A 115,343-nucleotide genomic window follows, 5' to 3' on the forward strand; every position below is an offset into this window, starting at 1 on the left:
ATGCGCTCACTGATGTCGCGCAGTGTTGCGGGTGTAGAGCGACCGACAAGCATGTAACTGATATTGCCGGAGCGCCAGGTCACCACGCTCAGGTTCTCGTCCATTCTTTGTTGCATGGCCTTGTCTGGCCGAATGTCAGGCGCGGCGCAAAGCGCAACCGGATCACCACTCGCGGGCATATACACCATCTGCACCACCGGCTTGTCGCCGTAGCGCAGACGCTGCACGCGTTTGAATTCCAGATTCGCGCTCTGCAAATCAGGAATGACAATCGGCATGCGGTCCTGGGTTTGGATATCTGCAAGCGTGCGTGCCGACAGCGCCGCGTTGTCATGGACTTGCACCAGCGTGTCGCGCACGTACATTTCCTGATATTGCGTCACCGCCGTAATCCAGGGCGACTCGGCCTCTTCGGTGCTTTCCCAGAAGCGCATGCCGCCCAAAGTGCACCCCACGCCAGCGACGAACGCCATGGCAATCCATACACCCTGCCAACGCGAAGGCTGGCGACCGCCGAGCGGTGGCATGGGTGTGGCGCGGTCACGGCTGGCTTCAGTCAGCACGGCAATGCTGGCCGCCAGCCGGGCGGGGATTTCCGGTTGATGCTGGTGTTCGAATGCCTCGCGGTAGGGCAATTGCGAAACAGCCATCGCCGCGGCCTGGGCCTGGGCTTCGGGCGAAAGCGCGACCAGATCAGCCACTTCGGCGGCCTCGTGTGATGAAAGCTCGCCATCGACCCACGCCATGAGCAGTGTTTCGTTCAAGATCATGGCCGTATCTCCCCCTTGGACTGGCGTTGTGGCCGGCTAATGGTAAACAACTCGCCCAGAGTGAGTCGGGCGCGGGCTAACCGGCTCATCACGGTACCGATGGGGATATCCAGAGCTTGTGCTGCCTCGCGGTAACTCAGGCCTTCTACGGCAACCAGCAGCATGACCACGCGCTGCGCGTCTGGCAGCGCGCTGACGGCGGCGATGATTTGCCGATGCAGCAATTCGCTTTCCGGATCGCTGGCTTTGGGGTCGGGCAGGTTATCGAAGAACTCGTCTTGGTAGTCGGCGGCATTGGCGGTGCGGACCTTGCGGGCGCGCACTTCGCTGATCCACACCGAATACATGATGGAAAACAACCAGCTCAACGGTGAGGTGCCGTCCTGCAACTGATGTGGTCGCTCCAGTGCCCGCACGCAGGCACGCTGGACCAGGTCCTCCGCATCATGGCGATTAGCGGTCAGCCGCAACGCAAACCGCCACAAACGTGGCAGCAGCGCGGGTATCAGCTTTGATAAATCCTCGTCGAGCATCGGCAGTGGCCCCAAGGCGATATTTAACAAGGTATACCCATTAAAACGCGTGAACGCCGCGCTTATTCCCGCCGCAATGAAAAATTTCAGGGAATAAACCGGCAACCCAAAACGTTTAACCAGACAACAGCTGCGGTTGGTCCGAACGGAACGACTGCGCGGTCAGTTTTGGTCGCCGGTAAATCGTTGAAGCTGCTGCAGTTTGCTTTGGAAAAGGAGAGCCAGCATGAAATTGAAAGCAAAATACGCAGTCGGGATCGCGGGATTATTGTGCTCACTATTGGTCATGGCATCTGGCGGGGGTGGCGGCAGTGGTGGAATGGGCGGTGGTAGCAGTAGCGGTCAGCATGGGAGAGTGGACTGGGATGCAGCCATGACAGCCAAAGTCAAAGTACAGCTGGATGCGCACGCCTGGGATGCGGCCCTTGAGTTGCTGGCCACAGCCAGAGCCAAAGAGCCCGATAACGCGGACTGGTGGAACTACACCGGCTATGCCCAGCGCAAGAGCGGGCATTTACCTGAAGCATTTACTGCCTATAAAGAGGCGCTGCGGCTGAATCCCAAGCACCTTGGTGCGCATGAATATCTGGGCGAAGCTTATCTGCAAAACAACCAGCCCGATCAGGCCCGTGAGCAACTGGCGCAATTGCAGGGCTTGTGTGGCAATTGCGAGCAATATCAGGACCTGAACGAGGCGGTACAAGACTACACGGCCAAACATCCGGGTTAAGTACTCATGCGCAGCTCCAGGCTCAAGCAGGGCGCCCGTAGGTGCCCTGTTCGGGCAGGCTCGTTTCAGGGCATCGCCAATTGCGGGCGGCCCGGATCGGGGCGCCGCCGTTGGCGCCACGCAAACGCAGCCATGCCAATGCCCAGCAATGCCCAGACCCCGGGCTCAGGCACAGGCTCAACTTGCAGATGATCCAGGAAAACCGGCGTTGTGCTGGCAAAAACATAAATATTGGCACCGTCTTCCGGGTACGGCAGCGACAAAAACACCCAAGGTGATCGTCCAGGCCTGACCGCTGGCACTACAACATTGGCATACCAGAACGAGGTGAGGCCGACGTTATCACCGGCGGTATCAAATGCATTGATATTGAGGATTGTGCCTCCCGGCGCGTCGGGCGCATAAACCCGCACATTGGCGAGCGCGAAGGGGGCACTGCCGTTACCGGCAATCGCGTTCGACAGCGGAGAGATCTCGTCCATTTGGTAATTGGGGTCGATATAAAGTGCCGTGGTACCGGACCAGGCAGGCGCCACCGGCGTGCCGTTGAATGATCCGAACGCCAGATCGGTATATTCATCGCTCTCCAGGTTGTAGCCGTCGATCAATAGATCAGTTGTGTCGTAATCGGTATGGGAAGGTGAACTGATCATGGCAGGCGTAATCGGGACTTGATCAAAGTCCAGCACGGTAGCCGTACATGGGGTGGACAACCCCACCAGAACCAAAGCCAGCGCCGCAGAAGGCAACAGTGTCATCACGTACTCCTTGATTTGCAAGGGAGAACCGGTTGTTGCGGGTGGTATTTGATGGTGCACTGCGATTGTTGAACTAGTTTACTGAGTAGCGTCAATCCACGGAAACATGACAGACGCATGGTCGGCACCGCTGTCCCCACTCGACGGGCCCGGACAACGCAAAGCGCGGCAGTGCAGGCTGGTGCGAACGCATCCGTCTTGGCTTGGCCTGGGATACGTGGCCCAAGTCGGGCGCCCACAAAAACAAAGAGCCCGGCTAAGCCGGGCTCTTTGTTTTGGCCAGCCTCATACAGAGGCCAATCAAGTTTCAGGCGATTAGAAATCCATACCGCCCATGCCACCCATGCCGCCGCCTGGCATTGCAGGAGCGTCATCCTTCGGCAGTTCGGCAACCATTGCATCGGTAGTCAACAGCAGACCAGCGATCGATGCAGCGTGTTGCAGAGCCGAACGAGTTACCTTGGCTGGGTCCAGCACGCCGATGGCAACCAGATCACCGTATTCGCCGGTAGCAGCGTTGTAACCGAAGTTACCAGTGCCTTCCACCACGCGATTCACAACTACAGATGGCTCGTCGCCAGCGTTGGCAACGATCTGACGCAGCGGCGCTTCGATGGCTTTCAGAACGATCTTGATACCAGCGTCTTGATCAGCGTTGGAGCCTTTCAGTTCGCCCAGGTTGGCACGAGCACGCAGCAGCGCAACGCCGCCGCCTGGCACAATGCCTTCTTCCACTGCAGCGCGGGTAGCGTGCAGGGCATCTTCAACGCGGGCTTTCTTTTCTTTCATTTCGACTTCGGTCGCAGCGCCAACCTTGATCACTGCTACGCCGCCAGCCAGCTTGGCCACGCGCTCTTGCAGTTTTTCACGGTCGTAATCGCTGGTCGCTTCTTCGATCTGGCTGCGGATCTGGCCAACACGTGCCTTGATGGATTCTTCCTGACCTGCGCCGTCGATGATGGTGGTGTTTTCTTTACCCACTTCGATGCGCTTGGCTTGGCCCAGTTCTGCCAGAGTGGCTTTTTCCAGGGTCAGGCCAACTTCTTCAGCGATAACAGTACCGCCAGTCAGGATCGCGATGTCTTCCAGCATGGCTTTACGACGATCGCCAAAGCCAGGAGCCTTCACGGCCACAGTCTTCAGAATGCCGCGGATGTTGTTCACAACCAGGGTAGCCAGCGCTTCGCCATCGACATCTTCAGCGATGATCAGCAGCGGACGGCCCGACTTGGCGACTTGTTCCAGTACCGGCAGCAGATCACGGATGTTGCTGATCTTCTTGTCGAACAGCAGAACATACGGGTTATCCAGCAGCGCGATTTGCTTTTCCGGATTGTTGATGAAGTACGGGGACAGATAGCCGCGGTCGAACTGCATGCCTTCAACTACGTCCAGTTCGTCTTCCAGGCCAGTACCATCTTCAATGGTGATCACGCCTTCTTTACCAACCTTGTCCATCGCTTCAGCGATCTTGGCGCCAACGATTTCATCGCTGTTAGCCGAAATCGAACCGACTTGGGCGATTTCTTTGGAGGTGGTGGTTGGCTTGGCAATCTTCTTCAGCTCGGCAACCAGGGCGATCACAGCCTTGTCGATACCGCGCTTCAGATCAGTCGGGTTGAAACCGGCTGCAACATACTTCAGGCCTTCGTTCACGATGCCTTGAGCCAGCACGGTGGCGGTAGTGGTACCGTCACCAGCGATATCGGAAGTCTTGGAAGCTACTTCTTTAACCAGTTGCGCGCCCATGTTTTCGAACTTGTCTTTGAGTTCGATTTCTTTGGCAACCGACACACCGTCTTTGGTGATGGTTGGCGCGCCAAAGCTGCGTTCCAGCACAACGTTGCGACCCTTAGGGCCCAGAGTCACCTTGACCGCATCGGCCAGGATGTTAACGCCAGCGACCATGCGCGAACGGGCGGAATCACCGAATTTGACTTCTTTTGCTGCCATTGTTCTTTACTCCTGAAATCTTGAATGAGTGTGACTGCACAAATTGCCGGGGCAATTACGCTTCGAGCACACCGAAGATGTCTTCTTCGCGGACAACCAGCAGTTCTTCGCCGTTTACTTTGACGGACTGGCCGCTGTACTTGCCCAGGATAACCTTATCGCCAACCTTGACCGACAGGGCGCGCACTTCGCCGTTGTCCAGCACTTTGCCAGTGCCGATTGCAACCACTTCACCCAGATCCGGCTTTTCAGCAGCGGCGCCTGGCAATACGATACCGGATGCGGTTTTTTCTTCGGCTTCAACACGCTTGATGACTACGCGGTCATGCAAGGGACGGATCTTCATCATTCTTTCTCCTGAGAAAACATGCCTGAATGTTCTGGGGCCATCGGACTGGCCGAGCCCGTTAGCACTCTGGGCTAACGAGTGCCAATAATAGGGACGCAAAGGCTGTTTTTCAAGGGGAACCGCGTTAATTTTGTGTGTCGTTGTTGTCGTCGTTCATTCGTTTTTGTATTTCGGTCAAAAAGCTGTATTTCCGTCAAACGAAGCTCAGCAAGGGCTTCCAGCTCCCCCTGTCTTCGAGACTGGCGATGAAGGGCCAAAAAACCGCTCGTTTTTCCTGAGTATTTCCCTCCGGTTATGTGGACAGGCGGAAAACCTGCTGTCTGCTTGGTCAGTGGCCCGAACTTTGGACGTAATTTTGCTGGGCAGCCCCTCTCGACGTCATCCCCTAAGGGCAACCAACCCGATGTGACAAGCTGGTTGCTGAACCATCCTCCTCCGTCGCTGTGCATCCCGCCTAATAATTCAAACCCAATTATTTTTTAATATTAAGGTCAGTTTTTTTCGTCTATTATTTTCCGACTTTTTATGTCGGCTTTTTATCTTTATAAGATTACATTAATTAAATTTAATAGTTTTTATTTGCTGATTATATTGTCTTGTTTTTCGCGTTTAACCTTGCCTTCAAGGAAAAATTTTTTATTTCAATGATTCATAAGAGGAAATTGGACGAACGGTTTGATTTGAGCGTGCGTAACCAATGACAAGGGGTTGTGCTTAGCTTTGCCAAGGTTTAGTCTTTTCAGATGAATTTCGATGTTGAATGGTGATTTCCCATGAAAAACAATGGGTTGATCATGATCCGCGTGTTGTGTTGACTCTGGTTTGTTGCGTATGTCACGATAACTCGTCAATTGCAGAAATAAGGTCAAACATCGACATATTTGAAATATTTTGTACAGTTTTTTGGAGCTAGTGACACAACTAAAAGACTGCAAAAGAGTACGAGGAAAAGAAAAAGAGGGGTTTGGAGTGCAGGGAAGTGGCCTTTTTGAGGTGGCCCCTACACAGACTTGTAGATTTAATTAAGAGATTTTAAAGGGACTAAATATGTAAAAACAAAACAGGACAACCCCCGTTTTTTGAGAATTGCCCTGCCCGGTGAGGAAGCCTCACGATACGACCGTTCGAAAAGTCAGTATCGTTCAATGCCGCCATCTGTGAGCGGAAGTGCCACCGCTGAACGTGACCCCAACGCATAAATTTTCTCTTGCCACGGCCCAAGGTCCAGTTCTGCCGCAATATCCTGGACAAGCTGGGTTTGTCCTGTGCGCAAGGCCTTGCCGGTAGGGCCGCCTCCCTGATGATCATCGGACCAGCTGATTGGCACCCCGTCAAGCCAGCTGATGTTGGCGCCATAGCGGGCCGCTATATGCACGGATTTCGCGTCGTCTTGCACGCGGAAAGTGATCCAGGCCATCAGGTAATTTCCGGCCTCGACGATCGTGCGGCAGGTTTCATCCAGCAGCGCTTCTTCGCTCTGCGCAAGAACGATATTCTTGCTGCAGCCGCTCAGCACGCGCAGCGCGCGGTTCAGCCGGAGGATTTCGGCTTTCGATGCCATGGAGGCAGCCATGCGGTCCACCATGGCTGCCAACTCCCCCACCTCGCTACCATCTGCAACCATGCCTGTTCTGGCAAGGTAATCACCTGAACTCAGCTTGCGTGCCGTTTCCGTGATCACAGAAACCGGCCGGATAAACAGTCGATCCCCGACGAACCAGACCACCAGGAACGATACCAGGGCAAGACCCAGCCAGAGCGCGACACCACTCAGTAGCTGATGGTCCGCTGCAGCGGTCACTGTATTCTTGTCGATACCCGCCCAAAGATAGATGGGTCCACCGGAAGCGTAAGTAAATGGCGTGAATGCGTACAGCTTCAACTGACCATCCAGGCCCGGTTGCTCGCCGGTGCCTTGACCGCCGTTGGCCAGGATGTTCTGAAAAAATGCCGTTTCTGAAATTTTTGTTCCGACCATGCGCGCTGGGTCGGGATAATGCGCCAGTACATTTCCCTGGCTATCCACGAGACCCATGCGGGTTCCGCCCTGCAGACTGGCTTCGCCAAGGCGACGACCAAACCAGCCCAGATCAAGCGAGGCCATCAAAAGCAGGGATGGTGCTTGCGCTCCAGTGCGGATTGCGATGCCGATCGGCAGAATGCGCTTCCCATCCGTGGTCGAGATGGTGACGGTTCCAGCCAGCACATCCGGTTCGTTCAATACAGCGCCGGCAAATGCGCGATTTTTTGCCGCGTCGAACGCGGCTGCCCGGCCGCTGCACAGTACTGATCCATCGGCCTGTATCAGGCGAATATTGTCCAGCGCCTGGTTGCGTTTGAGAAAACGCGCCAATGCCTGGCTGCAAAGATCTGTCCGGGCAAAGGGCGTGGGGTCCCGACCAATAAACAGAAAAGTCGCCAGATCTCGCGTTTCCTGAACGATACCCGACTGTTGATCTGCAACAAGGGCAGCCTGCGTGCGCAAGGCCTCCAGCGCTTTGGCAATATCAGCGTCCCGCCGCTCTATGGTGCGATAGCAAATGGCCACAACCACGTAGAGCAGTATTACTCCAAGAAGCAAAGAGATCCGCAGACGCAGACTGCTGAAGTGAATACCCAATTAAAATCCTTTATATCCAGTCCATGACACCGCATGTTTGGCTTGCCTGGGCTGTACGCGTATGCTTGCCGCCATCAAGTTTTGCCAAAAGCCTGCATGGCGATTGTCATGCACGTCAAGCCGTTGTGCTTACTGCGTTGCCTGGAAGATGAATGACCAATCGGACACTCAAACGATTTACGCTCCTTTTGTGGGGCTGCTTCAGCGTATTTGCTGGTTGCATGCTGGCGTTCATTTTTTATGCCCGGGCAGAGAATCAAGTTCGTGTGGCATACGGGATTCAGGTGGAGTCGCTGAAGCTTGCAACCGAATTGCGCCAGACTTCGGAAGACCTGACCCGCATGGTTCGGACCTACGTGGTCACTGGCGACCCCCGCTATAGCGCCCATTACCAGCAAATTCTGGATATACGTGATGGACGCAGCCCACGGCCGGCTGACTACTCCAGTGTGCACTGGGATCTTCTTCCTGGCGCATCCCCGCCCACTGACACTGTTGCTCCTGCCGCGCTGTTGATGCGCATTCAGTCGGTGGGATTTACCATCCCTGAAATGAACAAATTGTCTGAGGCCAAGCTCAAGTCGGATGCTTTGGTCAGTCTGGAACGGTCTGCCATGCAGATTGCGGACGAGACCCCAAACGAAGCCACAACAGGTAATGCCACCGCGAAACGTCTGGCCGCAATACGCATGCTGCATGACGCAACATACCTACGAGCCAAGGCGGCCATCATGGGGCCAATTAGCGAGTTCAGCCACATGGTAGCCATGCGAACGGCTGCCCAAGTCGATCTTGCACAGCGGCACGCGCGTTTCATGATGTGGATCTTCATTATTGCATGTGGTGCTCTCGTAACCCTGCTGTGGCAATTGCGTGCCAGTTTCCAGGCAGTCCTTGGTGGTTCAGTGGCAGATCTACAGGCGGTCATGAGCAAAGACCCCGACCCGCATACCCTCAAATACACCGAGACTGAGTCGCTTCTGGGGAGGCTGGCAGAAGTACAACTTACACGCGAGAACTCAGATGGTCAGCGTCGGGAATCCGAGCGAGCGCTGGCAGAGGCGGAGCGTCGTTTCCTCGAAATTGCGGAAGCAGCTAATGAGAGCATCTGTGTGGTGCAGGACGCATTGATCCGTTTTGCAAACCAGGCGCTGTTGTCGCGAATTGGAAGTGAGCAAAACGAATTGATTGGGGTCCCGTTTATCGAACTGGTTTACCCCGAAGACCGGAACGAACTAATGGACCGCTACCGCCACCGGGAGGCCGGAGAGCAGAACGAAAGCTCGAGCACCTTTCGTGTTATTGGAAAGGACGGGGAGGTTTTCGGCGTCTCCAGCCAAGCGAAGCGCTTTCAATGGGCTGGACGCCCCGCAGTCATGTATTTTCTTCGTTAGGATTACGTCCGGAATTTATTTTTTTAACGATACCGGTTGGCTGGCAATTTTGGGTACGAAAGTACCCGTTCAATTCAAGAGAAACTGGACGTTGACGGTTACGGAGCGCCCATCGTCGGGTCCCCGGCTGTAACCAGCCGTGTCGTTTCACAATTGCGAACGGCAGCTTTGGCCGACGAGCTGCCCACAGTTGGTTGGGGCTGACGGCAAATCGGCCAAAGCGGAAGTTGGCAGCCACTATCGTCACTGGCCGCTACCGACCAATTGCGGACTGTTTTATGGCTCAAGGCAACGACCTTAACTGCAGGCCCCCTGAGGCAGGGACAGGCCACTACATGGGCATCGCTGCTATGTGCGACGTCGTACAGACGCTCGTGCCAATGTGGAGAATCATACTGTCAATGCATGCAAATCCGGCCTGGATGAGCATTTGGAGTAGCACGCGTAATTAGCACAATCTGCAAGCATGGTCGCACAAGCTAGTGCGGCCGCGAAGGTCAGATTGACTAGTCCGGTAGGTTGCATTGAGTGCCCAGGCGTCGGGTGGGCAGGGAGTAACGATCATGAATCTCATCACCGTATTTCTGGTAGTTCTGCTTTTCTGCATCGGGCTTGCCGTCGGTCAATGGGCAAACCTCTACCTTGCGCTGCCGTTTTTTGCCGTTGCGCTTATCGTCGCGGCCTCTCTGAAAGTGGCCAACGTCTGGCAAAAATTTGTCATTCTGCGGCTGGGTAAACTGCAGAGTGTGAAGGGCCCGGGTCTGTTTGCGATCATCCCGATCTTGGACAACGTCGTCGCGGTTGTCGACGTGCGCATCCAAACCACGGCCTTCAATGCGGAACAGGCGCTGACCCGGGATACTGTTCCCGTTAATGTCGACGCGATCATCTTCTGGCATGTGCACGATGCAGAAAAAGCGGCCTTGGCCATTACCAATTACCGCGAGGCCATTGACCGCGTTGCACAAACCTCCCTGCGCGAAATGATTGGGTCTTCGATGCTGGCCTCGCTGTTATCTGACCGCAAGGACGCGGACATGCAGTTGAAGGATGAGATTGGCAAAAAAACGGCACCGTGGGGTATCTCAGTCAGTTCGGTAGAAATTCGAGATGTCGCCATTCCGGTGGCATTGCAGGACGCCATGTCACGGCAGGCACAGGCTGAACGCGAGAAACAGGCCAGAGTGATCCTGGGGTCTGCCGAAGCGGCCATCGCCGGAAAATTTGTCGAGGCCGCAGATATATACGCCGGACACCCCGCTGCGCTGCAGCTACGGGCCATGAATATCATTTACGAAACAACGAAAGAGCGCGGCGCTACCATCCTGATTCCAAGCGCCATGGTTGATAGTCTGAATCCTTCAACGACGTTAGCCCTGGCCTTCGGCAGCAAAGCCGTTGCGGACCCTTCCGTGGAGCGGCCGCAGAGAACCGAGGCGGGCGCTCAGTTGGACTGAACGGCCCTGGGTCCGTTTGCAGAACGATGGGCAGCGACACGCCCGGATTCAATATCCAATTAATATTCCGATCCGATGGCCGAGCCTAGCCTTCGAGGTGGCGGGTGCCGGAAAGCCACCGCGCACCTGCCACCCGGCCGGCTCGCGCAAATCAATTCAAGCGCCCCTCCCAAAAGGCCCGAGCCGGTGTTCTTGCCCCTTGAGTCCTTCAGCGTTGTGGCGCGCCTTATGTTTGTTTGCGTACAGAAGGCATCCCACCGCTCATTCACCATTGTGGCAACCGGTGTACCGAATCCTGGATTTTCAAGATCCGGCCTAGCCAACACGGCGGGATTTGACCCGCAGGTATGCCGGTCGCCGCGCAGATACACGACAATCGATTTGGGCGCATAGCTGGCAAACCGTTGCCCGCACCGGTGCTGGTGGGCCGTTTGCCGAGGTCGACTTTTTCGTTTTCCCGCACCCTGAAATCATTTGAATCGATTTTCATGCCAGCCTTTTGGCGGTGGTCGCCGCACAGCGCGTTCAGCTCAGCTCAGCTGCTGATGTCCGCACACTGGAGTTTTGAATCTGTCCCAGGCAAATACCGGCAACGCAACCGACACATGTACGCGGCGTGCATTGACTTGGGTGCCAGCCAAACAAAATGAGGACAGACAAACATCACCCCGCCTCGATAATGACCTTCAGCGCGCCGGTATTGGCGGCGTGTCCGAACGCCTCGTAGGCGTCCATGATCTGGTCGAGCTTGAAGTGATGGGTCACCAGCAGTTTGGGGTCGATTTTGTGAGACTGCAGCGTTTTGAGCAGCATGGGCGTACTGGCCGTATCGACAAGACGCGTGGTGATGGTGATATTGCGGCTCCATAGCAGTTCCAGGTGTAAATCCACCTTGACACCATGAACGCCAATATTGGCGATGGTGCCGCCTGCCGCGATGATTTGTTCGCACAGCTCGAAAGTAGCCGGAATCCCCACCGCTTCAATGGCGGTATCCACACCGCAATGGCCGGTCTGCTGCATGATTTTTTCAACAGCTTTGCCATCTGCACTATTGATCACCGATGTCGCGCCAAACCGTTTTGCCACTTCCAGTCGCTTGTCGTCCAGATCGACCATGATGATTTCAGCCGGGGAATAAAACTGCGCAGTCAGTAAGGTGGCGAGCCCGATGGGGCCCGCGCCCACAATGGCCACGGTACTCCCCGGCTGAACCTTGCCATTGAGCACCCCACACTCGAACCCGGTCGGCAGAATGTCGCTCAGCATCACCAGCGCCTCTTCATCCGCGCCGTCCGGAATCGGGTACAAGCTGTTGTCGGCATGCGGAATCCGCACAAACTCGGCCTGAGTGCCATCAATGGTATTGCCCAGAATCCAGCCCCCGGTGGTGCAGTGGGAAAACATCTGTTTGCGGCAATAGTCGCACTTGCCGCAAGCACTGATACACGAGATCAATACCCGATCACCCGGTTTGAACGAACTCACCCCGGCCCCAACGGATTCAACAACGCCAACGCCTTCATGCCCCAGAATGCGGCCCGGCTCGCAAGTCGGGACATCGCCTTTAAGGATGTGTAGATCGGTGCCGCAAATGGTGGTTTTGCTGATCTTGACGATGGCATCTGTGTGAGCGACCACTTCTGGCTTGGGCCTGTCCTCCAAACCCTTGGATAAGGGGCCTTTATAGACGAATGCTTTCATTAGTCATGTCCTTTCTTCAGGTTCAAACTGCGAAGGCTTGGCGCATTGCCAGGTGGCCTACACCAGCGCTATCTTTTGCGCCCTTGCTGCTTTGGTCTGTTCGCCAAAGCACATAACGGGTACTGCACGCCAGCGGACAAGGACAGGCTGGAACCGGCTGGTTTGAAGGTGCAACAGAGCGACCAGGCAGGACATCGCCTGGCCCGTTGATCTTATCCATTGCCCTCCATCGCGATGTCATAGTCGCCACGTAATGCCGCCCAGTTACAGCGGGCGCGGTGTAACAATGCTTGCTGCGCCTTTGCTTTATTGGTGTCATCACCGTTCCAGATGGCCAGCGCGGGCCGCTGGATTGCGCGGGCGAAGGAAAACGTCAGCACCCATGGCAATGGCGATCCATAAGCGTTGAAACGCACGGCCATGGCGTTCAGGCGCGCTGAGGCTTGCTCACCCGTTTGCCCTCCTGACAGAAAAGCAACCCCGGCGACGGCAGCCGGTACCACGCGTAACAAACAATGGACGGTTGTATCCGCCACCTGATCTGCGGTTTCCTGCTTGGGGCAAGCCAGCCCGGGCAGTACCATCCCCGGTTTCAGGATCATGGCCTCTAGCAATACTCGCTGCTCATATAACTGGTTAAAGACCGCATGCAAGACCTGTTCAGTGACCTTGCCGCACTCCTCGATCCCATGTTCTCCGGTCATTAATATTTCTGGCTCAACGATCGGCACTAAACCCACCTCCTGGCAGAGCGCGGCATAGCGCGCCAAGGCGTGGGCATTGGCCTCAATACAGCCCTGACTGGGCAAGCCATTGCCGATGGTTATCACCGCTCGCCACTTGGCGAACCGGGCTCCCATCTGGAAATACGCCTGCAACCGTCCGCGCAAGCCGTCCAGACCCTCCGTTACTTTCTCGCCGGGATGACCCGCCTGTGTTTTGGCGCCCAGATCAACCTTGATCCCCGGGGTTATGCCCGTATCGGCGAGCACATTGAGAAAAGACGGGCCTTCCCGGCTTTCTTGCCGAATGGTTTCGTCATACAGGATGACCCCGCTGATGTATTCAGCCAGTCTCGGTGTCGTGATGATCAATTCACGCCAGGCGCGTCGGACATCCATCGTCTGTGCAATACCCAGTTCAGCAAATTCTTCGTTACAGGTTGAATTGCTTTCGTCCATGGCGAGCAGACCTTTGCCGGACGCAACGAGCCCCCGGGCCGTATCAATCAATTCCAGCTCCTGGGCGTTCATTCCAGCGGCTCCCATTTCCAGTTGCAAATTTCAGGAAGATCCTCGCCGTGTTGATTGATATACCAGCTGTGCTCAATCAGTTTGTCTTGCACAAACTGTTTGAGATAAGCCCCAGTACTGCCGCCGCCATGCGGTAACCGGTCAACCACGTCTTGTACCAAGTGGAACCGGTCCAGTTTGTTCTGCACCCGCATATCAAAGCTGGTCGTGATCGTGCCTTCTTCGATGTAGCCACGCACATGCAGGTTGCGGTTGAGTCGGCGGTAGGTGAGCCGATGCACCAGCCACGGATAGCCATGGAAAGCAAAAACAATGGGTTTGTCAGAGGTAAAAAGCGAGTCGTAATCGGTGTCGCTCAAGCCGTGCGGATGTTCCGTGCAAGGCTGCAGCTTCATGAGATCCACCACGTTGATCACCCGCATTTTCAGGTCCGGAAGGTGCTGGTGAAGCATGGATACGGCAGCCAGAATCTCCAGCGTGGGCGTGTCACCGCAACACGCCATCACCACATCCGGCTCGACGCCCTGGTCATTGCTGGCCCATTGCCAGATACCGATACCCTGCGTGCAATGTGTTACCGCGGCGTCCATATCCAGCCATTGCGGTAAGGCATGTTTGCCAGCCACCACGACATTGACGTAGTGCCGACTGCGCAGGCAATGGTCGAACACCGAGAGCAAGCAATTGGCATCGGGCGGTAGGTACACCCGCACAATGTCGGCTTTTTTGTTGATCACATGATCAAGAAAGCCCGGGTCTTGATGGGTAAAGCCATTGTGGTCCTGCTGCCAGACGTGAGAGGTCAACAGGTAGTTAAGCGAAGCAATTTTGGGTCGCCACGGCAAGGTGGCGGTGACCTTCAGCCACTTGGCATGCTGACTGAACATGGAGTCAACGATGCGGATAAACGCTTCATAACTGTTGAATAATCCGTGTCGGCCGGTTAACAGATAGCCTTCCAGCCACCCTTGGCATTGGTGCTCGCTGAGCATGGCATCCAATACACGTCCGGTGGGTTCCAATGCTTCATCGTTACCCAGCTTGCGGGCATCCCACTGCCTGTTGGTGACTTCAAAAACTGACCCCAACAGATTGGATAGCGTTTCGTCAGGCCCGAAAATACGAAAGTTTCCCTGCGCCAGATTGGCGCTGACCACATCCCGCAAAAAACCGCCCAACACTTGGGTATCCTGGGCATCAACCGCACCGGGGGCCGCGACGTGTACCGCATGCAGCCGGAAGTCAGGCATGCGCAGATCGTGTAGCAGTAATCCGCCATTGGCATGAGGATTGGCGCCCATGCGCAGCTTACCCTGCGGCGCCAGTTCAGCTAATTCCGGAATGAGGCGACCCATAGCGTCGAACAGTTGTTCCGGTTTATAGCTTTTCATCCAGGCCTCAAGCTGCTGCAAGTGTTCAGGGTGTTTCTCATCCACCACCAACGGCACCTGGTGTGAGCGGAATGTACCCTCAACCTGCAGCCCGTCCACTTCTTTCGGGCCAGTCCAGCCCTTGGGTGACTTGAGAACGATCATCGGCCAGCGCGGGCGCCCAACGCCGTGCCCACTGCGGGCGTCACGCTGGATCTGCCGGATATCCTGAATCGCCTGCTCCAGCACCACGGCCATGCGCTGATGCATGGAGGCGGGATCGCTTCCCTCCACAAAATGCGGTGTCCAGCCACAGCCCTGGAAAAACTGCGCTAGTTCTTCGTGCTCTATGCGGGCCAGCAGCGTCGGGTTGCTGATTTTGTAGCCATTCAAATGCAGGATCGGCAGCACTGCACCGTCAGTCACTGGGTCCAGAAACTTGTTGGAATGCCATGCTGTGGCCAACGGCCCGGTTTCTGCCTCACCATCTCCCACTACGCACGCCACAATCAGATCTGGATTGTCGAACGCCGCGCCAAATGCGTGGCTTAGCGAATAGCCCAGCTCACCGCCTTCATGGATTGATCCTGGCGTGGTGGGGGCGACATGACTGGAAATACCTCCCGGAAACGAAAACTGCATGAACAGTTTTTTCATGCCGGCTTCATCCTGACCAATGTCGGGATAAATCTCGCTATATGACCCTTCCAGGTAGGTATTGCCCACCAGCGCAGGACCGCCATGCCCGGGGCCGGCGATATAAAACATGTTCAGATCATATTTGTTGATCACGCGATTCAGGTGCACATAAATAAAATTCTGACCGGGAGTGGTACCCCAATGGCCGACCACTAGCGGTTTTACGTGGGCCAGTGTCAGTGGCACGCGCAACAATGCGTTGTCATAAAGGTAGATCTGCCCGACGGACAAATAATTGGCGGCGCGCCAGTAAGCGTCCATTTTGCGAAGCAGGTCAGGCACGAGGGGTTCGGTTTTCATGATTCAGGTTTCCTGATGCTTTGGTTCAGCCCCCGGCGGTCTGACGGGCGCTATCGGTGGTTAGCTTTCCTCATCAATCGAGCACGCTGCGGGTATCGATCAGGTTGAGGCTGGGGCCGCTCTGAAAATGGTTTCAAATTCAGCGGCATTCAGGCTTGCCCCGCCCACCAGCGCGCCCCCCACCTCCGGGACGGCCAGAATCTTGTGGGCGTCTGCAGCGGTGACTGAACCGCCATAAAGAATGGGTACGGTTTTCCCTGCCGGGCCCAGGCGAGCTATCAGACAAAGGCGAATATGCGCGTGAACTTGCGCGATTTCCTGCAACGTGGGAATGCGCCCGGTTCCGATGGCCCAGCGGGGTTCATAAGCAACGACATTGGCAGAGGCGGCCATGCCAGTCGGGACGCTTCCATCAATTTGTGCGGCACATACGGCCAGTGTCTGGCCTTCTAAGCGCTGCTCTGACGTTTCACCAACGCAGATGATGGTGACCAATCCCGCTTGCCACGCCGCTTCAGCTTTGGCTGCGACCATGACATCGGTTTCGTCATAAAGCTGGCGGCGTTCCGAGTGCCCGACAATCACCGCCGTTGCGCCGGCGTCTCTCAGCATTTGCGCACTGATGTCTCCGGTAAAGGGGCCAGAAACCTCGCTGGCGCAATTCTGGCCACCAATGCGAAACTGCCCGGCCGCCGCGCGCACCCCACGTGAGATCAACGTTGCTGGCAGGCAAAGTAAGACCTCGGCGGCGGGTGGCGCAGTGCGAACGGCTGCAGCAATTGTTTCTATGCAGTCAAGCTGCGCTGTCAGCCCATTCATCTTCCAGTTTCCAGCAATCAACGGCTGCATGTTTTCCTCATGGAAGGATCCGGGGCCTCACATCGCGGACTGAGTCCTGAATGAGGTCGGTGCACGCCTTGCATACAAGTGGGTCATCACACCATTTGTAATCGCCGGGGCACTCAGTGTCCGTGCGGCAACGCGCATAGCTGCACTAGCGGGGTTGCCGCACAATAGTTTCAAGCCCGACCGCGCTGAGGTGACATGAAGTGTTCGATAGCGAACGGAATGGGCCTGAGATGTATTGATATCCTGAGCATCACTCAAGCATTCAGGAGCAACCACATGACCAGCATTGAGCAACTGGAACTGGACGCACAGCGGCAACAATTGCTGATGGACGTCAGGCGACTGGTAGAGAAATACCAGTCCATTTTTGGGTGGGACATACCCGATATCGATCAGGCGTTCTCGGACAAGCTGATCATTGCGGCAATGCGCAAGGCGCTGGATACCATTGAGCGCGAGTGGCTAGAATGAGCCCGCGCCAGCGTCATCGGGTTACCCTGGAAAACCCATGAGCATGCTCGCGCAACTTTACCTGGTCCGGCATGCACAAACCGCATGGTCATTAACCGGGCAGCATACTGGCAGCACCGAACTGCCGTTGACGCCTCAGGGAGAAGATGAGGCCCGTGCGCTGATGCCGGTTCTGCGTAACATCGCGTTTGACTACGTACTCACCAGCCCCCGGCAACGTGCTCAAAGCACATGCCAATTAGCCGGGCTCGGTGCAACTGCACAAATTGAACCGGATTTGGCGGAATGGGATTACGGGGACTACGAAGGGCTGCGCAGTGCAGATATTGGTGCCAGACATCCGGACTGGAACATCTGGCGTGATGGCTGTCTGCAGGGAGAAACACCACACCAGGTTGCCAATCGTGCGGACAGGCTCATTGCCCGAATCTATGCGCTGCGAGGCAACGTTGCGTTGTTCTCCCATGGCCAGTTTGGCGCGGCGCTGGTTGTGCGCTGGATCGGGTTGCCGATCATTGCAGGGCAACACTTCGAGCTTCACCCCGCATCTCTCGCTATCCTCGGGCACTCAAAGAACCACCCCAACTTGCGGGTCATCAATTTGTTAAATGGCGGGAGCGGTGCGCCGTGACGGGCTAGTACTTAGTGAACATCAAATCGGCGCAACTGCAGGGTCAAGACGTCAATCTGATCGAGCAAATCCAGGATCAGCGCGGTATCTACCACCCGCAACTCAAGGTCGTTGATAAGCCGCAGGGCAATCCGTGCGCGTTTCAGGGTAGTGCCACCAAAGCGCCAGGCGGTGGGCGCATCTCCCTGCGGAATCAGTACGCCTTCATCTACCAGCGCAACTAATTGCGAAACATCAGCCTGGCACGCCTGGCTTAGTTCGGCCAAGGTAAACAGGACATTTTCTTCGACCAATACGCCGTATATCACCGTCGGATTCGTTTCACTCATGGGTGGCTCGTCCCAGTGACTGTCGCGGATTGAAACTCTCGAAATGGTTACTCATCTCGCGCCATGCCATCTGCGCAGCAGCCGTTTCCGAAGGCGGGAGCACAATCGACAGGACCGCATACAAATCACCGGCGGGCGCACCTGGAATGCCCTTGCCTTTGAGCCGCAAAGTGCGGCCTGGCTGAGAATGAGCCGGGATCGTTAGCTGGACACTGCCGTCGGGGGTCGGCATGGCCACGTTGGCACCCAATGCGGCCTCCCACGGTGCCACTGGCATAACAAGATAAACATCGCGGCCATCCACTCTGAAATGCGGATGGGGTGCCAGTTCAACCTCCAGGTAAAGATCACCTGCGGGCGATTGGTTGCGCCCCGGATTGCCTTGCCCGGCGAATCGCAGATGTTGACCATCTCTGATGCCCTTCGGAATGGTCACATCCAGTTGTCGCTCTTGCATCTGCATATGCCCATTGGCATCCGCGTGTTCCACCTGCAGCACAATGCGCCTGCGTGCACCCAGATAGGCATCGCGTAGCGCAATCTGTATCCGCGCGTACTGGTCTGTGCCTGCCTGCAACGAATCAGCGGAATAACCTCCCTGCCCATGGCTTGCAAACAAGTCCTCAAAGAATGCCGCCCGGGTGAACGCGCCCGCATCCTCAGTCCTGCCTCCGTTGTAGTCGCTACGAGGCCCCCATTCGGGCGGGTGACTGAATGACTGGTTTCCATTCTTTTCATGCTTGATGGCCGCATCGTAGGCGGAGCGTTTTTCAACGTCGTTGAGCGCTTTATAAGCCTCGGCAACCTCTTTGAATTGGGCTTCGGCATCGGTGGCCTTGTTCAGATCAGGGTGATACTTGCGGGCCAGCTTGCGATAGGTTCGCTTGATTTCGTCCTGAGTGGCGGAGGGGGCCAAACCGAGCACGTGGTAATAGTCTTTCAATGCCATGAACAGCCCTCGTAATCAGCGACGCAACGGATAACCGACCATGGCGCCGATCACTTGAGAGGTGCCTGCCGCAGAGATGGCAATTGCCGCTCAGACTCGCTGATCGCCGTTTTTAGCTAAACCGCAGATGCGCCGGAAACAATTTCCATCAACTCAGTCGTGATCGCATTCTGGCGCGTCTTGTTGTACAGCAGTTGCAGATTGCCGATCACCTTGTCGGCGTTATCGGTTGCAGCCTTCATGGCCACCATGCGCGCAGCCATCTCGGATGAAATGTTTTCCGCCACGGCTTGATAAATCAACGCTTCCACGTAGCGATTCATCAGTTCGTCAATGACGGTCTTTGCATCCGGCTCGTACAGGTATTCCCAGTTGTAGCCGTGTGCCGGTTGCCCAAAGGCATCACCGGAAAGGGGCAACAGCTGTTCTACCGTCGGCTCTTGCTTCATGGTGTTGACGAATTTGGTATACACCAGCTGGACTTCGTCTACTTCGCCCGCGATAAACGCATCTACCATCACCTTGACCGGTCCGATCAAGGATTCCAGGTGAGGCGTATCGCCCAGAGCTACTGCAGAAGAAATCACCTTGGCGCCGTTGCGGGTCATAAAGCTGAAGCCCTTGTTACCAATTGCGGTAACAGCAACTTCGACGCCTTGCTGGTGCAGTTCTTTCATCTTGGTGACGGACTGGCGCAGTACGTTGGTATTCAAACCACCGCACAGGCCTTTGTCCGCCGTAACCACGATCAGGCCAACCCGTTTAACGCTTTCGCGCTTCTGGAGGTATGGATGCGGGTAGTCCACAAATGCTTGCGAAAGGTGAGCCGCTACGTTGCGGATTTTTTCGCCGTAAGGACGGGCCGAACGCATGCGTTCTTGCGCCTTGCGCATTTTGGATGTCGCGACCATTTCCATAGCGCGGGTGATCTTCTGCGTGTTTTTTACGCTTTTGATCTTCGTACGCAGTTCCTTGATTCCGGACATTCCTGTTTCCCCGTGCGACGCTTTTCATGATTAGCTCGGCGAGGTTGGTCCCCAATCCGATATGAACCAGTCGCAAACAGTTGCGTCCGAATCAGAGCCGACTCCTTGCGCATTCAGTGATGAGTACATACCGGATATACGCGGCTCACACGCGAGTTGGCGGCGGTTTTCAGAATGTTTGATGAACCGCTCTGGATGGTGGGTAGCGCCCGTTAAAAACAGTGCGACGTTCTACGTCGATTCTGCTTCTCGGGTCAATTTCAAGATGCTCTGCCTGAGCCGCCTCTCTGGTCAGGAATCCTTCGGAAAGGACGTATTGACTGGTATTGATGTCCCAGAAACGGATTCTGTAGACCGTGATTTTGGTTGCCATAATTACTCTCAAAGTTTCCTCCCTCAATGCAACGGGAGTGGAGTTTTACTCCAGTCTGGTCATACCGTTTTGATGTGAGGCATTTGGGCCGGAATCGGCGGGATGAAACCAACAGCATTGGCTGACTCCAAACCCAGCGAACAGCCGGGCGCGAAAAAACGTGCGCTGGGCAGGCGAAATGCGCCTATTGAGTGCGGTCGTCGAAAAAGTGGAGAAACCTATCGCCATCGGGAAAATAGTCATCATTTGGTCCTGATCCTTTTCAGGCGATTCGGGATAAAAACAGAATTTCATTGCATGGAAATGCACCTGATTCGTGTTATGCGGCTGACTGGCCTACTCATCCTGCTCATCGGACAAAAAGCCGGATTGATCACCCTTCAGGTGCACATGCTTTTCTGCGTTCTTTTTATGCCTTGATGCTTCACGCGCCTTCGGTGCCCTTTCATCGTCATCAACCGCGTAATGTGGGCCTCGCCAGCTGTGACTGATTCTTTCTAGCTGGTAGCGGTATTGCGACTGATCCATCAAGTCGTCGTAATCCTCGTTCGCTGGCGGCAAACCCTTCTCCAGGTTCCCGGCTAAATCCAGGGCAGCGGATTCCTCCTGGACATCGTCAAGTGTGGGCGCCGCATCTGCGACACCCGTGTTCAGGCGTACGAGGTCGTGTATTACTCCGTCACAATCCGGGCGGCCAAAACCGGCGATTTGCAACCGTTGCTTTAATGCATTGCCACCGACTGGCTTGCTGAGCTTCTTCATGCTGACCTCTCGGTGTATCTCGCACGGGCAAAAGTGCATGCACCATCGCGGACGTCACATTTGCAACAATGGGCGCTGCATAAAAAACGTGTCTGTGCGTTAACGCACAAATCTGCCGGGGTGTTTTGGGGGGAGGCCTTGCTGTGTGCGGTGACGCACCGAGCCCGGCGCGCGCCTGGCCTACTGTGTTCATTTACCTGCATCGGATCGCTCGCATCCAAGCCCGTGCCCATGATCAAAGCACGCAATGAGTTGAGAATCCGGCATTCAGTCATTGCAAAGGAGAGCGGCCATGTTACGCAGCATGAAGAATCTGGAGGGCTACACGATTGGCGCGACCAATGGCGACATTGGCAAAGCGGTGGATCTATATTTTGACGACCAGACGTGGGTCGTCCGTTACCTGGTTGTCGACACAGGGCATTGGTTGTCTCGTAATAAAAAACTGATTTCCCCAATCGCGATTGGTATTCCTGATAGTAGGCAACGCACCCTGCCGGCCTCCATCACCCGCGAGCAAGTTGAAGGAAGCCCGGATATCGATACTGACAAACCCGTTTCAAGGCAGCACGAGGAAACTTATCTGACCTATTACGGCTATCCGTTCTATTGGGGAGGTGTCGGGTTGTGGGGCGGCGGCCTGTATCCGAACATGATGCTGCCCGGCTACGAGGGTCTGGAGCCGGAATCGGCCACAGTGGCAAAAGCCCAGGATACTCACGCAAAGATCGAAGAGGCCAAGCATCAGAATGATGACCCTCACTTGCGAAGCTGCAAGTCTCTGATTGGCTATCACATCAAGGCATCAAATGGCGAAGTCGGCCATATCCAGGACTTTCTGGTTGATGAGAAAAGCTGGGCTATCCGTTATCTGGTGGTGAATACCAGTAACTGGTGGTTGGGGCATGCCGTACTTATCGCACCGCAATGGATTGAGAACATGAGCTGGTCTGACAAGTTGGCTTCGGTCGACCTGAGCCAGCAGGCCATAAAAGATGCACCGCCCTACAACGAGACGAGGCAACTGGATCGGGCCCAGGAAATTGCCATTTACGCCCACTACGGGCGGCTGGAGAACTGACCAGCGGGGGCATACTGGTTGTAAGGCAAGATCAGGGGTTGTCTTGCCCTAGGCCAGGAATGCCAACCTCACCGCGCGGGCGGCTTAGGCAAGCTGATGCCAGTGAAGTCCGCTCGTACACCATCATTATGGGGTCGCCAGACTGGGGCATGTCCGAGGCGACCCAATCAATTGGTGAGGGCCTGGAAAGGGCTAGGTGGCGTGGATTGCCGGGAGCAATCTGTCATATTCTTTCTTGACCACTGCATAACATTCACAAGTGCGTTTTTCGAGACCAGTCCGATCCAGCACGGTGATATGACCCCGCGCGTAGCGAATCAATCCTGCTTCTTGCAGTTTAAGTGCGCTCTGGGTCACACCCTCCCGGCGTACCCCCAGCATGTTGGCAATCAGCTCTTGGGTCATGACGAGTTCATCGCCCTGCAGGCGATCAAGACTCAACAACAGCCAGCGGCACAGTTGCTGATCCAGAGAATGATGCCGGTTGCACACTGCGGTTTGTGCCATTTGTGTGATTAGAGCCTGGGTGTAGCGCAGCATCAGATGAAGTACGGGCATGCGATTGAATTCCTCTTTCATGACCGCCGCCTTCAGCCTGTAACCTTGACCTCCACTTTGCACCACCGCACGACTGGGCGTGGACTCACCACCCATGAACAGAGAAATTCCTACAATGCCTTCGTTACCCACGATGGCAATTTCGGCCGAAGCTCCGTTTTCCATCACGTACAACAAAGACACAATCGCAGTGGTGGGAAAGTACACGTGACTCATTCTGGAGCCGGACTCATACAATACCTGCCCCAATGACAAATCCACGCTTTCCAGGTGGGGTAACCAGCGTTGCCATTCTTCCGGGGCCAGTGCCGCAAGCAAATGATTCTTTCGCGGGTCCTTAAATGCTGTCATTGCATACTCCTGGTAGCGGTACGACTAGCCCAATAGTCCCTGCAGTCCGCTCAAGCATACGCCTCGGCCCACTGTCTTTATGTTCGGTAGCAAACATACCGACAGGACACCTTCCCGTCGGCAGCCCTGTCAGTCGTATGTGGATGCTTGGCGTATTTAGGACCATGCCCAAAGAGAGCCTTGGTTGATCGCAATAACCGGGCAGACACTGGTTTCGATCTTGTTATGCCATGAAAGCTGCATTAGTACGCCGCCGCACAGACCCCCTGCAGCAGGACGTTTATCTTTGAGAAAGCATGAAGCGTATGAGCCTGAGATTGCGCAAGATGGGGAAGAAGGAATTGCATACCACAACCCGTCCGTTGGTCCCGCAAAACTACGCATTGCTCCGCTCCGGCGATGTGCGGCAACCGGCTAGGATTAATAATTAATCAGCCCGCAATCAAGTTGGCGCGCTATATCCGGCTGGAACTGGCGAGCAAAGGAAAATCCGTGGGCACTTATCTCATCTGGTACAACGTCCCCGGACACAGCAAGTCATTCTCTTTCGATATTGGGGATGAGCTGTCCCAGGAAATGATTGATGCTCTGGTGTTTCAGGCCGTGGTGCATAACGAAACTTCCGGCGAGCTGTCTTTCCTTAATCACCAGCACTTGCCCGAGTCCAGGTTTCCGGGTTCTGAAATCATTGATTCGATTATGGCCAGCCTTTCCGTTCGACGCGTCGCCTACGAAATCGATGGCATCACCCATCGGATAGACACGAAACATTTGGCCTACGGCTAAAACCCCACCAGACGGACAGAGGCAAGGACGTTAGACGTATTGACCAGGATCATCGTGCGTGAGGCTTCGGAAATGCGCATCATTTCGGGGCTGACCATGAGCAGTGTCTTCATATTTTTTTGCCAACTACCGAACGGTCCCCTTGCTCGTTCGCCGGGGCCGCCAGCGGGTCAGGCGGACTACGACAGGTCCAGCCTTCTGTAACGCCTGAAAACCCCATTTATTTGCCCGGAGCAAAGGCCAAGCGAGCGCCAGCGCCCGGCCCAGATTCAGTACATACGCCTCCGCGAGGATTTGAAACCACGGTCGGTGCATGCGTAAAAAGAAGCGCACGGGGCCGTAAACCAGTGATGGAAAGATGGTCTGTCGCCGACTTAGCGGACATCGCAGTTAAGGACGCTGCTGATAGCCATACAGCAGGCCCGCTTTGGGGCGACAAACAGACGTTGTCGACCGTTGGGGAGACTGACCGCTTCGGCCGACGACCAGTCGGTGTCACTTCGTGGCTGGCGGCACTTCGGCCAAAACGGACATTCCCGCAATAGGCTTGAACGGCTGCTTCCGTTCAGCAACTGCCACTCGGTGACCTCGGTACGAGGTCAAATGGATTGGGGGGCTAAGTCGCGCCGCAACTCACATTTGGGAAGACGTCGGGTCAGAAGCAGTTACCGCTCTTGTTCATTTTTTGCTATTTTTCATGAAAAATGAACACAAGGAAAAACTGAACATGGGCCTTGATTCTGACCTCGACTTCGAAGAACGGAATAAAGCCGTACTTAACGCCGCGCTGGATGCGGTACAGGACACGCCCAAGTTGCGAGTCAGCCATCGGAGAAACTTCCTAGAGTTGGTGCAACAAGACTCAAGATTCGACAATGAGATTGTATTTGAAGTTCGAGGCGAGGAAGTCACCTACTTGATCGAAGTAATCCCGACATTACACAAAGCCAAATTGAACTTGCTTCTGGACCGGTTTAGGTTCGTCCCCTTGAATTTCGGAAGGCGCCCGATGATCGTCACGGGCCGCATGTCCAACGAACATGCTGAATGGTGCCGCGAGAACGAGATTGCCTTCATCGATGCCGCGGGCAACATGTTCATTTCCACTGATCATTTCGAAACCTTCATCTGTGGGCTAAAGCTGGCCGCAGGGTTACAAAACCTTATTTCGCCATCAGCGAGTGGGGGAACTACCGCCTTTCTGAAGGCTACGTTCCCTTTGCTTTGTGATCGCGAACTGATCAATGCACCATACCGTGAAATCGCTCGTTTAACCGGCATCTCGGTTGGCACTGTCAAAAACGTATTTGACGTACTCAAAAGCAGAAACATGATTGGGGAGCGGTACAACGGGAGAGTTTGGATCGAGCCAGCGCGTCTATTTGAAGAGTGGGTAGTCGGTTACGCAGCGAAGCTTCGTCCGAAGATGAAGCCGAAGCGTTACACGACCGATTCTGATGCCCTCTGGAGGGTTGAGCCAAATTTGCCTGAGGGAATGATGTGGGGTGGCGAGGCCGCGGCAGAACGAATAGCACCTGTGTTGCTTGCCGGGATTGGTGCCCTCTGTTTCGATCCCGACTACGCCAAAGACTCGATGCGCAGGTTTATGCACGAGCACAGATTTCGATCTGATCCTGACGGTAATGTCGAAGTACTCGAGAGCTTTTGGCCGCACCAGGAACATTTCACTTCATCGTTCAGCCGCCAGCAAGGAACCACGCCTCACGTGGTGACGTATGCAGAGTTGATGGCAAGCTCATCCTCACGCAACCGTGAAGCCGCCCAGTACATCTTGGAGAACTACATTGACCGCACTTTCCATTCGCGCTGATCGACCACTCACAGGCGAGAGCATTCGAGTTTTGAGAGTGCTTCAGCACGAGCTGCAAAACATCCATGTCGACTGCTTCCTGATTGGAGCAATGGCTCGAGAAATCTTGTTGCACCACGTTTACCGTCACGCTCAGGTTCCCCGCTTGATACGCAGGCACAAAGACGATGTCTGATGCGGCTTCTTTTTTGTACAGGACGCAGTGAGCGGCCGTCATGATGCCATTTTTGCTGACAACAAAAGCCGATCCGCAGCGGTCGACTCCACCCATTACGAAGAACAGCTTGCGGCGCAACATCGTCCCAGTCTGTTACAACTTGAGTCGGCACCCAGTTACGGGTATTGGCTATTGCGGTATAACTAGGCCGCTTTTTATGTGATGACAGGCGTTGTTGACCGGCATCGCGACTGACCGGTTCGGCCGATTTGGAGATGCTCAGATAGTTAAGGCGGCTTCTCCCAATTTCGCTTTAGCAGCGCCCTATGAATAAGGAGCGGGAGAAAAACATATGCAAAACAGTGGATTGGATAAATACAGTTTTAAATGACCGAAGTACGGAAAACTTCAGGAGTGAGTGACGCATAACATGCAAAGCCAGAAACTGAAGTTTGGCAACTCATTGATTTTAAAGGGGGGATAATTCAGAATTGAATGACCGACGACAGTTGTAATCGTGACTGACGAAACTCAGGAGGTTGAACGTGCTGTCCGGACTAATGCGTGTTGAGACGCCAAAAGCAGCCGGAACGCCTACTGTCCGGCAACAGGTTGGCCAAGTAATTGCGGGCCTTTGCCCCTTTATAGGATTTATTGCCCGGCAGGAACGGCAGCAGTTATGTTGTAGTCGTTGGGCGCATCAGCGTGGTGTGCAGCTACGCCAAATACAGCCGGGCAAGCCGAACCAGAACGCGTACGTCGAATCATTCAATGGCCGGTTTCGTGATGAAGGTCTGAATGAACATTGGTTTACCAGTCTGGCGCATGCCCGGGTGCTGATTGAAACCTGGCGGCGGGAATACAACGAGGAAAGACCCAAGAAATCGCCGGGCGACCTGACGCCGTCCGCGCATGCCAGGCAACTGGCGGCAAAGTCGGTTAAATTAACCCCGGACTCTGAAGCTGTGTACTGCTGAAACCGGGCTGACGTCGGGCAAACCCCTCCCAATCAATCCAGTCAGGAAGAGGTTTGCGCCTGAAGTTTAAACCGAGCGTTCCGGTTAAGGCCTGGAACCAGATCAGAACTGGTAGCCTGCGCCCACAGAGGCACCCGAGTTACCACGTGAGGAAGTATTACCAGTCGCCTTGATCACCCACTTGCCGTTGTCGGTAATGGTCGACAAGCCCACGGACAGCGCGCTCTCACCCTTCCAGGTGGCCCCGCCCAAGGCCATCATACTGGCGCCCGGGCGATATGCCTGCGGCAGACCCGCAGTGGCCATGGCTGCAGCAACACCGGCACTCATCTTGTGATCCAGGTTCACGATATCGCCCTGGATGCTCTTGATGTCGTTGCTCAGGGTAGTGACGTTGTTGTTCGTTGCGTTCAGTTGCGAACCATTCACCGCGTCAGTCGACGTTGCGCTGACTTCACCTGGGGCCACGTTGATGATCGTGCGCTCGTTACCGGCAGTACCCACAGACACCACATTGCTGCGGCCACCGTCGTTGGAGCCGCTACCCAGCGCCACAGAGTTATCCCCTGAACTCACTGCGTTGTTGCCAATTGCAGTGCTCTTATTGCCAGTTGCCTTGGCTTTGTTGCCCATGGCCGCGCTGTCAGAGCCCGTAGCTTGCGCGTTGTTACCCACGGCATTGGCGTTGTCACCTGACGCAATCGCGTTGTTACCCACGGCATTGGCGTTGTCACCTGACGCAATCGCGTTGGAACCACCTGCTACCGACTGCGCACCGGTCGCTTGCGCAGCCAATGTGTTGTAGTCATTGCTGACCTGGAACATGTTGTTGCCACCCACATCCGAACTTGGATTGGTGCCGTAGGAGATGTTCTGCAATGCCGCGTTCAATTGGGCTACGTTTACCGCGTCCGTCCCCGAGCTACCTGCGGCCACGTTAGTAATCTGGCGTTCCGCCCCCGCCGAGCCGACCGACACCTCGCCCACCGCATTCTGATTGGCAAGATTGCCAGTGCCATCGGTGTAACCTGTCGTTGCCCCACGGCTAGCGCTCGAGCCCGCCCCCAGCGCAACGCTGTTGTCGGCAGAGGTCACAGCCCCCACACCGATGGCTACGGCATCCTGACCAATCGCCACGCTATCGGCACCCGTCGAATTGGCATGAAAATACCTGGAACTAACGCCGTTGGTGATGTTATTGACCGTATTGGCCAGGTTGGTCACGTTATTGTTGGTTTCGGTCAGTTGCGAGAAGTTGACTGCATCGCTGGGGGCCGAACCGTTTGCTACATTGGTGATCCTGGTGCCGCCGGTCTTGGTTACCGAGTTGTAGGTATCGCCACTCAAAGTGATGCTGTTGAAGTTAACAGTGCCATCTTCATTGGTGTCGTACTTCACCGAGCCCTGACCAAGGTTATCGATATTGGAGTTGATGCTTTCAACCGCCTGGTTGGTAGCAAACAACTGCGAACCGTTCACGGCATCGGTACTGTCCGGGTTCAGACGGCCAGCCGCCACGTTGGTAATGGTGCGTTCGTTGCCAACGGTTCCCACGCTGACGGTGCTGGTGGGCGACGTACCGGCAAATGAGTAGTTATGCCCGCGCAGAGTCACGCCGGTCGTCGCGACCGTTGTATCCGTCACGGAGCCGGCACCCAGCGCCACATCATTGGGATTGTACGCCAGGCTAAATGAACCCAGAGCGGCTGCGTTGTCTGCGAAGAAGGCTACAGTCGCCCCGGCACCGACACTTACGGCGCTATCAGCGTAAGCGCCACTGTCTCGACCGATGCTGGTCGCGCCAGCGAATGCGTTAGCGCGAGCCCCCACGGCGGTGGCGTTTGCGTCGTTCGCACGCGCCCAAACCCCAACCGCAGTCGATTCATCACCCGTCGCGTAGGTATTCGAACCAATAGCAACACTGGACATACCAGACCATGTTTCTTGCCCAATACTAATGCCACCTCCCGCAGAATGTGCGTATTGACCAATCGCGATAGCGTCACTGTCTGAGGCAATGGAATTGCGACCTAACGCAATGCTATTTGCGCCGGATGCAGTCGCGTTTGTTCCCATTGCAATACTGTCGGAAGCCCCGGCCTGGGCACCCATACCTGCCGCCAAGGCGTTTTCTGCGCTGGCGTTCGCCTGAGCCCCAATCGCAGTTGAACCCACAGCAGTGGCTTGTGCGAGATCGCCGAGCGCTGTGGACATGCCATCTTCGTCCGTCGTGGTTTGCGCACCTGTGCCTATTGCAGTATTGGATTCAATGCCATTATCAGTCGCAGCAGTCTGCAGATAAGCAGTCCCGCCATTGCGCACGATGCCTGGATCGACAATCCAGGCTTCTGCCTCACCTGCCGAGATTGCGCCCATACCGGCCATCAAAAGCAAGGCCAGCATTTTTCTTGGGTTTGTACTCTTCCCACGATCACGGGCAATTTCTGCGGCAGCAGTCCAGGTTTGTGTCATTTCGTTCCAGACTAACCGGTAAATTTTATTCATGATGCGTGTCCATGTTAATTAATAAAAAAGAGAAATTTTTATTGGGAATTACGATCAAGTTTTAAATTAATTGAGCATTTAATGTAATAGCGCTTTGCAATTTGAGGTTTATTGTATTTGTCAAAACGAGGGGTGAGTATCGCTCTGGAATTAATGCGGAATGAGGCATTACTCACTTGTTCGTAAGTAAATACTTAAGGATTGATATGGGTAGTCAAGGTGGGGGACGAAAACACCCCTAACTGAAATTTCAGGCAAAGTACTAAAGAAGAAGGCACGCCGTTGCCAGTTGATAGGCCCGATATTTGCCGGGGACATGGCATCAAATAGTCGAACGACGGCCTGGGTGATTTTTATTGCTGCAAGTTGAGCGCAAGTCCGTCCGCTCGTACGTCGGGCCAATCATCGACCCGCTACACAACATGCTGGGCGGCCTCCCGGCCAAACCGGAAAATGTCCGCTATCGAAGTTGCCCAGTCCCTGTCCGTCACGTTTGCGCCTGAGACGATCAAGCCAAAGCGAACCTGGTCAGAATCAGCAAACGCACGCCGCTTCTTGTTTTACTCAGACTTGCTCAGATTCGTCTTTGAAATCATGAATACAATCCGGGAAAAGTAAAAGAATGACTCCGTAATTACATCGCAAGGCCCCATTCTTGCTCAGAAAAGTAGGGGTCGACTGCAGGAAAATCAGTCGTCCGCACAAAAAAACGTACGTCACCCCACTGACTCAGGAAACTCGCGTGCGTTGGCACGGGGAGAGGAAATCTCATGTTTAACCGGCAACTCAAAGCGCAGTTGAAAGAGCAAAGTCAGCACATTATTCAGCAAGACGCCATTGTGGCGACGCTGGATCGCTCCATGGCAGTGATTGAATTCAATGTCGATGGAACCGTCATCAGCGCCAATGACAATTTTCTGAAAACCACCGGCTATTCGCTCGCGCAACTGCAGGGCCAACCCCACCGCATTTTGTGTGAAGACGCCTATGCGCGTTCATCCGAATACGTCAATTTTTGGCGGCGGCTTGGCCAGGGTGAATTTTCATCCGGCCGCTTCCCGCGTGTGGCTCGCGATGGCCATATTATCTGGCTGGAAGCCACCTACAACCCGGTGTTCAATGAACACCGCCAGGTCACCAAAATAATCAAGTTCGCCCAGGACATTAGCGCGCAGATCAACCTGGAACAAATGCAGCGCAATATGCTGACTGCACTTGATCGCTCGATGGCCACCATTGAGTTCGGCCTGGATGGCGTGATCCTGGCCGCCAATGAGAACTTCCTTAAAGCCACAGGGTACCGGCTCGACGAAATCAAGGGCCAGCACCATCGGATATTCTGTGAGCCGGAATATCGCGGTAGCGTGGAGTACGCCGAATTCTGGCGCACCCTCAATCAAGGGCAATTCAAGTCCGGCCAATTCAAACGCGTAGCACGCGATGGCTCGGCAATCTGGATGGAAGCCACCTACAACCCGATCTTTGATGCCAATAACAAACCCTGCAAAGTCATCAAATTTGCCAATAACATTACCGAACGCATGCTGCACCAGGAAGCTGACGCACAAAACGCCCGCAAGGCATACGCAATCTCGGAAGAAACCGATGCCGTTGCCGAGCAGGGCAAGCAGGTGATCCAGAACGCGGCGCAGGAAATGCACAGTATCGCCGGCAACGTGCAAAATGCCTCGCGCATGATTGAAGATCTTGGCGAAAAATCTTTGCTGATCAGCAAAATTGTCAACACAATCAAGGAAATTGCTGATCAGACCAACCTGCTGGCACTGAACGCCGCCATTGAGGCTGCACGAGCGGGAGAGCAAGGACGCGGGTTTGCTGTGGTGGCCGACGAGGTACGCAAGCTGGCCGAGCGCACTGGACTATCGACCACCGAGATTTCAGGTATGACCAGCAAGATCCAGGAAGGCACGCGCATTGCAATCGAAAGCATGGAAGTGTGTGTCGACCAGGCCCGGGATGGCGTGACACTAGCCAATCAGGCTGGCGATGTGATCATCAAAATCAGCGAAAGCTCCAAACAGGTAGTCCATGTCATCGGGGCATTTTCTGCGGTCAAGTCAGCCGCGCTTTAGCCCAGGCCCGCGCAGACGCATTGTTAGCCGCGGGCAGATATGGCTCAGCGGAACTTCTTGGTCGCAACCGTGTTTGTGCAGCTGCCTTGTGTTTTAAGATTCAGATCTGTTCAATTTTTTCCAAAGCTGCGGCGATTCCCGAAAACCTCGTCATGCAATAACAAAAAAGATTGCGCCCTTTCTTGCCGCCTGCAGACATACCCGGTGGTCAAGCGGCATTCGCCGGCAGCCTTCGTCTATTCGCCTGTCACTGACCGGTGCGCTCATTGCCCGGTCCATATTCTCAAGATGGTTTTATGCGCTTTTTCCCTGCACGTTTTCGGCCTTTCATGAATTGGGCATTCTCCAGCAACGCCGCCAGACGCGGGTTTCTGGTCATGATTTTGCTTATTGAGGGTGCTTGTGCGGCTGGCTACCTGATTCTGGAGCGCAGCTGGATTGAAGCGGGGGTGGCACGGAACCTCCAAAACGTGTCAGCGATGCATCGGCGCAGCTTTGAACAGCTTGAATCGACGCTGGAATATCAGCTGGCAGCGGTCGGCGAGGCGGTGAGAGGTATGGGTGACAGCACACGGGACCACCTGGAAAAGCATGTCCGGCTGCAAAAAGAGCTGACACATCGATGGCTCGATACGATTGCCATCCTGGACCCGGATGGCAAGATCGTTGCCGTTGACTCCAATGTGCCACTGGCATCGGTCCTGCCTCCCGAAGTGCTGGCAGCCTATTCCTTCAAGGATTTGCCCCGGTTTCGGGCTCTCCAGGATAGCGGAATAGAGACGGCCAGCTTTTTTATTCCCATTCCCCAAGTACCTGAACTGGGTGGCGGCGTCATGGTGACGTACCGGCGGATCACCGCCCTGGATGGATATCCAATGGGCAGTGTGATCGGCTATACCAGCCTGCAAAGCCTTTCGGCCTTGCTCAATACCGATGCAACGCACGGATTTGATCTGGGTAAAGATGGTCTCCTGTCCCTTCTTGATCTACATACGCGCCAGCTTTTGTTCCGCTATGTATATGCAGGTAATCCGGCCGGGGGCCATTTAATGGGCACGGTGCCCCTGCGCACCACGTCTGTTCGGGATACCAGCTATGGTCCGGATGTGAAATATATTCGCTCCCCTATCGACGGTGTGGAACGGCTTGCCGTGCTGACCCCCCTGCACAATGGCCAGTGGGAGCAACTGGTGGGTGCCAGCAAGGATGTGTACCTGTTCAACTGGCGCATCCAGGTGGCCTTCTCCGTGCTGGCGTTTGCGTGCCTGGCGGTCCTGCAGTGGTTGCTGCTGGGGTTTTTCCAGCGCAGCCGTGAACAGCGCGCACTGCTGGATCTGGTGCTCGACAGCGTGGACGCAGTTGCATATATCAAGACCAGTGACCGGCGCTTTGTGTATGTCAACGCCAATACCGCTGCCCTGATTGGCTTGCCGGCTGATCAGATTGTCGGTCGTCTGGACAGCGAGGTCGTGCCGCAGGCTGCAGCCGATGAATATTATGCCAAGGACCTCGAGGTGTTTGACTCAGGCCGCAAGCACAGCGGCATGGACGTCTTCACCCCAGCTGGGGATAAAACCAGGTACTACATGGCGGTCCGGGTGCCAGTGCACCTGCCGGGTCAGCCACCGGCACTGATCGGTTTTTCCACCGACGTGACCGAATTGCATGAACAAACCCTCGCGCGCGAAGCCGCCGAGAAAGAACTGGCGGCGCACAACCACGCCCTGTGGCTGAACAATCAGGTCCTGGAGAAACTGGGTCAGAACGGCTCGCTGTCCGAAGTGCTGGACACCATGCTGCGCATCACCGATAGCTATCGTCCCGGGATGTTGGGGGCCGTGTATCTGGTCGCTGACGATGGCCAGGCGCTCACTGTCTGTGCCGCCCCCAATTTATCTGAGGCGTGGAAGCAGGTCGCAGTGCGGATCCCTATCGATGAATTGAACGGGGCTTCAACGTTGGCGGTTCGCAGTGGCGAAACGGTCATTGTGGAGGATGTAGCCACCCATCCGTGTTGGGCCGCAGCGCGAGAAAAAGCGCTTAATGCCGGTCTGCGTGCCGCCTGGGCCCAGCCCATCAAAAACGGCGAGGGCCGGATTCTCGGTGTCTTTACCATTTACAAGCAGGAACCGGCCACACCGGACGCCCACGATCTCGCCCTGCTGGCGGACTACGCGCGGCTCGCGCAGATGGTCATCGAACGCTCGCGGCTGGCCGAAGCCTTGCAGGAAAGCCAGGACCGGTATCGCCTGATCGCAGAGAACAGCAAGGACATGATCTGGGTGATGGACTACCCCTTTTTGACCTGCAGCTATGTCAGCCCCTCTGCTGAACGGCTACGCGGCTGGACGGCAGAAGAAATGCTTGAACAGCGGCTCGAAGCGTTTGTGTCAGCGGGGTCGGTAAGCCGGGTGAGAGAGGCCTTGCAGGAAAGCCTGCAGCGTATTGCTCAGGGAGATTCGACGGGGCGGTTCATTGCGATGGAACTGGAGTATTTGCATAAGGACGGTCGTAGCATACCGTGCGAGATCGTGGCCAATATCATGCTGGACAGCACCGGCACACCGACCCACATCGTGGGCAGTACCCGCGACATCACCCGGCGCAAGGCTGCCGAGGCACTGGAACACCGCAATCAGGAACTGCAGGCACAGGCCGTCGTGCAGGAACTACAGCAGCAGGAACTGCGTGCCACACAGGCCTGGTTCAGCAACATTGTGGAATCTGCGCCGGATGGCATGCTGGTGGTGGATAGCCAAGGGCTGATTACGCTGGCTAACGGTCGGCTGGAAACCAAGTTCGGTTACAAGCGCGGTGAGCTGGTCGGGATGCCGGTAGACATGCTGGTGCCTTCGGGCTTTCGTCATTCGCATGGCGCTCACCGTGAAGAGTTCAGACTCGAACGTGACACGACGCGCAGCATGGGCACGGGCACGGGCCGCAGAATTTTCGGCCAGCGCAAGGACGGCAGCGAATTTCCGCTCGAAATCCGTCTGTCACGCATGCCTGGGCGCAATGGTGGAGAAGCTCTGGTTTGCGCATCCGTGCGGGACATCACCCAGCGCTTGCAGGAAGAAGCCACCCATCGGGCACTGGAAGAACGCCACAGCCTGATTCTTGCCACCGTCAGCAGCGGTGTTCTCGGGATTGATCAACAAGGCAACATCACCTTCGCCAACCCGGCAGCGGCCACTTTACTGGGCCATGACGAACTGGAACTGGTGGGGATGTCTTTACCGCGACTGGCCCGCTATGCGGCGGAAGATGGCAGTGAACTGCTGGCGCGTGAATCCTGGCATCTGCTGCCAGCAGATATGACCAAGCCCTCGCGCGGTACCGACGCATATTTGTGGCACAAAAACGGGACTGGTTTCATCACGGAATATGCCATTACCCCCACGCTGCAACCGGCAGATCAGACCTGCATGGTCATCACGTTCCGGGACGTGACGGCGCGGGTCGAGGCCGAATGGTTCCGTGCCTCCGAGCAGGAGCGCCTGCAACGCATCATGGAAAGCAGTCCGGTCTGCATTGCCTTTTCCTCAAGGGAGCAACTGCATTTTGCCAATCCGGAGTTTGTGGACACGTTCGGTATCGGTGCAGGCGACCAGTCTGTGGCGCTTTATGTCCGCCCGGAAGAACGCCTTGAGCTGTTTACGGCTATTGATAAGCACGAAAATACCCGCAATCGCGAGATTCAGTATTACGACCGCGACCACCGTGTACGGGACATGCTGGTCACTGCTGTGCCAACAAAACTGAATGGCGTGCAGGGCGTACTGGGCTGGCTGGTTGACGTCACCGAGGTCAAGACGAGCGAGCGGGCCAGACAGGCTGAACTGCAGTATCAGGGGCAACTGGAATCGCTGGTCGAGGAACGCACGGCCGAACTCATGGCGGCCAAGGAAGTGGCCGAGGACGCCACCCGCGCCAAAAGCGATTTCCTTGCCAACATGAGCCATGAAATCCGCACCCCGATGAATGCGATCATCGGCATGTCGCACCTGGCGCTGAAAACCGAACTCAATCCACGACAGCAGGATTACCTGGGCAAGATTCAGCAATCCGGCCGTCTGTTGCTGGGCATCCTCAATGATGTGCTTGATTTTTCAAAAATCGAGGCAGGAAAGCTGGATATCGAAAAGGTAGGCTTCCGGCTCTCCGACGTACTGGAGCAGGTTGTGGCCCTGGAAGGGGGTAAGGCAAGCAGCAAGTTCCTGCCAATGACGGTTGAGGTGGCCAGCAACGTGCCGGACAAGCTGGCGGGCGACCCCACTCGCCTGAGTCAGATTTTGCTTAATTATGTCAGCAATGCACTGAAATTTACCGAGCAGGGACGTATCCGCATCGAGGTCAGCCTGGATGATCGCCACGCCGACGAGGTGTTGTTGCGCTTCGCTGTCAGCGACACCGGGATCGGCTTGACTCCGGCGCAGTGTGATCAACTGTTCCAGGCCTTTCAGCAGGCGGATACGTCGACCACGCGGCAGTATGGCGGTACCGGTTTGGGCCTGGCCATCGTCAAGATGCTGGCAGAACTGATGCGCGGTGAAGTCGGTGTCGAAAGCGAGTACGGCCGTGGCAGCACGTTCTGGTTCACCGCGTGGATGGGTCTGAGCTCTATTGCTGACAAAAGCCAGACCCATGCCTCGGCATACCTTCTGGCAGGGCCTCCCCAACTGGACGGCAAGCGCATCCTGCTGGTCGAGGACAACGAACTGAACCAGCTGGTCGCGGTGGAACTGTTAAAAGAGAGCGGCGTGGCGGTCGATATCGCGGACAACGGCGCGATCGCGGTAGAGCTGGCTGCAAAAAACGGCTATGACCTGATCCTGATGGACATGCAGATGCCGGTCCTGGATGGTCTCCAGGCTACGCGACAGATGCGCGAAGGTGGCCGGTGCATGCATGTGCCGATTGTGGCGATGACCGCCAACACCCAGGAGCAGGATCGCAACCGTTGTCGGGAAATCGGGATGAACGATTACCTGGCCAAACCATTCGAGCCCGAAGCGCTGCAGGAGATTTTGCTCAAGTGGGCGTCTGGTGCGGCGAGTCACGACTGACTGATTCCTGTTTGCTTCGGAGGTTGGCGATCGGCAAGGGAGCGGGGTTAACCGATGGCCACCGGCTCACGACGGAGAGCCCCCGCCACTACCATCTGGGGGTACGCCACCCCGAGGTTCGATCAGGCTGCGGCGCAAAACTGGCAGCTCTCTACAGAATCAGAGGCAGACGAAATCAGTGGACGGATTGCCTGGATTACTCAGCTCCGCCTTTTAGCGCAGATTTGTTTTCTCAAAAAAGTGTAAAACGTCCAAACGTGTTGCCTGAGTTCATCGATGCCACTTTTGCGGTGCAGAAAAAGCATCCCATATTCTGCGCACTGCCCCACATGACTCCATTCTTCTCAATCAGTTAACGCCGGGACAGCATTGAACCTACAAAAATGCTTCAGCTGCTGGTGCTATTCAATAGCCCGTTACTGCTGGCCGATGCACTTCATTCTGTTCTTAACAATAAATAAATTTGAGTGTTTTTAATTGTGCACCCGACGGCACCCACTGACTCGGTCTGGGGCAGCCTGACGACGTACTCATCCCCGCGCTGATCGCAATTTCTGGCCCATGTCATTGATATGGCTAGCCAAAATTCACATTCTTCATCCGTTTTGCTGTTTTGCTCAGACCTGCTCAGTTTCGTTGCGCGAAAAGTGTTTAAAAGACATTTGTATGCCATGCGGGGAGTTGGGCGTTCTATTGCGTTTCCCTACCAATGCACGGCCACGTGTTTTGCAACGCATAAGCCCAAATACAGAGGTCAGGGATGTGATGGAAATCAGGTGGAAATCAAATTTGGCGGGGTCTGCGGGCGGGGCCAAATCAAGTCAGCGCTTTGCGCTTTCAGAAATGGCGTTTGCGCTCATGGCTGTTTTTTCGCCTGCGTACGCCGTAGCTGCAAACCCGCTATCTGCTGCCGGTATCACTGTTATTTGGGGCCAGACCGATGGTGCCATTCAAAATACCGCGGCCTCAGGCTCGGCGATAAGCGCAACGGCTGGCGGCCTGATAACGGTCTCGAATACCCAAGTCTCCGAGACCAATTCAGGGGCCCTGACGCGGGGTCTGCTTGCGACGGGTAAAAACGCGAACGGCAGTGGGTCCTCCATCCAGGCAACCAATACGAATATATCCGTCGCTGGCGCGGGAAGCGGAACGAACGGTGCATCTGCTGCGGTTGGCGTGCAGAGCGCCTCGGGCGGTGAAATATTTTTGAGTGGCGGTACGGTCAAAATGACCGGTGCCAATCTCGCCATCGCAATACGGTCCCTGGACGGTGGTTCGACCAACACTACCGGAATCGCCATTTCTACTGTCGGTGTCAGCTCTCACGGCGTTCAGGCATTTGAGACCAATAGCGCATTGACCGCACTGGTCACCGTCAATGGCGGCAGCGTAACCACGGCGGGGCCCAACTCCTACGGATTGTTTGCCCAGAACACCGGCGCGACCGTAAACGACAATGGCGCCTGGATCACGACCATGGGCGATGTCGGGCGTGGCATCTACGCGAATGCCGGCGGCGTGGTAAACGTGGCGGGCGGCAGCATCACCACAAACGGCAGCTATGCGGTGGGCATGTTGGCATCGGGTGTCGACCCGAACAATAGCAATAGCGTGGGAACAATTGTCGCCTCAGACGTGACCGTTGTTGCGAACGGTTCATTGACTGCGGGCATTGCCGCAGGCTCTTCTGATGGCAACCCTGCTGACAACGAGATTGGCGGCAGCATCAACTTCACGGGCGGCAGCATCACCACCACGGGAAGCCAGGACGTGGGTGTGCTCGCTCAATTGGGCGGCTCCATTGGCCTGCGCAATACATCAGTCACGAATACGAATACCGCTGACACGGAGGCAATGGGACTGTATGCGACCGGCGCCGGGTCGTCGATCACTGCAGCCAACACGCAAATCTCCGTGGCAGGCATCGGAAATGTCAGCGGCCCCGGCATACCCATCGGTGTAGAGTCCGGGGCGGCAGGCGTCATATCCTTAACGGATAGTACGGTCGCAATGATCGGCAATGGCCCGTACGAGGAGGGTTTGTATGCAACCGGTACCGGTTCGTCAATCATCGCAACCAACACGAATATTGCTGTGGCGGGGACTGGAACGGCTAGCGCCAACGCCCCTGTTGGCGTGGATGTAGATGAGAAGGGCAACATATCCTTGACGGGAGGTTCGGTGGCGATGACCGGCACCAACCACAGCAACGCGCTACGGTCCTCTACCGGCGGTACCATCACGACGAACAGCACTGCCATTTCCACCAGCGGCACCAATTCTCACGCGGTCCTGGTGGTCGGCAGCGCACCTTCCTCGCAAGTCACCATCAATAGCGGCAGTGTGGCGACGTCCGGCACGAATTCCTACGGCCTGTTTGCAGATAACACTGGCGCGATCGTTAACGACAACGCGGCCCGGATTACCACCACCGGCAGCGTTGGGTTTGGCATCTACGCGTACGGGGGCGGCATTGCAAACGTGACTGGCGGCAGCATCGTAACCAGCGGCAGCAATGCTGATGGGATGCTTGCGTCAGGTACCGATGCAAATAATAACGCCGGGAGAATTATCGCTGCAGGCGTGACTGTCGTTACGCATGGCACGCAGTCCGTGGGCATTGCCGCTGGTAATCCTGGTGACTCCGAGATTGCGGGCAACATCGACTTCACCGGTGGCAGCATCACCACCACCGGTAGCCAGTCTGCGGGCGTGTCGGCGCAACTGGGTGCTTCTGCCTCTCTTCACAACACAACGGTTTCTGCCAGCGGACCGGGCTCCGCGGCGGTGTCAGTTGGCAGCGGAGCGAGGCTGAACGTTGGGGGTAGCACGCTCACCTCGGCCCAATCAGCAGGGATAGCAATTACTGACGATGCCACCGTGAACTTGACCGGGACGACCGTTAAGGCCGGGCCATCCAGTGCGTCCATTGTCTCGACGCTGGATACAGCAGGTCAGACGCAGTCCATCACAGTAGGGACCGGCTCTACGCTGACGCAAAACAATGGCACACTTTTGCAGGTGAACCGCACTGGTGGTGGCATCGATGGCATCGTAAATCTGACACTGCAGGCCGGGTCGGTTGCCACAGGCAACATCGTGGATACGGTAACGAGTGGTGGTACTGGAAAGACGAACTTTGATGTTCAGGCGGGTGCCCTCTGGTCCGGTAATACGCAGGGTGTAAATAACACGAGCGTGGGTGAAGGTGGAAGTCTGACCTATGGTGCGGTTGGCGCTAATGCTGGTCATGCAACGGCTATCGCAGGCGATGTCAGCGCAACCAACTACACCGCCGTGACATTCAATACAGCGGCGACGGTGGGCGGAAGTGTGGCCTCCGGCAACAATTCAACTGTGGCCTTCAACCAGACAGCAACAATCGGTGGGGGGGTGACTTCGGGTCAAAGCTCTGCCGTCGCGTTTAACGACGCTGTAACGGTGAATGGAACAGTCCAGTCCGGCGACAATTCGACCGTCGCGTTCAAAGGTGCGGCAACGGTAGGCGGAAACGTTACCTCTGGCGGCAATTCGAAAGTCGCTTTCGAACAGATTGCGACCATTGGCGGCAATGTAACCTCCGGCCCGAACGCCACCGTTGCGTTCAATAACACCGCAGCAGTTGCTGGCAATGTGCAGGGTACGGGGACGACCATCGTTTTTGCACAGGGCGTGAGCATCGGCCAGAACCTGGCGACGACCGGCGGCAGCGTAACATTCGACGGTGCTGCGACGATTGGCAAAGACATTTCGGCCAATAATTCCACCATCGTATTCAGCAAGTCCAATCCAGTAACGGTAAATGGGAACCTTGTTCTCGATAATGGTGCAGTCACAAGTGGTGGCGCGACAGGCGGCAACAGCCAGTTAGTGGTGGCCGGTGATGTTTCTGTCAATGGCGGATCAAAGCTCGGCGGTAACCTTAGCGTTATTGGTAAAGTGAGCGGCAACGGCATCATTGTGCCGAGTATGGCAAGCGCTCCTGCTCCCGTTCACCCCTCTGTTAACACTACCGCTGTTATCGCGCCGCTGGCTGCCGGCAAAGGGGCGCCGTTTGCATCCGCCAGGGCAGTGCTAAGGGATGCCGTCCCCCCCGCATCTGTGTCGCCGGGCAATTCGGTTGCTACGCAGACCTATGGCAGCCTGTCCGGATTCACCGGCACTTATATGGCCGGCGTGAATGCCGCAGCTCAGTCGGATCTGGTTGTTGTCCGCAGCAACGTCGATCTGTCGCAGATCAAGCTCGTAGTGGGCCAGGAAAACGGTACCGATGGCTACCGTATCAACACGCCATACGCTGTTCTTCAAACAACGAACGGCGGCACAGTGCAAAACAAGTTCGCAAGTGCCGACCTTGACGCATCGTTCGACAACACGCTCCTCACGCTCAGTCCGGTCAAGTACGATGCGACGGCGGCAATAGTCAGTCTTATGGTTGATCCGGCCAAGGTGGCTGTGGTCCGTCAGTCCATGACGCAGAATGAGAATGCGGCGCTCACTGGCGCGATGTCGGCAGCGGGCCCGAGCTTGATGGTAGACGCGCTGTTTACCACTGCGATCAAAGGATCGAACTTCGATCAGGTATCGGGTGAAAGTTATGCATCTATCAAGACCGCTCTGATTCAGGACAGTCACTACCTGCGCGATATGGAGATCAATCGCCTGCGTTCAGTGTTCGCACCTGCGGTGGTAGACAATGCGGATGGCAGGTATGTAGCGGGCTCAGCCGGCAATGGCTCCGATCTCTGGGCGACCGGGTTCGGCGCACGGAACCATGGGAAAGCTACTGACGGAGCCGCAGAGCTGTCTGCTTCGACCAGTGGCACCGTGGTGGGTGTGGATAAACTCCTCGACAAGAACTGGCGTATTGGCGGCCTCGTGGGGTACAGCCAATCAAACTACCATGTCGATGGCCTTTCATCTTTGGCCAGTACCGATAACTACCATGTGGGGATGTACGGCGGTACGCAAGCGAGCGGCTTTGGGGTGAGACTTGGCGCTGCTTATACCTGGAACAGCATCAAGGCACAGCGCGCTATCAACTTCGCGGATTTTGTTGATCATACGAGCAGCCATTACGATAGTGGCGTCGCCCAGGCATTTGGCGAGATTGGCTACCCGTTGCAATTGCGTCATGTTGCGTTCGAGCCGTTCGCCAATATGGCGGCGGTTCGCCTGCGCACTACGTCATTCAGCGAAACAGGTGGTGGGGCTGCGCTGGGCAGCCAGGGCGATGAAGAGAGCATTGCATTTTCCGCGCTGGGTCTGCATGCCTCGTCGAACTTTGACGTTGGCACATCACAACTTGCGGTGCAGGGCAAACTGGGTTGGCAGCACGCCTTTGGTGCCGTCAACCCAATGGCTGCGCTCTCTTTTGCGGGCGGTCAGCCATTCAATGTCGCTGGCATCCCCCTTATGCGAGACGCCGCGCTGGTAGAGGTTGGGCTAAACGCGCGTTTGACCAAGTCCTCTCGGGTGGGCTTTTCCTATTCGGGACAATTGAATGGGCGGGCAAAAGAACATGGCTTTACTGCGAACCTTGACTACCAGTTCTAACTTTTTGTGGCGCCGAGAGACCGGCTCGTCCCGATGAAAAGTCAACTGCCCTGACGTTCGGGGTCCTGAAAGCAGCTGCTGTTACACATGCAATAACGGACATTTCAACCATGAGTCTGAAATGTCTGGTATGGCCGAGAATGAGTTAATGGTGGTAAGGCATCAAAATTGGGTTGGTGTAGGCCTGCAAGCAGATCTCGCATTCTGCCTTTTTCGGGCTTGGGATTTGCGTAAACCGAATTCTATCGACAGGGGGCGGCCCCTAACGTGGCCAACTTGTTTGCCGTTCACGTCATTGCGCGCGAAAACGCCCCCGCAGCCAGCCAATCGGGGCGCCTATCAAGGGCAGTTTTTGCCAAAGTTCTTCGGCCACATCCCAGTAATCACGATGGTCGATCACCTTGCCGGTGTCATCGAACAAAAAGCGGGTGGCGCCATGCACCTGGTAGCGGGTGCCTTTCAGGCCAAAGTCGAAATCCCACGTGACAAAGCCGCGATCAGCATCGGCCAGCACTTCGCGAATCACAAAGTGCGGCGTCTGTGTGGTTTCAAACATATGCGCAAATACCCGGCTGATCGCGGCCAAGCCCGCTACATCGTTGAATGGGTCTTTAAAGCGGGCGTCTGCGCGGTAATACAAACCAATCTGCGCCAGGCTCTGCGGCGTCAGTGTGCAATACCAGTCGAGTAGTCCATCAAACGGCTTCATCACAATCCCAGTGCACGGTTAAGCAAGGCAAAACGCCAGCGATAAGGTAGCAAGCTGGCCAGTTGTACCAGCAGGGTAAAGCGGCGCGGAAAATCAATCTGGAATTGACCGCGGGCCAACCCGGCCAGGATACGGTCAGCGGCTTGTTCCGGGGTCAGCAAGGCGGGCATGGTAAAGGTGTTTCTGGCGGTGAGCGGGGTTTTGACAAAGCCCGGGTTGATCAGAAAAACTCCCAGCCCCTTGGGATGCAGATCGGCATATAACAGCTCGGCCAGGTTGATCAGCGCCGCCTTGGTGGGGCCGTAAACCGTGGCGTTGGGCAAGCCCATGTAACCGGCCACGCTGGCGATAATGGCAATATTGCCCGCGTGGCGCGCCAACATGGTGGGCAAGATGGTTTCCAGACCGAAGTAAACGCCCGTCAGGTTGACCTCAATGGTGCGGCGGGCCCGGGCGGCCTCAATCTCCCATGCGCGCAGGGGTTGGTAGTCCGCAGCGCAGAACACCACCAGATCAACACCGCCCCACAGTGCGCGCAATGCGGCGTGGCCCGCCTCCCAGGCTTCGGGCTCGGTGACATCCATGGGCAGAACCAGCGCGTTAGGGCGATTGGCAGCGACCAGTTCCAGTTTTTCAAAATGCCGCGCCGATAACGCAACCTTGGCGCCTTGCCCGATCAGCTTTTGCGCCACTGCGGCGCCGATTCCGCTGGAGGCACCCACCACCCAGACACGCGTGCCAGACCAGTTTTTCAAGCGAGGATTAAGCGGAGATGGCCACATTCGCGTTTACTCCTGCTTGCGGAAAAACAGCGTGACCTGGCCCACTTCGATGCCGAACTTGCTGACGCTGGCGCGATTGATCATGGCGTGGGAGTCCATCAGGTACATCCAGTCATCAAACTGGACGTCATAGGTGGTGTCATCTACCGGCAGCCGCAAGGTGTAGCGCCAGTTGAGCGCATTGCCAGCAACCCGACCTACCGCTTCGCCAATCACGTCGCTGGCGGTGCCGTGCCAGCTGCCGTCAGCGGCGTGAGTGAGTGTCCAGACGCGCTGTTGGGTTTTGCCATCGCTGTACACAAAGTGTTCATCCAGGATGAGTTTGCCGTCATTGATGCGGCCATCAATCTGCACGTGAAAGCGTTTGACCACTTCGCCATTGCGCTTCTGGAACATGCCCCAGGCCTCATTGTGGCCGGTGAAATACTGGGCCAGATCCAGTTGGGGGCGCTCGTTGGCGTAGTGGCTGACATCCGGCCCGGCACACGCAGCCAATACCATGGTAAACAGGGCGATCAGGGTGCGCTTCATGCCGGTTGCTCCTCTTTGGCAATGACCTGGAAATACAGAATTGCGAATGCCAGCAACTTGAGTACGCCTGGCAAGGCGCCATAGACCAGTCCCAACGCCGAGCCGCCCGATCCGGCCACGCCGGGCCGGTAACCCAGCCACGCCAGCAAAGGCAACGCCAGGCCGGATATCGCGGTGGCCAGCTTGGCCAGCAAACTCCAGACACCGTAGTGAGCGGCAGGGTCTGCGTCGGGCGGGATCGCGCGGGCCAGCAATACCGGCGGCAAGGCCAGATCAGCGCCCAGTGCCAGCCCGGCCAGCAGACAGACCGCGCCGTAGGCCAAGACATCACCCGCACCCAGAAAGATCGTCCAGACGTAAGTGGAAGTGGCCAGGACCATGCTGCAACCCCAAGCCCGCGCCGGACCAATGCGTTGCGCGAGGCGCGTCCACACGGGCAAACCTGCTGCGCCAGACAAGAAATAAACCGCCAGAAACAGGCCCGCCCACTGCGGCTTGATAATGCGGTCGGCAATGAAGAACAGTGCCAGGGTGGCGGGAATGGCGATCGACAATGCGTTCACCAGATACGGTAACCACAGGCGGCGAACCGCCGGGCTGGCCCGTACCCGCGCCGGTGGTACACCCGCGCGAATCGGCCATAGCGGCGCAAAATGCAGCAACAGGATCAGGCCCATGATCAATAGCAGCGCAAAGCCACCGGCAAATACCGCCATCGATTGCGCGGGTGGCCAGGGGGCTGCGGTCATCAGCCACACCGGCAATACGCTGGCCAGAACGACGCCAGCCAGACCAGATGCTTCACGCCAGGCCGCCGCACGAGTGAGAGTGGGCAGATCGGGGGTCATGCGTGCTCCCCACGCCAGCAGCGTGATATTGAGTACGCTATGCGCGCTGTAGATCAGGGCCAGCATCAGCGCCAGCCATCCGGCCAGAGCGGGGGTTGAACCGGCTATTGGTGGCAACCACAGGCCGGTGAAAGCCAGTGCCAGCACGATTGCGGCGAGCCACAGCGCCAGGCCCAGCGCGTTTTTGCGCGCCATGACGTCAATCATCCGGCCCAGCCACGGGTCTTGCACGGTGTCGAAAATACGCGCTGCAAACAGTACAAAACCGGTGACCGGCAAGGCTAGTCCCAGATGTCCGGCATACCAGGCAGGCGCTTGCACGTAGACCGGCAACGCAACCATGGCCAATGGCATGCCCAGAAAACCATACGCTGCCAGTGGCAAGGTTTTCATGGCTTGCCACCGAGCAACCGGGTACGCAGCGCGGGGTCGCGGGTGGCCGGGTCAAGCCAGATCGAGAAAAATGCCCGTGCGAATACCGGGTCATCAATCTGGGCGTTGAGCGCATCGCCGTGATAAAACCGTACGCCCAGACCCGGCAGATAGACGCCAGTAAGCTGATCGCCAATCTGCACGTCCACAAATGCCCGCAACATCTGTTTGCGCCAGTTTTCCAGCTGCGTGTCTGACAATATGGCGCCGTAGATGCGTTTGAGTTCATCCACGCTGGCATCGGCGATCTTTTCACGGGTCAGGGCGCGGTTGTAGACCAGTTGCAGCGCAAATGGCTGGCTCTCATCAAACGGCACGTGGCCGCTGAACAGCCGGGCGCTGTAGATTTTGAATCCCAAGTAGCGAAAGTCGCCTTCACCGATCAATTGCGCATTGCCCAAATCACTACGCCAGCCAGCGGATGCCGTGGCGGCTGTGAGCATGAGCATCAGCAGCAACGCATTAGTCGCGGCGTTCCAGCAAAAACTGGACGACATCGGTGCGGCCCTCGTCGAAACCGGCTTCGCAATAAGCCAGATAAAGTTGCCAGGTACGGATAAATGCATCATCAAAGCCTTGGGCGAGCACGGCAGGGTGACTGGCGTCGAAGGCCGCGCGCCAGCGGCGCAGGGTTTCGGCATAGTCTTTGCCAAAGGCGAACACGTTGTTGGTGAAGAAACCCGCTTGGGTTGCTCCGCTCACAAAGCGTTCTAATGAAGGCAGCATGCCGCCCGGAAAAATGTACTGGCGGATAAAATCGCTGCTGGTGCGATAGCGTTCAAAGCGGCTTTCTTCAATGGTGATCGATTGCACCAAGGCCTTGCCGCCCGGTGCCAAGCGCTCGCGAACCACCTGAAACCATTGCTCCCAGAACTGCACGCCAACGGCTTCAAACATCTCGATGGAAACCACGGCATCGTATTGCCCGGTAACGTCGCGGTAGTCGCGCAGTTCCAGTTGCGCCAGCGCGGTAAGGCCCGCATTGGCGATGCGTTGCTGCGCGATTTCCAGTTGCGCGGGGGAGATCGTTACGCCATGCACGGCAATCCCGCGTTGCGCTGCGTAGTGAGCAAAACCACCCCAGCCACAACCGATTTCCAGTACGCGCATGCCGGGTTTGAGCTTGAGCATATCCAGCACCCGCTGGTATTTGGCGGCCTGGGCATCGGGCAAGGACAAACTGAAATCCCCGGCAAACAAAGCGCTGGAGTAAGTCCAGCTTTCGTCCAGCCACAAGCGGTAGAAATCGTTGCCCAGATCGTAGTGGGCGTGGATGTTCTGGCGGCTGCCAGCACGGGTGTTGGGGCGCAGCCAATGGCGTAACGCGTACCAGGCGCGGGAGACCCAGTTGCCCCAAACCGTCGCGGTCATGGCGGATTCGTTGCGAATCGCCAATTGCATCAAGGCGGTCAGATCCGGCGATTCAACCCAGCCATGGCGCAGGGCGTGAGCAAAGCCGATATCGCCGCCGGTCATGATGCGCTGGCAGGCGCGCCAGTCGTGCACGATCAACTCCGCGCCGGGCAAGGTATGAGAATTGCCAAACAGCAGTCTGGCCCCACCCGGAGTAACCAGGGTGAGGTGGCCCGTGTGTAGTTTGCGCAGGGTTTTCAGAAACAGCCGCGCGGCGGCAGGAGCGCTGGACGGCGCCAGCGTTAACGATTGGGTTTGAATCACGACTTGATCTCCTCGTGATGGGTCAGCGTCAAGCTGTGTTGTGGCGGCGCGGGTTTTTGATGAAATGGCACTTTGCCCAGCCATAATTTGAGCGCCTGCCAGTGAATACGGACCCCCACGCCGACCGTGAGCAGCGGGTGAGTCAGCAACGCGCGGCCTAAATTGCGCACGCTAAAAGGAACGGCACGCCCACCGATCGCCGTGCGGATCAGCAAGCCTTGCGCATCGTGGTAATCAATCGCGGTAAACACGGTGTTTTCACACTCACGCAGGCGGAATTCGTAGTGGCCTTGTACCTGGCAAAACGGCGACACATGTAGCTGTTTGCGGCAAGTGAGCGTGGTCTGGGGAGTGATCGGGGCGTTATCCGGGGCGGTGAGCAGATAACGGTGATGCTCGCCAAAGGTGTTGTTCACCTCGGCCAGTACAGCGCGCAATCCCCCGGCGGCATCGTGGCAGTACCAGAAGCTCACCGGGTTAAACACATAGCCAAACATGCGCGGAAAGGTCTGCAACCAGATGCGGCCGTCGGCAGGCAGCCCTTCTGTGGTTAGTAGTTGGCGTATCCATGAGCTCAGCGGTGTGTCGTCCCGCGCCCCGTAGTCGCGGGTATGGATCCCCAGCACGCGCCAGCGATTCACGCCAAACAAGGCATTGTTCAGGGAATCGAGCTGGTCTATATCCAGCCGCAAGCAGAACACGCGGTAGACAAACCGGCGCGGTGCGGGGCGCAAGCGCTGGTGCATGACCTGGCCGAAGACGAGTTTGGCGCCGTTCATGTCACACCTGCGCCCATGCCGGTTGCGCGGCAAAGTCGGCCGCCACGCGCAGGGCGGATTTAAGCCCGTCCTCGTGAAAGCCGTATCCAGTCCAGGCCCCGGCAAACCAGGTGCGGTTTTCACCTTGCAACTGTGGCAGCAGCGTTTGCGCGGTAACCGCGTTTTGATCCAGCAAGGGGTGTTCGTACTCAAAACGGGCGATCAGCTTGTCCGGTGCTGGTTCACTGATCGGGTTCAAGGTGACGATCACCGGATCGGTAAACGGTAACGGTTGCAGCTGGTTAAGCAAATAGCTCACGCAGACCGGGCGGTGCCCATTCACGCTGGCGCCGCCCAGGTAATTCCAGGCGGACCATACCTTCTGGCGTTTCGGCAGCAATGATGTATCGGTATGCAGCAGCGCCACGTTGGGTTGATAACGCACGGCACTGAGCAGCGCCCGTTCGCCGGCGCTGGCGCCATCGCCCAGCAGTTGCAGCGTGGTGGGGGCGTGGGTGGCAAAGACCACCGCATCAAAGAATTCATCGCCATGGCGTGAGCGCACCTTGACTGAATCTGCCGAGCGCACGACTTCAAGCACCGGGGTACGCAAGCGCAAATCCGGCAGGGCTTCACAGAGCTTGCGCACATATTCTCGCCCGCCGCCCATCACCGAACGCCATTGCGGGCGGTTTTCGATTTGCAGCAAGCCGTGGTTGATGCAGAACTGCAAGAAGGTGGCGGCAGGAAACTTGAGGATGTCATTGGTGGCGCTAGACCAGATCGCCGCCGCCATCGGCAATAGGTAGTCATCCCGAAACGCCGGACCGTAGTTGCCGTTTTCAAGCAGTTGTTCCAGCGATATACCAGTTGTGCGAGTGGCTTTCAGATTGCTGGCGCTTTCGCGGTTGAAACGCAGAATGTCGCGCAGCATGCCCAGAAAACGTGGCGAAACCAGGTTCTTGCGCTGGGCGAATACCGTATCCAGATTGCTACCGGCCCATTCCAGCCGCCCACCATCCAGCGATACCCCGAAAGACATATCGCTGGGGTGCGAGCGCACGCCCAACTGTTCGAACAGCGCAATCAGGTTCGGATAGGTGCGGTCGTTGAACACCAGGAATCCGGTATCGACCGGGTGGGTGACGCCATTGAGGGTGACGTCTACCGTGTTGGTATGGCCCCCCGCATAATGGCCAGCTTCAAATACCGTTACCGCATGGTCGCGCGCTAGCAGCCAGGCGCTGGCAAGGCCGGATATCCCGGCGCCAATGACCGCAATGCGCTGTCGCGCCGGGTTGCCGGGTTTACGAATGTCTCCCACCGTGTTTCCTTTTTTGTGTTGTCTTGTCTAGCCACATACGGGCCGCACGATGGTCTGGATGCAGAGCCATGCAGTTGTTCCCCCAAATGCAACAACGCTGCGCCGGTTTGGCGCTTTGTGGCACCATCCCAAGAAATCATCGCCCTTGCTGTAAAAGCTGTTTCAACTGGCTTGGGCGGTGCTAAGATGGGTTTGTGACCCTTCTGTAAAAAAATCTACCACACAGTAAACGAAATTACCAATGAGTATTTTAGCCAAACTCAGTTTTAAGGATCAGGCGTTCAAATTGCGTGAAGACGCAATTCTGGATGCGACCACGCGCACCTTGGCCAGCAAGGGGTTTGATCTGATGACCATGGACGACATCGCCGCAGAGGTGGGAATTTCCAAACCCAGCCTCTACAAGCACTTCAAGTCCAAGGATGATCTGGTCGGCGAGGCGATGATTCGGCTGCTGGATGCTGCGTTGGTGTGGTTTGCAGCGCTACCGCCCGATTTGACACCCGCAGAGAAATTGCGGGGATTGCTGGCTTGGGCGTTGCAGATCCGCCTTGAAGGCGGGTTGCCGCTGATGCCATCAACCAGCCCGCAAGTACGGGACATGCTCACCCGCAATATGCGGTACGTAACCCGCGTGCTCAAACTCAATGGCGTGCTGGAAAAAACCGTACAAAAAGCCAAGGCCAAAGGCGAACTGCGCAGTAATCTGCCTGACCAGGTCATCCTGTTCAGTTATTACTCACGCACCTGCGACCCTGCTGTCGATTACCTGCGCCTGTACGCCAAAATGGACGATGACAAAATCATCGCGCACATGATCGACGTGTTTTTTGAAGGGGTGAGCCAGAGCAGTTAAACGCTAGATCAGTCGAGCGGGTACCTGAGGATAACTATCCTGGGGTTACGGAATATGTTCAGGTGGTCTCTACCCCAGCTTGGCAACCCCGTCCAGTTGATACACAGGTGATCTGCTCCCGCAAAACGGTAGCCGCGAGACAGGTTTGGTGTTGTCAAAGCCATCGGAGAGGTAGAAGGCCTTCTCTGATAGGTCATGCGTACCCCATGGCCGAGTAGACCGCCCGACAGGCGTCAGGGTCTGATTCCGATCAAGCGTAAAGACGGTCTCCTACCCGACCATCGCCTGAATAGATGCCTTGTCGTTCAACCAGGTGTCATCGAAGAAGGTGACTTCACCTGTGGCCAGATCGTGTTTGGCGCCAATGATGCCAATCTTGCCGGCGGCGACCATGTGCTCGAGGATGTAGCTGCGATTGATGATCGAGCGCACCGAATGGCGTACGTTCAGGTCGGCCACATTCTCGACGAATGCGGGGTTCTTCGAATTGCGCTTGGTCGGTTCCAGCGTCTGGCCCTCCTGGTACACGGCTGGCTGGATCTTCGACAGCAGTTCGGTCAGGTTCCCAAGTTCCACATGATCGCAGGCGCCTTTGATGGCACCGCATGAGGAGTGTCCGAGCACCACGATGAGTCTGGACCCGGCCACGTTGCAGGCAAACTCCAGGCTACCAAGGATGTCGGTGTTGATCACATTACCGGCGATACGCACGGAGAAGATATCCCCGAGGCCCTGATCGAAGATGAGCTCGGCCGATGTACGGCTGTCGATGCAGCTGACGATGGTGGCGAATGGCCATTGACCATCGCGAGTTTCATTGGCTTGCTGCAGCAGGTCGCGGCTCTCGCGCAGATTGTTGACGAAGCGCGCGTTGCCTTCCTTGAGGAATTGCAGGGCGAGTGCCGGGGTGACGGTGGCTTGGGTTTCAGAGGTATGCGTTTTCATAGTGAGTCGTATCCAGCCTTCCAGCGATTGCGCTGGGTCGCAATGTTACCGACGGCAGAAAATAAGCAATAATCGATATTTATGATGATATTTATCGATAAATCTCTATGAATGCCACCTTTCGTCAATTGCGGCTCTTTCTGGCGCTGGCCGAGCGCGGTAGCATCACTGCCGCCGCGGAGGCCTGCCATGTCACACAGCCGACGGTGTCGATGCAACTGCGCGAACTTGCCGAGGCCGCCGGTCTGCCGCTTTACGAGCAGATCGGCAAACGGCTTTTCCTGACCGCTGCTGGCGAAGCGCTGGCCGGAACGGCACGGACCATGCTGGACGAGTGGCTCACGTTTGAGCAGACCCTTGATGCCATGAAGGGGCTGGAACAGGGACGCTTGCGCGTCGCGATGGTGAGTACCGCGAAGTACTTTGTACCACGCCTGTTGGGCAACTTTTGTACGGAACACCCGAACATCGAGATTGCACTCGAGATACTGAATCGCGACGGGGTGGTCGCACGTCTGCGCGAAAACCGGGATGATCTATACATCATGTCGATGCCGCCCGAGAACCTCGACCTCGAACAGCACGCGTTCCTGCCTAATCCGCTGGTCCTGATTGCCTCCGACGGGCACCCACTGAAGAGGCGCCATCTGGAACTTGCTGACCTCTCGGCCGAACGCTTCATCCTGCGGGAGCGGGGTTCAGGCACACGCCTGGCATGCGACGCGTTTTTCTCGGGCGCTGCCTTCGTGCCGCAAGTCAGGCTTGAGTTAGGCAGCAATGAGGCGATCAAGCAGGCTGTTGCCGGAGGCCTCGGTCTTGCAGTGGTTTCGCGTCATGCTCTTCCTGCGCGCCCCGCGGACGATCAACTGACCATTCTCAATGTGGACGGTTTTCCACTCCAATCCCGGTGGTTCACGCTTTATCCACGCGGAAAAAGGCTTTCTCCGGTTGCTGCGGTTTTTCTCGAACATCTCGAACGAACAGCGATGGAATGGAGTGAGCGGCGCGAGTCAGGCTTTTAGGCGGCAAGGATAAATGAAAGGCCGCTTGAATCTACTACTTGTCGTTGCTCCGGTGAGAGGATGACCGGCAGGTGAGGTTCGAAAGCCGCTATTGAAGTTCGCTACACTGACCGTGTGCAATCCAACTGTGCTTGTACATCAACCGCAGTGGTTCATCAGCTTTGGCGTAGGTGTATTCCTTCGCCGGCATGGCACCCAGAATCTGCGCGGGGTCGGTTTCTATCAGCCCCAGGTTATCCGCAGAATTATTTGTCATGGGTCAGCTGGATAACTTCATCCCTTTTCTGAAGTTCCACGGCCTCGACCCTTTGGTCAGGATCGAGCGCTATATCAATAGTGGTTCTCCTGAAGCGATTTCTCTCGTTTTCTTTAGGCAACCCACGAAGTTCGTAATTGACCACGCCATGATAAGTACATATCTGCGTTTTTTTACAATCAAATCCCATCGCTTCCAGTTTTGACGGTGACAAGACGCCCTGAGGAAACTCTGCAGTGACCATATTGATTACGGCCCTTTTGAGGCCGTTTTCTCCGTTCATCCAGATGGGGCGAATCATGTCACTGAGCTGTGAAATGCCGAGGCCAGAAGAGTCAACAATTACGCTGGGCCATTCGCCCGCATGGCACGAAATGCCAATACTCAACATCAAACCCATATAAAACGATTTCACTCACAGGTTCCTCGGTAACGTCTACGGGCTTAAAAGCTGCCAATATTTCTGGCAGAAAAAATGCCTCCTCGGAGGCATAGACCCAAATTGATTGGAAGGACTTGTGCCGATCAAATATTGCAAATTTGAGTGACACGAAAATTACAAACACCACAGGATGGTCAATGATCTACTCCTGCCCGGCCGAGCGACTAGAACTGGAGATTTCCGGCTTTAATATACGCGAGCTGGAACTCGCTCGCGGCGGGTTTCGGCCAAGGTTTCACAGAGGGTTGATGGCCGTTTTCCAGAGCGAAGCGGTTTAGGTCCGCTCCACGCTGAAAACGACCACTAACTATCTGAGATAACAGGCTCACCCATTCCATTTGAAACGGTCGCAGGAATCTTCGTTCCCAGGCTCGCGGATTTACCAGCCCGGAAAACAGATGCTCGTTCCAATCTCCCTCACTCTTAAATAAACAAAAGCCCCGCATTAACAATTAATACAGGGCGTTTATTGGCGCAAATTAAACTCGAATGGGGCGATGGTTTGCATGGCCCGCCATGCAGTCCTTATGTTTGCCAGAATGTCACGCAGGCCTAACAATGTTAGGCCGACTGCCCCGATATCGCCGTGCCACGCGGGCACTCAGCCCAAGCCCTACCAGCAGCAGTAGGTCCGTGCCGGGTTCGGGCACTGGGGTAATGGTTGCCGTCATATTGATGGTATCCAGCCCGGTAACCCCGAACTCGTTGGGTTGCTCACCGTTGGGCATGTACATATAGAACGCGAAATCCTGGCCGGCGCCGATGAAGGCGCTCGAAGCGCCCGTGGTGACGGCCGGATCGGCAAGCGTATGGTAGAGCGGTGTCGCTACGCCGTTCAACATGTAGCCAAACCAGACATCTTCCAGTCGCAGGGTATTACCATTGACGTAAGACCAACTGAAATCGATCCGTTCGGGATCAGAAAATACCTGATCCAGCGTGACATAACCTGGGAATAGCTCACCGGTTGTCATCATGTAACCATTGGCTGTCGGCTGAGGCGGCGACAAACTGTCATCACTAAAGAAAAAGCCCGTACCGTAAATAAGTGGATGCCAGGACGTGTCGTAACCGTTTGCCTCCCAACTATCCCAGTCCCAAGCCAGGACGTTCGGTGAGGCCAGCGCGATGATCATGGCGGCGTGGGCTGGCAAACTTCTAATCGAAGAAAAGCGCATAAGACCCTCCAGATATTGCCTGTAAGGCTCCCTGAACAACTTATTTTAATTAAGCCTTCACCAAACTCCGGTCCATTGTGCGCTTGCAGCTGTGGCACACGCAGATAGATGACGCAAGGACGATTCACACAGGCTGGCCCGCTCTCTCCTCGGTGGATGCTCGGTTAAGGGCATTGGCTATTGCGGTGCAACAGATCCGTTTTTGGTAGGTAGCAGCCGTTTACAGTGTTGTCTGCCAACTTCCGCTTCGGCCAATATCCCTCCGGCGTTTTTGCCGCCCCAGCTGCACTTCGTTCAAAGCAGAGGCTCGCGTTCACCACTGCCAATGGCCGGAGCCGTTCCAGAGTCTCCGCTCCAGCTGATTGAACTCAATACCGGCGGGTTATGAATCCGGGGAATCGAAGTGAGCTACCGCTCCACCGCTGTCGCTGCCGACCGTCCTCCGAAATACGCGAACCCCGACTGAATGATGAGTATGTCTTATGCTTTCATCTATCTATCCTGTCGCACAACTTTCAGTGGAGAGATGAATGGACAAGGCTTCGGGGGCATATGAGTCCGGCGAAAGTTGGGCCGCGTCTCCGCCCGGTTCATTTGTGCTGGCCGCCATCCGGGTAGGAGTGATGCTTCTCTGCGCCCCCGCCACTCCCGCTGCTATTGGGGGATGTGGCGCTGACTCTGGGGACCTGGTCAGCGTGTCTTGCGCGCCGGCTGCGACTGGTACGGCTGCGACGGTGACGACTGCTACAGGTACCACGGTCGCCACGCCATCAGGCAGCAGTATCCGCGCGGCGGCAAAAGGCGCTGATGCCAGTGTTTCTCTGGCAGGGACCACGGTGACCAACAGCGGCGCTGCGGGCGCTGTTGGGGTGCAGGCTCAGGTGACGGCGGGTGTAGGCAACGCGTCTGTTGTCTTCGATGCGGGCGTTAATACCATCACCATGCAAGGCAGCAGCCAGGATGGTGTGGGCCTTTCAAACGTGTCCACTGGCACATCAAGCATTGTGGTCAAGGCGGGTGCCACGCTGAATATCAACAACGCCGTGACGGGCAGCGAGCGCGACGGGCTGGATATCAACGGCAGCGGCGGCGGTGATCTATCCGTAGTGCACAACGGCAGTGGCACGATCTCGGTAGCGGGCGGCAATGCGGTATGGCTCAAAGCCGTGAATGCGGGAAGCGTCGCCGTGACGATAGGCAACCAGGTCGACTTGCAGGTCAATAAGACGGATCCCGCTTCAGCTGGTGGCAATTTTGCTGGCATCCATACCCGAACCACTGGTTCTGGCAATACCGCCATTAACAATGCAGCGTCCATTCAGGCGCATGGCCCCAACGCCTTCGGCATCTATTCAGAAGGTGGGACGGGTGCCACTCAGATTGTGAACACAGGGGCGATTACCACCGATGGCCTGAACGGCTTCGGCATCCGGTCGAGCGCCAGCGGCAGCCTGATTGATATCAGCAACGCCGGCGCTATTACAACCATCGGCCCGACCGCACATGGCATTTATGCTAACGCCGCCACCAACTCCAGCACCAGCATCCAGGTGGACAATCAAGGGTCTCTGATCGTCGGCAGCAGCACAGAAACAAGCGGGTCACGGGCTATTTATCTCACTGCGCGTGGGACGGGCGGCGTGCAGGTTACCGGTCGTGGTGACATCTCGGTATTGGGCGATTCAGGTTCACTGCGGGGGCAGGGCATTATTGTCAGCGCAGAAAATGGCAATGTCGGTGTTGATTACAGCGGCCGCCTGACTATTCACGGCTCAGGGGCTGGCGGCATCCGGGCGGATTCCAGCGGCGGCAACGTACAGCTTAACTACACCGGTGCGGGGATTGAAACCTTTAACACCAACGGCAACGCCATTTATGCCACGACCACCTCCGCGACCGGAGCGATCAACATTACAGCGCAGGGCACGCTGGTAACGCATTCAGATGCGGGCACGGGCGATGGCACCGGCATTGCCTCTTTTGGCCTCCAGGGATATAGCCAAGGCGGCAATGTGAGCGTCGTATATACCGGCCCGCTCATCGATGTGAATGGGTCTGGTGCGGCCATTCTGGCCAGCAATGACTACACCGGCACGGGATTGGGCACGCTCACCGTGGCCAATAGCGGAAACCTGATTGCCCGGGGAGACCGCCAGCAGGGTATTCACACGCGGTCGGGCCTGGGGAGTCAGACCATCACCAACCAGGGCGCAATCCAGACTTTGGGTGCCAGCAATAGCTCGGGCATCCTGGCAGAGGCCACGGATGCTGCCGCTATTTCGGTAGACAACGCGGGAACCATCACCGCGTCAGGTGCCAATTCATCGGGCATTGAGGGACGTACGCAAGGGGGCTCCATATCCATCCGGAATAGCCAGCCCGTCAGCGCAGGATGGGGCTCAAGTGCGGGCGTCATGCTAGGCGGAACACACCAGTCGCTCGATAACTCCTCCAGTATTGAAGCGCTAAGCGATGTCGCCGTGCGGGCCGATGTTACGGGCCTGGGCGGTAGCGACCCGGTAGTACTGCAGCCGGTGGATGATTCCATCCCAGTGCCCCCGGTGGCGCACGTTGGGGCTAGCACCCCGACAATTGGACAACCGATATTTACGCTAACCAACTCCGGCCAGATTTCCGGGGTGGTGAATGCCATGGGTTCTGCGGTGACCTTTAATAACAGTGGCCTGTGGAACCTCCGCAGCTTTGTCGATACCACTGGCGCCGGTAGCCGCGATACATGGAACGTGGCGGTCAGCAACCTGGGTATCAGCGGTAACAACGCTGTTAACAATACCGGCACGCTAACCCTGTCGGCACAACCCACATCCGGCATTCAGACCTTTGATGCCACGGGCGCTTATCTGCCCGCCGGGCAAAGCACCAATGCACCCATCCCCCACGGCGCGGTACAAGGCCAGATTCTCGGTGCCACCACTTTTAGCAACAGCGGCCTGATCGACCTCACCGGGGGTGGTCATGCGGTGGGTAATGTACTGGTCATCACGGGGGGCCAGACAGCGGGCCAGGCTGGAGACGGTGCCTTTATCTCGAATGGTGGCGCCCTGCGGCTGAACACGGTGCTGAACGAAGGGGCCGCGCATAGTCAGTCCGACATGCTGGTCGTCGATTCAACACGCGAGGGCCCAGTCGGCCCCACCCGAGTCCAGATCAAAAACGTTGGCGGGGCTGGCGCGTTAACCCAGGCCAACGGTATCGAGATTGTAGAAATACTGAACAAGACCCCTGAAGCCAGCGCATCCAATGCCTTTGCCCTGCAAGGCAGGGCGGTGGCGGGCGCGTATGAATACCATCTGTTTCGCGGTGGGGACGATGGAACGGATACGGATGCATGGTATCTGAGGTCTGAACGGCCGGGGCCACCGCCCCCAGCTCCGCCAAACCCGCCTGCGCCACCCTCGCCACCTCAGCCGCTATACCGGCCCGAAGTGGCGGCCTATCTGGCCAATCAACGCTTGGCGGCCATGATGTTTGTGCACAGTTTGCATGACCGGCTGGGCGAGCCCCAATACATTGAGGGCCAAGGGTTTGATCCGGATGCAGACACGCCAAAGTCTGGGTGGCTGCGCATGGTGGGCAGCAAAGAAGGAACAGAAAGCCGCGACGGCATATTTGGTACGCGTACCCGGTCGTTTCTGCTGCATGGCGGTGTCGAGATGGCCGACTGGAAAGGCAACGGCGACACCGATCGAATCCACGTGGGCGCGATGGCCAGCTATGGTAACGCCAATGGTGACGCCGATGCGCTGGACAACAGTGCGCACGCCAGAAGCAGCGTGGATGGCTGGGCTATTGGCGCCTATGGCACCTGGTATCAGAATGACGACAACAAACTGGGCGCTTATGTCGATACCTGGTTGCAATACGGCTGGTTTGCCAACAATGTCGAAGGCGACCAACTGCCCACCGTGAAATACCACGCGCAAGGGCTCGCGCTCTCCGGGGAGGCCGGATACGCGGTCCCGTTGCGTAACGACTGGGTCGTGGAGCCGCAGGCCCAGCTGATCTATATCGATTACACCGAAGGCGACATTACCGAGCCCAATGGCACCAGCATAAGCGGTGCCGATTCTCGCGGCCTTGTTGCCCGGCTGGGCGTGCGCACCAGCCGCACCTGGATTCGTGACGACGGAAAGAAAACGCAGCCCTATCTGACGTTGAACTGGTGGTATTCCGATCTGACCAGTTCCATCAACTTTAACCAGCTGCCGCTAGGCACGCTGTATCCGCACAACCGGTTTGAAGTGAAGCTGGGCATGAACGCCGATTTAGGCGACCGGTGGACGGCCTGGACCAATATTGCAGGGGCTTGGGGTCAGCAGGATTTTTATCAATACACGTTACGGGTTGGCGCTAAATACACGTGGTAAAAATGATTGCCGGCAGGCAAAACTCTCGTTCCTGAGACAGGGATGTCCCTATTCGTGCCCTCATGCTTCGGTCTCGTAAAACAGTCCGTATTTCCCCTTTGTTTGCTTGATTCGCCCGAAACCGGCCTCTCCCAAATGCATGCCGGCAATCAAAAGCCCCTCGGAACTGACCATGTCCAGCAGCCGCGATCGGGTGGAAGCGGCTTGGGACGGGTCTTGATCGAATGCAATCGACACGTCCGGGCGTTGTATCTGGATGTGCGGAAAATGCACGATATCGCCCCAGACAAGCAGGCTTTGGTCGCGGGATTCGACGATATATCCGGTGTGCCCGTCGGTATGCCCTGGTAGCGGCATCGCGCTGATCCCCGGAAGCACTTCCCCTTCGTCGAAAGTACGCAGCTTATTGCTGTAGCCGTCGAATACCTGACGCGCGATCAGGAAATTACCGCGCGCCCGTTCGCTGGCACGGGCCAGATTTGCATCGTCCCGCCAGAATTTGATCTCGCGCTGATGCACAACCAGTTCCGCATTCGGAAAAGTCACTTGTCCGGCTGCATCCACCAACCCGCCAACATGGTCGGGGTGGGCGTGCGTGAGCAGGATGGTATCGATTGAGGATGGTTCGATGCCGGCCAGCAGCAAATTCGTCTGCAGTTGCCCGCCCCATTGCTTGATGCCGCCAGCGCCGCCATCGACAAGAATGGTGTGCCCGGCGCGGCGTATCACGTAGCAGTTGATATGTATCGCAGAGGGTTCATTCTGACCCGCATCGCGCTGGATTCTGGACGCTTCGGCGGCGTCGATATTCGAGAGAAAATCGAGGCTGGCATTGAGGTAACCATCGCTGATTGCGGTAACGGTGAAATCCCCAACCTGCTGTCCGGGAAAGGCAAGAATGGACACAATACTTCTCCAGAGCGGCTAGTTTCGGGCGTGAATGTTCGACGTGGCATAACCAAAACAACGAATGCGCGCGGTAAGACCCGTGTGATGAGCAATGGCATTGTCCAAAGCCGCCATGAACTGGTTCATGACCGCAGGCGTGCGAAACGCCTCAAGGCGATACTGGATTTCCGCGAAAACGGGATGCCCGTGCCCATGTCGCACCTCGACATAAACGATATGAACGTTTTTGAGTTGTGCCTCAAGGACATCGGTACACAGTTTGACGCAGTCGCTGGAAAGGCCGGCAAGGCGCTCGTCGGACGGCATCTGGCCCGCATCAATATAGAAAGTCAGGTTTGGCATCCTGGGCCTACTTGTTCTGCACGTGCGAAGGGGAGCTGGTCAATTGCTCCGTCATCGGCTCGTACAGGTCAACGCCCTCTGGGAGCGTCTCGACAAGCCCGGGCTTGCTCCGGGGCAGGACTGCGAGCCAACGACTTTCCGGATACTTCTCCAGCGCAACAGCCTGCATGGCCAGCGGTTTGAGCCCCATCGCAATCAGCGGTTCGGGGCCATTTGAACACAGCGCGAGCAGTTCGTCGGCATGGACTGCAGGCGCCAGCCCAATGTCGCTGTAGAGATTGCGGTGCCAGTCGGTGATGTGCTGCTGCCACCGAGCGAAATTGCCGCCGCCTTTGTGGCGATATTCCTCCCCGGTCAGCACATCAAGGTCGTCCACCGTATGAATGGCCAGGTAGACGGGGCAACCTTTGCTGATCGCTTTGAAGCGCTGCGAGGTATGAAAGCCGGTCACCGAGATAAGCGCTGGCAGCTTTTCAAGGCTGTAAAAGTCGTTCCATTCAGTTTCGCTGGCGGGATCGGCGAAGCTGCATTCCACGGTATAGATCATCAGATTTCCTTCGTTATGGTTAAGCATTCTTCTGCGAGTGCTTACTGCTCATTGCAGTAACGTCATGGTAGTCTGATGTTTTTGGTCTATATAACGAAATAACGTCAGCCTTCAGTGATATTTAATCAAGCTGGCTTCGAATCCATTTTGATCGGCGAGACTTCAATGCGACGTAAAATTCCCAGCAGTTCCGCGCTCCAGGCATTTGAGGCTGCAGCCAGGCACGGCAGCTTTGCCCGCGCTGCCGAGGAACTGGCACGCACTGAGGGCGCGGTCAGCCGCCAGATTGCCCGGCTTGAGGAATTCCTGGGAGCGGTACTGTTCGAGCGGGTGGGAAACCGTGTGCGGCTTGCCCCCAATGGCGCGCGCTATGCGGCGCAGGTGCGTGAGACGCTGGAGCGACTGGAGCGGGACAGCCTGTATTTGATGGGGCAGCCCAGTGAGGGCGCGAGCATTGAGATCGCCGCGATTCCGACTTTCGCCACTCGCTGGCTGATTCCCCGGCTGAAACGCTTTCAGGACAAGCATCCAAATATTACGGTGCATATCGCAGAACGGATGGAGCCCTTCCTGCTGGCGGGCAGTGGGTTCGATGCCGCCATTCATTTTGAACATCCTGCATGGGCAGGCATGCATCTGCATCATCTGCTGGAAGAGGTGCTTGTGCCCGTCTGCAGTCCACAGCTTCTTGAGGACGCCGGTGCCAATGCGTCACTGGATGATTTGCCACGCCTTCACCGGCGGCAAAACCCGGATGCCTGGCAGATTTATGCACAAGAGACAGGCATAACGCTGACCAATTCGGCGATTGGCGCACGGTACGATCTTCATTCCATGCTGATCGAAGCGGCGCTAGCTGGCTTGGGTGTGGCATTGGTGCCCCGACTTTACATCGGGGCCGAACTTGAACAAGGCCGCCTGGTTACGCCTTGGCCAGATGGTAAAGCGATTACCAAAAATTTCTGCCTGGTTCTACCTGAGCAGATCGAATTGAGTGAAGCACCATTACAGGCATTTGCGACATGGATTCTTGACGAAGCCCGGGCCTGACGAGCATCACAAAAAGCCATGCTGCGGAGCTGTCATCTCCAGTCGCGCACTTCGCTGCACACTGATCGTCCGCGGGTCGCGGACGACATACTTGAAAACCACCAAGAGGTCGTACCAAGCCGAACAGCCGCAACAGGCCGGTAGCCGCCGTATCCTTAGAGAGGCTTGGCCGTCCGCTTCGGCCGAAAACGAACCGATCTCTTGGATGCCGTGAGTGGCCGCCAGGCACCACACCTATCCCCAATACTGAACCTACATGCGACTCCAGATTACTGCCTGCGTATAAACCCTCAAAACACTCAATTCTGAATGTTATCCAGGGCTATGAATTTAAAGAGAAAATATATCCTGATTTAAATAACCAACGACAGTAGTACTTGCCCGGGCGCAGTCGGGTATCAGGGCTGACAATTGCAAAAATATACGCAATCAACGATGCGTCCAGCCCAGGAGCGGTCCAGGTTTGCATCGAGCGCAGCAGTGCCAGGATGCGGATTGCTGCTCAGAATGCTCAACAACGAAGACGTGTAGCGAGGTTTGGTTACCTGCACCTGCAAAGGTGCGTGGCATGGTCTTTAAGCTGAATCGTACATGTGACTCCAGCCCAATCAGCTGAGAATGCTCCGCCTCCAGGTCGCCGGGCTGACGCCCACGAAGGATTTGAATACCCTCGTGAAATGACTTTGATCGGCAAATCCGCAGCTTATTGAAATCTCGGCCAGGGTGGCTTGCGTGCCACTCAACAGCGCTTTGGCGCGCTCAATGCGATGGCGCAACATCCAGCGATGCGGCGGGTCACCCGTGCTGGCCTTGAAGGCGCGAATAAAATAACTGACGGATAACCCGCTGGCGGCCGCGAGCATTTTGAGTGAGACATCCTCGTCAATCTGCGAGGCCATGGCTTCGGTAGCCCGCTTGAGCTGCCAGGGCGCCAGCATGCCGGGCCGCTCTTTGGGCGGGCGCATACCGCCAAATTTCTGCGCAAAATAGGTATATGCACCCAGCATGATGTGTTCGGCATACATGGCGCTCACTTCGTGTGGCCGCTGCAGGGCGGGCAGGAGCGCATTGCCAAGATGCCAGACGGTTTCATCGATTACGCCACCCGGCAGGCAATAAAGATGATTCACCCGCGCGACGCCCGATTCGTCGGCGATTTCGTTCAACGCCGTTTGCGAAACGGTAAACATCAGATTGTCGAACGGGCTGATCAGATTGGCGCAGGGCAATTCCAGATGATTGACCACACTGGTCGTGCGCTCAGCATAAGAACCGCGATGGATGCAACGACCATCCAGAAACAATTCCCTTTGTTTTTGCTCCCGCAATTGCAACATTACGGAAAAAACCGCATCGACCCGCGGTGGCGTCACGATGCCATGTCCGGGTGTGTCCCGGCGCAGGCGCGACACCAGCAGGCGTGATGTTTTGGGGCCTTTGGTGATGAGTTGCGACACCGAGTCAGCCTGGAACTTCTCTACAAATTTGCTTCCGTAATCAAGATCGGATTGCACGTTTTGCTCCTCATGGAGAAGTCGGCCTCCAGCTCCCAACCGGGCTCACCAGCTTACCGTGATCTGTCCATTAGCAAACAAATAATTGACGAAAGCATAAATCAACCCGAGCCGGGCGGGTCTTGAATGTTATTGCTCTTTTTAGACTGAAATTGCAGCAATACCGATGCAGAGCGCTTGATTGCGTCGAAAAATGGCGAAAAAAAGGGCATATTTTCGCCAAGAAAAACGTTAATCAAGCAAGATTCGTAGCTTTCACGGTGCTTTGATGCGATCACCTAACGCAAGGAGGATCGCAATGAAACGAGCACTAGTGATTCTGGGCGCCCTGCTGGCACTGTCTGAAGCAGCATGGGCAGACTCCACAACGTTCCCAAGCGGTTTTCGCACGCAAGAGATTGCGTCCAATGGCACCACCATTCACGTTCGCGTGGGTGGCCGCGGCCCGGCAGTGCTGCTACTGCACGGCTATGGCGACACTGGCGATATGTGGGCCCCGCTGGCGGCAGAGTTGATGCGTGACCACACAGTGATCGCGCCAGACCTGCGGGGCATGGGTTTGTCTGCGGTCGCCACCGACGGCTTTAGCAAGAAAAATGAAGCCGAAGATGTTGCAGGTGTGCTGGACGCGCTCAAGGTGCAACAGGCTGTCGTCGTCGGCCACGACATTGGCAATATGGTCGCGTTTGCCTTTGCCGAATCCCACCCTGACCGCACCACTCGCCTGATCATGATGGACGCTCCCGTACCCGGCGTTGGCCCGTGGGACGACATCCTCAAAAGCCCACTGCTGTGGCATTTCCGTTTTGGCGGGCCGGATATGGAACGCCTTGTCGCCGGGCGTGAGCGCATATATCTGGACCGGTTCTGGAATGATTTCTCCGCCGACCCGGCGCATTTTCCGGAAGACTCACGCCGTCACTATGCCGCGCTGTATGCCCAGCCCGGGCGCATGCACGCCGGTTTCCTGCAATTTGCCGCATTTGACCAGGATGTGATCGACAACCGGCAGTCTGTCTCGCGCGGACGTCTGCAAATGCCGGTCCTGGCCATCGGTGGCGGGCATTCACTGGGCGCAACCATGGCCTACATCATGCGTTTTGCTGCGGACAACGTACAGCAAGTGGTGATCGCCGATTCCGGCCATTGGTTGATGGAAGAACAGCCCTCGCAAACTGTTGGGGCCATTCGCAGCTTTATCGACCGGCCCGCTGCCCAGTGTCGCTGATGGCCTTGCACGCCTTGAGGAGAGCATGATGACTTCATATTCGAAACCGCGTGACGCCACAGACGACCATCTGATCACACCGCATAACGCCGCGATCCTGATCATCGATTTCCAGCCCGTTCAGGTGTCGTCGATTGCCTCGCGCCCCAAGCGCGAACTGGTCGCCAACATTACCGCCCTGGCACGGATCGCCAAACTGTATGAAATGCCGGTGGTGCTGACTTCGGTCAATGTCAAAACCGGTCGTAACCAGCCCACCATCCACCAGATCACCGACGTTCTTTCCGGCGTAGAGGTGATTGATCGCACCTCCATCAATGCGTGGGAAGATGAGGACTTCAATCGCGCGGTCAAGGCGACCGGGCGCAAGAAGCTGGTGATGGCCGCGCTGTGGACCGAAGTCTGCCTGGTACACCCGGCCCTGGACGCACTGCAGGAAGGTTTTGAGGTTTACCCGGTGGTCGATTGCGTCGGTGGGACGTCGCTGGAAGCGCATCAGGCCGGCTTGCAACGACTGATTCAGGCTGGTGGCAGGCCGACTTCCTGGGTGCAATTGATTTGTGAGTTGCAGCGGGACTGGAACCGCGAAGAAACGGTGCCAGGCTTTGCCGACATTCTCTTTGCCATTGAAGGCCATTAAACATGGCGGGAATGCGGGAAGAAACTATCCGTGGGGGCGCCGGTGCGTTGTTTGTCCGCACCTGGCTGCCCGACCAACGGCCACGGGCCTTGATCGCCATCTGTCATGGCTTCAACGCCCACAGCGGGTACTACCAGTGGGTGGGCGAACAGTGCGCTGCAGCGGGCTACGCCGCCTGCGCAGTGGATCTGCGCGGGCGCGGAAAGTCTGGCGGCGTGCGTTATTACGTCGAGAGTTTTGACGACTATGTCAGCGATCTGGCCGTGCTGGTGAACCACGCCCGGTCAATGGTGCCCGATGTACCGCTGTTTGTGCTTGGCCACAGCGCTGGCGGCGTGGTCGCCTGCCTTTTTACGCTGGTGCACGGCTCAGCGGTGGCAGGGTTGATTTGCGAGGACTTCGCCTTTGAAGTCCCGGCGCCTGATTTTGCCTTGCAAGTGCTCAAAGGGATCAGTCATATCGCCCCCCGTGCGCGGGCATTGCGGTTGAAGAATGCCGACTTCTCGCGAGATCCGCACGTAGTGCAAGCCATGAATGACGACCCTTTGATCGAAGGCGAAGCGCAGCCTTTCGCCACCGTGGCCTCGCTGGTGCGGGCCAATGAGCGCCTCAGGCAATCGTTTTCCTCGCTGGTTACGCCAGTGCTGATTCTGCATGGTATGAATGATAAGGCCGCCCGACTTGGCGGCAGCGAGTATTTTTTTGAGCATGCTGGCGCGCAAGACAAAACCCTCAAGCTGTACGAGGGGCGATTGCACGATCCGCTAAACGATATCGGCAAAGCGGATGTGATGGCGGATGTGCTGAACTGGATCGCAGCACGGACGTCCCAAAGCTAGGCTGAATTGTGCGGCCAACGGTCCAGTCTGGCGTTGTCAGCGCAGCAGCCTCTGGCTTTTCAGTCTTGCGTTTCAACGATGAACATGCGTGCTTGCTGAGCCAACCGGCGTTCAGCTTTGATAGGCGCATACTTCTCCGAGTTGTAGAACGCCTGTGCCAGAGCCAGCGTTGCAAACTCAAATACGCCCGCCATTGGCAATGGCGCTTCATCTCCTTCCAGGACCTGAGCCACGGGTCCGAAATGCAGAATCTTCCCGCCTGCCTCTTCCAGCGCCGACAGAAAGCGTGGCGCGAGTTCGGTTTGTCTGGCGGCATCAATGACTCGCAGATTTACGTGAACATAGGCAGGCATTTCTTTCTCCTCATCCATAAATAATGCATATACACTATTGGTTGGTACTCAGCGCTGTCAAGGAGTGAGACGTGGATGGTTTTGATCCAGAGTCTTTGAAGAATGTTGCCGCAGCGTGTCCAGGCTTCCAGGCCCGCGCGACGGCGCGTGCGCTCACGCGTTATTACAATGCCTGCTTCAAGCCATTGGGCCTGACGGCGGAGCAGTTCAGCCTGTTGGTCGGGATCGGGGCAGACGAGGGAGCGACGGTTGTCGGGCTCGCCGAGCAGGCAGGGGTTGATCCGACGACCCTCAGCCGCAATGTCCTGAATCTGGAAAACCGGAAGCTGGTTTGTGCGACAGGCGGGCGCGGGCGGGCAGGCAAACAATTGGCTTTGACATCGTCCGGACACCAGCTTTTGACTGATGCTTTTCCGGTATGGAATGCAGCCAGGGCGGAACTTGCCGAGCAGATCGGCGAAGATAAGCTTTGTACTGCGCTGCAGGCTATGGCCAAGCTAGCAGAGGCCGCAGACTTTCCGGCTACATGACGGATTCAGGTCGGTATTTTTCGCCTTGGGTAGGGTCGACGTTTGTTCAGGCCATCGTGATGAACCGTGGCCTGCCAACGTTATGCCAGGGCGAGTTCAACCGCGTCGCCTAGAATTTCGGACCGGCAGCTTGATCAACCAGCACGCAGTTTGCGTTGAAATCCGCAAACGAACTGGTTAGCAATAATTGGCCAGTCATGCGGTCGATTTTTACCTTGGGCTTGTTGAACATATTGAATTTAAGGCCTCCGGTAATTTCTTTGTCACCGATAAAAGCATCATTAAGCGTATACCAGGCCTCCTTGCCGTCACTCAATGGCGGCACCAGCGCCGGGGGTAATTTCAGCCGGACCGTGGAAGCGGACATTTCAACCGTCGCCGTGCCGGAAAATGGTTTGCGGACAGTCGTTGAACTGGTGGTGCTTTTATCAAACTCATGCGTTTTGTAGTTGTAATCCTGGCCGTTGGTCATCTGTACATCACTGACTGTGCCGGAGCCATTGCAGGCTAATGTCATATCTTGCGCATGGGTTAACCCAATCAGACTTGATAACGCCAGCGCTGTTAATGCTACTTTCATTGTCTGTCCTTTATTGGTTCCGGCGAGCTAGCCGCAACACGCCACAGAATCGGGCATGTAAACCGACATCGTCAACGCAAATGTCGATTCCAGTAATACGGCCCTGTGACTTGCGGAAATCGATCAAGTGCCCGAGTGCCAGGTTCTGCTTCGAGATTTAACGCCCTCTGCCATCTTTCCCTTTCAGCTCAAAGATAGCCTCACCACTGTGTGATGCCTCCGGGAAGGCGTCCCCCCTTGTTCGGCCATCGCTGTTTGCGATGTAACCGGATTGTCACGGCAGTTACATATGCCACTGTCACAATCCGCTGCACTCTACTCATGGCACATGCGTCTTCTCAGACATCCTGGAAGTCGCGTTACTTACCCACGAGGAAGTAACCACTCTGATCCGCCAACGAATCTCGATCGGACGCCAAAGACAAAGAGCACGAAGCCGATCAACTCGCGCCTGCTTATAAAAAAATCCTGTTCCCCCCTGGAGCATCGTGAAAAAAACTCTCAATTTCCTGATCCCTGCGATTCTTGCCGCCAGCCTGAGTGCATGCGGCGGTGGCGATGATGGCAGCAGCAGCAACAGCTCTCCCACTAACAACAGCACGCCCACACCTACACCAACTCCCGCGCCCACTGGCAACATCCCCGTAGACAGCAAAATCCCGGCGCTGGCCTTTACCGACCCGCAAAGCACCTGGGATCTGAACAACTATACGCAGACCGGTAGTTTTGCCTTGCAGGTGGGGACGGGTACCAACCTGTTGAACGCCGAGGCCTCTGGCGTGGCCTACGACAAGGACACCGATTCGCTGTTTGTGATTGGCGATGGTGCGACCTCCGTCGTGCAGGTGGCCAAGAGCGACGGTCACGTCATCGATTCGATGACGCTCAATGCAAATGACTTCCAGGACACCGAAGGCATCACTTATGTCGGTGGCGGCAAGTTTGTGCTGGTGGAAGAGCGCCTGCGCCAGGTCGATCTGTTCACCTATGTTCCGGGGGGCATCTTGCACCGGGCAGATGTGCAAGCAGTCAAGCTGGGCACAACGGTGGGTAACGTCGGTATTGAAGGTGTGACTTTCGATACCAAGACCGGCGGCTATGTCGCTGTGCGCCAGTCGCAGCCAACCAGCATTTTCCAGGCAGCGATCAATTTTGCAGCGGGTACGGCGACGGCATCAGACGGTACGCCGATCCTGTCGACAACAGATAATCCGCCAGTATTGTTTGATGAGGCCAAAGCGGGCCTATCGGCGTTCAACGACGTGTTCTCGGTCTCGAATATCGTCCCGGCCACTGCGCCGGATTACGATAACCTCATCATCATTGGTGCGCCGGATGGCCGGATCGTCAAGATGGATCGTGCCGGCAACATGCTGAGCAGCTTGTACATGAGCGCCACCGCCCAGAACGAAGGCGTGACGATGGGGCCGGATGGCACCATTTATGCGGTTGGGGAACAGGCCGCAGGGCCGAGCCTGCCAGGGCTGACCATCTTCAAGCCAACCACCGGCAAAACCAACGTCGGCATCGGCAGTAATCTGTACCTGACGTTTGATCAAGCCGTGAAAGCGGGCGCCGGTAATCTGGTCTTGAGTAATGGCACCGATACACGCACCATTGCCGTGACTGACACCACGCAAGTGACCTTCAATGGCAGCGTGATGAAGATTCATCCGAAGTTCTACATGGTGGCCGGTACAACCTACAACGTCACGTATCCAACTGGTGTGATCAATACTGTCGCGGGTGCCAATACCGTTGCAGTGTCTGATCCATCGACGTTCTCGTTCACCACGATTGGTACCGTTGACCAGACTGCGCCAACATTGACCAGCACTGCGCCGGTTGATGGCGCGACTGGCATCGCGGGCAGCCACTTTGCCATGTCGTTCAATGAGATCGTGCAGGCCGGTGCGGGCAATATTGTGATCAGCAACGGTGCTGATACCCGCAATGTGTCAATTACCGATACGACCCAGGTCAAGTTCAGCGGTGCCCGAATGACCGTTACCCTGACCACGCCATTGCAGGATAGCTCCCGCTATACCGTACAACTGGCCAGCGGCGTGATCACTGACCTGTACGGCAACGCCTATGCCGGTTCAACCCAGAGCTTCACCACCGCAGCCGCTGGTGCACCCGCACCAACCGTGCTGATCTCGGAAGTGAACTCCAACGCTGTGGGTGGCGATTTCTTTGAACTCTATAACTACGGCAGCTCGGCCATTGATCTGACCGGCTGGAAGTGGGGCGACAATCATGCCGACGTCAACGATGCCAACAACAGTGCGGCATTTGTGGCAGGTACAGTTCTGGCTCCCGGCGAGCATCTGGTCGTGGTTTCCGCTGCGCCAAGCGCGGTTAGCGCGTTCCGCACAACTTGGGGTCTTGCTGGTACGGTGCCAGTGGTTGCGATGCTAAACGTGAATAACGATCCGTTGAACGCCATTGGTTTGGGTAAGGGCGATGCGGTGATCGTTTATGACGCGAACGGCAACGTTGCAGCGGCAATGAACTACGGGACGCCGATCAGCGCAACGCAAGGCGATGGCTCGCTGAAGGCGATTCCGACGGCCACGGGTGCAAACGCAATTCTGGTTACCGCAGGCAATCACGCCGGTGCGATCTTCACCGGTGGCAGTGCCACTGCGTCGGCCGTGTGGGATACCGTTTCGACCACGACGCCAAACTATGTCAAGGCAGTGGTTGGAACCTTGGGTGGCTTTGCTGAACCGCTCCAATCTTCATCGATTGGTTCGCCTGGTCTCTAGTTTCCAGCTATTTAAACCGCAGACGTGTTTCAAAAAGCCGTCCGACTATGTCGGGCGGCTTTTTTTTGTGGTTAACCCGCCCCCTTTGGAGTCTGGAACCAGCCATCGCGCCTAAGCTTGAAAAAAAGATCGAAGGGGAGTTTGATTGGCTTCTCGCAAACTATCCGGCCTGACACTACAGTTGAGGGGAATAACCACGAGCTGCGCTTGTGGTTCGCAGCGCTTCGCTCCAGTCGCCTCTGACTTGCACGTCAGGCATCAATTGAAAGGAAGGTATGAACATGACACGCGTCCGGGTTAACGGTTTTACCATTTCGCTTGATGGCTACGGCGCGGGTCCAGATCAGGACCTGAATAATCCGCTCGGCGTGGGCGGGACAGATTTGCATCAGTGGTTAGTTTCGACCCGCACTTTCCAGAAGAGCCTGTTTGGCCGCGACGGAGGCACAACGGGCGTTGATGACGACTTCGCTGTGCGCAGTTTCAAGAATGTGGGCGCTTGGATTCTGGGGCGAAACATGTTCGGACCGATTCGCGGCGAGTGGCCCGACATGAACTGGAAAGGCTGGTGGGGAGACAATCCGCCCTACCACGTGCCCACTTTCATCCTGACTCATCATCCGCGCGCGCCCATCGAGATGGAAGGCGGAACGACATTCCACTTTGTCACCGGCGGCATTCACGAAGCGCTTGAGCGGGCACGCGACGCAGCCAACGGCATGGATGTGCGCATTGGCGGCGGCGTTGCCACGATCCAGCAATATCTTCGGGCTGGCCTCATCGACGAGCTCCACCTTGCTATCTCGCCGGTCCTGCTGGGACGGGGAGAGCGACTGTTCGATGGCGTTGACATGCGCGCGGTGGGATACGAATGCGTTCAGTCTGTTGCGACCGAGAAAGCCACCCATGTGGTACTCCAGCGGCAGGGGAGCAAGGGCGTCTGACCTGATCTGTGCGACGGGACACCTCGTCCGAAGCCCGCCTGTCTGGCTTCGGACCGGTTCGAGTGTCTGGCCGCTGGTATCAGCCGCCCAAAGCCATGATCGCGGCCATGAGGGCGACGCCGGTAATCACCATGGTCACGCCGCCGCGCCATGAGCTGCCGCCGGCATAGCGCATCAGCACGCCGCCAGCGACAAACAACATCGCCAACGCGACCAGGTTGGATACCCTTACGGCCAGATGTGCACTGTCCAGCAGCATGAACGGCACCACCACTGGAAATGTCGCCAGAACGACCAGCAAGAAGACACCCAGCGCACCTTTGAAGTCTTCTGCACCCAAGCGGGCATGCTGCTTTTGAACGGGCAACTCGATCAGGCGCAAGCGCATCATTTCCAGCACCTCGGGGCTCGCCGCCGCTGCCAGTCGTGGGGGGAGCGCATCGGAGATCAACGCTTGTGCATGCGTTGCGTCAGGGTCGGCGGCAAGGTGGTTAAGCAGGTTTACGCCTCGGGTGCGTTCAACGCGGATGCGCAGAAGGTACATCACTGCATCCACAATGCCCCACGCCAGATTGCACCCCAGCGCGGTCACCATCATGGTGCGGACCTCTTCGTGGCCGGCCTTGGCGACACTCAGTGATCCCACAAAACTCATCGCCATGAGCAAGCCGAACACCACTTCACTTGTGCGGTCTACAGGATCAAGAACACGAGCCTGTTCGTCGAATTCCGTTGCTTGCATGACCCTTCCCCCTCAGATCCAGCCGATATGTTGTTGAACAATCAGCCCCCAACACTTGAGCGCATCTTTGTAGGTCTAGACTATTGGCCGCGAACTATGAAAGAAATGCGTATTGCGAGTCCGCGTATGGGGGATTCAATTCCGATGTGGTCCACTGAACAGTCCCGGTTTCCAGTGGCAATAAATAAAGAAACAGCGCGATCAAAGTCGCGCCGTTTCTTTATGTCCAGCTAACGGTTAATCAGCCGTCGATATGAATCTGCAAACCGGTTGCGGAGTAGATCGGCGTGAACTTGAAGCCATCAACATTGATGGTGCTAAACGTGCCTTGCAATTTGCCCGCGCCAAGCAACGTCAAAGTGCTGCCCACGGCGGGTTTGAAACCGCTGGCAAACTTTACGTTCAAGGTGCCGCCGACCAGCGAAACCGTACCACTGGCTTTCAGTTGGCCTTGGGCGTTGGTTCCCAGGTTCAACTGCAAAGTACCCGCGGCCAACTGGGTATAGTTCGCCACTTGCACCGCGCTGGTGGCGTTGCACACCGCGGTACCCGCAGCCACGTAGACATCACCGCTACCAAACGCGGTGGTGGAGTCTGCCTGCAGCGTGCCCGCGTCCATTTCGGTGCCACCGCTGTAGCTGTTGTTGCCGGTCAGATGCAATGTACCGGTGCCGCTCAGGCTCAGCTTGCCCTTGCCGGATATATCGTTTTGCCAGCGATCAAGCGCGTTAAAGCCGCCCTGGCTGGCATCCATGCTGATGCTGACATCGCCATTGAAAGCACCATAGCCATCTGCGGCAGCAAACAGGTTCAACCGGCCCCAGCCTTCAGCGTCGTCCAGTACCGGATAACCCGAGGGCAGCGCAGTGGTTTTCAGCACGACGCGGCGTTGGTCGGCACTTAGATAGGGCAGACGGGTTTCTAGCAGAATCTCGGCGTCTTTAGGGACTTGGGCGGTTTTGGTGACATCAGCAATCGGGGCAAAACCAAAGGTCAGGCGGCGCAGATAATTGGCCTTGTTGGTCGCGTGGTCGGCAAAGCGATCCGTCGCGCTGGTGGCTGAATGAGCGTAGTTATAGAAATCGGCGGCGGTAGTTACGCCCGCTGCAGACATCAACGCAGTATGCGCTTGAGCGTATGCAGCCTGGCGAGTAGCCGCGGTTGCGGCTTGCAGATTGGCCGCCACCAGCGCAGTCGCCTGAATTCGCCCACCGATTACATCAAGCGGCGAATGCATACCGGCCAGGATGCGATTTTCACCCAGTTCCAGCGCACGCGAGACCATTTCCTGGTAGCGCTCGGGCACCAGATAAGCCATGGCAAAAGCATCTCGCCCAGCTTCTGCCGAGTGACCACTAGGGAAACCACCGTCGGTGGACGGAGTGCTGCTCTCTGCCGGTACCAGTGCCGGAACGACCACCACGCTGTTACTCCAGCGCCATGGGCGAGCGTACTTGTAAAAGCGTTTGGCCGGCTCGGTGGAAGCGTTGTTGCCCACACTGCTGATCAGATCAACCGCCGTCCCGAAAGTGGCATTGCTGGCACTGCCCACGCCGATATTGTTGCCGCTATCGTTGTATAACACGGTGGTCGCATCGGCAGGCACGCTGGTAATGCTGGTGGTCTGTTGCGCGGCGGTACGCCAGGCGCTGGTTAGCGGGCCCATGCCGTCAGTCACGCTGTAACCCTTTTGGCGTCGGTCGTCCAGGTAAGCGGCCGTGGCTTGATCGGCGGTACGGTTGGTGGTGGCGTTGATCACGTATTGCACGTTCGCATTCAGCACGGCGCTGTTCACGATGGTGCCATCGGTTGCATCACCAGGAATGCCGGTCCAGGTAGATGCAACCACCGCTGGAAAGCTGCCACTGGCTGGCGCAGTCACACCGGCATCCACCAGCAACGTGCTGGGAGTCCACAGCGCCAGAAAGCCATCTAGCACCCGCACGCCAGCGTTAGTGTCTTTGGTGGCATAACGCGCATCGCCGCGCTGGTTGGTATAGGCGTAATCCACAAACGGCAGAATGGCAGCCTGATCTTGTACTGGAGCTGTATCGGCATAACCCACGCCAGCAGGCGCGGCGGGCGTGGTAAAGGTGGAGACGACGGATGTAGGAACGGTAGGCGACGAGCTATTGCTGTTACCCCCGCAACCGACCAGCAGCAAGGCCAGGGCAATGGGAAGGAGCGAGAGAGGTGCGTGACATCGTTGTTTTAACATATCAAATCCTGGCGGTTTACAAGGGCCCCGAACTGGATCGGGAGTCGGTAAATCGCCTGATATATTAGAAGTGCCGCATGACAGGGGTGTGGCAACGAAAAATGCGTTGCGTGGTGAAACCGCATGGTGCTGGCGGGGCATTGCCTTCAGTAGAAGGTCTGAGCAAAACCAGGAAAGCTGTGGAGATTAAGACCAACATCAAATCGGACCGGCCACCGCTGCCAGCGCGGCCTGCCCGGGCGTCAGCCGCACAGGGATGCGGCGGCGACGCAGTATCTGCCTGACAGCGCAGGCTGCAGAAAACTACAAGGAGTACGCCGCGACCACCTGCTGCATCTGCGTAGCAAGCTTGTTCAGCCGCTTGGCCGAATCGCTGGCCTCAAGTACGGCAGCGTTATTTTCTTCGGACATCTGGGCGACCACTTCCACTTGCCGGGCGATGCCGGTACTCGCTGCCCCCTGTTGAGTGATTGCCGCAGAAATTTCACTCACCATCCCGGCTGTTTGCAGGCTGCGACTGGCGATTGCCTGAATCACTTTGCTTGCCTCACCGGCATTCACCACGCCACTTTCACTGCGCTGCAAGGCATCTTGCATTCCCGACACCGCGTGCTGCGCCACTTCGCGCATTTGACCAATGGTGGAAGTGATCTCTTGCGTGGATTGCGAAGTACGTTCAGCCAGTTTTCTGACTTCGTCGGCCACGACGGCGAAGCCACGGCCTTGCTCGCCGGCCCGCGCGGCTTCGATGGCGGCATTGAGCGCCAGCAAGTTGGTCTGCTCGGCCACGTCCTTGATGACATTGACGACAGTGGCAATCTGTTCGCTGGCGCGTTCCAGTTCCTGCAGCCGTGCGGCGGCTTCCTGAATACTGCCGGCGATTTCACCCATGTCGTCAACAGTCTGTTGAATAACAGCTGCGCCAGTCTTGGCGGTTTCACCACTTTCCAGCGCGAGCTGATGCGCGTCCTGAGAGCGTTCGGCCACGTGGTGAATCGAGACGTTCATTTCTTCGACGCCAGCCGCGATGGTGGCAGTCGCATCGCTCTGGCGGTTGGAACTTTCAGAAACCTGGTTCGCCGTCGCGGCCATTTCCCTGGCAGAACCCGCGACGCTCACGGCGTCCCGTTGCAAGCTGCGCAAGCTCTCTTGCAGACGGGTAAGCAACTGATTGAAGGCGAGGGTGGTCTCGCCCATTTCATCCTGGCGGCTCACCGGTGCGCGTTGGGTAAAGTCCAGTTGTTGCTCGACCGACAGCACCGTTTTGCGCATGCTGCCCAACGGCACAATCATCACCCGGTACAACAACACGCCGATCACAATAATGAGCAACGCGGCCAGCAGCGACACGCCGGCACAGATCATGAGGCCTCTGTTGCTGGTCGCTGTGGCTTGGGTCCGGCCAGTGTGTACCAGTTCATAATTGAACTGTGCATGACTCTTCAGGGCCGTGGTGAAGGCGTCACCCGCTGCCACGGAAGCATCAAGCGCTTTGAGTGCCTCGGGTATCTGGCTCGCTTTGATCTTGTCCCAGATCGGTTGCACGGCAGAGCGGTATTGGGCAAAAGCCGCCTGGTCCTGGGCCAGATGCTGTTTGTCAGCGTCGTTGGAGATCAGCTCGGCGTCGTAACGCTTCAATGTCTCTTCGATTTGCACTACGTCCCGATCAAATGCCTGGTGATTCCGTTCGATTGCCGCAGGTTCGGAACTCAGCAGGGCGGAACGTAGCACGGTTCGCATGTGTTGCGCGCCAAGGCTGACCTCATCAATGGCCTGTACGCCGGGTATGAGGTTGTCGCTCATGAAGACAACCTGGCCGTTCAGCGCGCGTGCTGAATAGAAAGCGGTCAGCGAAACAATGGACAGCGCAATAACCGACATTACGATCATCAAGATCAAGCGTTTGGCGATAGTCATTTTTATTCCTGATTACCCGTTAAGGCCTGTTTAACCGGGCCTTGGTTGCTGCTGTTTCTGGAAATGGGTTTTTATTCACCGGGAAGAATAATTCCGGCGCGATTTACGGCACCACTCAGGCATAAGTGAGCGGATTGCCGAGTCGCGAACCAGTTGCAGAAGCAAACCGCACGGGCGTTCCGCGATTGCAAGGCATGCTCTTTCGTCGATCGGGGTTCATCCCGTCAAGTGCGAGCCTGAGTAAAATTGCCGATATGCGCTCTTTAATAACGAGTCGGGGAAATCCAGAACTGAGCAAATCTGAGCAAAACAGGGTGACGAAGCTTATTTTGTGGACTTCTTTGATTGAACACCGTGAGCGCAGGACGCACAGATGCATTGGTGCGCGGATTGCCAGATGGCCGTAGAGCGGATTTGTCGCCGATTTTTGCCAGATCACCTAACTTGGTTGGGCGCTTGACACATTTGCGCCGTTAACTGGAAGCTCCCCTCGCTCAACCGCTCAACATCCACTGACAGGAAGAAGTATGACCACGAAAATCACCGTCGAAACGCTCGTCAATGCGCCCGTTGCCAAGGTCTGGAGCGCTTATACAACGCCGAGCGATATCAAAGAGTGGAACACCGCGTCTGACGATTGGCACACCACCCAATCGACGGTCGATCTGCGCGTTGGCGGCATCTTCTCGTCACGTATGGAGGCCAAAGACGGCAGCTTCGGCTTTGATTTCGCCGGGACCTACACCAAGGTGGTTCCGCAACAATTGCTTGAATTCTCGTTTGGGGATCGCACTGCTTCGGCCGAGTTTATCCCGGGGGCAAATGGCGTGACGGTTCGCGTGGCGTTCGATGCAGAATCGGAAAACCCGGTCGAACAGCAGCAACAAGGGTGGCAAGCCATCCTGGATAATTTTGCAAAGCACGTTCAAGCCAAGCAGTAATCCACTGCTGTTCTTTGCTTTGCAATACAAGAGGTTGGCTGCTTGAACTTCGCTTGAGATCGGCTTGGTGCCAAGGTGCGCGACCGCAATGGTCGCCACCGGTTGGCCATTGATATTTTCATGTCGTCGGCCTTGGTGGATAGCGCCAAACTGGCTATCGCCGCCACGATCAGAGCGTGTGAAGTTTTGGTGCCCAGTCCTGGGCAAATAGCGCTGCCGGTTGTGGCCGGCCAAAGTAGAAGCCTTGAATTGTGGTGCAGCCTTCCCGCTGCAGAAATTCGACCTGTGCCAGCTCTTCCACACCTTCGGCCACCGTGCTTAATCCCAGACTGCCAGCCAGGCCAATGATGGTGCGAATAATGGCCTCGCTATCGTTGCCGACGCCAATCCCCAAAACAAAGGCCCGGTCGATTTTCAGGATATGGACCGGCAATTGTTTCAGGTACGCCAGCGAAGAATATCCCGTGCCAAAATCATCAATGGATAGTTTCACACCCAGCGCCTTGATTGCCTCAAGCATGCTGAATGCGTCGGCTGCGGCCATGATCACGCTTTCGGTGATTTCCAGTTCCAGCGTTGAGGCAGGCAGATTGCAGATGCTCAGCAAGCTGGCCAGACGGGCAGGAAAATCGTCGCGTTCCAGTTGCTTGACTGACAAATTGACCGAAACGGAGTTGATGGCAAAGCCAGCGCCTCGCCATTGCGCAATTTGCCGGCAGGTTTTCTCCAGCACCTGATCACCAAGTCGGACAATCAGGCCCGAGTTCTCCGCCACGGGAATGAACCGCGCCGGTGATACCGAACCCAACTCCGGGCTATTCCAGCGGGCCAGCGCTTCGGCGCCCACCAGATGGCCGCTGACTGAATCAACTTTGGGCTGGAAATACACTTCTATTTCGTTGGCGTCGATGGCCCGCCGCAGATGGCGCTCGATCAATACGCGCTCTTGCGCTTCTATCGACATCTGGTAGGTATACAGCTGGTACCGGTTCCGCCCGAGCGCTTTAGCCTGATACATCGCAATATCGGCTTTACGCACCAGGGCATCGAAATCGGTTCCGTCTTCCGGCGAGAAACTGATGCCGATACTGGCCGAAAGATGGATATCGTTGTGATTGATGCGGAATGGCTGATTGAATAAAGACAAAAGCTTTTCTGCAACCAGATTCACCGTTGCCGGGTCTTGCACATTGGCCAGAATGCAGACAAATTCATCGCCGCCAATCCGGGCCAGCGTGTCGCCTGAGCGGACATGCTCAGCAAGCCGCGCCGTCACTGCAATCAGCAGTTGGTCGCCGATAAAGTGACCGAGCGTGTCGTTAACGTCCTTGAAGCGATCCAGATCCAGAAACAGAACCGCCAGCCGTTGAGGTTGCAGCGGCTGCTGCCCTAACGCCGTTTCCAGGCGTTGTTTGAATAACAGACGATTTGGCAGATTGGTCAGCGGATCGTGATGCGCCAGCCGGTCCAGCCGCTCTTCAGCATTGCGGCGCTCGTCGATTTCATCTTCAAGCATGCGGTTCGCATCACCGAGTTCGCGAGTGCGCACTTCGACCCGACCATCCAGTTCGCGATTGATCTCAACCAGCTTGGCGGCCTGATTCTTGATGATCCTTCCCGCCCGCTTTACCACCAGCATTTGCGCAATATAAAGCGCAATCATCGCCAGGCTAATAGCGGCGGTTAGCCACCACAATTGTTTCGCGGTACTGGCGATGAACGACGTTGCATCCAGATAAATCTCAAGCACACCTTCAATCCGCCCATCTGCGCCGTGTACCGGCACGTAGGTTGAAATCAGATCGCGGTCATTGAGTTTGCGTTCAAAAGAATCAATTGTATTGCTGTGTTCCAGCTCGCTTACCGGCACACCGGCGACGGCGGATTCAAAGCCGTCATTGCCCTTTTCAATCTCTCCGACTTGCGTTGGGTCGGTGGAAAACACTGTCATGCCGTTGAGCGCATACACTTTCAGCCGGATAACGTCGGTGCCTTTCATGAGCTGCACGACGTTGCTTTGCAATTTGGCTTGCGTGGCCATTTCCCGCATGCGGGCCACATCGTTGCTCATTTGTGTGAGTGGCTTGAAATGGGGCCACAGCGAATTTTCAAATACCTGCACCAGCGAGGATGCGCGGACTTTCTCCAGTTGCAGCATTTGTGCGCTTGAATAAAAGCGCAAATACCCGGCCATCGCCACCGTGGCGATGCCCATCAGCACCAGCGAAAGCCAGAAGAAATAACGAACCAGATCAAAAGAGCTATCAGCGCCAGGCTCGCCCAGCGGCTGCTTGTTCCACTTGTTGTCCGATGCCATCAACCTCTCCTGGGTGGTTGAGCCGAGTATGCCTGGAAACACGGCATATTTGCATGCAGACAGTGAGCGCTGTTGCGTAGACGAGAACGCTTCACTGATTGGCGTTTTTTCGCGGTGAACCTGGCGCCATGAGATGCTCAAGCGCACAGGCAAAAAGCTGGCATACGATCAGCGCCGGTTCGCCAATTGGGCTCAGCCTTTTGCCAAAGACTTCTCCTCATTGATCGGGCTGCTGCGAAACCGTAAACCCAGGACCAGCGGTACCGCGATCAGATAAACGAGTACCACCGCTAGCCAGATCGCGCCGGGCCATTGCGCCCGCACGACGTAGTAGAACGTTGAGAACGCAAGCGGGCCGATGATCGATGCGAGGGCCACCACCGATGCCAGTACGCCCTGAAACTGCCCCTGTCGCGTCTCATCAACCAGGCGCGTAGCAAGCGACTGCAGTGCAGGAACACCAATGCCGCCGAGGGCGAAGAGCGGCATGATCGCAAACACCATCCAGCCTTGCGTGGCAAAAGCCAGCAGGCCCAGCGCAACGCAGATGCCGGCTATCCCGGTCAAGATGGCGCCGCGTTCACCCAGTAATTTGACGGCTGGTCCGGGCAAAAAGGCCTGAGCCAGTGATTGGCATATGCCAAAGGTGCCGAGCGACAAACCGATCCACAGGCCGTTCCACTGAAATGCGTCGTTGCCCCAGAGCGCCCAGCAGGTGCCATACACCTCGCCCGAGGCACTCAGGATGAAAAAGATCAATGTGATGGGCGCGAGACTCTTCATGGAGAACACCCAGCGTAACGGGCGCAGCGGGTTGAGCGCAGCGAGGTCGATCTTCTCCCCGCTTGGCGTACGCGATTCCGGCAGGACGAACAATGCCAGCAGCAGGTTGGCCGCATTCAGTGCCGCAGCGGCAATGAACGGGAGCCTTAGCCAGTAGTCGCCCAGCACCCCGCCGAGCACCGGACCGATGATGAACCCGATGCCAAACATGGCATTGAACAGGCCAAACCGCCGCGCACGCGTTTCCTGGGGCGAGATATCCGTGATGTAGGCGGTCGCTACCGAAATATTGGCGCTGGTCAGCCCGGCAATGGCACGGCCAATGAGCAGCATCCACAGTTGGGGCGCAAAAGCCATGACCACGTAGTTAATCGCGGCGCCGGCGAGGGAAATCAGCAGCACCGGGCGTCGGCCAAGGCGGTCACTCAACGCGCCAAGCACTGGCGCAAAGACGAACTGCATCACTGCATACAGCGCGGTCATGATGCCGATCCACGGCGCGACATTGCCTGCGTGCGTCACCTCTTCAAGCAAGCGCGGCAGGATGGGAAAGATCAGTCCGATGCCGACGGCATCCAGACCAATCGCGGTAAAGATAACGATAAGTGGTTTATTCATTGGGATTCTTGGTGGTGCCGCAAAAGGGCGACTGGTAACGCCTGCGTGGCAGGTTTACGCGGGTGGAAAACGGGTTTGGCCGGTGATCTGCAATTGGCCTTCCTGAAACTGGAGTCATGACGAAGGCACTTACGTGCCGCCCAAATTGGGCTCGCTCACGTTCAGGGCATTCAGCACTTTTCGGAAATGTATTAAATACCAATATGTACTGAGTACACAGTAGCGTGTGCTATTATCCGCAGCATGTCAACGCCATCCGACCTTCGATCCCGCAAGCGCCTTGCCACGCGACAAGGCATCTCCGATACCGCCACGCGCCTTTTCCAGGAACGCGGTTTTGATAACGTGACGGTGGACGAGATCGCGGCGGCGGCTGATGTCGGGCGAATGACGGTGTTCAATCACTTCCCGCGCAAAGAAGACATGTTCTTTGATCGCGACGAGGAAGGGCGCGAGATGCTGCGCGAGGCCTTGCGCCAGCGCGATCCAAACATCTCGCCGCTGGAGACGCTACGCCTCTTGGCACATCGGCTGGTTGCCCAGCAGAGTCCTTACGTCAGATTTGAGGCTGGGGGCGCGGGCTTTGTCTCTGCCGGGAGTCAGGGCTTTATCGAGACAATCGCGGGCAGCGAAACCCTCAAGGCGCGGGCGCGGGCGATACGGGATGAACTGGCGCAACTGTTGACGTTAGCGCTAGCCGAATGCGCCGGGCGAGAACCGGGTGATGCCGACGCGCAACTGGCGGCAGGCCTGCTTCTGGCAACGTGGACGGTGGCGCTTACCCAGGCTCACCAGACTTTTCGGCAGAGCCAGGACGCAAAGGCAGCGAAAGCCGTGTTTCTCGCGATTGTTGATAAAGGCGCCATCGGCCTGAACGCCGCAATGGCCGGCACCCCCTACGCCTGAGCAATCACTGTGCGCCTGCGGACTCGCGGCCTTGCGCCCAGCCGCGTATTGCTTCGGCAAATAGCCGCAACGCGGTAGGCGGGTGGCGGTTGGCGGGGTAATAGAGACACAAACCCGGGAAAGCCGGGCTCCAGTCTGGCAGCACGGCGGTGAGACGACCTGCCGCAAGATGCTCGGCAACGTCGTCTTCTGGCACCCACGCAATGCCGATCCCGGCCAGCGCGCCTTCGATCGCCAGTTTGAGATTGCCCACCGTCAGCGGGCCATTGACGTCCAGATGCATGGTGCGGCCGCGATACTGCGGGTCCCAGCGATACAGCTGGCCACTGTCAAAGCGAAAACGGATACAGCGATGCTGCAGTAAATCTTGAGGCGTTGTAGGTGTGCCGTGTTGTGCCAGGTAGGCAGGCGTCGCCACAGCGGTAAAGCGCATATCTCGTCCGAATTTCACGGCAATCATGTCACGTGGCACTGTTTCCAGCAGGCGAATGCCCGCGTCAAATTCACCGGCCACGATATCCAGCATCCGGTTATCCAGCACAAACTCAATATGGATATCGGGATAGGTCGCCAGGAACTCAGGCAAAACATGCCGAATCAGCGGGGTGGCGCCGGACTCCGAGGTGCTGATCCGCAGCGAGCCCGACGGTTTGTCCCGCGCAGACCTGGCCTCGCTGATCGCGTCTTCGATATCGGCAATGGCAGGGCGCACCCGCAGCAAAAACTGTTCGCCCGCGTCGGTCAGCGCCACTGAGCGGGTGGTGCGGTTGAACAGCCGCACACCCAGCCGTTCTTCCAGTCCTCTTATGGCATGACTCAAGGCCGAGGCCGATACATCCAGCGCACGCGCTGCCGCCCGAAAGCTGCGGTGCTCGGCAACCGCAACAAACGCATTCAGTTCGGAAAATCCAGTACTGGCCATAGATGAGTTTTCCTCAATAGATCATGCAATTTTAGCTGGATTGTTGATTGATCTTGCAGGAAATACACTGCTTGTCATCTTGAGAGGGCACCGGCCACAGCGCCAAACCCGGTCATCTCACCGTTTTGGTTAGCAGCAAGCAACTGGAGAACAACATGCAAAAACGCAAACTTGGCAAGAGTGGTCTGGAAGTATCGGCACTGGGGCTGGGCTGCATGGGGCTGAGTTACGGCTACGGGCCAGCCACCGACAAACAGCAGGCCATTGCGCTGATTCGCCGCGCGTATGAGCTGGGCGTTACCTTCTTTGATACCGCCGAGGTTTACGGCCCGTATCTCAATGAAGAGGTCGTGGGCGAAGCGCTGGCACCGTTTCGCAATGAAGTGGTCATCGCCACCAAGTTTGGTTTTAACTTTGGCGATGACGGCAAACAGCAAAGCCTGGACAGCCGTCCGGAGCATATCCGGCAGGTGGTCGAGGGTTCACTCAAGCGCCTGAAAACCGATGTGATCGACCTCTATTACCAGCATCGGGTTGATCCGCAAGTACCCATTGAAGAGGTGGCGGGCGCTGTCAGAGAGCTGATCCAGCAAGGCAAGGTGAAGCATTTTGGCTTGTCCGAAGCGGGCGCGCAGACCATCCGCCGCGCCCACGCCGTGCAACCGGTGACTGCGCTGCAAAGCGAGTATTCGCTGTGGTGGCGCGAGCCCGAGCAGGAAATCTTGCCGCTGCTGGAAGAACTGGGCATTGGCTTTGTGCCGTTCAGCCCGCTGGGTAAAGGGTTTCTGACTGGTGCGATTACCGAAAACACATCGTTCGCCAGCAATGATTTCCGGCAAGTGGTGCCGCGTTTCAGTACCGATGCCCGTAAAGCCAATCAGGCGCTGGTGGATCGGCTGGGCGCGATTGCGGCACAAAAACGCGTTACACCGGCGCAGATTGCGTTGGCGTGGCTGTTGGCGCAAAAGCCCTGGATTGTGCCTATTCCCGGCACCACCAAGCTGCAACGGCTGGGCGAAAACATGAGCGCTGCAGCGGTTGAACTGACCGGGCAAGAACTGGCGGATATTCAAAGCGCCATTACCAGCATGGCCGTGCACGGCGACCGCTATCCCGCCCACTTGCAGGCGCGTGTTGGCCGCTAAACCGCCACGGCGCGGACATCATTGCGCGATCAGTAGTCGTCGCCAGTTCACTCTTACTTGATAGAGGTTATCCATGGAATTCCGAACACTGGGCAGTACGTTGCAAGTCTCCAGCCTTGGTCTGGGCTGCATGAGCATGAGTGCCGCCTACGGCCCGGCCGCCGACAAGCAGGAAATGATCAAGCTCATCCGCAACGCGCACGAGCGCGGCATCACTTTGTTTGACACGGCGGAGTCTTACGGCCCGTTTCTTAACGAAGATTTGCTGGGTGAAGCGCTGCAGCCGATCCGCGATCAGGTGGTCATTGCCACCAAGTTTGGCTTTGATATCGACTTGGTCACTGGCGAGCGCCGCGGCGCTGGCACCAACAGCCGCCCGGAACACATCAAGGCCGTGGCCGATGCCAGCCTGAAGCGGCTGCGTACTGATCGCATCGATTTGTTCTACCAGCACCGGGTTGATCCAGCCGTGCCGATTGAGGAAGTGGCCGGTGCGGTGAAGGACCTGATTGCCCAAGGCACGGTGAAGCACTTCGGTTTGTCCGAGGCCAGCGTGCAGACGATCCGGCGCGCCCACGCAGTGCAAACCGTCGCCGCCGTGCAGAGTGAATATTCGCTGTTCTGGCGCGGCCCGGAACTGGAACTGCTGCCAGTGCTGGAAGAACTGGGCATTGGTTTTGTGCCGTTCAGCCCGCTGGGCGCGGGGTTTCTCACCGGCCAGATCGACGAGCATACGCAGTTTGATCCAACGGACTTTCGCAACGTCGTGCCGCGTTTTTCCCCCGAGGCGCGCAAGGCCAATATGGCGCTGGTCGACGTAGTCAAAGCGGTCGCGGCCCGCAAAGGTGCTACACCAGCCCAGGTTGCGCTTGCCTGGTTGCTCGCTCAAAAGCCGTGGATTGTGCCTATCCCCGGTACCACCAAGCCGCACCGGCTGGTGGAGAACCTAGGGGCGATCGATCTGACTCTGACCGCAGATGACCTCACGCTGATCAACGAGGAAGTATCCCAAGTACAGGTGCATGGCGAACGTTTGCCTGCGGCGGCATTGCAGATGACTAACCGTTAAACACCACCACCACAGCAGGAACAGAAAATCGCAGACGATAGCCACTATTACGGCCATCTCTGCGATTTTTTGTTTGCGCTGCGCCAGTCGTGGGATTTGGGCGGTGAGCAATGTTGCCCGGCACATGCTGGGTGCAAGCACTACGATGATTGCAAGCGCTGCTTCGCTTACGTCACGGGTGCCGGATTCGGTCGGTCACCGGCTCGTGCTGCCGAAACAAACCCTTGCACTCAGAGCGGAGGCAGCGCGTTTAGCCGCCAGTTTTGTGCGGAACCCCTAAAAGAAATGTCGTGGAGATGCCAAGTATGGAGTTGCTCGCAAATCATCCCGTTTTGTTCTGCCTGGTCTCGCTGCTGCTCATGTCACTGGCGGCGTGGGTTGGCGCGGTTGTGCTACGCCAGAAAAAGCCAATGGATGAGGCGACAGTCGAAGATTTCAGTGTTGTGCAATCGGCCACGTTGACGCTGCTGGCGCTGGTGATCGGGTTTTCGCTGTCGATGGCGGTGGGGCGCTACGACCAGCGCAAGAATTACGAAGAAGAAGAAGCCAACGCCATTGGCACAGAGTTTATCCGCGTGGATTTTCTGTCCGTCCCGGCTGCGGCGCAGTTGCGGACTTTGCTGGTCAAATATCTTGATCAACGCGTCCTGTTTTATCGGACCAACGATGCCCAACAGCTCGGGGTCATTAACACCACGACCGCGCAGATTCAGGCCGATATGTGGGCGTTGGTGCGCACTGGCGCCAGCGCCGCGCCGAATCCGATTACCGCGCTGGTAACTGCGGGAATGAATGACGTGATCAATACCCAAGGCTATACCCAGGCGGCGATCTGGAACCGCATTCCGCATTCGGCGTGGGCGCTGATGATTGTGATCGGGCTGTTCAGCAACGCACTGGTGGGCTACGGGTCGCGCAGCAAGCAGGTGAGAAGCCGGTTTCTGGTGATCATGCCGCTGGTGGTTTCGCTGTCGTTCATGTTGATCGCGGATATCGACAGCCCGCGTAGCGGCATTATCCGCGTGGTGCCCCAAAACCTGATCAGCCTGGCGCAATCGCTGCCCAAGCCGTAAGCGACGGCCCAGGCTCGCGCCCTGGCAGAGCAGGCTGGCCGCAATCGCAGTGTTGTTGCCGGGCCTGGTATGCCAGAGACACTCATCGGGAATGACGTCAGGAAATGCAGCCATGATTCTCAGTCGTCAGCAGCGCGCTCCACAGTTTCCCCACGCCTATTCGGTCTGGCGCGATCACGCCTGGTTCTGGGGCGCGATTGTTTTTCTGGGCATGCTAACCATCTTGCTGGTGGTGTGGCTGGTGGAGCCCGCGCCGCCCAAAACCATCGTCATTAGCGCTGGCCCGGCGGATGGCTCATTCTGGCCCGCCGCCAATGCTTATCGCAAAATTCTGGCGCGTGACGGGGTCACGCTAAAAGTCCTGCCATCGGACGGTTCTTTGCAAAACCTGCATCGCTTGCTCGATCCGAAGCAACATGTTGATCTGGCGCTGGTACAAGGCGGCGTGGCGCAAGGGTTGGATACCTCATCGCTGATGTCGTTGGGCAGTGTGTTTTATGCGCCGATTGTGGTGCTGTATCGCGGCGGCGAAATTGCCCGATTATCGCAACTGAATGGCAAGCGCATTGCGATTGGCCGCGAAGGCAGCGGTACGCGAGTGATTGCACTCAATTTGCTCAAGGCCAACGGCATTGTGGCCGGGGGCGCTGCTACATTGCTGCCCTTCGACGGGCAGGAGTCCGCACGCCAACTGGCAGCCGGGCAGATTGATGCGGCGTTCTTCAATGGGGACTCCGCCACTCGCGGCCTGATGTTGCGCTTGCTGCAAGACCCGAATGTGCTGGCGCTGAATTTCACTCAGGCGGCGGCTTATACGCGGCTTTTTCCGTATTTGAACCAGATTGATTTACCCGCCGGGGTGCTTGATCTGGGCCGCAATATTCCTCCCGCCACTGTGCATTTGATTAGTCCGATGGTTGAACTGGTAGCTCGGCCCAATTTGCACCCCGCCATTTCTGATTTGCTGATCGAGGCCGCGCAGGAAGTCCACGGCATGCCGGGTTTGCTGCAGCGCAGCGGCGAGTTTCCCAGCCCTATCGAGCACGAATATCGCATCAGCGAAGACGCAGCTCGCTATTACCGGTCAGGCAAGAATTTCCTCTACCGCAATTTGCCGTTCTGGATGGCCAGCCTGGTCGATCGCACGCTGGTTTTGCTGATCCCCATGGCGGTGCTGTTTTTCCCGGCGTTGCGCGTGTTGCCAGCGTTGTACCGCTGGCGGGTGCGCTCGCGTATTTATCGCTGGTATGGCTTGTTGATTGCGATTGAGCGCGAGGCGCTGGAGCACGTGACGGACGAAGAGCGTGACCGCCTGGTCAAAGACCTCGACCATATTGAAGAAAGCGTAAACCAGCTGAAAATGCCGCTCGCTTATGCCGATGCTTTCTATGTGTTGCGGGAGCACGTCGGCTTTGTGCGCTCCCGGCTTAGTGGCGAACAACGGCCTGCCTGAGCACGCTGACGCGCCCGGGTTCAGCTTTTCTGGCGGCCCTGGATTGGCTCGGCAACTATGTGTTGCGGTAGCGCAGGCGCCTTGCCATCGCCAGCAAGAGCGGCGACCACATAGCGATTGCGCCCCGCCATTTTAGCCTGGTACAAGGCTTCGTCGGCCTTGCTGTAGGCGGCATCCAGTGACAACGGCTGACCGGGGCCGATGGCAACTGCGCCGACGGACACCGTCAATTGTGGCCAATCGCTTTTTTCATGCGGGATATCCAGATCACGCACTCCCACGACAATGCGTTCCAGCACGGCGTCGAACTGATCTGGGGCTTGCAGCGGCACCAGCACCGCGAACTCCTCGCCACCCACCCGGAACACGCCATCAGTGGCGCGCTGCAATGCCTGACGCAGTGCTTCGCTCACGCTACGCAAGACCTGATCGCCTGCCTGATGGCCATAGTGATCGTTATATTTTTTGAAGAAGTCGACATCCAGAATGGCCAGTCCCAGCCAGCTCTGGTCGCGCAGGCTACGGCCAAACTCGCGTTGCGCAATGATGTCGAAGTGGCGCCGGTTATAGAGTCCGGTCAATCCATCCTGAATCGACAATTTCTCGTTATCGCGCAGTGCTCCGGCCAGTAACACCAGCAAAGTCACCGACAACAAAGAGGCGATGATCGCGCCGATCAACAAGAGCGAGTCGCTGGCCGCACCCAGCAAAATGGCGGGGTGGTCGGTGATAGTCACCATGAACCAGCCCGCCTGGCTGAGCGGGTAAACGGTATATGACACCTTGCCGGCGCGCACCGGTGTGCCGGGTGGGCGTTGCAATACGTCGACGGATACTTTGGGTTGCTCCGGGTGCAGCAAGTTGCGGCCGCTGGCGTTGACCACCGTAAGGCCGGAATACGGGACCTTGCGTAAAACAAGGGCCTCGACCAGCGTTGCCAGTTTGACATCGCGGCTGATTACCCCCAGAAATTGGTCGGCCACGTATAGCGGCGCACTCACCGTAGCCGTCTGTTCCTTATGCTCAAAATCCGGGGCTGCTCGCGTCCAGATGGTCTGGCGCTGCGGGTTGGCCTGCGGTGCAGCCTTGGCATAGGCAGCCCGCTGTTCGTCACTGCGCCGATAGAACTGGCTGCCGCTGGTAGCGGTGCCGAGAGCGGGGTAGACATAAGCAAAACCGCTGGCGGATTGGTAGTAAATCAATGGCAGGTCGGCGTCTCGATGTTCGAGCGCTTTGAGCAGTGGTGTCAGTGCGATGGCCATGGCCATTTCTCGTGCCAGCGGCGAATCAGTTGGCGGCATTGGCCCTTCGCCGCTGAGTTGCCCCAGTTCGGCTTTGGTAAAACCCGGCAAGGCACCCAGCACATAGCCGTGATGATCCGGCCGGGGATCGAGTCTGAGCGTGGGTTGCAGATTGAGGCTGTAACGACCGCTCATTAATTCTGCCGCCTGTTCAGCCAGCATTTCCACCGATTGCCGCCGGGTTTCCAGTGCGTATTCCAGGTGGACCGCCGCATAAGCGCTGGCGTCGCTCACATCGCCGTATTCCGTAGCCAGATTCTGGTTGAACCGGTAAAAGCCGCAGACCAGACCGCCGATAAACAGTGTCGTTGCCGCCAACAGCACCAGCCGCTCGGTGCGCCGGCCTGCAGAGAGCGAGGCAAAAACAGTGGGACGGCGTTTGGTCATGCGGGGGTTCCATGAGGTTGGTGATATTTGATGCGCATTAGAGCGTGTAATTGGGGTGCAGTTCTCGTGCCGCAGGATAGAAAAAATATCTGCTGCTGCGCGTGATCACCGGCTTGCCAGAGTATTTTGATGCATTCCTCGCTGACCGTAAGAAAACCACGGGCGGTGCGACTCATCAAGTGCAATCGCAATATTGCGGCGCGCAAAAGAGGCGCTGATCAGTGCGGCGACGGGTGTGGTGCACTTTTATACTGTCCATGGTTCAAACCAGTCAGCCGGTGGATCAGACTTAGCTGGCGGGCGCCGCACTGCTGGGCTACAAGACAACGCGACAACCTGAAGCAGCCACTTACCCCGTGGAGACCACAAATGAAACTCACCAACATCATTGCGCTAATCGCCCTGTCTGCTCTGACCTCGCTGGCCGTGGCCGGGGAGATCAAGCCATATAACCAGCAAGAATTCGATGCGCTGACCCAACAAGGCAAGCCAGTGGTGCTCGACATCAGCGCGCCATGGTGCCCGACGTGTAAACAGCAAAAGCCGATTATTGATGGCCTGATGCAGCAGCCTGCCTATAAGGACGTGACACTCATGACCATTGATTTCGACTCGGCCAAACCCACGCTGAAGAAATACAAGGTCACGATGCAAAGCACCCTGATTGCATTCAAAGGCGCCAATGAGGTGGGGCGTTCGGTGGGCGACACCACGCCAACCGGGTTGGAAGGGTTGATCAAAAAGACCGTTAACTGATGGATTTTGGCTTTACCTCATACGGCTTGGGTCTGCTAGCAGGCCTGCTTTCTACGCTCTCGCCCTGTGTTTTTCCAATTATTCCGCTTCTATTGGGGGCGGCGACCAACGCGCGGCGGCTGGCCCCGCTGGCGCTGGCTGGTGGTCTTGCGCTGTCTTATGCATTGATCGGTACAACGCTGGCCTGGGCTGGCGCGTCGCTCGGTGTAGACACGACACTTTTCCGTTATGGCGGCGCGGTGTTACTCGGCTTGTTGGGACTGGTGCTGCTTTCGGGGCGACTGCAGCAGCGTTTTGCCGCTACCACCTCCGGCATTGGCGATGCGGGCAACAGTCTTGTCTCTCGCATACATCTGGACGGTTTGTGGGGCCAGTTTGTCATTGGACTGGTGCTGGGCGTGGTCTGGAGCCCATGTGTAGGGCCGACCTTGGGAGCTGCCGTGTTGCTGGCAAGCCAAGGCTCGCATCTGCCGCAAGTGGCGCTGCTTATGGGGGTGTTCGGGATCGGCGCCGCCTTGCCCATTGTTGTTATTGCGGCGATCTCACGCAGCGCTTTGCTCAGGGTGCGCGGCAAAGTCATGCAAGTGGGTCAAGCCGGAAAAAAACTGATGGGCGCGCTGATGGTGGCATTGGCGTTGCTGATTCTTACCGGCGCAGACAAGCCACTGGAGTCGTGGATGGTAGATCAATCCCCCAACTGGCTCACACAATTAACTACCCGGTTTTAGGCAAATCTCACCTGCCGCGTTTTGCAGTAGCCAGTCATGGACGGCGGCGACCACGGGTGAGCGGGCGGGCTGCACCGAGCGCATCAACCACAGTTGCCCGAGCGTGAAGCCGGGAATCTGCGGCAGAGTGGCAATCTCGCCACGGGCCAGGGCGGCCTCGGCATACCAGCGCGACACCATGGCAATGCCGGCTTCCTCGCGGGCGGCGGCTACCAGCCAGTGCGGGTCGTCGATGGTCATCCGTCGTTTGATGGCCAGACCGGCGCGGCGCAGTTCGGGTAACCACGGCGCCCATTCTGGCCGGGCTTCGTGATACAGCAACGGCGCCATGCTCATGACTTCAGGAAACGGTACGTGCGCCAGGCGCGCGGCAGTTTGCGGCCCGCAGATGGCAATTGCTTCATCCGCCATGAGCGGCGTGCTTTCAATCTCCGGGTTGCGGATGGGTGAGTCCGAGATGATCAAATCAACATCGATCTGGTCGATCTCCAGGCTCTTGTCGATGGTAACCAGCCATAAATCCACGTCGGCAAAGCGCTGCTCCAGTTCTCTCATGCGTGGCAACAGCCAGCCCGAAGCAAACCGCGCCGCACAAAACACAATGACTGAGTCGGGCTTGCTGTAGGGCTCGATGCGATCGCGCCCGTCTGCCAGCAAGGTCAAGGCGGCGGAGACCGTTTGCAAATACAGCGTGCCTGCCGCCGTCAGCGCCACGCCTCGCCCGATGCGCCGGAACAAAGGCTGCCCGGTCCACTGCTCCAGTTGCAGTATCTGATGACTGATTGCCGACTGCGTCAGCGCGAGTTCCTGGGCCGCGCGGGTAAAGCTGCCCAGCCGGGCCGAAGCCTCAAATGCCAGTAGTGCTTGCAGGGGAGGGTGTCTGCGCATGAGGTATTAAAATTCCTGATACTAAAAGCAATATTTATCGCTTTATGGCCCGTAATTGTTTGATAACAATACACCATATGCAAATGAGCCATGCAAATTACGAATAGCTTTTAGCGCGTAATTTTGGTGCAAATGCACCAGTTTAGACAACAGCGAGACATTGAAATGCCCCAAAACGAATTGCCTCTACAGCAATCATCCGCAGATCAGGCTTCTGGTGCCAGCGGATTGCTGCATCCCGGGCCAACCTATGCGGGCGTGTTGTCATTTATGCGGCGGCGCTACTCAAGAGATCTGACCGGGGTCGATGTCGCCATCTCTGGTATTCCACTTGATCTGGCCACCACCTTCCGCCCCGGTACGCGCTTTGGCCCGGCGGGCATCCGTGCCGCCTCGGTGCAGCTGGCCGAGTTGATGATGTTTCCGTGGGGTGTTGACCCGTTTGATGAGTTTGAGGTGGTTGATTACGGCGACTGCTGGTTCGACGGGCATAACCCGCTGGGCATCCACGACAGCATCGTTGCCTTTGCCCGGCGGATATTGCAGTCCGACGCTCGCATGCTTACTTTTGGTGGTGATCACTACGTGACCTACCCGTTGCTCAAGGCGCATGCAGAGAAGTACGGCGCGCCGCTGAGCTTGATCCACTTTGATGCCCATTGCGACACCTGGCCTGACGACAATCCGGATTCACTCAATCACGGCACCATGTTTTACAAGGCGATTCGTGAGGGGCTGATTGATCCGGCGCGCTCGGTGCAAGTGGGGATACGTACCTGGAATGACGACTTCATGGGCGTACGCGTGCTGGATGCGCCACATGTCCATCGCCAGGGCACGCGCGCCGTTGTCGAAGAAATACTCGCCATCACCGGCAACTCACCGACTTATCTGACCTTTGATATCGATTGTCTTGATCCGGCCTTTGCGCCGGGCACGGGCACCCCGGTTGCGGGCGGACTGTCGTCAGCGCAGGCGCTCGACATACTGCGTGGCCTGGGGCCGGTCAATTTGATTGGGGCCGATGTAGTCGAGGTTTCGCCGCCGTACGACCACGCCGAAGTCACCGCCCTGGCTGCGGCGCATATCGCCGCCGACATTCTGTGCTTGATGCGGGCGCAAAAACTGCGCCGTTGAACTGCCGGATATCGCTCTGAATTCCTGCCTTCATTTGAATTGATATCGAGGAAAAAACATGGACAGCGCCTTTCTCAAGTCATGCGGCATTACCGCGTGTTTCTGTCTGGCGGCCACGACAACACTGGCCGCCGACAAGCAACTCAACCTTTACAACTGGTCCGACTACATCGGCAAAGACACGGTGGCCAACTTCGCCAAAGAAACCGGCACCAAGGTGCGTTATGACGTTTATGACAGCGAGGAAACCCTGCAAACCAAGTTGCTGACCGGTTCCACCGGCTACGACGTGGTCGTGCCCAGTTCCAACTTTATCGGCAAGCAAATTGAAGCCGGTATCTATATGCCGCTGGATAAAACAAAGTTGCCCAATCTGGCCAATATGGACCCGCACATCATGAAAGTGCTGGAGGCGTTTGATCCGGGCAATCGCTACGGCGTGCCGTGGGCCTGGGGCACCACCGGGCTGGCCTATAACCTGACCGCCGTGCGCAAAGCACTCGGCCCGGATGCGCCGCTGGATAGCTGGGATATTCTGTTCAAACCGGAATACCTGAGCAAGCTGCGCGGTTGTGGCGTGTCGATGCTTGATTCCCCGGCCGATGTTTTTGCGGTGGCCCTGAACTACCTGGGCAAAGACCCGAACAGCCGTAATCCGGTGGATTATCAAGCCGCATTTGAAACGCTCAAAAAGGTACGGCCCTATATCGCCCAGTTCAGCGGCTTTGGCTACATCAATGACCTGGCGGGAGGCGATGTCTGTTTTGCCTTGTCCTGGTCGGGCGATGTGATGATGGCCAGCCACCGGGCAACGGAGGCCAAGAAGGCGTTCGAATTGAAATACTTCATTCCCAAAGGCGGGGCGCCAGTCTGGTTTGACTTGATGGCTATTCCCAAAGGCGCGCCACACGCTGAAGCGGCCTTTGAATGGATGAACTACATCATGCGCCCCGAAGTACAAGCCGCCATTACCAACGAAGTGTTTTATCCCAATGCCAACCAGGCTGCCGACAAATTTGTCCGGGCCGAGATCCGCAGTAATCCGATGATTTATCCGGGTGATGACGTCATGAAAACGTTGTATCCGCTGAAGGGTTTGCCGCCAGATATCCGCCGCCTTGAAAACCGCATGTGGGCAGATTTGAAATCCGGGCGTTGAGCCAATCGCAGTTGTAAGTCATATCGCAATGGGCGGCCTCAGGGTCGCCCATTTTTTTTCTGGAGCAGGGCTGCAAACCGTTGCGGTTAATCCTGCCCATCAGCGCTTCTCACACCGCAAATCAGCACCTTCCCGCCACCTGAGCTTGATCACCGGGGCCGCAATGGCGACCAGCTCAGGTTGCTGTGCGATTTGCCACAGTCCGTCTCACACCCTGCCGCTTTTGCCACAGCCCGTGGCTTCTCGTTAGCTCTTATATTCCCAATTTTTCTATAAAACATGGTTTGGCACGAACTCTGCTTATAAGTGGCTGAGCCCTGAACCAGCGGGCTTCACCCAGGAGTATCGCGATGGATACAGCAATCAGTTTGCGACTGGCAGGACGTATGCCAGCAACGACCCACTGTACTTTGCGCAGCCGTCGGCTATGCAGGCCAGTCCTCACTTTGCGGCTTGGCCGCGGGTTGCAGACAGGTGGGGAAAAAGCCGGGGGCGTGGATCAAACAGGATGCGGCAGCAAAAGCCGTGCTGACTTACACAAGGGAAATGCTGAGCATGCAATTCGCAAAAAAACAAAGAAAAAAACTGTTGTTGGGGGCTGGTTTGTTGGCCCTGGCCGGGGTCAGTCACGCCGCGCCTTCCAATGAAGAACTGGAAAAACAGATTCAGTCGCTGCAAAAAACCGTGGAAAGCCTGACGCAACAACTGCGGGCGCAAAACCAGGCAGCAGCAACCGCCAAACCGCAAGCCGCCACCACTGCCGCTGCCGCCGCTGATACTGGCACCGTGCCAGCGCCCACGGCAGAGAGTGATCCAGCCAATCAGGTCGCTTCCAGACAAGACATCGACGGGCTGCGTGCCGACCTGGAAAACTACAAGTATCAGCAACAGCACGATCACGACACCGCGCAGGCGCTGACGCTGCGCAACACCAATATCAACGGCACTATCCAGGCTCGTTATGCCGCCGAGACACCAGCAGTGAGTGGCGGCGCGGCTTCACCATCCTCACCTCGTAATTCCGGTTTTAGCATTCCGCTGGCGCTGGTCTCGTTCTCCGGCAGTTTGTACAAGGATTACAAAGAAGGCCGCAATCTGGATTACCGCTTGCAACTGGGTTATGCCCAAAGCTCGCCGCCCTCAGCCAATGCCTATTTCAATGTGCAGGATGCCTATCTGCGCTATAGCCCCGTGGCCAGCGGTGGCGATCTGGAAAACCCGATTTTCAACCTGACCCTGGGTCAGCAACTGTTGCCATTCGGGCTGGAAATCCAGACGGATGAATCGTTGCGTCCGGTGATCAACAATGCGCAGTTCCTTAATGGCACGGGCCTGGGTTTCCGCCAGATCGGCCTGGTCGCCCGTGGTGACATCGCCCCCAACGTCGATTACGCCTCCACCTACCGCGCGCCGTTGTTTGAATACGCGGCGGGTGTCGTGAACGGTAGCGGCCCCAACGTGCAGGACAACAACAACAACAAGGGCTTCGTAGCTCGGGCAACGTACACGCTGCCAGTGGATTACAACAGCTGGCTGCGGGAACTGAAGGTTGGCACCTCGTATTACCAGGGTGGCTTGAGCCTGCAAAATGGTTCCACTGCCGTGAACCCGCTGGGTTACGACCACATGTACGGGTTTGACCTGTACTACAACCACTTCCCGTTTGGCGCGACCTATGAATACGTGCAGGCCGAGAACAAGGACCGGATCGGTGGTGTGGGCAAGGTAGGCACCAAAGGTACCAGCAACACCTTCACTGCGTTCTATACGTGGGGTGAGCAGTTCCTGAACAGCTCTAAAACCCAGGCCAAATACGACGATTACTGGCCGAAGTCCTACCAGACCTTCGTGCGCTGGGATCAATGGAACCCCAACACCGGCCTGCCGACCAGCAAGAGCGCCAAGTCCACTATCGCCACAGTGGGCCTGAATGTGTTCTTCGCCCAGACCACCAAGTTCCAGCTGAACTTTAACCGCTATCTGTATGAGAACGCTGTGATCGCCAACCCGGCGACCAAGTCGGATATCTCCGAATTGCTGGCCCAGTTCCAGTTCGGGTTCTGACCTTGCGACCTTCTCAAATGACAAAAACAGACCCACAGGACATCACCATGAAAGCACGCTTTTTACAGGCCATGAACGGCACGCTGGCTGCGCTGGCACTGGCTTTGACCGCCATCGCTCCGGCTCATGCCGAAGACAAACCCACGGTCATCCGCATTGCTTATCCGGGCGCAGGTACCGGCGGACGGCCATTGGGTGATAGCAATACGTACGCCTCAGCCAATTATCTGGGCGCGCTGGAAAAAGAATTCAAAGCTGACGGCATCAAGGTGCAGTGGACCTTCTTTCCCGGCGCTGGCCCAGCAGTTAACGAGCAGGCCGCCAACGGTCTGGTGGATTTTGCTTATCACGGCGACTTGCCGCTGATTGTGGGGCGTTCAACCGGTATCAAGCATCACATCATTCTGGGCGGTCCCCGCTTCGGCCCGGTGTACCTGGTGGCGCCGAGCGACTCCCAGGCCAAAACGCTGGCTGACCTGAAAGGCAAAACGCTTTCGACCTTCAAGGGCACGGCCAACCAGCTGGTACTGGACCGTCTGCTGGAAGCCAATGGACTGACTGAAAAAGACTTCACCATCCTCACCCAGAACGCCGACAACCAGAAGGCATCGCTGGCGACCAAGACCATCGACGGCACCATCATCTCGCCGTGGGATCTGGAAGCTCGTGGTATTGCCAAGCGCATTACCACCATCCAGCGTGATCCGAAGATCACCTCGGTCGGTTCGTTCTGGGTGAGCGAAGACTTCGAAAAGAAGTATCCGCAAATCGTACAGCGCGTGGTCAATGTGCTGGTACGCACCGCGCAATGGACATCGGACGAAGCCAATCGCGACAAGCTGTTTCACCAGTGGGCGCAGTCTGGGAACACGGGTTACGGCGACTTTGTGAAGAACTATCAGAGCTACCAGCTCAAAGAACTGAACAACCCGCTGCTGGACGACTACTACCGCGCCACGCTGCAAAAAGCGGTGAACGAAGCCAAACGCTACAAGCTGATTCGCCATGACGTCAGTCTGGATGGCTGGATCGAACCCAAGTACCTGAACGAAGCGCTCAAGGAGCAACACCTGGAGCACAACTGGGATGAGTACGACGCCAACGGCAACGTCAAGAAGTAGCCATATGCCCGCCGTCCGCAAAGGCGGCGGGCTTGTAGACCCACTGGAGTTGTTTTAGATGCCTGCCGCTTCTCATCCTTTGTCCACGCCATTGCCCGTCCGGCAGGCCACCCGCATCAATCCAGCGATTGCGGTGTGGTTGAGCCGGATCGGTTACGCGCTGACTGGCGCCATCGTGCCGCTGTTGTTGCTGGCGCTGTGGCAGCACGCCGCCAGCCAGCACTGGTTACCAGAGCAACTGCTGCCGTCGCCAGCGTTGGTGTTCAGTTCGTTCATCGAGCTGTATCAGAGTGGTGATCTCACCGCCAATCTGGCCATCAGCCTTAAACGGGTGGGCTGGAGTCTGTTGCTGGGTGGCGGAGTGGGGCTGCTGCTGGGCGGTTTGTTCGGTTTCTCCCGGCGTGCCCGTATCTGGCTGTACCCCAGCTTTGAAGTGCTGGCGCAGTTTCCGGTGATTGGCTGGATTCCGCTGCTGATCATTTTTGTGGGCATCGGCGAACCGCTGAAGGTGCTGGCGATTTCGCTGGCAGTGGTGGTGCCGGTGACTTTGCAGACCAGCAAAGCCATCGCCCAGGTGCCGCGCCCCTTGCTCGATGTAGCGCGCGTCTACCGGTTCTCGTTGCCGCAGGTGCTGGCCAAAGTAGTGTGGCCCGCCGCGTTGCCGACGCTATTTGGCGGCTTGCGCCAGGCGGTCATGCAGGCTTGGCTGGCGCTGGTGTTCGTGGAGTTGTTGGCTGCGGGCGAGGGCGTGGGATACCTGATGGTGTGGGGACGCCAGTTGCTGCAACTGGATCTGGTAGTGGTGGCGATGATCCTGATCGGGGTGATTGGCGTGCTGCTGGATCGCTTGCTGGCGCTGGTTGAATTGCGGCTGCAGCGCTGGCGGCGCAACGCCTTCTGACCGTTTTGCCGGTAATGGCAAGTAACAAAAAAATGATGGGAACACGGCAATGAGCGCATCGCTTCTGTTTAAACCTGGCCACTGGATCAGCACTCGCGATTGGCGTGCGCTGGTAGCACCGCTGCTCTTCGTGGCGCTGTGGCAACTGGCCAGTACGCTCGGTTGGGTGAACCCCAAGCTGATCGTCAGCCCGTGGGCGGTGGCGCAGGCGGGCTGGCATGAGGTCAGTGCCAACGGCTTTGCCCACGCGTTCGGGGCTAGCCTGGCTCGGGACTTGGGTGGATTTGTTCTGGGCAGCGCCGCCGGTGTGGCCCTGGGTGTATTGCTGGGGGTGTCGCGCTGGGCAGATCGCTTGCTCGGGCCGACGTTTCACACGCTGCGGCAGATTTCGCTGTTTGCGTGGATTCCGCTGATCTCGATCTGGCTGGGCTACACCGATGCGGCCCGCGTGTTCTTCATTGCCGTCGCTGCTTTTTACCCGGTAGTTCTGGCGACGCATGAAGGCATCCGCAGCGTGACGCGTGCGCAGCTGGAGGTCGCCCGCGTTTACCGCTTCAGTTACTGGCAAAGCCTTACCCGACTGATTTTGCCAGCGGCCTCACCGCAGATTCTCAACGGACTGCATCTGGCGCTGATTTACGCCTGGCTGGCCACCATCGGCGCCGAGTTCCTGTTGCCCAGTTTTGATGCGACCGGCGTGGGCGCCACCGTGATTCGTGGCCGGGCCGCTTTTCGCGTGGATGTGATCATCGTCGGCATGTTGATCATCGGCCTGACCGGCTACGCACTGAACCGGCTGGCGCAAAAGCTGGAAGCGCGTTTGCTGGTCTGGCGTGGCCCGGCGCACTGAGCCGTTTCTATGTTCATTCAATTCAAGGATCTGTTCATGTTCAGTTTTCATCGTTTGCACTTTGCGCTGCAACGAGTGGCGCTCGCCGCCGTGACGGTTGCGACGCTGGCCAGTGCCCAGGCTGAAGCGCCACCCAAGATCATCCATATCGGCATCGCCTCGCCGCAGTTCGGTTCACCACCGGCGTATACGGTCGGGCCGGTCGGCGTGGCTTATACCAAAGGGTTTCTGGAGCAGGAATTCAAAAAAGAAGGCGTCAAAATTGACTGGGTGTTCTTTCGCGGCGCCGGCCCGGCGGTGAATGAAGCCCTCACCAATGACCAGCTGGATTTCGCTTTCCAGGGTGATCTGCCATCGATTGTGGGGCGCGCTGGTGGGCTGAAAACCCGGCTGATTGCGTTGTCCGGCACACGCCAGCACGTGTATCTGGCTGTACCGCCAGACTCACCCATCAAAAGCGTGAAGGACCTCAAAGGCAAGCGGGTGGGGTTCTCTATCGGCACCAATATCCAGATGCCGGTAGACCGCATCCTCGCGGCCAACGGATTGTCCGAGCGCGATCTGCGGGTGACCAATCTGTCGGTTGAAGGCTTGGGACCGGCCTTGAGCAGTCATGGTGTGGACGCTGTGTTCTCGTGGCTGCAGATTCTGCCCCTGCGAGAAAAAGGCCTGGCGCGCATTGTATTCAGCGACCACGAAAATGCGGCATTTGCATGCCAGGCGGGGCTCCTGGTCACCGACGACTTCGCCCGCCGTTATCCGCAAACCACGACCCGCGTGCTCAAGAGCCTGCTGCAAGCCCATCGCTGGCTGGCTGATCCGGCCAACCAGGATCAGTACCTCGCCTTGCTGGCGCGTATGGGCTATCCGGAAAAAATCCTGCGCGAAGATCTGGCAGGCGAAGACCCGCTATTGCTGGCCAGCCCCTTGCTGAGCAACTACACGCTGACGCTGTATCAGAACGTCGCCGACGAAGCCGTTCGGCTCAAGCTGGCCCGCAACCGGGTAGATGTCAAACAGTGGGCCGATACGTCTTTCCTTGATGCCGCCCTGCAACAGAGCCAGTTGAGCGGCTTCTGGCCGCAACTGGATGCCAGCGGCCGCAAGCTGGCCGCGCAATGAGCTTGCCAGGACATCCCATGGTGACCGAAACCCCGCTCCTGCATTTGTCAGCTGCAGCCAAGTCCAGCATCGCGCCGCCGCGAGCCGCTTTGCCTGCGCGCCGTCGCCTGCGCTGGCCAACGGGGCGCGTTGGGCAGGTGCTGCTGGCCTTGCCGTTTCCACTGGCTTTGCTGCTGTTGTGGACCCTGGCCGCCCGCTACCAATGGGTGGCGCCGCAGATACTGCCTGCGCCCACGGTCGTGTTGTCCACGCTGCAAGACCTGTTTGCCAGCGGTGAACTGAGTCGCAATGCGCTGATCAGCTTCTGGCGCGTGTTTTATGGCTTTGGCGCCGGTGCCAGTCTGGGATTGTTGCTGGGGATCGGCTTTGGCCTTTCGCCCACATCCCGGGATTACTGCTATCCGCTGTTTCGCGCCATCGCCCAAGTGCCGATTCTGGGCTGGTTGCCATTCCTGATTTTGCTGCTGGGGCTGGATGAGGGACTGAAGGTGGTGCTGGTCGCCAAATCGGTGATGGTGCCGGTGGCGCTCAATACCGATCAGGGCATCCGCAACGTGCCGCCACAGTATCTGGAAGTCGCGCGCATCTTTCGCTTCAACCGCTGGCAGTGGCTCAGCAAAGTGGTGCTGCCCGCCGCGTTGCCGGGTATCTGGAGCGGTATCCGCTACGGCCTGACCCACGCCTGGCTGGCGCTGGTGGCGGTGGAGTTACTGGCTTCCAGCGAAGGGTTGGGATTCCTGATCGTTTATGGCCGCCAGTTGTATCAGCTGGATGTGGTGCTGGCGGCAGTCATCGTGGTGGGCAGTGTCGGCTTTGCGCTGGATAAAGTGCTGGCGCTGATCGAAACCCGGCTGCTGCGCTGGCGCAGCAATGCCTTTTGAAATTGCCTGAGGAACCGCTATGGCCAACCTGACTTTCCCGGCAGCGCCACGCTCGTGGTGGCAATACCTGCACCCGGCCAACGTCCCCCGGGCTTTACGGGGCTGGGTTCTTCCGCTGGCATTACTGCTGGCGTGGTGGGCGCTGTTTGCTTCCGGGCGCATAACCAATCCGCTGTTTGTCGCACCCGGCAAAGTGCTGGCGACCGCATGGCAACTGTCGAGCACCGGTGAGCTGTGGCAGGCGCTGGGCGCCAGTCTGTTGCGTGATCTGGCGGGCTTTGCCCTGGGCACGCTGGCGGGTGTGGCATTGGGCACGGTGCTGGGATTGTCGCGCTTGCTGGAAAACCTGATCGCACCGACCTTTCATGCCTTCAAACAAGTGTCGATTTTTGCCTGGGTGCCGCTGATCTCGCTGTGGTTTGGGCTGGGTGACCCGGCCAAGATCGCGTTCATTGCGCTTGCCGCCTTTTGGCCGTCTTTTCTCAATACTTTTGAGGGTGTGCGCGGTGTGTCGCGTGAGCTGGTCGAAGTGGCGCGGGTCTTTGCCTACAACCGCCTGCAATTGGTGTGGCGCGTGGTGCTGCCAGCGGCGTTGCCGTCGGTGTTCAGCGGTATTTACCTGTCGCTGATCTTTGCCTGGCTAGCCACGCTGGGTGCGGAATACCTGCTGACCTCTGGCCGAGGTATCGGCAATTTGCTGACCGATGGCCAAGAGCATTTCCTCATGGATTACGTCGTGCTCGGCGTGCTGGTGGTTGGCTTGGTGGGCTACGGCTTTGCCGTGGTGGCCAGCCGTATCGAACAACACCTGCTGCGCTGGCAGCGTCGCTGAACCGGCGACCTGCGACGTTTTCGACACTCTTTTGCGGGCGCGTCCCAATGCCGCCCGCACCCAATGTTTCAGTGGCTGGCGAGTAGCCAGCCCAATTTATCAGGAGCACGCCATGGCACATGCAGCAACCCTGGATATCCGTAATCTGGGCAAGCAATACCAGGTTTCCGGCGAACCGCTAAACGTTCTGGATAACGTGTCGTTGTCGATCAAACCGGGCGAATTCGTCAGCATTGTCGGCACCAGCGGATGCGGCAAATCAACCCTGTTGCGGCTGATCATCGGCCTGGAGCAAGACTACCAGGGCGAGATCGTGCTGGATGGCAAGCGCATTGTCGGCACCAGCCTGGATCGCGGCATCGTGTTTCAGGAACACCGGCTGTTTCCGTGGCTGACCGTAGAACAGAACGTTGGACTGGGTTTGCTGAACGCCAACCAGTCGGCCGCTGCGCGCAAAAAAGCGGTGCAGGAGCACATTGATCTGGTAGGTCTGCAAGGCTTTGAAACGGCGTATCCGTATCAGTTATCCGGCGGCATGAGTCAGCGCGTAGCCATTGCCCGCGCGCTGGTTAACCGGCCCGAGGTGTTGTTGCTGGACGAACCGTTTGGCGCGCTGGATGCGCTGACCCGCAATTATCTGCAGCAAGAATTGCAGCGCATCTGGCAGCAAGAAGGCATCACCATGATTCTGGTTACGCACGATGTAGAAGAAGCCGTATATCTGGGCGACCGCATTGTGGTGATGCAACCCAAGCCGGGCCGCATCAAGCGCATTGTGGACGTGCCGTTAGCGCATCCGCGAGATCGTGGCAGCTATGAATTTGCTGCCATCAAGGAAGACGTACTGCTGGAGTTCGGTGACGGCAAGCGCGCGGACATCGCCCTGCAAGCGCCGGAACCAACGACGTTCACCGACTGGCATTTCGCCTGGTAAGCGCGGGTCTCAATCTACCGGCGGGTGTGGGCAAGACGCCAACACTCGCCTTCTTTTGTTTTGGGCTCTCATGACTATTTCGACCGTTTTGCAGCGTGCGCCCGGCACGCCGCCGCTGCCCGATCGCCCCTTTCGTTTCATTCTGCATTTTGTGGCGCGTTACCGTTGGTGGTATCTGGGCATGGTGCTGTTTGAAACCGCCAACGCCACCTGTGGCATCCTGATTCCGTACGCCTTGAGCCGCATCATCAAAGCGGTGACCATGGCCCACGGCAATGCACACGCCGTGGTCGCCAGTCTGACCACACCCTTGACGTTGTATGTCGGGCTCTCGCTGGGTGAAGTATTGTTTGGCCGGATCGCCGGCGGCATCCAGATCCGGCTGGGGCCACGCCAGCGGCAGAACGTCACCCGCTCGCTGTATCACTACCTGCAGTACCACTCGCATCGCTATTTCAGCAATAACTTTGCGGGCGCGCTGGCCCACCGCATCAGCGAAACATCCATGGGCGTCACACAGACTTTGTGGTCGATCATTACCGAGTTCTGGCCCATTTTTATCGTGTTCAGCGTGTCGATCCTGTTGCTGGCCCACACTCACGTGCAACTGGCCGCATTTGTGGGTATCTGGGCGGTGTTGTTCATCGGCATTTCCTGGACGCTGGCCCGGCGCTGTCAGCCGCATGCGTTCAAGGCGGCTTCGGCTCGCAGTGAAACCACCGGCCAGGTGGTGGATTCGGTCTCCAATCTGACCAGTGCCCGGCTGTTTGCCCGGCTGGGGTTCGAGCGTGGCCATCTGGAAGAAACGCTGACCCATGAAATGCGCGCCATCCGGGTCTCCAACGGTTATTCGGAACGGGTGCGCTGGTTTCAGTTTTCAGCGTCGGCCGTCCTCAAGATTGGTGTGCTGTATTACGGACTGGAGCTATGGAGTCGCGGTGAGATCAGCGTGGGCGATTTCGTCATGGCAGTCAGCCTGGCGTTGTTGATCATCAACGAAGCACGCAATCTGAGCCGACGTTTTCTGGAGTTCTTTGAATACGTGGGCAACGTCGCGAACGGCGTGCACACCATCGTGCGCCCGCACGAATTGATCGATGCTCCCGCAGTGCGGCCGCTGGTCATTGAGCGCGGCGAGATCGAGTTTAGAAACGTCAACTTCAGCTACGGCCCGGAGCGCCCGGTGTTCGAGCAACTCAGTTTGAAAATACCGGCGGGGCAGCGGGTCGGGCTGGTCGGATTTTCCGGGTCGGGCAAATCCACCTTTGTCAGCACGTTGCTGCGCCTGTATGACGTCAACGGCGGCCAGATCCTGATTGATGATGTGGATATCAGCACGCTGGGGCAAGACACATTGCATGAACAGCTGAGCCTGATCCCGCAAGACCCCACGTTGTTTCACCGCACCCTGCGCGAAAACATCCGTTATGGGCGTCTTGAAGCCACTGACGATGAGGTGATCGAGGCCGCCCGCAAAGCCCACGCCCACGATTTCATTCAGCAAATGAACGAGGGCTATGACGCGATGGTGGGCGAGCGCGGCGTCAAACTATCCGGCGGGCAACGTCAGCGCATCGCCATTGCCCGCGTCATTTTGAAAGACGCACCGATTCTGATTCTGGATGAAGCCACTTCCAGTCTCGATTCCATTACCGAAAAAGCCATTCAGGACACGCTGGACGATGTCATGAAAGGCAAAACCGTCCTGGTGGTGGCGCATCGCTTGTCGACCATTGCCCATCTGGATCGCATCCTGGTCTTCGACAACGGCAAAGTTATTGAAGATGGCGCCCACGCCGAATTGCTGGCCCGTAAAGGCGCGTATTTCCGCCTGTGGAGCAAGCAGTCGGACGGTTTCCTCTCCGACAGTCCGGATGGCGAAACCCTGCTGCGACCAGAAAAACAAGCTACGGGCTCGCAAGCGCAGTCCACGTCGACAGTGCGCATCATTTTGCCGGCGGTGGATCCGGAGTTGGAGCCGCCGCTCGACCCGGATGTTTCTTTTGCGTAAGCGTTTGTTTTCCAGACCAGACCAGACCAGACGTCAGACCAATTTAACCCGATGGATCTACTCACGCCATGACTGCACCGCTTGAATCAACCGCGCTGGACCAGTTGTTTCGCAATGCCCGCTCCATTCACCGCTTTACCGAGCGCCCGGTGGAGGCGGCCACGCTGCAGCAACTGTATGACCTGCTGAAATGGGGCCCGACCGGGTTTAACGCGCAACCGGCGCGCTATCTGTTCGTCGCCTCGGCCCAAGCCAAGGCGCAGCTGGAGCCGGCCTTGTCGGCGGGCAACCGCGACAAAACACTCTCCGCGCCGGTGAATGTGATCGTGGCTTATGACACCCGCTTTCACGAGCATCTACCCAGCCAGTTTCCCGCATATGACGCCAAAGGCTTTTTTGATGGCGCGCCTGCGTGGATTGAACCCACGGCCCGCACCAACGCCACGCTACAAGCCGGGTATCTGTTTCTGGCCGCCCGGGCTCTGGGGCTGGATGTCGGGCCGATGTCCGGCTTCAAGCCCGATGTTGTCGACGCGGCGTTTTTCCCCGATGGTCGCTACAAGTCAATTTTGCTGGCCAACCTGGGTTATGGTGATCGCGCGGAACTGACGCCACGTGGCCCGCGGCTGGACTTTGCCGAAGTGGCGCAAGTGCTGTAACTCTGGCCGGGCTACGCGCCAACGCGGTTCGTGTAGCCCGACCTTGGCCTGTTGCCGCACGAGCCGGTTGCATGCGGCGGGCTCGTGCGGTCTTCGGGCTTACGCCGCGACCTGGCGCGGAGTTTGCGCCAGCCACTGCTGCAACTGTGCATTGCCGTAAACCTCATCGGCAATGAAATGATCGCCCTCGGGGATCAAGGTGAACTGGGCGTTGCCACCCAACGCCAGCAGTGTGTCGACCGCGCTGGCCGACTGATCTGGCGGCACCTTGTCATCCTGACCACCGTGAAACACCCGCACCGGCGTATCGACAAGACGGGACAGATCAATCTGGGGCACGCGACCGGAGACGACCACCAGACCGGCAAAGCGCTCGGGGTGCTCGCTGGCAATTTGCCACGCGCCCGCCGAACCCAGGCTAAAGCCGCTCAACACAACTTGTTCCGGGCGGATTGCATGTTGCAGCGCCAGTTGATCAATCAAGCCCAGCAATTCTGCCTGCCAGTCCGGCCAGGTGGTTTCTTCAGGAATCTGCAGTGCCAGCCAGTAATACGGCAGGGCGGTCTGTGTGGCGACAAATTTGGGGAAGCCCCATGTCAGCAGTTTGCCCAGATCATTGCCGCGATCTTTGGCGCCATGTAAAAACACCACCAGCGGTGCGCGTGTGGACGGTGAAGCCGGGCGGGCAAATAAATAAGGCAATGTCGCCCGGCTAAAGGTGTGGCTGTAGTGTTCAATAGTCATGCGTATCTCCAGAGTCTGGCCACACGGCATCGGGCAGCGTGGCCAGCGATATTTGACGGGGCAGGGCGCTGCGCGGCTTAGCGGTGTGCCAGCTTCTTTTCGACTTCGGTGCCTTTGAAAAAGTCTGCCTTGGCTTCGGTGTAAAGCTTGTATGGGTTCTCGAACACCAGCTTTTTGAAGTCGGCTTCAGTGATCACCTGTTCTTCTACCAGGTCCCAGCTTTCAGCCAGTGCCTCGGTCAGATCAGGCACATCCCAGTGGCCGACGTCGGACGAGTAGATGGCATTGACCTTGACCCCCAGCGGGTTGGCTTTTTCGTTGAAGGCGTGCGCGACGGTTCGGTCATCTGCTTCTGACCCAAAGAAGAAGTTATCCACCCAGCGTGACTTGATATCTTCCACACTCTCAATACCTGCGGCGGCAAAATCGTTGCGCTGCTCTGGGCCAGGTTGCTGGGCATCCAGCGTATAGCGCGCGCCCAAGGTATCGCGGACCAGGGTTTCCGGGTCCAGCGAGCGGCCCTTGGTCAGATCACCACCATATTGTTCAAACAGTTTCACCAGCAAGTCGCGGTTCAATTCAGCCGGATCGTAATTGCGCAGACCTTCCGGATTGCGTTTGTGCCAGCGATCCACCAGATGTGTAAACACGCGGGCGCCCCAGTCCGCACCGCCTTCCAGCAAACCCACGCGCAGCTTGGGAAAGCGCCGGGTTACGCCACCAAAGAACAGCGCTTTGGCAAAGGCTTCGGAGGCATCGGCAAAATGGCCGATATGGTTGTTCATGTAGTTGCTGATCGAATTGCGCCCCACCCAACCCTGACTGCCGTAATGCGTGGTGACGGGCACGCCCAGCTCCACCGCGCGGGCCCAGAACGGGTCGTAGTCAAATTCGCTGTCCAGGCCGTAAAAATCAATGTAGGAGGCGTATTTGGCGACCTTTTTGAAGTCTTCGGCACTCAGTTGATCTTGCACCGCCTTGATCGGGCGCCGCACACCACCAGAGATATTGATAACCTTCAAACCCAGTGTGTTGATGGCAAAGTCGAGTTCATCCAGCCCTTCTTGTGGCGTATGCAGCGGAATACCCGCAACCGGCGTCAGTCGGTCGGCATAAGGGCGATACAGATCGGCGTGATAGTGGTTGATGGCGCGTTGCAAGGTGCGGCGGGCGTCATCGCTGCGCGCGGCCAGCGGCGACAACACATTGTTGGGGAACAGGATCGAGTAATCCGAACCTTGCTCGGCCTGGCGCTGGTACAGCAGCTCTGGCAAGTGGTAAGTCGCGACATCGTAGGTATTGCGCGTGACCCGCGCCCACCACGGCTGGCGGAAAGTACGGTTGTCGCGGCGCTGTTGTTCTGTCTGGTTGAACCAGTCCTTGCCATTGCTCTCGGAACGCGTGCGCTCCAGGCTCGCCCGGCGGAATTCATCCACCAGCGCGCTGCCGCCGTATTGCGCGACGTAGTCTTCCAGCGCGGGTGTGTAGTCGTTGGTATGAACATCGGTATCGATCACCGGGTGATCAAGACGGGCGTGGACGGCGGCAGAGCGTGATTCCAGTTTGACTGGGGCGTTCATGGTTTGAGGTCTCCATGTTGCAAGGCGATAAGTTGGCTGGTTCAAACAAGTACCGGGCTCTTTGGGCATAAAGCGTGCCAGCCTCCAACCTCGCCATTTCCGGTCGCTCCAGCGCTTGGGCCGCTATCTGGCTGTGCGATTTCCCGCAATTTACGGCCCGCTATGTGGGGGTGCTGTAACAAACGGGACACTCGCAAGCGCTCGCCCGCCAACCCGACTCCCCACTTGCGGCCAGCGGCTGCTATGCCCAGGCAAGGCTCGCTGCGGCTTGCCCGCCACGGGCCAATTACGTCACGCCAGCTGGAACGCTCCTTGCTGAATCATCTGCTGACAGCCTGCCCGCGCGTGGCGGCAGGCGAGACCTGACAGGACAATCAGCATGAGCAAACGCAACGACAAACTGCGCCTGGGCGCTTTTCTGCAAGTCACCGGCCACCACGTGGCTGCCTGGCGCCATCCGCAAGCCCAGGCCGATGCCGGGATCAACTTCAGCCATTACAAAGCGGTGGCGCAACTGGCGGAAAGCGCCAAATTTGACGCCATCTTTCTGGCTGACGGAGTGGGCATCCGCACTCGCGCTGATCAGCCCGGCGCGTTGGGACGCGACGGGAAAAGCGCCACCTTCGAGCCGCTGACTTTGTTTTCGGCTCTTTCTGCGGTGACCGAACACATTGGCTTCATTGCCACGGCGTCCACCTCTTACAACGAGCCTTATCATCTGGCCCGGCAATTTGCCTCGCTGGATCATCTGTCAGATGGCCGTGCGGGCTGGAATGTCGTGACTTCGGGAACAGAGGTTGAAGCGCAGAACTTCAATCGCGATCATCACTTCGAACATGCCGAACGCTATGAGCGGGCCGGGGAGTTCGTCGATGTGGCGCGTGGTTTGTGGGATAGCTGGGAAGACGATGCCTTTCTGCGTGACAAAACCAGCGGCGTGTTTTTTGATCCGGACAAACTGCATACGCTCAACCACAAGGGCAAACATTTCTCGGTCCAAGGGCCGCTTAACGTGTCGCGCCCGGTGCAGGGGTATCCGGTGATCGTGCAGGCCGGGTCATCCGAGCCGGGTAAAGAGCTGGCAGCGCGTACGGCTGAAGTCATCTTTACCGCATGGCAAACGCTGGAAGAAGCTCAAGCGTTTTACGCCGATGTCAAAGGGCGGCTGGCACGCTACGGGCGGCATGTGGATGATCTCAAAGTCATGCCCGGCGTCTTTCCGGTGATCGGGCGCACCGAAGCAGAAGCACAAGAGAAATACCAGTTGCTGCAAGACCTCATCCACCCGGCTGTGGGGTTATCGTTGTTGTCCAATCTGTTCGGTGGCACCGATCTGTCTGGTTACGATCTGGATGCGCCGCCGCCCGAATTCCCGCAGGACACCAATGGCAGCAAGAGCCGGCTCAAGCTGGTGCGTGATCTGGCCGAGCGCGAAAACCTGACCTTGCGCCAGCTATATGAGCGCATCGCTGGCGCACGCGGCCACTGGACGGTGGTTGGCACGCCAGAAACCATCGCCGACCAGTTGCAGTTGTGGTTTGAAAACGGCGCGGCGGATGGCTTTAACGTGATGCCGCCGTGGCTGCCGGGCGGCCTGCAGGAGTTCATCGACCTGGTGGTGCCGGTGCTGCAACAGCGCGGCTTGTTCCGCACTGAATACGAAGGCAACACCCTGCGGGAGAACCTGGGACTGAGCCGTCCGCAGAATCAGTTTAAAAAATCGAATCAAGCTGAGCAGATCGAGGCGGTGTCGCAAGCAGCGTGATCCGCCCCCGCTCGGGTGAGCCTGCTGCGGTATCCAGCGCGATACGACGGCGGGGTTCACCCGGTTTTTAGTTTGGTTCTATCCGATATTCTCTATTTTCATGCGGAACACCCACTTATGCTTCCAACGTTTTCTCGCTGGGTTTTGGCCATACTTATGGCTGCCGGGCTGGCCCAGTTCAGTGCCGCGGCAGAACAGCCGACAGTGATCCGCTTTGGCGTTTCCACCGCTGGTTTCGGCAACCCGCCCAAAGTGAACACCAGCTGGCTGGCCGTAGCCCAGCGCGATCAATACCTGGAGCAAGAGTTCAAGAACGACGGTATCAAGATTGAATGGGTGTTCTTCAAGGGGCAAGGGCCAGCCGTGAACGAGGCTTTATCCAACAACCAGCTTGATTTCACCACGTTGGGCGATCTGCCGTCGTTCATCGGCCGTTCGGTCGGGCTGGATACGCGGCTGGTACTGGTTAGCAGTCGCGGCGGGCGCAGCTATATTGCCGTGCATCCAGGTTCGGGCATCAACAAGGTTGAAGACTTGCGCGGCAAGCGGGTGGCATTTAACAAAGGCACCGCGTCACAGTTGCTGGTCGACCGCATTCTGGCTGAACACGGTATGACCGAGAGCGACCTGAAAGTAGTGAATATGGAACCCTCGACCTACACCGCGGCATTCATTGGTGGCAATGTCGATGCCATTTTCGGCTCACTGGATATTCTCGGTTTGCAAAGCCGCGGTTTGGCCAAGGTGATCTATTCCAGCAAGGGCGACCCCGCCGTCGCGTCGGCCTCACATGTGCTGGTAAACCAGAAATTTGCCGCCCAATACCCGCAAATCACCGAGCGGGTGGTCAAGGCGCTGGTCAAAGCGGTGCAGTGGGCGTCCGCACCGCAGAACACCGATGCCGTGTTCAAACTCTGGACGCAGATCGGCTATCAGCCGGAAGCGGTCTATCGCGAAGAGTTCTCCGGTGACACCCTGGCCGCACGGCTCTCACCGCTGTTTGACGCCTATGCGCTCGCCCGCAATAAACAGGGAGTGCAAGATGCCTACCGCTTCAAGCTGATCCGCAAGCCGTTTGATGCAGACCAGTGGATTGATCGGCGCTATCTGGACGCCGCGCTTAAAGAACTCAAGCTGGAAAACTACTGGGTGCCACAGGATGCCAACGGCAAGCAGATCTCCAGCCGTTAATGTCGAGTAAAAAAACGCCGCGCCGGGTGCATCCATTATCGGATCCCACCCGGCGCGGCGTATTGGGTTGAACCGCTTGCGTTAGCGCGCCGCGTCTCCACGGCGATATTCGGCGCTGATGTCATCGAATCGCTGTTTGACGTGCGGGTTCAGCTGGAGTGAGACCGCCGCCAGGGTGGCATCCAGTTGCTCCGGGCGGCTGGCCCCAATCAGCGGGGCCGTGATGGCCGGATTGGCCAGAACCCAGGCCAGCGCCGCCGTGGCGAGCGGTATACCAGCCTCATCCGCGACCGCCTGTAATTGGCCCACGGTATTGAACTCCCGCTCATGCCAGTAGCGGTCTTGATAACGCTCAGCGGCGTTGCCCAAGGTAAAGCGTGACCCTTGCGTGGGCTCGCCAGACCGATGCTTGCCGGTCAGCAGACCACCCGCCAGCGGGTTATACGGGATCACGGCCAGCCCTTCTTCTTGCGCCAGGGGTAGCAGCTCACGCTCGATTTCGCGAAACAGCAAGTTATAGCGCGGCTGCACCGATACAAAGCGCTGCAGGCGCTGGGCTTCTTGCTTGCCCAGTGCGCGAGCCAGCCGGTATGCCAGGAAATTGGATACCCCGACATACCGGACCTTGCCGCTGCGTACCAGATCATCCAGTGCCCGGATGGTTTCATCCAGCGGTGTGTCCGGGTCGTCAGAGTGCAACTGGTACAGATCGATATAGTCCGTGCCCAGCCGTTTGAGAGAAGCCTCCACCGCACTCAGCAAATGCTTGCGCGAGGCACCCTGATCCCACGCATTCGGCCCCACTTTTCCGACTGCTTTGGTCGCAAGCACAAAATCGTGGCGCCGATGCTTAAGCCAGTTACCGACAATTTCTTCTGTTCGGCCCACTGTTTCCAGGCTGCCGCCCAGAGGGTAAACGTCGGCGGTGTCGAACAGGTTGATTCCCGCTGCCGCAGCGCGATCCAGAATGCGAAAAGAGGTTTCGGCATCGGTTTGCAGACCAAATGTCATGGTGCCCAGCGCCAGGCGCGAGACCGTGAGGCCGGTATTGCCAAAGCGGGTTGTGGGAATGGACATGGGGTTCTCCAGATACGTCAGGTGAAAACTTCGCCAGCTTCAATAATGGATGGTGCCTGGACTGCCGCCACCAACCGCAATGGCATCACCATTGATGGCTACACTGCGCGGCGAGGCCAGAAACGCCACGATGTCTGCCACTTCGCCCGCGTCGACAATGCGGCCAATGGTGTTGCCAGATGTCGCGCGCGCCGCAGCCGCACTGTCAGTGCGCTCGGTGCGGGTTAAACCAGGATGCACTGCCACTACATTGATGCCTTGCGGGCCCAGTTCATCTGCCAGGTTTTTGGTCACCGCCGCTACGCCCACGTTGCGCAAGGTTGCCACTGGCCGCCCGGTGCGGTGAATCGCCAAACCACCAATATTGATAATACGCCCCCAGCCATTGGCCAACAGGTGCGGCGCCACTGCCCGCGCGGTCCGCAGATAGCCGATCACCTTGATGTCGATATCCAGCAAGGCTTCGGCATCGATCACTTCAGCGATACCCGTGGCGGTTGAAATACCGCCCGGCAGCGCAGCGGCGTTGACCAGAATATCCACTCCGCCCAGCGCTTCAACCGCGTGGGCAATCAGCGCGTTCACCGAATCGGTGCTGCCGGTATCCGTCACCACCGGCACAATCGTGCGCCCCGTCAGCGCCGCCAGCTCTTTGGCAGTGGCTTGCAAGGCCTCCTGACCACGCGCGGCGATCACCACATCAGCGCCTTCCAGCGCCAGTTGCCGGGCGATAGCCTTGCCTATGCCGCGACTCCCGCCGGTGACAATCGCGCGTTTTCCTTGAAGTTGCAGGTCCATCAGATGCTCCAGAAGTTTGCGGCCAAACGCCTGTCTGGCCGCGCAGACAAGTGATCAGGCACGCAGGCGTTCTTCGCCTGATTGCGCGTAGCGGCTGAGCGGACGTGGCAAGCCCAGATTTTCACGCAAGGTTTTGCCGGTGTATTCAGTGCGGAACAAGCCACGCTTTTGCAGTTCCGGAATGACCAGATCAACAAACTCGTTGAGTGACTGTGGCAGTACCGGCGGCATGATATTGAAACCGTCGGCGGCCTCGTTTTCGAACCATGCCTGGATTTCATCGGCGATGCTGGCTGGGGTTCCTACCACTACGCGATGCCCGCGTGCCCCGGCCAGGCTTTCGTATAACTGCCGCAGGGTCAGGTTGTCACGGCGCGCCAGTTCGGATACCAGCGCAAGGCGGCTGGTATTGCCGTTGGTTTGCGTGGCAAAAGCGGGTAACGGGCCGTCCAGGTCGTACTGGCTGAGGTCTACATCCGGAAAGAACCGTTGCACTATCGATATCCCGACCGCAGGGTGAATCAGCTCCTGCAACTCGCGGTAGCGGGCTTCGGCTTCTTCCTGGGTGCGCCCGATCACCGGCGACAAACCCGGCATGATCTTCAGCTCGTCCGGGTTGCGGCCATATTTGGCCAGACGTCCTTTAACGTCGCGATAAAACGTCTGGGCTTCTTCCAGGGTTTGCCAGGCAGTAAAGATGACTTCGGCGGTACGCGCCGCCAGTTCACGCCCGGCTTCGGACGCGCCGGCCTGCACAATCACCGGATAACCCTGTGGTGGTCGCGAGATATTGAGCGGACCGGTGACGGAAAAATGCTTGCCCTGGTGATCGAGCGTATGCAGTTTGTCCGCGTCAAAATAAACGCCGCTGGTTTTGTCGCGCAGGAAAGCGTCGTCGTCAAAGCTGTCCCACAGGCCTTTGACCACATCGAGGAATTCCTCGGCGCGCTCGTAACGCAGCGCATGTGCCAGGTGTTCGGCCTTGCCAAAGTTACCGGCGGCGGCTTCATTGCCGGTGGTAACCACGTTCCACGCCGCACGTCCTTTGGATAAATGATCCAGCGAGGCAAATTTTCGGGCCAGCAAATATGGCTCGTTGTAGGTGGTGGAGTCGGTGGCGACAAAGCCGATGTGGCTGGTGGTTGCCGACAGCGCCGCAAACAAAGTTACCGGCTCGAAATGGGCGATACGGCCATAGCGGCCGCGCGCTTCGTTGTCACCGCGTTCATAAATGCCCGGACTGTCGGCCAGAAACACCAGATCAAACTTGCCGCGCTCGGCGGTCTGCGCCACTTCCTGGTAGTGGTCGATGTTGGTTCCGGAGTCCGCTTGCGAACCCGGATGCCGCCACGCGGCGATGTGATGACCAGTGGCCTGGATAAAAGCACCAAGGTGCAGTTTGCGTTCACTCATTGACTCATGCTCCACAGGACGGTGCTGGCCAGACGGATGGGCCCGTTGCCAGATTGAGGACTGTTAGTGCGGTGACGGTGAGGCCAGCCGGTTATGGTTTTTTGGGATCGGGGCTGGTGTTCAAGTCATCGCTTCTGAGCAGAAGTCATGCCAGCGTAGCAGGCACTGGGTAATCCGGGCACCAGAGGCAGTGGCTGGGCGCATTGCCAGCAATCTGGCGCGCAGGCTGTGCGAAATCAGCCAGTCAAACCGGCCACCTAAAGAGTTGCCACTGTTTGAAATCGCGCAATTTGCTGCGTCAACTGTGCGGCCAGATACATCCCGACACGGCAATACCTTGGCTGGGTGCGGGTTGGCGTGCTGGCACGGTTTCTGCAGAGACACGTCATGAGTAAAAATTCTAAAGCTCTTTCGTTTTATCCAAGTAGTGCATAAGGACACCACACATGACCGCTGTTTCTACCCTGACCACACCTCTGGCGCAGGCTTTTCACAAACTGGCTAAGCTGGACCGCCCGGCAATCCAGACCCCGGCCGACGTCAGCATTAGCGCAACGGGTGGGCCGCTGGGCGCAGTCGTAACCGGGCTGGATGCGAATCGCCCGCTCTCGTCCGATCTGGTCTTGCGTCTAAAGCAGGCGCTGGATAACCATCACATTCTGATTTTCAAACAGCAGCAGTTGAACGACGATCACTTCCTGGCCTTCAGCACCTACTTCGGATCGGTGTTCCGGCCGCCGGAAGATATCCCGGTGCTGGCTTCCGGTACTGGCGGCACCCCGCCCGATGTGGTGCCGGTCTCCAATCAGGATGGCGGCTACACCGGCAGTGGCGAACTGACCCCGCATATTGACCACCAGTGGACGCCGCTGCCGTCGGCAGGCTCGCTCCTGTATGCACTGGAAGTCCCGCAAAGCGGTGGCAGAACCAGTTGGTATAACATCGCCCGGGCATACGCCGATCTGGACGAAGCCACCCGCAACGAAATTGACCAGCTGCAACTCATTACCTACAACCCGTTTACTCATCCCCGTGACCTGCCGCGCCGCTTGTATCGCACGCCGGATCTGACTCCGACCAGCCATGGCTTTCCGCATCCGCTGGTACGTACTCATCCATCCAGCGGCAAGAAGGTGCTGTTTCTGAGCACCCATACCGAGGTCGAGCTGCCTGGTATTGACCCGCAGCACGGACAGGCGCTGATCGCCCGGCTGCGCCAGCATCTGCAGAACCCCAAATACCGCTACGAGCATGACTGGGAAGTGGGCGACATCGTGTATTGGGATAACCAGGCCACCTTGCATTCGCGCACGGCGTTTTCGCCTGAAGAACGTCGCGTGCTCAAGCGCGTGAGCCTGGCGGGCAGCCGTCCGTTTTAAGCAAAGAACTGCATGCCTCACATGCTTCTGATCTGCTTCCGATCTGCATTGGGCTGCCCGTTAAAGCGGGCCGCTAAAACCATGGAAAAATTCCAATGAGCCAACGACAACTGAAACTGAATGCCTTCCTGATGACCGCAGGCCATCACGTAGCCGCATGGCGCCACCCTGATTCCCGCGCCGATGGCGGCATCCGGTTTGATCATTTCAAACAGATCGCCCAGGCGGCCGAGCGGGCCAAATTCGACGCCGTATTCTTTGCCGACAGCGCAGCGGTCTGGAACGGTGGTCCTCAGCAAGAAGCACAAAGCCGCGGCGCGCAGTCCGATCACTTTGAACCAGTGACGCTGTTATCCGCGCTGGCCGCCGTGACCGAACACATCGGGCTGATTGCCACTGTCACCACGACCTATAACGAGCCCTATCATCTGGCGCGCAAATTTGCCTCGCTCGATCACCTGAGTAATGGCCGCGCTGGCTGGAATCTGGTGACTTCTGCCAATGCAGCCGAAGCGTTCAACTTTGGTCTGGATGCACACGTAGCCCACGCGGATCGCTATGCCCGTGCCGAGGAATTTATCGACGTGGCCACCGGCTTGTGGGATAGCTGGGAAGACGACGCGTTCATTCGTGACAAAGCTTCCGGCGTGTTTTTTGATCCGGAACGACTGCATGTGCTGGATCATCAGGGCAAGCATTTCCGCGTGCGCGGGCCGTTAAATGTTGCTCGTCCGGTGCAGGGATACCCGGTGATCGTGCAGGCGGGTTCCAGCGAGCCCGGCAAGGAGCTGGCGGCGCGTACCGCCGAGGTCATCTTTACTGCGCAACTCACGCTGGAAAACGCCCAGGCGTTTTATCGAGATGTGAAAGGCCGCCTTGCCAAATATGGCCGCAGCCCGGACGAGCTGAAAATCCTGCCGGGGATTTTTCCGGTGGTGGGCCGGACCCGCGAAGAAGCCCAGGCC

The 115,343-nt window shown here is 57.4% G+C and carries 91 protein-coding genes and 1 pseudogene (2 of these 92 running past the window's edge); 46 read left to right on the forward strand and 46 right to left on the reverse strand.

All coding sequences use genetic code 11. The features are described 5' to 3' along the window. A protein-coding gene (locus N7220_RS12215; RefSeq protein WP_283147795.1) for an anti-sigma factor crosses the window boundary here: on the reverse strand, positions 1–770 show its 5' portion. It extends 34 nt beyond the left edge of the window; only the first 770 of its 804 coding nucleotides appear in the window; its start codon is at positions 768–770; its stop codon lies beyond the left edge, outside the window. Continuing rightward, the gene (locus N7220_RS12220) at positions 767–1,333 is read right to left on the reverse strand and encodes an RNA polymerase sigma factor (protein ID WP_283147796.1); all 567 of its coding nucleotides are present in this window, start codon (positions 1,331–1,333) and stop codon (positions 767–769) included. Before N7220_RS12220 ends, N7220_RS12215 begins: the two co-directional genes overlap by 4 nt. 196 nt (positions 1,334–1,529) lie before the next feature. Between N7220_RS12220 and N7220_RS12225 the strand changes: the two genes are divergently transcribed. Then, positions 1,530–2,033 carry a tetratricopeptide repeat protein gene (locus tag N7220_RS12225; protein ID WP_283147797.1) on the forward strand — a complete coding sequence of 168 codons (504 nt, stop codon included), beginning with the start codon at positions 1,530–1,532 and terminating at the stop codon, positions 2,031–2,033. Between the two features lie 65 nt (positions 2,034–2,098). Here N7220_RS12225 and N7220_RS12230 read toward each other — a convergent pair whose 3' ends face one another. The 4 genes from N7220_RS12230 to N7220_RS12245 form a co-directional block, all read right to left on the reverse strand. After that, entirely contained in the window at positions 2,099–2,791 is a 693-nt protein-coding gene (locus tag N7220_RS12230; RefSeq protein WP_283147798.1) for a PEP-CTERM sorting domain-containing protein, read from the reverse strand. A gap of 315 nt (positions 2,792–3,106) precedes the next feature. Then, positions 3,107–4,744 carry a chaperonin GroEL gene (gene groL / locus N7220_RS12235; RefSeq protein ID WP_283147799.1) on the reverse strand — a complete coding sequence of 546 codons (1,638 nt, stop codon included), beginning with the start codon at positions 4,742–4,744 and terminating at the stop codon, positions 3,107–3,109. 55 nt (positions 4,745–4,799) lie between these two features. Beyond that, entirely contained in the window at positions 4,800–5,090 is a 291-nt protein-coding gene (locus N7220_RS12240; RefSeq protein WP_283151443.1) for a co-chaperone GroES, read from the reverse strand. A gap of 1,135 nt (positions 5,091–6,225) precedes the next feature. Further along, on the reverse strand, positions 6,226–7,713 hold the full coding sequence (locus N7220_RS12245; RefSeq protein ID WP_283147800.1) for a GAF domain-containing protein: 1,488 nt from the start codon (positions 7,711–7,713) through the stop codon (positions 6,226–6,228). Positions 7,714–7,865: 152 nt separating this feature from the next. Between N7220_RS12245 and N7220_RS12250 the strand changes: the two genes are divergently transcribed. Beyond that, on the forward strand, positions 7,866–9,107 hold the full coding sequence (locus tag N7220_RS12250) for a PAS domain S-box protein (protein ID WP_283147801.1): 1,242 nt from the start codon (positions 7,866–7,868) through the stop codon (positions 9,105–9,107). A 563-nt stretch (positions 9,108–9,670) separates the two neighbouring features. Then, positions 9,671–10,564, forward strand: coding sequence for a slipin family protein (locus tag N7220_RS12255; protein WP_283147802.1), 894 nt, complete (start codon positions 9,671–9,673; stop codon positions 10,562–10,564). Between the two features lie 663 nt (positions 10,565–11,227). On the opposite strand, the gene N7220_RS12260 is transcribed toward N7220_RS12255, so the two are convergent. The 4 genes from N7220_RS12260 to tpiA all read right to left on the reverse strand — a co-directional run bounded on the left by N7220_RS12260 (position 11,228) and on the right by tpiA (position 16,739). Beyond that, on the reverse strand, positions 11,228–12,268 hold the full coding sequence (locus N7220_RS12260) for a zinc-dependent alcohol dehydrogenase family protein (RefSeq protein WP_283147803.1): 1,041 nt from the start codon (positions 12,266–12,268) through the stop codon (positions 11,228–11,230). A gap of 212 nt (positions 12,269–12,480) precedes the next feature. Then, the gene (locus tag N7220_RS12265) at positions 12,481–13,521 is read right to left on the reverse strand and encodes a class I fructose-bisphosphate aldolase (RefSeq protein ID WP_283147804.1); all 1,041 of its coding nucleotides are present in this window, start codon (positions 13,519–13,521) and stop codon (positions 12,481–12,483) included. Further along, complete coding sequence (locus N7220_RS12270) at positions 13,518–15,890, reverse strand: phosphoketolase family protein (RefSeq protein WP_283147805.1); 2,373 nt, start codon at positions 15,888–15,890, stop codon at positions 13,518–13,520. Before N7220_RS12270 ends, N7220_RS12265 begins: the two co-directional genes overlap by 4 nt. Before the next feature lie 99 nt (positions 15,891–15,989). Next, a complete protein-coding gene (gene tpiA, locus N7220_RS12275) occupies positions 15,990–16,739 on the reverse strand; it encodes a triose-phosphate isomerase (protein WP_283147806.1) in 750 nt (249 codons plus the stop codon). A gap of 276 nt (positions 16,740–17,015) precedes the next feature. Here tpiA and N7220_RS12280 point away from each other — a divergent pair, with 276 nt between their 5' ends. Next, positions 17,016–17,210, forward strand: coding sequence for a hypothetical protein (locus tag N7220_RS12280; protein ID WP_283147807.1), 195 nt, complete (start codon positions 17,016–17,018; stop codon positions 17,208–17,210). A 37-nt stretch (positions 17,211–17,247) separates the two neighbouring features. After that, on the forward strand, positions 17,248–17,841 hold the full coding sequence (locus N7220_RS12285) for a histidine phosphatase family protein (RefSeq protein WP_283147808.1): 594 nt from the start codon (positions 17,248–17,250) through the stop codon (positions 17,839–17,841). A gap of 11 nt (positions 17,842–17,852) precedes the next feature. On the opposite strand, the gene N7220_RS12290 is transcribed toward N7220_RS12285, so the two are convergent. The 4 genes from N7220_RS12290 to N7220_RS12305 all read right to left on the reverse strand — a co-directional run bounded on the left by N7220_RS12290 (position 17,853) and on the right by N7220_RS12305 (position 21,240). Next, complete coding sequence (locus tag N7220_RS12290; RefSeq protein ID WP_283147809.1) at positions 17,853–18,170, reverse strand: chaperone modulator CbpM; 318 nt, start codon at positions 18,168–18,170, stop codon at positions 17,853–17,855. Beyond that, a complete protein-coding gene (locus N7220_RS12295; RefSeq protein WP_283147810.1) occupies positions 18,163–19,119 on the reverse strand; it encodes a DnaJ C-terminal domain-containing protein in 957 nt (318 codons plus the stop codon). Before N7220_RS12295 ends, N7220_RS12290 begins: the two co-directional genes overlap by 8 nt. Positions 19,120–19,235: 116 nt before the next feature. Continuing rightward, positions 19,236–20,105 carry a F0F1 ATP synthase subunit gamma gene (gene atpG, locus N7220_RS12300; RefSeq protein ID WP_283147811.1) on the reverse strand — a complete coding sequence of 290 codons (870 nt, stop codon included), beginning with the start codon at positions 20,103–20,105 and terminating at the stop codon, positions 19,236–19,238. A 709-nt stretch (positions 20,106–20,814) separates the two neighbouring features. Next, a complete protein-coding gene (locus N7220_RS12305; protein WP_283147812.1) occupies positions 20,815–21,240 on the reverse strand; it encodes a hypothetical protein in 426 nt (141 codons plus the stop codon). A gap of 292 nt (positions 21,241–21,532) precedes the next feature. Between N7220_RS12305 and N7220_RS12310 the strand changes: the two genes are divergently transcribed. Next, positions 21,533–22,321: a PRC-barrel domain-containing protein gene (locus N7220_RS12310; RefSeq protein ID WP_283147813.1), complete on the forward strand. Its 789-nt coding sequence runs from the start codon at positions 21,533–21,535 to the stop codon at positions 22,319–22,321. A gap of 192 nt (positions 22,322–22,513) precedes the next feature. On the opposite strand, the gene N7220_RS12315 is transcribed toward N7220_RS12310, so the two are convergent. Beyond that, positions 22,514–23,230 (reverse strand): Crp/Fnr family transcriptional regulator, encoded by a 717-nt coding sequence (locus N7220_RS12315; RefSeq protein WP_283147814.1) that lies wholly within the window; start codon positions 23,228–23,230, stop codon positions 22,514–22,516. A 447-nt stretch (positions 23,231–23,677) separates the two neighbouring features. Between N7220_RS12315 and N7220_RS12320 the strand changes: the two genes are divergently transcribed. The 3 genes and pseudogenes from N7220_RS12320 to N7220_RS12330 all read left to right on the forward strand — a co-directional run. Next, positions 23,678–24,016 (forward strand): hypothetical protein, encoded by a 339-nt coding sequence (locus N7220_RS12320; protein ID WP_283147815.1) that lies wholly within the window; start codon positions 23,678–23,680, stop codon positions 24,014–24,016. Positions 24,017–24,743: 727 nt separating this feature from the next. Next, on the forward strand, positions 24,744–25,847 hold the full coding sequence (locus tag N7220_RS12325) for a type IV toxin-antitoxin system AbiEi family antitoxin (protein ID WP_283147816.1): 1,104 nt from the start codon (positions 24,744–24,746) through the stop codon (positions 25,845–25,847). 849 nt (positions 25,848–26,696) lie between these two features. Beyond that, positions 26,697–26,965, forward strand: a pseudogene (locus tag N7220_RS12330) (integrase core domain-containing protein); the annotation flags it as partial. A gap of 118 nt (positions 26,966–27,083) precedes the next feature. Here the strand turns inward: N7220_RS12330 and N7220_RS12335 are convergent. Further along, positions 27,084–29,486: a YadA-like family protein gene (locus N7220_RS12335; protein WP_283147817.1), complete on the reverse strand. Its 2,403-nt coding sequence runs from the start codon at positions 29,484–29,486 to the stop codon at positions 27,084–27,086. A gap of 770 nt (positions 29,487–30,256) precedes the next feature. Here N7220_RS12335 and N7220_RS12340 point away from each other — a divergent pair. From N7220_RS12340 to N7220_RS12350, 3 genes are all read left to right on the forward strand, one after another. Continuing rightward, positions 30,257–31,579 carry a methyl-accepting chemotaxis protein gene (locus N7220_RS12340; protein ID WP_283147818.1) on the forward strand — a complete coding sequence of 441 codons (1,323 nt, stop codon included), beginning with the start codon at positions 30,257–30,259 and terminating at the stop codon, positions 31,577–31,579. 377 nt (positions 31,580–31,956) lie between these two features. Continuing rightward, the gene (locus N7220_RS12345; protein ID WP_283147819.1) at positions 31,957–36,645 is read left to right on the forward strand and encodes a PAS domain S-box protein; all 4,689 of its coding nucleotides are present in this window, start codon (positions 31,957–31,959) and stop codon (positions 36,643–36,645) included. 858 nt (positions 36,646–37,503) lie between these two features. After that, positions 37,504–42,201, forward strand: a complete 4,698-nt coding sequence (locus N7220_RS12350; protein ID WP_283147820.1) for an autotransporter domain-containing protein — start codon at positions 37,504–37,506, stop codon at positions 42,199–42,201. Positions 42,202–42,493: 292 nt separating this feature from the next. On the opposite strand, the gene N7220_RS12355 is transcribed toward N7220_RS12350, so the two are convergent. Genes N7220_RS12355 through N7220_RS12390 form a run of 8 tightly spaced genes read right to left on the reverse strand, consistent with a single transcriptional unit; the run spans position 42,494 to position 49,262 of the window. Then, positions 42,494–42,910 carry a nuclear transport factor 2 family protein gene (locus tag N7220_RS12355; RefSeq protein ID WP_283147821.1) on the reverse strand — a complete coding sequence of 139 codons (417 nt, stop codon included), beginning with the start codon at positions 42,908–42,910 and terminating at the stop codon, positions 42,494–42,496. Continuing rightward, a complete protein-coding gene (locus N7220_RS12360; protein ID WP_283147822.1) occupies positions 42,910–43,692 on the reverse strand; it encodes an SDR family NAD(P)-dependent oxidoreductase in 783 nt (260 codons plus the stop codon). Before N7220_RS12360 ends, N7220_RS12355 begins: the two co-directional genes overlap by 1 nt. A gap of 6 nt (positions 43,693–43,698) precedes the next feature. Beyond that, entirely contained in the window at positions 43,699–44,223 is a 525-nt protein-coding gene (locus N7220_RS12365; RefSeq protein ID WP_283147823.1) for a DUF3833 domain-containing protein, read from the reverse strand. Continuing rightward, entirely contained in the window at positions 44,220–45,464 is a 1,245-nt protein-coding gene (locus N7220_RS12370; protein ID WP_283147824.1) for an MFS transporter, read from the reverse strand. Before N7220_RS12370 ends, N7220_RS12365 begins: the two co-directional genes overlap by 4 nt. After that, positions 45,461–46,000, reverse strand: coding sequence for a chalcone isomerase family protein (locus tag N7220_RS12375; protein ID WP_283147825.1), 540 nt, complete (start codon positions 45,998–46,000; stop codon positions 45,461–45,463). Before N7220_RS12375 ends, N7220_RS12370 begins: the two co-directional genes overlap by 4 nt. After that, entirely contained in the window at positions 45,966–47,180 is a 1,215-nt protein-coding gene (locus N7220_RS12380) for an SAM-dependent methyltransferase (RefSeq protein WP_283147826.1), read from the reverse strand. The genes N7220_RS12375 and N7220_RS12380 overlap by 35 nt, the downstream gene beginning before the upstream one ends. Continuing rightward, positions 47,177–47,959, reverse strand: a complete 783-nt coding sequence (locus tag N7220_RS12385) for a DUF1365 domain-containing protein (RefSeq protein WP_283147827.1) — start codon at positions 47,957–47,959, stop codon at positions 47,177–47,179. Before N7220_RS12385 ends, N7220_RS12380 begins: the two co-directional genes overlap by 4 nt. Before the next feature lies 1 nt (position 47,960). Then, the gene (locus tag N7220_RS12390) at positions 47,961–49,262 is read right to left on the reverse strand and encodes an NAD(P)/FAD-dependent oxidoreductase (RefSeq protein ID WP_283147828.1); all 1,302 of its coding nucleotides are present in this window, start codon (positions 49,260–49,262) and stop codon (positions 47,961–47,963) included. A 241-nt stretch (positions 49,263–49,503) separates the two neighbouring features. On the opposite strand from N7220_RS12390, the gene N7220_RS12395 reads away from it, so the two are divergent. Next, positions 49,504–50,118, forward strand: coding sequence for a TetR/AcrR family transcriptional regulator (locus N7220_RS12395; RefSeq protein WP_283147829.1), 615 nt, complete (start codon positions 49,504–49,506; stop codon positions 50,116–50,118). 270 nt (positions 50,119–50,388) lie between these two features. On the opposite strand, the gene N7220_RS12400 is transcribed toward N7220_RS12395, so the two are convergent. Then, positions 50,389–51,063 (reverse strand): carbonic anhydrase family protein, encoded by a 675-nt coding sequence (locus N7220_RS12400; protein WP_283147830.1) that lies wholly within the window; start codon positions 51,061–51,063, stop codon positions 50,389–50,391. A gap of 107 nt (positions 51,064–51,170) precedes the next feature. Between N7220_RS12400 and N7220_RS12405 the strand changes: the two genes are divergently transcribed. Continuing rightward, positions 51,171–52,085 (forward strand): LysR family transcriptional regulator, encoded by a 915-nt coding sequence (locus tag N7220_RS12405; RefSeq protein ID WP_283147831.1) that lies wholly within the window; start codon positions 51,171–51,173, stop codon positions 52,083–52,085. Positions 52,086–52,330: 245 nt separating this feature from the next. Here the strand turns inward: N7220_RS12405 and N7220_RS12410 are convergent, their stop codons facing one another. Together N7220_RS12410 and N7220_RS12415 are read right to left on the reverse strand one after the other, a co-directional pair. Next, positions 52,331–52,756, reverse strand: a complete 426-nt coding sequence (locus tag N7220_RS12410; RefSeq protein WP_283147832.1) for a hypothetical protein — start codon at positions 52,754–52,756, stop codon at positions 52,331–52,333. 569 nt (positions 52,757–53,325) lie between these two features. Then, complete coding sequence (locus N7220_RS12415) at positions 53,326–53,961, reverse strand: PEP-CTERM sorting domain-containing protein (RefSeq protein ID WP_283147833.1); 636 nt, start codon at positions 53,959–53,961, stop codon at positions 53,326–53,328. Between the two features lie 734 nt (positions 53,962–54,695). On the opposite strand from N7220_RS12415, the gene N7220_RS12420 reads away from it, so the two are divergent. Further along, positions 54,696–58,349, forward strand: coding sequence for an autotransporter outer membrane beta-barrel domain-containing protein (locus N7220_RS12420; protein ID WP_283147834.1), 3,654 nt, complete (start codon positions 54,696–54,698; stop codon positions 58,347–58,349). Between the two features lie 60 nt (positions 58,350–58,409). Here N7220_RS12420 and N7220_RS12425 read toward each other — a convergent pair whose 3' ends face one another. The 3 genes from N7220_RS12425 to N7220_RS12435 are packed head-to-tail and all read right to left on the reverse strand — an operon-like array spanning position 58,410 to position 60,147. Then, positions 58,410–59,255, reverse strand: coding sequence for an MBL fold metallo-hydrolase (locus N7220_RS12425; protein WP_283147835.1), 846 nt, complete (start codon positions 59,253–59,255; stop codon positions 58,410–58,412). Between the two features lie 18 nt (positions 59,256–59,273). Next, on the reverse strand, positions 59,274–59,600 hold the full coding sequence (locus N7220_RS12430) for a hypothetical protein (protein ID WP_283147836.1): 327 nt from the start codon (positions 59,598–59,600) through the stop codon (positions 59,274–59,276). A 7-nt stretch (positions 59,601–59,607) separates the two neighbouring features. Further along, positions 59,608–60,147, reverse strand: coding sequence for a hypothetical protein (locus tag N7220_RS12435; RefSeq protein WP_283147837.1), 540 nt, complete (start codon positions 60,145–60,147; stop codon positions 59,608–59,610). Positions 60,148–60,312: 165 nt separating this feature from the next. Between N7220_RS12435 and N7220_RS12440 the strand changes: the two genes are divergently transcribed. Continuing rightward, positions 60,313–61,197, forward strand: coding sequence for a LysR substrate-binding domain-containing protein (locus N7220_RS12440; RefSeq protein ID WP_283147838.1), 885 nt, complete (start codon positions 60,313–60,315; stop codon positions 61,195–61,197). A 608-nt stretch (positions 61,198–61,805) separates the two neighbouring features. On the opposite strand, the gene N7220_RS12445 is transcribed toward N7220_RS12440, so the two are convergent. Beyond that, positions 61,806–62,711: a helix-turn-helix domain-containing protein gene (locus N7220_RS12445; RefSeq protein WP_283147839.1), complete on the reverse strand. Its 906-nt coding sequence runs from the start codon at positions 62,709–62,711 to the stop codon at positions 61,806–61,808. A gap of 298 nt (positions 62,712–63,009) precedes the next feature. Here N7220_RS12445 and N7220_RS12450 point away from each other — a divergent pair, with 298 nt between their 5' ends. From N7220_RS12450 to N7220_RS12460, 3 genes are read left to right on the forward strand one after another with little or no spacing between them, the layout of a single operon-like run. Next, positions 63,010–63,939 carry an alpha/beta fold hydrolase gene (locus N7220_RS12450; RefSeq protein WP_283147840.1) on the forward strand — a complete coding sequence of 310 codons (930 nt, stop codon included), beginning with the start codon at positions 63,010–63,012 and terminating at the stop codon, positions 63,937–63,939. Between the two features lie 28 nt (positions 63,940–63,967). Then, positions 63,968–64,579, forward strand: coding sequence for a hydrolase (locus N7220_RS12455; RefSeq protein WP_283147841.1), 612 nt, complete (start codon positions 63,968–63,970; stop codon positions 64,577–64,579). Between the two features lie 2 nt (positions 64,580–64,581). Further along, on the forward strand, positions 64,582–65,418 hold the full coding sequence (locus tag N7220_RS12460) for an alpha/beta hydrolase (protein WP_283147842.1): 837 nt from the start codon (positions 64,582–64,584) through the stop codon (positions 65,416–65,418). 59 nt (positions 65,419–65,477) lie between these two features. On the opposite strand, the gene N7220_RS12465 is transcribed toward N7220_RS12460, so the two are convergent. Continuing rightward, on the reverse strand, positions 65,478–65,771 hold the full coding sequence (locus N7220_RS12465; RefSeq protein ID WP_283147843.1) for a DUF1330 domain-containing protein: 294 nt from the start codon (positions 65,769–65,771) through the stop codon (positions 65,478–65,480). Between the two features lie 71 nt (positions 65,772–65,842). On the opposite strand from N7220_RS12465, the gene N7220_RS12470 reads away from it, so the two are divergent. Further along, a complete protein-coding gene (locus tag N7220_RS12470) occupies positions 65,843–66,301 on the forward strand; it encodes a MarR family winged helix-turn-helix transcriptional regulator (protein ID WP_283147844.1) in 459 nt (152 codons plus the stop codon). A gap of 109 nt (positions 66,302–66,410) precedes the next feature. Here the strand turns inward: N7220_RS12470 and N7220_RS12475 are convergent, their stop codons facing one another. Beyond that, complete coding sequence (locus N7220_RS12475; protein WP_283147845.1) at positions 66,411–66,881, reverse strand: hypothetical protein; 471 nt, start codon at positions 66,879–66,881, stop codon at positions 66,411–66,413. Between the two features lie 488 nt (positions 66,882–67,369). Here N7220_RS12475 and N7220_RS12480 point away from each other — a divergent pair, with 488 nt between their 5' ends. Continuing rightward, positions 67,370–69,652: an SdiA-regulated domain-containing protein gene (locus N7220_RS12480; protein WP_283147846.1), complete on the forward strand. Its 2,283-nt coding sequence runs from the start codon at positions 67,370–67,372 to the stop codon at positions 69,650–69,652. A gap of 281 nt (positions 69,653–69,933) precedes the next feature. Continuing rightward, positions 69,934–70,596: a dihydrofolate reductase family protein gene (locus N7220_RS12485; protein ID WP_283147847.1), complete on the forward strand. Its 663-nt coding sequence runs from the start codon at positions 69,934–69,936 to the stop codon at positions 70,594–70,596. A 79-nt stretch (positions 70,597–70,675) separates the two neighbouring features. On the opposite strand, the gene N7220_RS12490 is transcribed toward N7220_RS12485, so the two are convergent. The 3 genes from N7220_RS12490 to N7220_RS12500 all read right to left on the reverse strand — a co-directional run bounded on the left by N7220_RS12490 (position 70,676) and on the right by N7220_RS12500 (position 75,473). Next, positions 70,676–71,338, reverse strand: a complete 663-nt coding sequence (locus N7220_RS12490) for a VIT1/CCC1 transporter family protein (protein WP_283147848.1) — start codon at positions 71,336–71,338, stop codon at positions 70,676–70,678. 241 nt (positions 71,339–71,579) lie between these two features. Further along, positions 71,580–73,556, reverse strand: coding sequence for a phosphatase PAP2 family protein (locus N7220_RS12495; protein WP_283147849.1), 1,977 nt, complete (start codon positions 73,554–73,556; stop codon positions 71,580–71,582). A 303-nt stretch (positions 73,557–73,859) separates the two neighbouring features. Then, positions 73,860–75,473 carry a methyl-accepting chemotaxis protein gene (locus N7220_RS12500; RefSeq protein ID WP_283147850.1) on the reverse strand — a complete coding sequence of 538 codons (1,614 nt, stop codon included), beginning with the start codon at positions 75,471–75,473 and terminating at the stop codon, positions 73,860–73,862. Between the two features lie 527 nt (positions 75,474–76,000). Here N7220_RS12500 and N7220_RS12505 point away from each other — a divergent pair. After that, positions 76,001–76,414, forward strand: coding sequence for an SRPBCC family protein (locus N7220_RS12505; RefSeq protein WP_283147851.1), 414 nt, complete (start codon positions 76,001–76,003; stop codon positions 76,412–76,414). A gap of 169 nt (positions 76,415–76,583) precedes the next feature. On the opposite strand, the gene N7220_RS12510 is transcribed toward N7220_RS12505, so the two are convergent. Both N7220_RS12510 and N7220_RS12515 read right to left on the reverse strand, forming a co-directional pair. Continuing rightward, on the reverse strand, positions 76,584–78,731 hold the full coding sequence (locus N7220_RS12510; protein WP_283147852.1) for a putative bifunctional diguanylate cyclase/phosphodiesterase: 2,148 nt from the start codon (positions 78,729–78,731) through the stop codon (positions 76,584–76,586). Between the two features lie 192 nt (positions 78,732–78,923). Then, a complete protein-coding gene (locus N7220_RS12515; RefSeq protein WP_390901496.1) occupies positions 78,924–80,132 on the reverse strand; it encodes a TCR/Tet family MFS transporter in 1,209 nt (402 codons plus the stop codon). A 243-nt stretch (positions 80,133–80,375) separates the two neighbouring features. Between N7220_RS12515 and N7220_RS12520 the strand changes: the two genes are divergently transcribed. Continuing rightward, positions 80,376–81,038 (forward strand): TetR/AcrR family transcriptional regulator, encoded by a 663-nt coding sequence (locus N7220_RS12520; RefSeq protein ID WP_283147853.1) that lies wholly within the window; start codon positions 80,376–80,378, stop codon positions 81,036–81,038. A 4-nt stretch (positions 81,039–81,042) separates the two neighbouring features. On the opposite strand, the gene N7220_RS12525 is transcribed toward N7220_RS12520, so the two are convergent. Continuing rightward, entirely contained in the window at positions 81,043–81,960 is a 918-nt protein-coding gene (locus N7220_RS12525) for a LysR family transcriptional regulator (protein WP_283147854.1), read from the reverse strand. A gap of 155 nt (positions 81,961–82,115) precedes the next feature. Between N7220_RS12525 and N7220_RS12530 the strand changes: the two genes are divergently transcribed. The 4 genes from N7220_RS12530 (at position 82,116) to N7220_RS12545 (ending at position 86,700) form a co-directional block, all read left to right on the forward strand. After that, positions 82,116–83,105 carry an aldo/keto reductase gene (locus N7220_RS12530; protein WP_283147855.1) on the forward strand — a complete coding sequence of 330 codons (990 nt, stop codon included), beginning with the start codon at positions 82,116–82,118 and terminating at the stop codon, positions 83,103–83,105. Between the two features lie 73 nt (positions 83,106–83,178). Continuing rightward, positions 83,179–84,174, forward strand: a complete 996-nt coding sequence (locus tag N7220_RS12535; RefSeq protein WP_283147856.1) for an aldo/keto reductase — start codon at positions 83,179–83,181, stop codon at positions 84,172–84,174. Positions 84,175–84,479: 305 nt separating this feature from the next. After that, positions 84,480–85,247 carry a bestrophin-like domain gene (locus N7220_RS12540; protein ID WP_283147857.1) on the forward strand — a complete coding sequence of 256 codons (768 nt, stop codon included), beginning with the start codon at positions 84,480–84,482 and terminating at the stop codon, positions 85,245–85,247. Between the two features lie 112 nt (positions 85,248–85,359). Continuing rightward, a complete protein-coding gene (locus N7220_RS12545; protein ID WP_283147858.1) occupies positions 85,360–86,700 on the forward strand; it encodes a TAXI family TRAP transporter solute-binding subunit in 1,341 nt (446 codons plus the stop codon). Between the two features lie 20 nt (positions 86,701–86,720). Here the strand turns inward: N7220_RS12545 and N7220_RS12550 are convergent, their stop codons facing one another. Next, positions 86,721–88,388 (reverse strand): sensor domain-containing diguanylate cyclase, encoded by a 1,668-nt coding sequence (locus N7220_RS12550; RefSeq protein ID WP_283147859.1) that lies wholly within the window; start codon positions 88,386–88,388, stop codon positions 86,721–86,723. Between the two features lie 369 nt (positions 88,389–88,757). On the opposite strand from N7220_RS12550, the gene N7220_RS12555 reads away from it, so the two are divergent. Continuing rightward, entirely contained in the window at positions 88,758–89,144 is a 387-nt protein-coding gene (locus N7220_RS12555; protein WP_283147860.1) for a thioredoxin family protein, read from the forward strand. Next, positions 89,144–89,872 carry a cytochrome c biogenesis CcdA family protein gene (locus tag N7220_RS12560; RefSeq protein ID WP_283147861.1) on the forward strand — a complete coding sequence of 243 codons (729 nt, stop codon included), beginning with the start codon at positions 89,144–89,146 and terminating at the stop codon, positions 89,870–89,872. Before N7220_RS12555 ends, N7220_RS12560 begins: the two co-directional genes overlap by 1 nt. On the opposite strand, the gene N7220_RS12565 is transcribed toward N7220_RS12560, so the two are convergent. Beyond that, positions 89,855–90,760, reverse strand: a complete 906-nt coding sequence (locus tag N7220_RS12565) for a LysR substrate-binding domain-containing protein (RefSeq protein WP_283147862.1) — start codon at positions 90,758–90,760, stop codon at positions 89,855–89,857. The two genes, N7220_RS12560 and N7220_RS12565, sit on opposite strands and share 18 nt — an antisense overlap. Before the next feature lie 165 nt (positions 90,761–90,925). On the opposite strand from N7220_RS12565, the gene speB reads away from it, so the two are divergent. The 12 genes from speB (at position 90,926) to N7220_RS12625 (ending at position 104,431) form a co-directional block, all read left to right on the forward strand. After that, on the forward strand, positions 90,926–91,897 hold the full coding sequence (gene speB / locus N7220_RS12570) for an agmatinase (protein ID WP_283147863.1): 972 nt from the start codon (positions 90,926–90,928) through the stop codon (positions 91,895–91,897). A gap of 58 nt (positions 91,898–91,955) precedes the next feature. Next, positions 91,956–93,056, forward strand: a complete 1,101-nt coding sequence (locus N7220_RS12575; protein WP_283147864.1) for a polyamine ABC transporter substrate-binding protein — start codon at positions 91,956–91,958, stop codon at positions 93,054–93,056. Positions 93,057–93,611: 555 nt separating this feature from the next. Then, a complete protein-coding gene (locus N7220_RS12580; RefSeq protein ID WP_283147865.1) occupies positions 93,612–95,120 on the forward strand; it encodes a porin family protein in 1,509 nt (502 codons plus the stop codon). Positions 95,121–95,167: 47 nt separating this feature from the next. After that, entirely contained in the window at positions 95,168–96,241 is a 1,074-nt protein-coding gene (locus tag N7220_RS12585; protein ID WP_283147866.1) for an ABC transporter substrate-binding protein, read from the forward strand. 58 nt (positions 96,242–96,299) lie between these two features. Further along, on the forward strand, positions 96,300–97,142 hold the full coding sequence (locus tag N7220_RS12590; RefSeq protein ID WP_283147867.1) for an ABC transporter permease: 843 nt from the start codon (positions 96,300–96,302) through the stop codon (positions 97,140–97,142). Between the two features lie 49 nt (positions 97,143–97,191). After that, the gene (locus N7220_RS12595; protein WP_283147868.1) at positions 97,192–97,992 is read left to right on the forward strand and encodes an ABC transporter permease; all 801 of its coding nucleotides are present in this window, start codon (positions 97,192–97,194) and stop codon (positions 97,990–97,992) included. Between the two features lie 36 nt (positions 97,993–98,028). Beyond that, positions 98,029–99,114, forward strand: coding sequence for an ABC transporter substrate-binding protein (locus N7220_RS12600; RefSeq protein ID WP_283147869.1), 1,086 nt, complete (start codon positions 98,029–98,031; stop codon positions 99,112–99,114). A 17-nt stretch (positions 99,115–99,131) separates the two neighbouring features. Further along, the gene (locus tag N7220_RS12605; protein WP_283147870.1) at positions 99,132–99,995 is read left to right on the forward strand and encodes an ABC transporter permease; all 864 of its coding nucleotides are present in this window, start codon (positions 99,132–99,134) and stop codon (positions 99,993–99,995) included. A 19-nt stretch (positions 99,996–100,014) separates the two neighbouring features. Continuing rightward, a complete protein-coding gene (locus N7220_RS12610) occupies positions 100,015–100,827 on the forward strand; it encodes an ABC transporter permease (RefSeq protein WP_283147871.1) in 813 nt (270 codons plus the stop codon). A 112-nt stretch (positions 100,828–100,939) separates the two neighbouring features. After that, positions 100,940–101,761, forward strand: coding sequence for an ABC transporter ATP-binding protein (locus N7220_RS12615; RefSeq protein WP_283147872.1), 822 nt, complete (start codon positions 100,940–100,942; stop codon positions 101,759–101,761). A 70-nt stretch (positions 101,762–101,831) separates the two neighbouring features. Further along, positions 101,832–103,772, forward strand: a complete 1,941-nt coding sequence (locus tag N7220_RS12620) for an ABC transporter ATP-binding protein (protein ID WP_283147873.1) — start codon at positions 101,832–101,834, stop codon at positions 103,770–103,772. Positions 103,773–103,840: 68 nt separating this feature from the next. Then, positions 103,841–104,431, forward strand: a complete 591-nt coding sequence (locus N7220_RS12625; RefSeq protein ID WP_283147874.1) for a malonic semialdehyde reductase — start codon at positions 103,841–103,843, stop codon at positions 104,429–104,431. Positions 104,432–104,530: 99 nt separating this feature from the next. Here the strand turns inward: N7220_RS12625 and N7220_RS12630 are convergent, their stop codons facing one another. After that, positions 104,531–105,175 carry a carboxylesterase family protein gene (locus N7220_RS12630; RefSeq protein ID WP_283147875.1) on the reverse strand — a complete coding sequence of 215 codons (645 nt, stop codon included), beginning with the start codon at positions 105,173–105,175 and terminating at the stop codon, positions 104,531–104,533. A gap of 77 nt (positions 105,176–105,252) precedes the next feature. Continuing rightward, a complete protein-coding gene (locus tag N7220_RS12635; protein WP_283147876.1) occupies positions 105,253–106,755 on the reverse strand; it encodes an amidohydrolase family protein in 1,503 nt (500 codons plus the stop codon). 379 nt (positions 106,756–107,134) lie between these two features. On the opposite strand from N7220_RS12635, the gene N7220_RS12640 reads away from it, so the two are divergent. After that, positions 107,135–108,520, forward strand: a complete 1,386-nt coding sequence (locus N7220_RS12640) for an LLM class flavin-dependent oxidoreductase (protein WP_283147877.1) — start codon at positions 107,135–107,137, stop codon at positions 108,518–108,520. A 156-nt stretch (positions 108,521–108,676) separates the two neighbouring features. Next, a complete protein-coding gene (locus N7220_RS12645) occupies positions 108,677–109,711 on the forward strand; it encodes an aliphatic sulfonate ABC transporter substrate-binding protein (RefSeq protein WP_283147878.1) in 1,035 nt (344 codons plus the stop codon). An 81-nt stretch (positions 109,712–109,792) separates the two neighbouring features. Here the strand turns inward: N7220_RS12645 and N7220_RS12650 are convergent, their stop codons facing one another. Genes N7220_RS12650 through N7220_RS12660 form a run of 3 tightly spaced genes read right to left on the reverse strand, consistent with a single transcriptional unit; the run spans position 109,793 to position 112,999 of the window. Then, positions 109,793–110,788, reverse strand: a complete 996-nt coding sequence (locus tag N7220_RS12650; RefSeq protein WP_283147879.1) for an aldo/keto reductase — start codon at positions 110,786–110,788, stop codon at positions 109,793–109,795. Between the two features lie 39 nt (positions 110,789–110,827). Continuing rightward, a complete protein-coding gene (locus N7220_RS12655) occupies positions 110,828–111,586 on the reverse strand; it encodes an SDR family NAD(P)-dependent oxidoreductase (protein ID WP_283147880.1) in 759 nt (252 codons plus the stop codon). A gap of 54 nt (positions 111,587–111,640) precedes the next feature. Then, positions 111,641–112,999: an LLM class flavin-dependent oxidoreductase gene (locus tag N7220_RS12660; protein WP_283147881.1), complete on the reverse strand. Its 1,359-nt coding sequence runs from the start codon at positions 112,997–112,999 to the stop codon at positions 111,641–111,643. Between the two features lie 446 nt (positions 113,000–113,445). Here N7220_RS12660 and N7220_RS12665 point away from each other — a divergent pair, with 446 nt between their 5' ends. Continuing rightward, a complete protein-coding gene (locus N7220_RS12665) occupies positions 113,446–114,378 on the forward strand; it encodes a TauD/TfdA dioxygenase family protein (RefSeq protein ID WP_283147882.1) in 933 nt (310 codons plus the stop codon). A gap of 95 nt (positions 114,379–114,473) precedes the next feature. Then, positions 114,474–115,343 carry the 5' portion of an LLM class flavin-dependent oxidoreductase gene (locus N7220_RS12670; protein WP_283147883.1) on the forward strand. It continues 483 nt past the right edge of the window, so only the first 870 of its 1,353 coding nucleotides appear in the window; its start codon is at positions 114,474–114,476; the stop codon falls past the right edge of the window.

The organism is Silvimonas soli, assembly GCF_030035605.1.
GTDB classification, from domain to species: Bacteria; Pseudomonadota; Gammaproteobacteria; order Burkholderiales; family Chitinibacteraceae; genus Silvimonas; species Silvimonas soli.

Excerpts from the sequence above, each read along its gene's own strand:
- N7220_RS12225 (WP_283147797.1), top strand. The coding sequence starts at position 1,530 with ATGAAATTGAAAGCAAAATACGCAGTCGGGATCGCGGGATTATTGTGC.
- N7220_RS12230 (WP_283147798.1), bottom strand. The coding sequence starts at position 2,791 with ATGACACTGTTGCCTTCTGCGGCGCTGGCTTTGGTTCTGGTGGGGTTG.
- groL (WP_283147799.1), bottom strand. The coding sequence starts at position 4,744 with ATGGCAGCAAAAGAAGTCAAATTCGGTGATTCCGCCCGTTCGCGCATG.
- N7220_RS12240 (WP_283151443.1), bottom strand. The coding sequence starts at position 5,090 with ATGAAGATCCGTCCCTTGCATGACCGCGTAGTCATCAAGCGTGTTGAA.
- N7220_RS12250 (WP_283147801.1), top strand. The coding sequence starts at position 7,866 with ATGACCAATCGGACACTCAAACGATTTACGCTCCTTTTGTGGGGCTGC.
- N7220_RS12255 (WP_283147802.1), top strand. The coding sequence starts at position 9,671 with ATGAATCTCATCACCGTATTTCTGGTAGTTCTGCTTTTCTGCATCGGG.
- N7220_RS12260 (WP_283147803.1), bottom strand. The coding sequence starts at position 12,268 with ATGAAAGCATTCGTCTATAAAGGCCCCTTATCCAAGGGTTTGGAGGAC.
- N7220_RS12265 (WP_283147804.1), bottom strand. The coding sequence starts at position 13,521 with ATGAACGCCCAGGAGCTGGAATTGATTGATACGGCCCGGGGGCTCGTT.
- N7220_RS12270 (WP_283147805.1), bottom strand. The coding sequence starts at position 15,890 with ATGAAAACCGAACCCCTCGTGCCTGACCTGCTTCGCAAAATGGACGCT.
- tpiA (WP_283147806.1), bottom strand. The coding sequence starts at position 16,739 with ATGCAGCCGTTGATTGCTGGAAACTGGAAGATGAATGGGCTGACAGCG.
- N7220_RS12280 (WP_283147807.1), top strand. The coding sequence starts at position 17,016 with ATGACCAGCATTGAGCAACTGGAACTGGACGCACAGCGGCAACAATTG.
- N7220_RS12285 (WP_283147808.1), top strand. The coding sequence starts at position 17,248 with ATGAGCATGCTCGCGCAACTTTACCTGGTCCGGCATGCACAAACCGCA.
- N7220_RS12290 (WP_283147809.1), bottom strand. The coding sequence starts at position 18,170 with ATGAGTGAAACGAATCCGACGGTGATATACGGCGTATTGGTCGAAGAA.
- N7220_RS12295 (WP_283147810.1), bottom strand. The coding sequence starts at position 19,119 with ATGGCATTGAAAGACTATTACCACGTGCTCGGTTTGGCCCCCTCCGCC.
- atpG (WP_283147811.1), bottom strand. The coding sequence starts at position 20,105 with ATGTCCGGAATCAAGGAACTGCGTACGAAGATCAAAAGCGTAAAAAAC.
- N7220_RS12305 (WP_283147812.1), bottom strand. The coding sequence starts at position 21,240 with ATGAAGAAGCTCAGCAAGCCAGTCGGTGGCAATGCATTAAAGCAACGG.
- N7220_RS12310 (WP_283147813.1), top strand. The coding sequence starts at position 21,533 with ATGTTACGCAGCATGAAGAATCTGGAGGGCTACACGATTGGCGCGACC.
- N7220_RS12315 (WP_283147814.1), bottom strand. The coding sequence starts at position 23,230 with ATGACAGCATTTAAGGACCCGCGAAAGAATCATTTGCTTGCGGCACTG.
- N7220_RS12325 (WP_283147816.1), top strand. The coding sequence starts at position 24,744 with ATGGGCCTTGATTCTGACCTCGACTTCGAAGAACGGAATAAAGCCGTA.
- N7220_RS12335 (WP_283147817.1), bottom strand. The coding sequence starts at position 29,486 with ATGAATAAAATTTACCGGTTAGTCTGGAACGAAATGACACAAACCTGG.
- N7220_RS12340 (WP_283147818.1), top strand. The coding sequence starts at position 30,257 with ATGTTTAACCGGCAACTCAAAGCGCAGTTGAAAGAGCAAAGTCAGCAC.
- N7220_RS12345 (WP_283147819.1), top strand. The coding sequence starts at position 31,957 with ATGATTTTGCTTATTGAGGGTGCTTGTGCGGCTGGCTACCTGATTCTG.
- N7220_RS12350 (WP_283147820.1), top strand. The coding sequence starts at position 37,504 with ATGGCTGTTTTTTCGCCTGCGTACGCCGTAGCTGCAAACCCGCTATCT.
- N7220_RS12355 (WP_283147821.1), bottom strand. The coding sequence starts at position 42,910 with ATGAAGCCGTTTGATGGACTACTCGACTGGTATTGCACACTGACGCCG.
- N7220_RS12360 (WP_283147822.1), bottom strand. The coding sequence starts at position 43,692 with ATGTGGCCATCTCCGCTTAATCCTCGCTTGAAAAACTGGTCTGGCACG.
- N7220_RS12365 (WP_283147823.1), bottom strand. The coding sequence starts at position 44,223 with ATGAAGCGCACCCTGATCGCCCTGTTTACCATGGTATTGGCTGCGTGT.
- N7220_RS12370 (WP_283147824.1), bottom strand. The coding sequence starts at position 45,464 with ATGAAAACCTTGCCACTGGCAGCGTATGGTTTTCTGGGCATGCCATTG.
- N7220_RS12375 (WP_283147825.1), bottom strand. The coding sequence starts at position 46,000 with ATGTCGTCCAGTTTTTGCTGGAACGCCGCGACTAATGCGTTGCTGCTG.
- N7220_RS12385 (WP_283147827.1), bottom strand. The coding sequence starts at position 47,959 with ATGAACGGCGCCAAACTCGTCTTCGGCCAGGTCATGCACCAGCGCTTG.
- N7220_RS12395 (WP_283147829.1), top strand. The coding sequence starts at position 49,504 with ATGAGTATTTTAGCCAAACTCAGTTTTAAGGATCAGGCGTTCAAATTG.
- N7220_RS12400 (WP_283147830.1), bottom strand. The coding sequence starts at position 51,063 with ATGAAAACGCATACCTCTGAAACCCAAGCCACCGTCACCCCGGCACTC.
- N7220_RS12405 (WP_283147831.1), top strand. The coding sequence starts at position 51,171 with ATGAATGCCACCTTTCGTCAATTGCGGCTCTTTCTGGCGCTGGCCGAG.
- N7220_RS12415 (WP_283147833.1), bottom strand. The coding sequence starts at position 53,961 with ATGCGCTTTTCTTCGATTAGAAGTTTGCCAGCCCACGCCGCCATGATC.
- N7220_RS12430 (WP_283147836.1), bottom strand. The coding sequence starts at position 59,600 with ATGCCAAACCTGACTTTCTATATTGATGCGGGCCAGATGCCGTCCGAC.
- N7220_RS12435 (WP_283147837.1), bottom strand. The coding sequence starts at position 60,147 with ATGATCTATACCGTGGAATGCAGCTTCGCCGATCCCGCCAGCGAAACT.
- N7220_RS12440 (WP_283147838.1), top strand. The coding sequence starts at position 60,313 with ATGCGACGTAAAATTCCCAGCAGTTCCGCGCTCCAGGCATTTGAGGCT.
- N7220_RS12450 (WP_283147840.1), top strand. The coding sequence starts at position 63,010 with ATGAAACGAGCACTAGTGATTCTGGGCGCCCTGCTGGCACTGTCTGAA.
- N7220_RS12455 (WP_283147841.1), top strand. The coding sequence starts at position 63,968 with ATGACTTCATATTCGAAACCGCGTGACGCCACAGACGACCATCTGATC.
- N7220_RS12460 (WP_283147842.1), top strand. The coding sequence starts at position 64,582 with ATGGCGGGAATGCGGGAAGAAACTATCCGTGGGGGCGCCGGTGCGTTG.
- N7220_RS12465 (WP_283147843.1), bottom strand. The coding sequence starts at position 65,771 with ATGCCTGCCTATGTTCACGTAAATCTGCGAGTCATTGATGCCGCCAGA.
- N7220_RS12475 (WP_283147845.1), bottom strand. The coding sequence starts at position 66,881 with ATGAAAGTAGCATTAACAGCGCTGGCGTTATCAAGTCTGATTGGGTTA.
- N7220_RS12485 (WP_283147847.1), top strand. The coding sequence starts at position 69,934 with ATGACACGCGTCCGGGTTAACGGTTTTACCATTTCGCTTGATGGCTAC.
- N7220_RS12490 (WP_283147848.1), bottom strand. The coding sequence starts at position 71,338 with ATGCAAGCAACGGAATTCGACGAACAGGCTCGTGTTCTTGATCCTGTA.
- N7220_RS12495 (WP_283147849.1), bottom strand. The coding sequence starts at position 73,556 with ATGTTAAAACAACGATGTCACGCACCTCTCTCGCTCCTTCCCATTGCC.
- N7220_RS12500 (WP_283147850.1), bottom strand. The coding sequence starts at position 75,473 with ATGACTATCGCCAAACGCTTGATCTTGATGATCGTAATGTCGGTTATT.
- N7220_RS12505 (WP_283147851.1), top strand. The coding sequence starts at position 76,001 with ATGACCACGAAAATCACCGTCGAAACGCTCGTCAATGCGCCCGTTGCC.
- N7220_RS12510 (WP_283147852.1), bottom strand. The coding sequence starts at position 78,731 with ATGGCATCGGACAACAAGTGGAACAAGCAGCCGCTGGGCGAGCCTGGC.
- N7220_RS12515 (WP_390901496.1), bottom strand. The coding sequence starts at position 80,132 with ATGAATAAACCACTTATCGTTATCTTTACCGCGATTGGTCTGGATGCC.
- N7220_RS12520 (WP_283147853.1), top strand. The coding sequence starts at position 80,376 with ATGTCAACGCCATCCGACCTTCGATCCCGCAAGCGCCTTGCCACGCGA.
- N7220_RS12525 (WP_283147854.1), bottom strand. The coding sequence starts at position 81,960 with ATGGCCAGTACTGGATTTTCCGAACTGAATGCGTTTGTTGCGGTTGCC.
- N7220_RS12530 (WP_283147855.1), top strand. The coding sequence starts at position 82,116 with ATGCAAAAACGCAAACTTGGCAAGAGTGGTCTGGAAGTATCGGCACTG.
- N7220_RS12535 (WP_283147856.1), top strand. The coding sequence starts at position 83,179 with ATGGAATTCCGAACACTGGGCAGTACGTTGCAAGTCTCCAGCCTTGGT.
- N7220_RS12540 (WP_283147857.1), top strand. The coding sequence starts at position 84,480 with ATGGAGTTGCTCGCAAATCATCCCGTTTTGTTCTGCCTGGTCTCGCTG.
- N7220_RS12545 (WP_283147858.1), top strand. The coding sequence starts at position 85,360 with ATGATTCTCAGTCGTCAGCAGCGCGCTCCACAGTTTCCCCACGCCTAT.
- N7220_RS12550 (WP_283147859.1), bottom strand. The coding sequence starts at position 88,388 with ATGACCAAACGCCGTCCCACTGTTTTTGCCTCGCTCTCTGCAGGCCGG.
- N7220_RS12555 (WP_283147860.1), top strand. The coding sequence starts at position 88,758 with ATGAAACTCACCAACATCATTGCGCTAATCGCCCTGTCTGCTCTGACC.
- N7220_RS12560 (WP_283147861.1), top strand. The coding sequence starts at position 89,144 with ATGGATTTTGGCTTTACCTCATACGGCTTGGGTCTGCTAGCAGGCCTG.
- N7220_RS12565 (WP_283147862.1), bottom strand. The coding sequence starts at position 90,760 with ATGCGCAGACACCCTCCCCTGCAAGCACTACTGGCATTTGAGGCTTCG.
- speB (WP_283147863.1), top strand. The coding sequence starts at position 90,926 with ATGCCCCAAAACGAATTGCCTCTACAGCAATCATCCGCAGATCAGGCT.
- N7220_RS12575 (WP_283147864.1), top strand. The coding sequence starts at position 91,956 with ATGGACAGCGCCTTTCTCAAGTCATGCGGCATTACCGCGTGTTTCTGT.
- N7220_RS12580 (WP_283147865.1), top strand. The coding sequence starts at position 93,612 with ATGCAATTCGCAAAAAAACAAAGAAAAAAACTGTTGTTGGGGGCTGGT.
- N7220_RS12585 (WP_283147866.1), top strand. The coding sequence starts at position 95,168 with ATGAAAGCACGCTTTTTACAGGCCATGAACGGCACGCTGGCTGCGCTG.
- N7220_RS12590 (WP_283147867.1), top strand. The coding sequence starts at position 96,300 with ATGCCTGCCGCTTCTCATCCTTTGTCCACGCCATTGCCCGTCCGGCAG.
- N7220_RS12595 (WP_283147868.1), top strand. The coding sequence starts at position 97,192 with ATGAGCGCATCGCTTCTGTTTAAACCTGGCCACTGGATCAGCACTCGC.
- N7220_RS12600 (WP_283147869.1), top strand. The coding sequence starts at position 98,029 with ATGTTCAGTTTTCATCGTTTGCACTTTGCGCTGCAACGAGTGGCGCTC.
- N7220_RS12605 (WP_283147870.1), top strand. The coding sequence starts at position 99,132 with ATGGTGACCGAAACCCCGCTCCTGCATTTGTCAGCTGCAGCCAAGTCC.
- N7220_RS12610 (WP_283147871.1), top strand. The coding sequence starts at position 100,015 with ATGGCCAACCTGACTTTCCCGGCAGCGCCACGCTCGTGGTGGCAATAC.
- N7220_RS12615 (WP_283147872.1), top strand. The coding sequence starts at position 100,940 with ATGGCACATGCAGCAACCCTGGATATCCGTAATCTGGGCAAGCAATAC.
- N7220_RS12620 (WP_283147873.1), top strand. The coding sequence starts at position 101,832 with ATGACTATTTCGACCGTTTTGCAGCGTGCGCCCGGCACGCCGCCGCTG.
- N7220_RS12625 (WP_283147874.1), top strand. The coding sequence starts at position 103,841 with ATGACTGCACCGCTTGAATCAACCGCGCTGGACCAGTTGTTTCGCAAT.
- N7220_RS12630 (WP_283147875.1), bottom strand. The coding sequence starts at position 105,175 with ATGACTATTGAACACTACAGCCACACCTTTAGCCGGGCGACATTGCCT.
- N7220_RS12635 (WP_283147876.1), bottom strand. The coding sequence starts at position 106,755 with ATGAACGCCCCAGTCAAACTGGAATCACGCTCTGCCGCCGTCCACGCC.
- N7220_RS12640 (WP_283147877.1), top strand. The coding sequence starts at position 107,135 with ATGAGCAAACGCAACGACAAACTGCGCCTGGGCGCTTTTCTGCAAGTC.
- N7220_RS12645 (WP_283147878.1), top strand. The coding sequence starts at position 108,677 with ATGGCTGCCGGGCTGGCCCAGTTCAGTGCCGCGGCAGAACAGCCGACA.
- N7220_RS12650 (WP_283147879.1), bottom strand. The coding sequence starts at position 110,788 with ATGTCCATTCCCACAACCCGCTTTGGCAATACCGGCCTCACGGTCTCG.
- N7220_RS12655 (WP_283147880.1), bottom strand. The coding sequence starts at position 111,586 with ATGGACCTGCAACTTCAAGGAAAACGCGCGATTGTCACCGGCGGGAGT.
- N7220_RS12660 (WP_283147881.1), bottom strand. The coding sequence starts at position 112,999 with ATGAGTGAACGCAAACTGCACCTTGGTGCTTTTATCCAGGCCACTGGT.
- N7220_RS12665 (WP_283147882.1), top strand. The coding sequence starts at position 113,446 with ATGACCGCTGTTTCTACCCTGACCACACCTCTGGCGCAGGCTTTTCAC.